The sequence below is a fragment of the Flavobacterium sp. genome (genome assembly GCF_031422135.1).
Lineage (GTDB): Bacteria > Bacteroidota > Bacteroidia > Flavobacteriales > Flavobacteriaceae > Flavobacterium.
In genome coordinates, this window is the sequence record NZ_JANOQD010000014.1 from 1 (window position 1) to 105848 (window position 105848).

General features: G+C 31.2%; 101 protein-coding genes. 71 read left to right on the forward strand and 30 right to left on the reverse strand.

Annotated elements, in window-relative coordinates:
- The 17 genes from RMO70_RS02275 to RMO70_RS02355 form a co-directional block, all read left to right on the forward strand.
- On the forward strand, positions 1-241 hold a 241-nt coding region (locus tag RMO70_RS02275), incomplete at its 5' end, for a hypothetical protein (protein WP_310554803.1).
- Between the two features lie 264 nt (positions 242-505).
- The gene (locus tag RMO70_RS02280; RefSeq protein ID WP_310554804.1) at positions 506-1597 is read left to right on the forward strand and encodes a DJ-1/PfpI family protein; all 1092 of its coding nucleotides are present in this window, start codon (positions 506-508) and stop codon (positions 1595-1597) included.
- Between the two features lie 2 nt (positions 1598-1599).
- Positions 1600-2187, forward strand: a complete 588-nt coding sequence (locus RMO70_RS02285; RefSeq protein ID WP_310554805.1) for a hypothetical protein — start codon at positions 1600-1602, stop codon at positions 2185-2187.
- Positions 2188-2373: 186 nt separating this feature from the next.
- A complete protein-coding gene (locus RMO70_RS02290) occupies positions 2374-3099 on the forward strand; it encodes a MauE/DoxX family redox-associated membrane protein (RefSeq protein ID WP_310554806.1) in 726 nt (241 codons plus the stop codon).
- A 69-nt stretch (positions 3100-3168) separates the two neighbouring features.
- Positions 3169-3750, forward strand: coding sequence for a Crp/Fnr family transcriptional regulator (locus RMO70_RS02295; protein ID WP_310554807.1), 582 nt, complete (start codon positions 3169-3171; stop codon positions 3748-3750).
- Between the two features lie 69 nt (positions 3751-3819).
- Entirely contained in the window at positions 3820-4392 is a 573-nt protein-coding gene (locus tag RMO70_RS02300; protein ID WP_310554808.1) for a hypothetical protein, read from the forward strand.
- A 13-nt stretch (positions 4393-4405) separates the two neighbouring features.
- On the forward strand, positions 4406-5206 hold the full coding sequence (locus tag RMO70_RS02305) for a sterol desaturase family protein (protein WP_310554809.1): 801 nt from the start codon (positions 4406-4408) through the stop codon (positions 5204-5206).
- A 5-nt stretch (positions 5207-5211) separates the two neighbouring features.
- Positions 5212-5760: a hypothetical protein gene (locus RMO70_RS02310; RefSeq protein ID WP_310554810.1), complete on the forward strand. Its 549-nt coding sequence runs from the start codon at positions 5212-5214 to the stop codon at positions 5758-5760.
- A complete protein-coding gene (locus tag RMO70_RS02315) occupies positions 5757-6080 on the forward strand; it encodes a hypothetical protein (RefSeq protein WP_310554811.1) in 324 nt (107 codons plus the stop codon). The genes RMO70_RS02310 and RMO70_RS02315 overlap by 4 nt, the downstream gene beginning before the upstream one ends.
- A gap of 183 nt (positions 6081-6263) precedes the next feature.
- Entirely contained in the window at positions 6264-6812 is a 549-nt protein-coding gene (locus RMO70_RS02320) for a GyrI-like domain-containing protein (protein WP_310554812.1), read from the forward strand.
- Positions 6813-6988: 176 nt separating this feature from the next.
- A complete protein-coding gene (locus RMO70_RS02325) occupies positions 6989-7435 on the forward strand; it encodes a hypothetical protein (RefSeq protein ID WP_310554813.1) in 447 nt (148 codons plus the stop codon).
- 45 nt (positions 7436-7480) lie between these two features.
- A complete protein-coding gene (locus tag RMO70_RS02330) occupies positions 7481-8338 on the forward strand; it encodes a S41 family peptidase (RefSeq protein WP_310554814.1) in 858 nt (285 codons plus the stop codon).
- A 437-nt stretch (positions 8339-8775) separates the two neighbouring features.
- Complete coding sequence (locus tag RMO70_RS02335; RefSeq protein WP_310554815.1) at positions 8776-9708, forward strand: hypothetical protein; 933 nt, start codon at positions 8776-8778, stop codon at positions 9706-9708.
- A gap of 24 nt (positions 9709-9732) precedes the next feature.
- Positions 9733-10296, forward strand: coding sequence for a Crp/Fnr family transcriptional regulator (locus tag RMO70_RS02340; protein WP_310554816.1), 564 nt, complete (start codon positions 9733-9735; stop codon positions 10294-10296).
- Between the two features lie 49 nt (positions 10297-10345).
- A complete protein-coding gene (locus RMO70_RS02345) occupies positions 10346-11143 on the forward strand; it encodes an MBL fold metallo-hydrolase (protein ID WP_310554817.1) in 798 nt (265 codons plus the stop codon).
- Positions 11140-11871 (forward strand): HD domain-containing protein, encoded by a 732-nt coding sequence (locus tag RMO70_RS02350; protein ID WP_310554818.1) that lies wholly within the window; start codon positions 11140-11142, stop codon positions 11869-11871. The genes RMO70_RS02345 and RMO70_RS02350 overlap by 4 nt, the downstream gene beginning before the upstream one ends.
- Positions 11872-11917: 46 nt before the next feature.
- Entirely contained in the window at positions 11918-13408 is a 1491-nt protein-coding gene (locus tag RMO70_RS02355) for a hypothetical protein (protein WP_310554819.1), read from the forward strand.
- On the opposite strand, the gene RMO70_RS02360 is transcribed toward RMO70_RS02355, so the two are convergent.
- The gene (locus RMO70_RS02360) at positions 13385-13552 is read right to left on the reverse strand and encodes a hypothetical protein (RefSeq protein ID WP_310554820.1); all 168 of its coding nucleotides are present in this window, start codon (positions 13550-13552) and stop codon (positions 13385-13387) included. The genes RMO70_RS02355 and RMO70_RS02360 overlap by 24 nt on opposite strands.
- Before the next feature lie 423 nt (positions 13553-13975).
- Here RMO70_RS02360 and RMO70_RS02365 point away from each other — a divergent pair, with 423 nt between their 5' ends.
- From RMO70_RS02365 to RMO70_RS02435, 15 genes are all read left to right on the forward strand, one after another.
- The gene (locus RMO70_RS02365) at positions 13976-14269 is read left to right on the forward strand and encodes a helix-turn-helix domain-containing protein (protein WP_310554821.1); all 294 of its coding nucleotides are present in this window, start codon (positions 13976-13978) and stop codon (positions 14267-14269) included.
- A gap of 8 nt (positions 14270-14277) precedes the next feature.
- Positions 14278-15120 (forward strand): transcriptional regulator, encoded by an 843-nt coding sequence (locus RMO70_RS02370; protein WP_310554822.1) that lies wholly within the window; start codon positions 14278-14280, stop codon positions 15118-15120.
- Positions 15121-15212: 92 nt separating this feature from the next.
- A complete protein-coding gene (locus RMO70_RS02375) occupies positions 15213-15836 on the forward strand; it encodes an AAA family ATPase (RefSeq protein ID WP_310554823.1) in 624 nt (207 codons plus the stop codon).
- Positions 15833-16456 (forward strand): hypothetical protein, encoded by a 624-nt coding sequence (locus tag RMO70_RS02380; RefSeq protein ID WP_310554824.1) that lies wholly within the window; start codon positions 15833-15835, stop codon positions 16454-16456. Before RMO70_RS02375 ends, RMO70_RS02380 begins: the two co-directional genes overlap by 4 nt.
- Positions 16457-16702: 246 nt before the next feature.
- Entirely contained in the window at positions 16703-19570 is a 2868-nt protein-coding gene (locus RMO70_RS02385; RefSeq protein WP_310554825.1) for a tetratricopeptide repeat protein, read from the forward strand.
- A gap of 124 nt (positions 19571-19694) precedes the next feature.
- The gene (locus tag RMO70_RS02390) at positions 19695-22934 is read left to right on the forward strand and encodes a hypothetical protein (RefSeq protein ID WP_310554826.1); all 3240 of its coding nucleotides are present in this window, start codon (positions 19695-19697) and stop codon (positions 22932-22934) included.
- A 181-nt stretch (positions 22935-23115) separates the two neighbouring features.
- Entirely contained in the window at positions 23116-23916 is an 801-nt protein-coding gene (locus RMO70_RS02395; protein ID WP_310554827.1) for a hypothetical protein, read from the forward strand.
- Entirely contained in the window at positions 23916-24773 is an 858-nt protein-coding gene (locus RMO70_RS02400; protein ID WP_310554828.1) for a nucleotidyl transferase AbiEii/AbiGii toxin family protein, read from the forward strand. Before RMO70_RS02395 ends, RMO70_RS02400 begins: the two co-directional genes overlap by 1 nt.
- An 8-nt stretch (positions 24774-24781) precedes the next feature.
- Positions 24782-26929 (forward strand): AAA family ATPase, encoded by a 2148-nt coding sequence (locus tag RMO70_RS02405; protein ID WP_310554829.1) that lies wholly within the window; start codon positions 24782-24784, stop codon positions 26927-26929.
- Between the two features lies 1 nt (position 26930).
- Positions 26931-28091: a hypothetical protein gene (locus RMO70_RS02410; protein ID WP_310554830.1), complete on the forward strand. Its 1161-nt coding sequence runs from the start codon at positions 26931-26933 to the stop codon at positions 28089-28091.
- A 2-nt stretch (positions 28092-28093) separates the two neighbouring features.
- The gene (locus RMO70_RS02415; RefSeq protein ID WP_310554831.1) at positions 28094-30094 is read left to right on the forward strand and encodes a hypothetical protein; all 2001 of its coding nucleotides are present in this window, start codon (positions 28094-28096) and stop codon (positions 30092-30094) included.
- Positions 30095-30097: 3 nt separating this feature from the next.
- On the forward strand, positions 30098-31438 hold the full coding sequence (locus RMO70_RS02420) for a hypothetical protein (protein ID WP_310554832.1): 1341 nt from the start codon (positions 30098-30100) through the stop codon (positions 31436-31438).
- Positions 31408-32055: a condensin complex protein MksE gene (locus tag RMO70_RS02425; protein WP_310554833.1), complete on the forward strand. Its 648-nt coding sequence runs from the start codon at positions 31408-31410 to the stop codon at positions 32053-32055. The genes RMO70_RS02420 and RMO70_RS02425 overlap by 31 nt, the downstream gene beginning before the upstream one ends.
- Entirely contained in the window at positions 32052-35291 is a 3240-nt protein-coding gene (locus RMO70_RS02430) for a DNA repair protein Rad50 (protein ID WP_310554834.1), read from the forward strand. Before RMO70_RS02425 ends, RMO70_RS02430 begins: the two co-directional genes overlap by 4 nt.
- 4 nt (positions 35292-35295) lie before the next feature.
- Entirely contained in the window at positions 35296-36246 is a 951-nt protein-coding gene (locus RMO70_RS02435; protein ID WP_310554835.1) for a hypothetical protein, read from the forward strand.
- Positions 36247-36624: 378 nt separating this feature from the next.
- Here RMO70_RS02435 and RMO70_RS02440 read toward each other — a convergent pair whose 3' ends face one another.
- Both RMO70_RS02440 and RMO70_RS02445 read right to left on the reverse strand, forming a co-directional pair.
- Positions 36625-36804, reverse strand: a complete 180-nt coding sequence (locus RMO70_RS02440) for a hypothetical protein (protein ID WP_310554836.1) — start codon at positions 36802-36804, stop codon at positions 36625-36627.
- A gap of 421 nt (positions 36805-37225) precedes the next feature.
- On the reverse strand, positions 37226-37357 hold the full coding sequence (locus tag RMO70_RS02445; protein ID WP_310554837.1) for a hypothetical protein: 132 nt from the start codon (positions 37355-37357) through the stop codon (positions 37226-37228).
- Between the two features lie 382 nt (positions 37358-37739).
- On the opposite strand from RMO70_RS02445, the gene RMO70_RS02450 reads away from it, so the two are divergent.
- Positions 37740-38162: a DUF6943 family protein gene (locus RMO70_RS02450; protein WP_310554838.1), complete on the forward strand. Its 423-nt coding sequence runs from the start codon at positions 37740-37742 to the stop codon at positions 38160-38162.
- A gap of 469 nt (positions 38163-38631) precedes the next feature.
- Here RMO70_RS02450 and RMO70_RS02455 read toward each other — a convergent pair whose 3' ends face one another.
- The 3 genes from RMO70_RS02455 to RMO70_RS02465 are packed head-to-tail and all read right to left on the reverse strand — an operon-like array spanning position 38632 to position 40027.
- Positions 38632-38865, reverse strand: a complete 234-nt coding sequence (locus RMO70_RS02455) for a hypothetical protein (RefSeq protein WP_310554839.1) — start codon at positions 38863-38865, stop codon at positions 38632-38634.
- A gap of 9 nt (positions 38866-38874) precedes the next feature.
- Positions 38875-39270 carry a DUF5675 family protein gene (locus tag RMO70_RS02460; RefSeq protein WP_310554840.1) on the reverse strand — a complete coding sequence of 132 codons (396 nt, stop codon included), beginning with the start codon at positions 39268-39270 and terminating at the stop codon, positions 38875-38877.
- A 1-nt stretch (position 39271) separates the two neighbouring features.
- Positions 39272-40027: a hypothetical protein gene (locus RMO70_RS02465; RefSeq protein WP_310554841.1), complete on the reverse strand. Its 756-nt coding sequence runs from the start codon at positions 40025-40027 to the stop codon at positions 39272-39274.
- Between the two features lie 1170 nt (positions 40028-41197).
- Between RMO70_RS02465 and RMO70_RS02470 the strand changes: the two genes are divergently transcribed.
- Positions 41198-42313, forward strand: a complete 1116-nt coding sequence (locus RMO70_RS02470; RefSeq protein ID WP_310554842.1) for a hypothetical protein — start codon at positions 41198-41200, stop codon at positions 42311-42313.
- A gap of 338 nt (positions 42314-42651) precedes the next feature.
- Here RMO70_RS02470 and murF read toward each other — a convergent pair whose 3' ends face one another.
- Both murF and gldJ read right to left on the reverse strand, forming a co-directional pair.
- Positions 42652-43935: a UDP-N-acetylmuramoyl-tripeptide--D-alanyl-D-alanine ligase gene (murF, locus tag RMO70_RS02475; protein ID WP_310554843.1), complete on the reverse strand. Its 1284-nt coding sequence runs from the start codon at positions 43933-43935 to the stop codon at positions 42652-42654.
- A 65-nt stretch (positions 43936-44000) separates the two neighbouring features.
- On the reverse strand, positions 44001-45719 hold the full coding sequence (gene gldJ, locus RMO70_RS02480) for a gliding motility lipoprotein GldJ (protein ID WP_310554844.1): 1719 nt from the start codon (positions 45717-45719) through the stop codon (positions 44001-44003).
- Between the two features lie 202 nt (positions 45720-45921).
- Between gldJ and porU the strand changes: the two genes are divergently transcribed.
- From porU to RMO70_RS02525, 9 genes are all read left to right on the forward strand, one after another.
- Positions 45922-49746 carry a type IX secretion system sortase PorU gene (gene porU / locus RMO70_RS02485; RefSeq protein ID WP_310554845.1) on the forward strand — a complete coding sequence of 1275 codons (3825 nt, stop codon included), beginning with the start codon at positions 45922-45924 and terminating at the stop codon, positions 49744-49746.
- 41 nt (positions 49747-49787) lie between these two features.
- Positions 49788-50999, forward strand: a complete 1212-nt coding sequence (porV, locus tag RMO70_RS02490) for a type IX secretion system outer membrane channel protein PorV (RefSeq protein ID WP_310554846.1) — start codon at positions 49788-49790, stop codon at positions 50997-50999.
- Positions 51000-51074: 75 nt separating this feature from the next.
- A complete protein-coding gene (gene cdd / locus RMO70_RS02495; RefSeq protein ID WP_310554847.1) occupies positions 51075-51557 on the forward strand; it encodes a cytidine deaminase in 483 nt (160 codons plus the stop codon).
- A gap of 137 nt (positions 51558-51694) precedes the next feature.
- Positions 51695-52693: a pyruvate dehydrogenase (acetyl-transferring) E1 component subunit alpha gene (gene pdhA, locus RMO70_RS02500; RefSeq protein WP_310554848.1), complete on the forward strand. Its 999-nt coding sequence runs from the start codon at positions 51695-51697 to the stop codon at positions 52691-52693.
- Positions 52694-52695: 2 nt separating this feature from the next.
- Positions 52696-54321 carry a 2-oxo acid dehydrogenase subunit E2 gene (locus tag RMO70_RS02505; RefSeq protein ID WP_310554849.1) on the forward strand — a complete coding sequence of 542 codons (1626 nt, stop codon included), beginning with the start codon at positions 52696-52698 and terminating at the stop codon, positions 54319-54321.
- An 82-nt stretch (positions 54322-54403) separates the two neighbouring features.
- Positions 54404-55081: an SDR family oxidoreductase gene (locus tag RMO70_RS02510; protein WP_310554850.1), complete on the forward strand. Its 678-nt coding sequence runs from the start codon at positions 54404-54406 to the stop codon at positions 55079-55081.
- A 40-nt stretch (positions 55082-55121) separates the two neighbouring features.
- Positions 55122-55958, forward strand: coding sequence for a Bro-N domain-containing protein (locus RMO70_RS02515; RefSeq protein ID WP_310554851.1), 837 nt, complete (start codon positions 55122-55124; stop codon positions 55956-55958).
- Positions 55958-56557, forward strand: coding sequence for a SprT-like domain-containing protein (locus RMO70_RS02520; protein ID WP_310554852.1), 600 nt, complete (start codon positions 55958-55960; stop codon positions 56555-56557). The genes RMO70_RS02515 and RMO70_RS02520 overlap by 1 nt, the downstream gene beginning before the upstream one ends.
- A 63-nt stretch (positions 56558-56620) precedes the next feature.
- The gene (locus tag RMO70_RS02525) at positions 56621-57688 is read left to right on the forward strand and encodes a mannose-1-phosphate guanylyltransferase (RefSeq protein WP_310554853.1); all 1068 of its coding nucleotides are present in this window, start codon (positions 56621-56623) and stop codon (positions 57686-57688) included.
- A gap of 19 nt (positions 57689-57707) precedes the next feature.
- Here RMO70_RS02525 and RMO70_RS02530 read toward each other — a convergent pair whose 3' ends face one another.
- From RMO70_RS02530 to RMO70_RS02545, 4 genes are all read right to left on the reverse strand, one after another.
- Positions 57708-58475, reverse strand: coding sequence for an ATP-binding cassette domain-containing protein (locus RMO70_RS02530; RefSeq protein ID WP_310554854.1), 768 nt, complete (start codon positions 58473-58475; stop codon positions 57708-57710).
- Positions 58476-58478: 3 nt separating this feature from the next.
- A complete protein-coding gene (locus RMO70_RS02535) occupies positions 58479-59228 on the reverse strand; it encodes an ABC transporter permease (protein ID WP_310554855.1) in 750 nt (249 codons plus the stop codon).
- Positions 59229-59357: 129 nt separating this feature from the next.
- Entirely contained in the window at positions 59358-60113 is a 756-nt protein-coding gene (locus RMO70_RS02540; protein ID WP_310554856.1) for a hypothetical protein, read from the reverse strand.
- 132 nt (positions 60114-60245) lie between these two features.
- Complete coding sequence (locus RMO70_RS02545) at positions 60246-61097, reverse strand: glycosyltransferase family 2 protein (protein ID WP_310554857.1); 852 nt, start codon at positions 61095-61097, stop codon at positions 60246-60248.
- Positions 61098-61155: 58 nt separating this feature from the next.
- Here RMO70_RS02545 and RMO70_RS02550 point away from each other — a divergent pair, with 58 nt between their 5' ends.
- The 3 genes from RMO70_RS02550 to RMO70_RS02560 are packed head-to-tail and all read left to right on the forward strand — an operon-like array spanning position 61156 to position 64543.
- Positions 61156-62280: a glycogen/starch synthase gene (locus RMO70_RS02550; RefSeq protein WP_310554858.1), complete on the forward strand. Its 1125-nt coding sequence runs from the start codon at positions 61156-61158 to the stop codon at positions 62278-62280.
- A 1-nt stretch (position 62281) separates the two neighbouring features.
- Positions 62282-63052, forward strand: coding sequence for an FkbM family methyltransferase (locus tag RMO70_RS02555; protein ID WP_310554859.1), 771 nt, complete (start codon positions 62282-62284; stop codon positions 63050-63052).
- Positions 63053-64543, forward strand: a complete 1491-nt coding sequence (locus RMO70_RS02560) for an oligosaccharide flippase family protein (protein ID WP_310554860.1) — start codon at positions 63053-63055, stop codon at positions 64541-64543. It abuts the gene before it with no gap.
- Here RMO70_RS02560 and RMO70_RS02565 read toward each other — a convergent pair.
- The 4 genes from RMO70_RS02565 to gcvP all read right to left on the reverse strand — a co-directional run bounded on the left by RMO70_RS02565 (position 64518) and on the right by gcvP (position 70977).
- Entirely contained in the window at positions 64518-65576 is a 1059-nt protein-coding gene (locus tag RMO70_RS02565) for a ketoacyl-ACP synthase III (RefSeq protein WP_310554861.1), read from the reverse strand. The two genes, RMO70_RS02560 and RMO70_RS02565, sit on opposite strands and share 26 nt — an antisense overlap.
- A 124-nt stretch (positions 65577-65700) precedes the next feature.
- Positions 65701-66078 carry a group III truncated hemoglobin gene (locus RMO70_RS02570; protein ID WP_310554862.1) on the reverse strand — a complete coding sequence of 126 codons (378 nt, stop codon included), beginning with the start codon at positions 66076-66078 and terminating at the stop codon, positions 65701-65703.
- 13 nt (positions 66079-66091) lie between these two features.
- Entirely contained in the window at positions 66092-67948 is a 1857-nt protein-coding gene (locus tag RMO70_RS02575) for a family 20 glycosylhydrolase (RefSeq protein ID WP_310554863.1), read from the reverse strand.
- A 179-nt stretch (positions 67949-68127) separates the two neighbouring features.
- A complete protein-coding gene (gene gcvP, locus RMO70_RS02580) occupies positions 68128-70977 on the reverse strand; it encodes an aminomethyl-transferring glycine dehydrogenase (protein ID WP_310554864.1) in 2850 nt (949 codons plus the stop codon).
- A 139-nt stretch (positions 70978-71116) separates the two neighbouring features.
- Here gcvP and RMO70_RS02585 point away from each other — a divergent pair, with 139 nt between their 5' ends.
- Positions 71117-71887, forward strand: a complete 771-nt coding sequence (locus RMO70_RS02585) for a hypothetical protein (RefSeq protein WP_310554865.1) — start codon at positions 71117-71119, stop codon at positions 71885-71887.
- Here the strand turns inward: RMO70_RS02585 and RMO70_RS02590 are convergent.
- The 10 genes from RMO70_RS02590 to RMO70_RS02635 all read right to left on the reverse strand — a co-directional run bounded on the left by RMO70_RS02590 (position 71867) and on the right by RMO70_RS02635 (position 80161).
- Entirely contained in the window at positions 71867-72322 is a 456-nt protein-coding gene (locus RMO70_RS02590) for an SRPBCC family protein (RefSeq protein WP_310554866.1), read from the reverse strand. The two genes, RMO70_RS02585 and RMO70_RS02590, sit on opposite strands and share 21 nt — an antisense overlap.
- Complete coding sequence (locus tag RMO70_RS02595; protein ID WP_310554867.1) at positions 72322-73230, reverse strand: TIGR01777 family oxidoreductase; 909 nt, start codon at positions 73228-73230, stop codon at positions 72322-72324. Before RMO70_RS02595 ends, RMO70_RS02590 begins: the two co-directional genes overlap by 1 nt.
- Positions 73231-73232: 2 nt before the next feature.
- The gene (locus tag RMO70_RS02600) at positions 73233-74054 is read right to left on the reverse strand and encodes a hypothetical protein (protein WP_310554868.1); all 822 of its coding nucleotides are present in this window, start codon (positions 74052-74054) and stop codon (positions 73233-73235) included.
- Entirely contained in the window at positions 74051-74761 is a 711-nt protein-coding gene (locus RMO70_RS02605) for a DUF2071 domain-containing protein (RefSeq protein WP_310554869.1), read from the reverse strand. The genes RMO70_RS02600 and RMO70_RS02605 overlap by 4 nt, the downstream gene beginning before the upstream one ends.
- 3 nt (positions 74762-74764) lie before the next feature.
- The gene (locus RMO70_RS02610; RefSeq protein WP_310554870.1) at positions 74765-75043 is read right to left on the reverse strand and encodes a hypothetical protein; all 279 of its coding nucleotides are present in this window, start codon (positions 75041-75043) and stop codon (positions 74765-74767) included.
- A 57-nt stretch (positions 75044-75100) separates the two neighbouring features.
- Positions 75101-75604, reverse strand: a complete 504-nt coding sequence (locus tag RMO70_RS02615) for a MarR family transcriptional regulator (RefSeq protein WP_310554871.1) — start codon at positions 75602-75604, stop codon at positions 75101-75103.
- A gap of 141 nt (positions 75605-75745) precedes the next feature.
- Positions 75746-77773 carry a M3 family metallopeptidase gene (locus tag RMO70_RS02620; protein ID WP_310554872.1) on the reverse strand — a complete coding sequence of 676 codons (2028 nt, stop codon included), beginning with the start codon at positions 77771-77773 and terminating at the stop codon, positions 75746-75748.
- An 89-nt stretch (positions 77774-77862) separates the two neighbouring features.
- On the reverse strand, positions 77863-78345 hold the full coding sequence (purE, locus tag RMO70_RS02625; RefSeq protein WP_310554873.1) for a 5-(carboxyamino)imidazole ribonucleotide mutase: 483 nt from the start codon (positions 78343-78345) through the stop codon (positions 77863-77865).
- Positions 78346-78427: 82 nt separating this feature from the next.
- Positions 78428-79591 (reverse strand): 5-(carboxyamino)imidazole ribonucleotide synthase, encoded by a 1164-nt coding sequence (locus RMO70_RS02630; RefSeq protein ID WP_310554874.1) that lies wholly within the window; start codon positions 79589-79591, stop codon positions 78428-78430.
- Positions 79592-79621: 30 nt separating this feature from the next.
- A complete protein-coding gene (locus tag RMO70_RS02635; RefSeq protein ID WP_310554875.1) occupies positions 79622-80161 on the reverse strand; it encodes a hypothetical protein in 540 nt (179 codons plus the stop codon).
- 73 nt (positions 80162-80234) lie between these two features.
- On the opposite strand from RMO70_RS02635, the gene hpt reads away from it, so the two are divergent.
- The 5 genes from hpt (at position 80235) to RMO70_RS02660 (ending at position 85312) form a co-directional block, all read left to right on the forward strand.
- On the forward strand, positions 80235-80768 hold the full coding sequence (hpt, locus tag RMO70_RS02640; RefSeq protein ID WP_310554876.1) for a hypoxanthine phosphoribosyltransferase: 534 nt from the start codon (positions 80235-80237) through the stop codon (positions 80766-80768).
- Between the two features lie 60 nt (positions 80769-80828).
- Positions 80829-81401 (forward strand): adenylate kinase, encoded by a 573-nt coding sequence (locus tag RMO70_RS02645; protein WP_310554877.1) that lies wholly within the window; start codon positions 80829-80831, stop codon positions 81399-81401.
- A gap of 83 nt (positions 81402-81484) precedes the next feature.
- Positions 81485-82768: a hemolysin family protein gene (locus RMO70_RS02650; protein WP_310554878.1), complete on the forward strand. Its 1284-nt coding sequence runs from the start codon at positions 81485-81487 to the stop codon at positions 82766-82768.
- 206 nt (positions 82769-82974) lie between these two features.
- Positions 82975-83982, forward strand: coding sequence for a GTPase ObgE (obgE, locus tag RMO70_RS02655; protein WP_310554879.1), 1008 nt, complete (start codon positions 82975-82977; stop codon positions 83980-83982).
- Positions 83983-84064: 82 nt separating this feature from the next.
- The gene (locus RMO70_RS02660; protein ID WP_310554880.1) at positions 84065-85312 is read left to right on the forward strand and encodes a zinc-dependent metalloprotease; all 1248 of its coding nucleotides are present in this window, start codon (positions 84065-84067) and stop codon (positions 85310-85312) included.
- A gap of 69 nt (positions 85313-85381) precedes the next feature.
- On the opposite strand, the gene lysM is transcribed toward RMO70_RS02660, so the two are convergent.
- Entirely contained in the window at positions 85382-85840 is a 459-nt protein-coding gene (gene lysM, locus RMO70_RS02665; protein WP_310554881.1) for a peptidoglycan-binding protein LysM, read from the reverse strand.
- 191 nt (positions 85841-86031) lie between these two features.
- Between lysM and RMO70_RS02670 the strand changes: the two genes are divergently transcribed.
- The 11 genes from RMO70_RS02670 (at position 86032) to RMO70_RS02720 (ending at position 95909) form a co-directional block, all read left to right on the forward strand.
- Entirely contained in the window at positions 86032-88182 is a 2151-nt protein-coding gene (locus tag RMO70_RS02670; RefSeq protein WP_310554882.1) for a S46 family peptidase, read from the forward strand.
- 85 nt (positions 88183-88267) lie between these two features.
- Positions 88268-88966: a tetratricopeptide repeat protein gene (locus RMO70_RS02675; RefSeq protein ID WP_310554883.1), complete on the forward strand. Its 699-nt coding sequence runs from the start codon at positions 88268-88270 to the stop codon at positions 88964-88966.
- A 53-nt stretch (positions 88967-89019) separates the two neighbouring features.
- Entirely contained in the window at positions 89020-90375 is a 1356-nt protein-coding gene (gene murC / locus RMO70_RS02680) for a Mur ligase family protein (protein WP_310554884.1), read from the forward strand.
- Complete coding sequence (gene radC / locus RMO70_RS02685; protein ID WP_310554885.1) at positions 90376-91065, forward strand: RadC family protein; 690 nt, start codon at positions 90376-90378, stop codon at positions 91063-91065. It abuts the gene before it with no gap.
- A gap of 54 nt (positions 91066-91119) precedes the next feature.
- Positions 91120-91623 carry an antitoxin Xre-like helix-turn-helix domain-containing protein gene (locus RMO70_RS02690; protein ID WP_310554886.1) on the forward strand — a complete coding sequence of 168 codons (504 nt, stop codon included), beginning with the start codon at positions 91120-91122 and terminating at the stop codon, positions 91621-91623.
- The gene (locus RMO70_RS02695) at positions 91623-92081 is read left to right on the forward strand and encodes an RES family NAD+ phosphorylase (RefSeq protein ID WP_310554887.1); all 459 of its coding nucleotides are present in this window, start codon (positions 91623-91625) and stop codon (positions 92079-92081) included. Before RMO70_RS02690 ends, RMO70_RS02695 begins: the two co-directional genes overlap by 1 nt.
- 66 nt (positions 92082-92147) lie before the next feature.
- On the forward strand, positions 92148-92777 hold the full coding sequence (locus RMO70_RS02700; RefSeq protein WP_310554888.1) for an ATP-binding cassette domain-containing protein: 630 nt from the start codon (positions 92148-92150) through the stop codon (positions 92775-92777).
- Positions 92778-92784: 7 nt separating this feature from the next.
- Positions 92785-93975, forward strand: a complete 1191-nt coding sequence (locus tag RMO70_RS02705) for an FtsX-like permease family protein (RefSeq protein ID WP_310554889.1) — start codon at positions 92785-92787, stop codon at positions 93973-93975.
- Complete coding sequence (locus RMO70_RS02710) at positions 93968-94450, forward strand: hypothetical protein (RefSeq protein ID WP_310554890.1); 483 nt, start codon at positions 93968-93970, stop codon at positions 94448-94450. Before RMO70_RS02705 ends, RMO70_RS02710 begins: the two co-directional genes overlap by 8 nt.
- Positions 94451-94453: 3 nt before the next feature.
- Entirely contained in the window at positions 94454-95140 is a 687-nt protein-coding gene (locus RMO70_RS02715) for a YjjG family noncanonical pyrimidine nucleotidase (protein ID WP_310554891.1), read from the forward strand.
- 1 nt (position 95141) lies between these two features.
- Positions 95142-95909, forward strand: coding sequence for a hypothetical protein (locus tag RMO70_RS02720; protein ID WP_310554892.1), 768 nt, complete (start codon positions 95142-95144; stop codon positions 95907-95909).
- A gap of 12 nt (positions 95910-95921) precedes the next feature.
- Here the strand turns inward: RMO70_RS02720 and RMO70_RS02725 are convergent, their stop codons facing one another.
- Entirely contained in the window at positions 95922-97199 is a 1278-nt protein-coding gene (locus tag RMO70_RS02725) for a replication-associated recombination protein A (RefSeq protein WP_310554893.1), read from the reverse strand.
- Positions 97200-97413: 214 nt separating this feature from the next.
- Between RMO70_RS02725 and RMO70_RS02730 the strand changes: the two genes are divergently transcribed.
- Complete coding sequence (locus RMO70_RS02730; protein ID WP_310554894.1) at positions 97414-98148, forward strand: rhomboid family intramembrane serine protease; 735 nt, start codon at positions 97414-97416, stop codon at positions 98146-98148.
- Between the two features lie 116 nt (positions 98149-98264).
- On the opposite strand, the gene rlmB is transcribed toward RMO70_RS02730, so the two are convergent.
- On the reverse strand, positions 98265-98999 hold the full coding sequence (gene rlmB / locus RMO70_RS02735) for a 23S rRNA (guanosine(2251)-2'-O)-methyltransferase RlmB (protein ID WP_310554895.1): 735 nt from the start codon (positions 98997-98999) through the stop codon (positions 98265-98267).
- Between the two features lie 74 nt (positions 99000-99073).
- Complete coding sequence (locus tag RMO70_RS02740) at positions 99074-100657, reverse strand: hypothetical protein (protein WP_310554896.1); 1584 nt, start codon at positions 100655-100657, stop codon at positions 99074-99076.
- Between the two features lie 332 nt (positions 100658-100989).
- Between RMO70_RS02740 and rpsL the strand changes: the two genes are divergently transcribed.
- From rpsL to rplW, 7 genes are all read left to right on the forward strand, one after another.
- Positions 100990-101373 (forward strand): 30S ribosomal protein S12, encoded by a 384-nt coding sequence (gene rpsL, locus RMO70_RS02745; RefSeq protein WP_011963473.1) that lies wholly within the window; start codon positions 100990-100992, stop codon positions 101371-101373.
- Positions 101374-101399: 26 nt separating this feature from the next.
- The gene (rpsG, locus tag RMO70_RS02750; RefSeq protein ID WP_310554897.1) at positions 101400-101876 is read left to right on the forward strand and encodes a 30S ribosomal protein S7; all 477 of its coding nucleotides are present in this window, start codon (positions 101400-101402) and stop codon (positions 101874-101876) included.
- A 12-nt stretch (positions 101877-101888) separates the two neighbouring features.
- Positions 101889-104045 carry an elongation factor G gene (fusA, locus tag RMO70_RS02755; RefSeq protein WP_310554898.1) on the forward strand — a complete coding sequence of 719 codons (2157 nt, stop codon included), beginning with the start codon at positions 101889-101891 and terminating at the stop codon, positions 104043-104045.
- A gap of 11 nt (positions 104046-104056) precedes the next feature.
- Positions 104057-104362: a 30S ribosomal protein S10 gene (gene rpsJ / locus RMO70_RS02760; RefSeq protein ID WP_135527138.1), complete on the forward strand. Its 306-nt coding sequence runs from the start codon at positions 104057-104059 to the stop codon at positions 104360-104362.
- Positions 104363-104466: 104 nt separating this feature from the next.
- Entirely contained in the window at positions 104467-105084 is a 618-nt protein-coding gene (gene rplC, locus RMO70_RS02765; RefSeq protein ID WP_310554899.1) for a 50S ribosomal protein L3, read from the forward strand.
- On the forward strand, positions 105084-105713 hold the full coding sequence (gene rplD, locus RMO70_RS02770) for a 50S ribosomal protein L4 (protein ID WP_310554900.1): 630 nt from the start codon (positions 105084-105086) through the stop codon (positions 105711-105713). Before rplC ends, rplD begins: the two co-directional genes overlap by 1 nt.
- A 6-nt stretch (positions 105714-105719) precedes the next feature.
- Positions 105720-105848: 50S ribosomal protein L23 (rplW, locus tag RMO70_RS02775; RefSeq protein WP_310554901.1), on the forward strand; the 129-nt coding region annotated here is incomplete at its 3' end.

Genomic DNA, 105848 nt, shown 5'->3' on the forward strand with positions numbered 1-105848 from the left:
CAAAAATTTGAATTTTCTAATTTTACAAAAGAATAATCAACTCACAAAAAGCTTAAAGGCTCTTCCCGGGCAAAGCATATTAAATCATAATAAAATAAGTATTAATAAGAATCGAAATTTAGAAAGTATTGCAAATATGAATAAAAATAAAACTAGTAATTCTTCTAAGATATTGACATCATTTACAAATTTTACATTATTGAACTCGAAATTAGATAAGAATTCAACAATTATAAAATAGATTGATTTACATATAAATAATGCTAACATATTGAATAAAATCGATTTTTTATATATTTAAATATTAAACTTATTATAATTGGGTTTATTTAAATATGTAATAAATCATTTACATTTTTATTCAATTCCATAACATTCATTGATTTTACAATTATACACCATTATATATTTTTAATGCCACGGAAAAATGGTTTACGCAACTCTACTTATAACAAGTCTTATAATTGTCTGGCTTTTTGAGGCTTGTAGCCCAATCCGTAAATTTATGACTTGGGAAAATTATAAAGGGAATAATGATTTCATTTATACACATCCAAAATTTGACAGCACCAAAAAAACTGTTGTCATTATTGCTGATAATGACGGCACAGAGATTTTTGATATGATGGCACCATTCTATCTTTTTAATGCCACGGAAAAAGCAAACGTTTACATCGTAGCTGAAAAAAAATATCCTGTTACAGTAGTTAAAGGGTTTTTTGTACTTCCGCATTATTCTTTTGAAGAATTTGATTCATCAGCAATTAAGCCAGATGTAATCATAATTCCAAACTTATCGGCAATGGATGCAAAGCATCAAAATCCAGTGATTGTAAATTGGATAAAAAAGAACTATATAGAGACAACACAAGTGCTGGCAGTTTGCAGTGGTTCTATGACAGCCGCAGCTACAGGAATTTATGACGGCAAATTGTTAACAACCCACGCTTCGGATTATGCCAGCATTAAAAAGCAATATCCAAAACCAATCTGGACAAAAGATACAAGCGTAACAAACGATGGTAATTTATTTAGTACAGCAGGTGTTTCTAATGCAGTAGAAGGCTCTCTTACTGTCATAAATCAAATATTTGGAACAGAAACAATGATGAAGGTTAAAAAAGACATTAGCTATCCTTACGTTTTGCCAAGAATGGTCCATCAAAGTATTGCCATTAATTTCAATAATAAATTGACTATTGGAAACAAAGTAATTTTCAAAAAAAACAAACGAGTTGGTTTGTTTTTACAAAACGGAGTAAATGAATTTGAATTGGCTGCAATTACAGATACTTACAATCGTACTTTTCCAAGTTCAATAGAAAGTTTTGTGTCAGTTGGCAAAAATATTACATCAAAATATGGTTTGACAATTATCCCAACAGGAGATATTAACTCAATTAAATTAGATGAACTACACATTCTAAATTCAGCATTGTTTTCAAAAGTAGACGAAAAATATTTTGAAAATATTGAAATAGTAAAGTATGACAGTCTAAAAAAACAATATATCATAGACCATTGCCTTGACAGAATTAGTAAACAATACGGCAAGAAATATCAAAATATAACAAAACTATTATTAGACTATAATTAAAAATGAAAACTAAATTACTCACAATTTTAATACTTATTTATAGTATTTCATCATTTGCACAATCAAAGAGAGAAGTCTTAACCACTTTTGCTTCCGGCATTGTTTACAATAATCAAAGCGGATTAGGAAATGAAAATTCCATTGGTTTTGCTACAATCACTGGTATAGAAACCAATATAAATAAAAATTTATTTCTTTTTTGTGGCGTAGATTTTCAATCTATTTCTGTAAAAAAATATGATGATAAATATTCGCTAGAAGGTTCAATTTCAATAATTCCTATAAACTTTGGAATTGTATTGAAGGCTTCTAGTAATAAATGGAAACCTTATTTAAAATTAGGAACAGGTATAGCATTTGTTTCAACACCTTTTGCTGAAGTGGAAAGTGGAACAAATTTTATAAAAATTAAAAGCAATACACGAATTTCAGCTATAGTTCAAAGTGGTATTGGGCTTGAATGGAATTATAAACCAACTTTAATTCCGTTCATTGAAGTTTATAATCTCCACACTTTTGCAAAATCAGATGTGCAAAATAAAGGACTTTGGACATTTCCTGTGGTAATTGGACTAAAAATTAAAATGTAATTTAAAGATTTCAATACAAAAATGGCAGATTGAATCAAGGTATTTGTTAAAAAACAAACTGACAGAAGTAATTGAAATGATATATTTTTATGAACTTTTGTATTAAATCAAAGCAAAAAATATTTGGTTTTTAAACTGATATTAAATATTGGTTAGTCTGAGTTCAAAATGCATAAATACCATAAAATGATACATACATATAAGCTTACAGGAATGACTTGTTCAAGTTGTGAAGCAAAAGTAAAATCGGCTATTCAAAATATAGAAAATGTAACAAATGTAGAAGTTTCAAAAGCTGAAAATTCTGCAACAATTACAATGGACAAACACATAGCATTGAAGGGCTTACAAAAAGTTTTAGACAATAAATACCAAATATCTTCAATCAATCATATTGAAATTGAAGAACAAACAACGTCTTGGTTTGAAACCTACAAACCAATCTTGCTACTATTTTTCTATATCACAATTGTAACGTTATTGGCTCAACAAGGAAATCATCATTTTAATTTTATGCAATGGATGCAACATTTTATGGCAGGTTTCTTTTTGGTTTTTTCGTTTTTCAAGTTACTTAATCTAAAAGGTTTTGCAGACAGTTATGTTATGTATGATGTACTGGCAAAAAGATTTCCACTATGGGCATATCTATATGTTTTTATCGAATTAGGTTTAGGAATTGCCTTTTTAATCGATTTCAATCCAATCTTAACCAACTCAATTACATTTGTAGTTATGAGTATTAGTATTATTGGAGTTTTACAATCGGTATTAAACAAAGAGAAGATACAATGTGCCTGTTTAGGTTCGGTTTTCAATTTACCAATGAGTACGGTAACCATTATTGAAGATGCCTTAATGATTGCAATGAGTGGAATTATGTTGTTTTATTCTATACATTTGGCTAGCTAAATTATCAAATAACTCAAACCTATTAAATGTTAATTGATATGATTTTTTAATAACCAATAAAAAACTAAAATGAAAAATAAGTTGTTTGAATTTTTAAATAATATAACTCCAATTTCAGAAAAAGATTTTGAAAATGGATTTCAGTTTTTTAACAAATTAACTTTGCAAAAAAGCGATTATTTTGTCAAAGAAAACACAATTTGCAAGCAAATTGCATTTATAAATTTTGGAATTTTAAGAACGTTCTATTTAAATGAAAGTTCTGAAGACACAACTGCGTGTTTTTGTACCGAAAACAATCTTACTTCATCTTATAAAAGTTTTATAGTTCAAGAACCTTCAAAATTAAGTATTCAAGCAATAGAAGAAACTGAATTATGGGTTATTACCTATGACTATTTACAAAAGTTATATGTTGAAAGTCCAATTTGGGGGAAAATAGGCAGACTGATTGCCGAAAGAGAATATATAGGGATGGAAAAATACGCCTCGGTTTTAAATAATGAATCAGCAAAAATAAAATATTTACGATTAATGAACGAACAACCTAAAATTGTTCAAAAAGTTGCAAACCAATACATAGCATCCTATTTAGGAATATCAACCCGAACTTTAAGCAGAATAAAATCAGAAATTTCTAAAGAAATTTAAGGACAAATGTCCTTCTTTATAAAAAGTCCCATTTGTAATTTTGACCAAATAAACTTAAATTTTAAAAAAATGGAAATCGCTTTTATTATCTCATCAATTTTAATTACACTTTTTGCTCTTTTAGCTGTTTATGATGGCTTTTACTTGCATATTTTCAAATACCAATTGCATAACAATCCAGATAGCAGATTTGAACATTTGACTCATACTATTCGGGCTGTTTTTTTTCCTGCTATTTTATATTTTTTGTTCATAAAACAAGATTGTAATACTAGTTTTTTTATTGGAATCAGTATTGTTTTATTAGACATTATTGTATTAGGAATCGATGCGTTTTCGGAAACAAATAGCAGAAAATTTATGGGCGGTTTACCTCGATGGGAATATATTTTGCATCTTTTTGTAAACGGATTTCATTTCGCTTCTATTGCAGTTTTTCTTGCCATTAAAATTAAATTGGTTAACAATGAATTGACTTTGGTACAAAACTTTAATGGTATTGAAAACCACGCTATCTTTTTATTCATTGTAAAAAACCTTATTCCAGGAGCCATCATAATTGCAATTATTCATATTGCAACATTATTTGCATCAACAAAAAAATATTGGAATAGTGTTAGAACTAAAATAACTTGTTGTTAATAAACTAAAAATTATGATACATCAAGACACAATAGTAGTAACATCGGTTTTAGTAGGTTTTGGAATTCTCGAGGCAATAACTGGGGTTTATGCCAACTCAAAAAGAAGAAAAGACGATTGGATTATAGATTTAGTTAGTGTTGCACAATTAGCAATTATTATTAAACCTGCAATAATACTTTTAACAGCTTTAATCGCTGGATATTTATTTCCAAATTTTTCTAATGCTTTAAGTCATTTGCCAATTTGGATTGGTGTATTGATAATTTTTATTCCAGATGAATTTTTGCATTATTGGTATCACAGAAAAGGTCACGAATGGACTTGGTTATGGAATATTCATAAAACGCACCATACCTCACCAGATATGAATATTGCAGTGTCATACAGAGAAAATTGGTTGTGGTTTGTTTTAATGCCAAATCTTTGGTATGCTGCAACAATGGTATATTTTGGTCTAGGAAAAGCCTATATAATTTCGACAATGATAATTGGAATCATTGATGTTATTACCCACACAAACATAAAATGGGATGCTTTTTTATACAAACATAAATTTCTAAAACCAATAACTTGGATTTTAGAACGTTTTATTACTTTACCCTCTACACATCACGCTCATCACGGAATTGACGAACTTTCTGCACCAATGGGTAATTATGCAACAGTCTTAATCATTTGGGATGTTATTTTTAAAACTGCCTGTTTTCCACATCGTTATCCTTCAGAATACGGTATTTTGAATGATCAAAAAGATAAATGGTATAAACAACTTTGGTATTATCCGATTGCAAAACAAAACAGACAAAATTAAAAATTATGAAAAACGAAAATATAGAAATTCCAAAACTGAATTTTGACAAAAATGGAGAATTAATCATTATAGCTTCTACAAACTCATCGAAAAATGATTTTGATTTTTATGAAGGTAAATGGGATTTAAAAAACAAAAAACTCAAATCAAAATTAAATAATTGCAACGAATGGATTGAGTTTCATTCAACCCAAGAAATGTACAGAATTCTGAACGGAATAGGGAATATTGATAATTTTTTAGCAACATTTGACGGAGAACCTTTTGAAGGAATGACAGTGAGATTGTTTAATCCAAAAACAAAATTATGGTCTCTTTATTGGGCTGATAGCAACCAAGGAAAATTTGACCCACCAGTTGTAGGTTCATTTGAAAATGAAGTTGCTCACTTTTTTGCTAAAGATGTTTTTGAAGAAAAACCAATTGTAGTTGTTTTCCGTTGGGATGCAAGAGACAAAGAAAACCCAATTTGGAGCCAAGCATTTTCAGTTGATAACGGAGAAAATTGGGAATGGAATTGGTATATGTATTTTTCTAAATTCAAAACCAAATGATAACCGAAATAAGAACTTATAAATTAAAAAAAGATTGTAGCGAAATCTTTTTAAAAATATTTACAGAACAAAGTTTGCCGCTTTTAAAACGATGGAATGTAAATGTTATTGATTTTGGATTTTCAATAATTGATAATCTAAGTTTTTATTTAATCCGAACGTATGAAAATATAGAACAACGAAAACAAAATCAAGATGATTTTTATAGTAGTCAAGAATGGATCACTGGACCAGATAAATCATTAATGAATTGCATTGAAACATATAATACAGCGGTTATTGAAAATAAAAAACTATTAATTAGAAAAATAACGGTCTGATGAATAAAACATCTGTTGGGAACAACAATGTTATTTAGGTCAACTTTAATGTTGACAACAATCTTAACGAATCTCAACAAATCAAAAAATTAATTTCAACATTTTCTGAGATGAATATATGACCGCACTCAAAATAATTAAGCAAAAAAAGGAAAACGATAACAAAAAACAACAATAAAGACTATGAAAAACTTTCAAAATTTGATGTTTTTTGCATTAATGCTATTCACATTAACAACTCAATCACAAGTTCAAACAAATAAATCTAAAACAATGGACAATCAAATTATTCAAAAATTTTACGTAATTGGAATTTCAACAAGAACGACCAACGAAAATGGACAATCCGCTAAAGATATTGAAAAATTATGGGGTAAATTTTGGGGCGAAGAAATACAAAAGCAAATTCCGAACAAAGTAAATGATGATATTTATGCGGTTTATACAGACTATGAAACAGACTTTAACGGAGCATATACAACAATTGTTGGATTGCAAGTAAATTCATTAGAAAATATTCCCGAGGGTTTTGTTGGAATAACAATTGAAAAAGCAGAATATCAAAAATTTGTTTCAAAAGGTAAAATGCCAGAAGCAGTCTTTAATACTTGGATGGAAATTTGGCAAAATAAAACACTAAACCGATCATATAAATTCGACTTTACTATTCACGGAAAAAAATATTACGACGGTGAAAATGCCGAAGTGGAAACTTTTATTTCAGTAAAATAATAAACTAATTGTAAATAAAGGCACAAACGCAAAATATTGTTCTTGAGTAAGTTGTGGTTTTATACAAACTTTAAAGTTGGTCTAAAAATGAGAGATTTAAAACGGTAAATTTAGAAAACCAAAAATTGCGCTAGAAACTTGAAACCACCCAATTCCAAAATGTAATATTTATAAATATGAAACAACTTATCTTACTGTTAATAATTTTCTTAAACTATAATACTGCATTTTCCCAAAAAAGCCCCTATGAAAAATTAAATTCTGAAATTCAACCTCAAGATTTAAAGAATGATATTGATTATTGGTTTGATTGGATTCATACAACTCATCCTGACTTATCATATAGTGTAAAAGATATTGACAAATTTTATAAAAGCGTTACTCAAATTAAAGACAGTATTACTTCTCCTCTTACCGTTTTAGAGTTTTGGAGGAAAATTTCTACTCTAAATAACCAATTGTCTGACGGACATTTGATTGTCGGACACATAAATGCACCTATTATCAAAGATTACATTTCAAAAGGCGGAACATTATTTCCATTTGAAGTTTTATTTAATAAAGAAGAACTCATAATTTACTCTAATCTTGGTGGCAAGGATTCAGAATATAAAGGCTATTAAGTTACAAAAATAAATAATATTTCTATCGCCAAAATAATCTCTCCGATGATGTTAAGAATAAATGGTGATTCTAATGTACAACGGAAAGTTATATTACAACGGAAATTTGCATTGTTTTATATGCTACTGTTTGGAGAGTGTAAAGAGTTTATTATTAGCCTTAAAAACGGCAATAAAGAAAATGATATTTCGGTTAGCGGGTTATCTGAATTTCCAAAATTTTATCGCCAGATTGCTTTCGAAGATAATTTCAAATTCCAAATCTTAGATAAAAATAATGCACTCGTAATGATAAATGAATTTGGGTGGGACGATAAAAAAGCATATTATGATTTTATGGATGCCGTTTTTGTTAGTTTACGACAAAATAAAATTAAACATTTAATTATTGATATTAGAGAAAATGGAGGGGGTGATGATGAATTTTGGATGAATGGTATTTTAAAATACATTGCCAATAAGCCATACAGATGGGGTTCTAAATATAAGAAGAAAATTATCGCTAAATACAGAGATTCGGGTGAAGTTGTTGGTTCTGTTAAATCAGGAGAGATAGACACTTTAATTCCAATCGAACGAAATATATCTAACAAATTTGATGGAAAAATTTCAGTATTGATTGGTCCTTATACATATTCGTCAGCAATATTATTCGCAAACACCATTCAAGATTATAAATTTGGAAAATTAATTGGTGAGCCAACAGGCGGAAAAAGTGGGCAAACTGGAGCAACTCAATTTTCTAAAATGCCAAATTCGGGACTAACAATGATTTCACCACGTTTTTATTTAGAAAGACCAAAAGGGGGCGGACAAAAAGAAAGCGTAAATCCTGACATTAAAATAGAATATGATAAACTACATCCGGACAAGTTAATAAATGTACTATTACAAAAAAAATAAACCAACTCACAACTTTTTATTTATGATATATCGTTTGACAATCCCAAGGTTGTACTATCTATGGTTTTAACAATGAAAAAGGAAAGTCGAACTTATTAAACCAACAAAGAAAATCCCTTTATACAATAGGGTCACATTTGAGCGACAGAAAAAGAAATATAAACTAAAAAAAAATTGAAATAAACAATTGTGAATTCAGATATTAAAAACATAGAAAAACTTAACGAATTATATCATTTAAGAGCAGTAGCAATTTTGTTAATTTTCTTCTTTCATTATTTTATATTAAATATTGGAGAACCAAAATGGTTGCCCGATTACGCAAAATATTGAACCAAATTTATAACAAAAAAAGGTCAACCCACAGCAGTATAAGACAACGACAGTTTACAAAACAAATAGACGATAAAAAATAAGCAAAACTAAAAATAATTTCTATGAGTATATCCAATGAAAACTCTGAATCGTTTGAAACCGCACTCAAAGCGGCAGAAATCGAGTTAACACTTCAATACTATTATTCCAAACCCGAGAATGTATATGCTTTAATCAAGTTTGGAAAAAGCCCTCCGTACCGATCTAAAATAATCAACTATATTAAATATGGTTTTGATATTTTACGAAAAACTGCCCAAGATGAAAAAGAAAGAAAAGTAGCAGAAATGGACCAATATCCAGAGTCCTACTCGGAAGGATATGTACCAAAAGAATTTGTCAACCACGTTATATTTGGTGCCTTGGCTAGGACAGCAGCAATGCTTATGGAAAATGAGCTTGCAGAGATTATTTATAATGAATTTCTTTATGCTGGTAGAAAAGAGTCGTTTTACGAGCTCAATTTAGAAACAGGCACACTTGCTATTGCATTAAGCGCACTTGATTATAAGGGAGAATTAGAAAAGTTTCAGGATGTTTTGAATCTTTTTGAAAGGATTAGTGGAGATGCTGAATATGTTTTAGAAATGTATTATGCCATATGGATGCTCAAAAAAGATAAAATAAAACCACTCGAATATTTGAAAGATGCTACCAAAACTAAAAACCTCTCTCTTGTTGCTACTACTCTGGCAGATCTTGATGTAAAAAAATCCTTGCCTATTTTGAAGGAAAAACTTATTCAAATTAAAAATCCTATTACACAAGAAGTTTTCTTGGAAGCCATTTATCGCCTTGAACAACAAAAAGAGGCACCTACTACCTTAAATCGTATGATATGGCTGTTTGGTAAAGTGACTTCCACAGAAATGGCTGGTGGATATGAAACAGACAATGAGTTTATTTTGCGTGCAATAAAAAAGACAAAAAATGAAGATGGAGATGTCTATGAAGTTGACGACTTCCTTAACGAATTCAATATAGAAGATATATAGACCAACAAGAATAGTCCTAAATAAATGACAGAAATTATAGCCTATTTTAGACAAATTGGAATTGATGAAAAAGACCTTCAACAATTTTTAAAACTTCTTAAGATAAAAACTTATAAGATTGGGAGCTCTATTCTGAATAGTGGACAAACGGATAGTTATCTATCTTTTTTAAATAAAGGTATCATTCGCTATTTTGTAAATAGTAATGGCAAAGAATTAACTTTTGATTTTGTTTTTCCAAATTCATTTTATTGTCATTATGATTCATTTTACAGCAGAAAACCAACTCAATTTAATTCTGAAGCATTAACAGATATTGAAATTTATTACATTCATTTTGACGATTTAACTTCTTTGTTTCAAACCTGTGAGTTTGCAAAAGATTTATCAAGAATTGCAGTTGAAAAACTTTTAGAAAAAAAAGTTAAACGAGAATTGTCTTTACTAACAAACTCACCTGAAGAAAGATATTTGAATCTTTTGAAGGAACAACCAAGACTTATTCAGCATATACCTCAAAAATATTTAGCCACTTATTTGGGAATTGTTCCAGAAACTTTAAGCAGAATAAGGAAACGCATTTCTTGACCAAAGTCAACGATAAAGTAATTTATTAATTCCAAATTTGCTTAAAAAAATGGAAATAGAAATAACATACATTGATACTGCTTGTGTTATAATAAATATTAATGGTTTTCGCATAATAACGGATCCTGCACTTGATAATAAAACAGGTTTTTTGCCTAAATTAGTAGGCAAGCCTTTTATATTCTCAAAAAAAACAATGAATCCATTATTAGGTGAACTAAATACTAATATTGATTTAGCGTTAATTAGTCACGATCATCACGGGGATAATTTAGATAATTCAGGTAAAAAACTATTAGAAAATGTACCAACAATTCTTTCCACAAAAGGAGCAGAAAGAAGATTGCAAAGATTAAAGGTAATTGGTTTAAATCCTTGGGAAACTTACAATGTTCATACTCCATTAGTGAAAGGATTAAAAATAACAGCAGTTCCTGCACAACACACAAATATTAAAAGATTACTTTATGCAGTTGGGCACGTTATTGGTTTTGTAATTGAATGGGACAATCAAGAAAATGGTGCGTTATACATTTCAGGGGATACGGTTTTATTTGAAGGGATTTATGAAATTTCTAAAAAATTTAAAATTAATACCGCAATACTTCATTTAGGAGCAGGAGCGTTTCCATATTTGAAACCCAAATTACGAGTTACTATGAACGCTGAAGAAGCAATACAAACCGCAGAAATTTTATCCTGTGAGCAAGTAATACCAATTCATTATGAAGGATGGTGGCATTTTAAAGAGCCCGTACAAAAAATGCAAAATGAAATAAATGAATCTTCTATTAAAGACAAAACAATTTGGCTTAAAAGAGGTGTAAAACAAACAATAAAATTATGATAGGGGATTTTAACTGGGGATTAAAAACCAAAGGGAATTTAACTTTGATGGCAAAACTATACTTTGCCTACGAGGCAATCATTGCAAAACGGAATGCAAAAAATGCAAAAATCAGTAATTTTATTTACAATGAAAATGATTTTATAATTCCAAATTCAATATTAATAAATCAAACTATTGAGTTTTTAAAAGATACACATCAAGATTTTTTGATAAATCATTGTTTTAGAACATACCTATTTGGAAATATTATTGGGCAAAACGAAAATATTAAATTTGATAAAGAAATATTTGTAATTGCTTCTTTAATGCACGATGTAGGTCTTGTAAAAAACCATCAATTTAAAAACCCAAATTGCTCTTGTTTTGCAATTGAAGGTGCAATTGAAACAGGGATTTTTCTTGAAAGTCACAATTTAAAAGAAGACAAGATAAAGCGTATTCAAGATGCAATTTCACTTCACTTAAATATAAAAATTCCTTCTGATTTGCCAGAGGCATATTTGTTAAACAAAGGTGCTGCTGTCGATGTTATCGGGCGAGATTTAAAAAACTTCAATTCCGAATTTTTAAACAAAACTATAAAATATTATCCTAGATTAAATTTTAAGGAAGAAATGCATCATTTAATGAAACATCAAAGCAACGAAAGACCTCAATCTAGAATTTCATTTTTATACAAAAATGGATTTCCCTATTTATTAAAGAAGAATAATTTTGAGGAATAATTTTTTTGATATTTAAACAATCAAGATAATCACATATTATATTTCAATGAAACCAAAGTACATTCTGGAAACCTACGACCAGATACTAAGAGAAATCAAAAACCCTAAAATAGTTTTCGATAATGATTTTGTGGGTTTCCTTGAAAGTTGTTCAGAAGAAAGTTTTTTGATTTATAAGGTAAATTTTTTGAAACAAAATGGAGAAATCAATTATACAATTAAAAATCCATTACATAATTTACACCCAAAGGTTGCCGAAAAAGATTGTATTGAGTGTGAACCAATTTTAGAGTTTGAAGATTACATTACCGAAATAGTAAATGAATTAGAATTAAAACAACACAATATCCAGTTACGCTGGTACTCAAAAAATGATAGTATTTCATTATATATTTTGCAAGAAATTGATATAAATAACTTATCAAATGAACATCGGTTTTTTCTCTATTGTTATCATTCCTTAAAAAACGAAAATGATAAAATCAAGAAAATAAATAAGGAAACTATTTTTAATTTCAAATCTAAAGAGCGTGTTGAACAATACATTCATAAAAAACAATATGCTCTTGAAAATTTAGCAAACCGTTTAATAAAGGACATTAATCCAGTAAATTCATCAGATATTTATCGATTTTCGTCTAATTATGACAAAATAGATTGTTTAAAGATTACCTATATTTATCTTGAAAAATTATTGCGTTTTATAGAAAAAGAATTCAAAAATTACCTAAATGTAAATATTCAAGTTCCTTATCGTTCTATCTTGGTGAAGGAATTTGAAATTACAGATAAACTTAAAGAACTCAAATCAAGATTATTGGGCAGCAATATCAATAATCAATTATTGAAATTGGTCTACGAACCGTTGTTGAAAATAGCAACAATCAACATTCAAGAAAAACTAACGTATTACGATTTCAATTACTGTTCCGATTTTATTTCAGTTTTACACCATCAAATTGATTTTGAAAACAGTACTGAAGAAGCAATAAAAGAATGTTTGTTTGAATTAAATTTCAATTCATTACAGTTTTTCAAATACTTGACTTTCGATATTCTAAAAGAATTAGAAAGACAAGAAAATAATATTCAAAAAATTGATGTGTTGTATAGATTACTTAAAAACTACAACCAAAAACAAAGTAGGAATTTCTTAAAATATAAGACCAATTTACCACCACTTAAAGAACAAATTATCAGTTGGATTGAAGAAGAAATAGAATATTTAACCAAGAAAATCAAACTTGAAGCCAATCAATTAACAAATATTTCTAACAACGAAGAAAAGATAAAATTCTTGACTAGTTTGTCTGTCGCACAGTTGAGTTATTTCTTTGGATTGTTGATGGAAGTCGGAATTATAAAGCATAAAAATCAAACCGATGTATTTCGATTTATTTCCGAAAATTTTAAAACTGGTAATGCTGAAAAAATTTCAGTAGATAGTATAAAAGTCAAATACTACAATGTGGAAAACAATACTAAAAATGCAGTTCGGGAGAAAATTTTAGAATTAATCGAGCTCACGAAGTTCTAAAACTTCTCGCATCATTCTCCAACCAAAGCCAGCCATTCCGAGCAGTATTTCATCTTCAATTTGGCGTAATGACGTAAGGTTTGGAATTTTATGCAATTCCATAAAACGTCTTAGTTCGGGACTAATTACAATTTCATTTTTCATATCAATATTTTTTTAATGATATACGAAAAAATCCCATTTTGGTTTTGGTACAAACTACAGCGTGGGACATCGATCACCAGCATCAGAGGTACGACCAAGCACCTACAGCCACGATAAACCGAGCCCACGCATAGCGAAGGCGAACAGTTTATTCGTAGGCTGATATAAGAAGTTTGGTCGTTTTCTGATGCCCTAAATAACTTTCGCAATATATTCTATAGAGTTTAAGCTCTATTTTGTATTCTTAATGCAAATTTAGACATAATCGCATCAAAATTGCAATCAAAAACACATAAATAAAAAAACTTTTAAAAAAGATTGCTTGATTTTATTGGGTTTTGTTGGGGGTTACGGAACCCCTGTAACTGTTTTGGTATTACTTTATTATTTCTCTTTGTCCAAAATATTTAAAACCAAATTATTATGGCAATTGAAGTTATCACTCGCGAAGACTTAAACGAATTCAGAAGTCTTCTTCTTAATGATTTATTAGATATCATTAAATCTAAACCTCAACAGCAAATGCAGTGGCTTAAATCCAATGAAGTCCGAAAGCTGTTAAACATTTCTCCTGGAACTTTACAAAACCTACGAGTAAACGGAACAATCACTTACACCAAAATTGGCGGAATTCTATATTATTCCAATAGTGATTTAGAAAAAGTTCTTGAAACTAACAAAGTCGAAGCAACACCCAATTTATTTAATCGTAAATAACCTCAAAGATGAATTATATAAAACATCTAACAGGATTTTTTGAGAAGGTTGCAATCGACAGAACACTCAATCCAACACACGTCAGTTTGTATATGTCATTGTTTCAATTCTGGAATTGCAATCGGTTCAAAAACCCAATAAGCATAAACCGTGATGAGGTAATGCGTATAAGTAAAATCAGCTCCAAAGCAACCTACCACAAATGCCTTAAAAACTTACATTCATTAGGATACATCAACTATGAGCCATCTTACAATCCATTCAAAGGAAGCCACGTTTACTTATTCAATTTTTCAGATGATTTAAAGCCAGTTCCCAAAAGCGAAAAAACAACAATACCAAAAAATGAACCTCTTTTTGAACTAGTTAATGAACAAGTAGTGAACAAGTCTTATACTAGTACTGGGACAAGTAGTGGGACTGGTAGTGAACAAGCTCTAGTATCTTATATAAACAATACAAACATAGCAAACATTTCAAACGATTTAAAGATTGTAAACTTGGACGAGCAAGCAAAAAATTTTGAAATTGATGATGGTTTTTTTAAAAGCGAGGCTGCTGAAAAAGAAAAAAAGTTGCGCGAAAAAAAGAAAGATGAAACACCAACAATCGAAAATGTCAAAGCTTATTTTCTCGAACAGAAATTTCCGGAACTCGAAGCTATTAAGTTTTTCAATTACTTCTCCAGCAACGGTTGGTTAGTTGGTGGCAAAACCCCAATGGTCGATTGGCAAGCAGCAGCACAAAATTGGATATTAAACGCACCAAAATTCATTTCAAACGAACAACAACCCAACAGAGCAAAACACCTCAACACCGGAACAGATAAAGATTATTCAGAACCACTTTAACCTGAACTTGTTTCAGGTTCTTTGCGAACCTTGCGTTGTCATCCTGAGCTTGTCGAAGGACTTTACGCTCTTTACGGTTAAATCCTAAAATTATGGAAACAGAAATAAAAACCCACTACAACTACCAGGAAGTAATCCTTTGGCTAGAAAAAAAAGGTGTCGAATTATATGGAAATCATTTCAAAATCCTTGAAACTGATCATCCCATAATTTACAAACTCATCGCCTATTTCCTAAAAGACGAAGCAACTTGTTTTCAATATGGCATCAACCTCAATAAAGGAATTTTACTTTCTGGCCCAGTCGGTTGCGGTAAAACCTCATTATTGAATTTAATGAAATACCTAACGCCAACCGAACATAAATTTTTCGTAAAACCGTGCCGAGACATAAGTTTTGAATTCATACAAGATGGCTACGAAATAATCCACAAATATAGCAAAGGCAAACTCTATGAATCACAACCCAAAATAATTTGCTTCGATGATTTGGGAACAGAAAACAACCTAAAATACTTCGGAAACGAATGCAACGTAATGGCAGAAATTATATTAAGTCGGTATGATATTTTCACTACTAAAAAAATCCTAACGCATATAACAACTAACCTTTCGGCAAGTGAAATTGAAACTCATTACGGAAACCGTGTACGCAGCAGAATGAGAGAAATGTTGAATTTAATATCATTCGATAGAACTATACTTGACAAACGATGAACCAAATAACTAACTTCTGGAATTACTTCAAACAAAACAACTTTGTTTTTCTATTACTAAACGAAATCCCAAACGACGAACTAAAAATTCATTTTGATAAATTAATTGCATTATTACACAAGTATAACAAAGATTTAGATTTAATCATAAAAAACAAAAGCAATGGAGCTGAACTAATCATTACTGCAAGTGGAAATCCCTATCTTTTCAAAGAAGTTGAATTAATATTACATTATGCTCCAGTTGTAGAACGTTGGAAAATAATACCTTTTTTACAACCCGAAACAAATCTTTCTAAATACCAACAGGGTATAGATAAACCAATAGAAAACTATGGAATTTCTTTAAAAATAAGCGAAATGTATTTCGAACCAATCAAAATTAAAAACAAACCTTTAGAAATAGGAATTAGAGTGTATATCAAAAACCATATAGTTTACAAAGAGAACCCAAGATTAAGAGAAACTGTTTACATTCACCTGGAACACTTGCTAGGAGAAAAATGTTTTGCAAATGATATTAGCTTGATTGATATTACTCAAATTCCAAGCAATTATAAAGAATTGAGATTTATTGAACTTTACAAATTAGGAGCTTATATTGAAAAAATTATAAATTAGCTTTCGTTAAAAAATATATTTTTTAGCCAAAAATTTATTGTGGTAAACGAGAGTAAATTTTGCTTATATCAATGAAATTAAAGTGATATTTTGATAAATTCACCGTCGTTTGCAATATATCCTGTTTGCGTTTTACTGTACATTGTGTAGTAAAACGCAAACAGGATATTCTTAATTTGATGAGTTTTGAAAAACGAATAATTACCAAGAGTAAATTACTTACTTTTATAAAAAATAAATTTATAAATGTTAAAACAAATCCTAAATACATTCGATGTCAATACAGATGCCGTTGCTACCAATAGAGGGTTTTATTATCAATATTTATCTGTTTTAAAAAAATGGATTCAGAATTTTATTGAAGATAAAAACATTGTAACATATACCGAAGTTGACAATGACATTAAGGAAGTTGGGCAAGAATTAATTTTCACACAAGTAAAATGTTATTCTTCAAATTTCAGCTTTAATTCGGAAGAAATCAAAAACTCAATATTTAATTTTTGGCTACTTTATTTGAAATATAATACTTCAAATGAAAATATTAGATTCTGTTTTTCAACAAATACAACAATTGCTCCGAGAGAAAGACTATTAACTAAATGGTCTGCAAATCCAGAATTAAACAACAATGAACTTTATACATTATGCTACGAAAAAATTAAAGAGATTTTAATTAAAGAAATCAATATTCGAAAAAATAAAAAACTTCAAAATAAAATTACTGAAATTCAGAAAACTGAAATCAAATCTGCTTGCGAATCTTTTAAAAATTACATTCAAAATGCTGATATAGAAGAATTTGTTAGGAATATAATTTGGGAATTTAATCACATTTCTCCCGAAGAGTCAATAATGTCAATAAGAAAAGATATTGATTCATTATTGGCAAATTCAAAATTCAACAACAAACCACCAAATTTACTTTTTAGTGTATTATTAAGTGAAATTTATAAAAAATCTCAAAATACGAATAGAGATGATCGGTGTGTAACTAATGAAACAATATCAATAATTTTAAAACAGACAGATGATGATTTGAAAAAAATAATCAATAGCAAGTTGACAAAATTATTACGAATTGAAATAGAGTTAATACAAAATGATATTCAACAAATCCAAATTAAACAAGGTTTACATAGTGAAGAAATAAAAATATTAAAAACCAGTTTTACTAATTTTAATAATAAAACAATTCCAAAAGAATTAACTTTTATTCCTGATATAAATTCTACTGAAATACTTGGTTGGGATGATTTTATAGTGAACATCAATAACAGTCTTAAAGCAAAAAAAATAGTTTCAATATTTGCTGAAGGGGGAATGGGGAAAACTTCATTTGCAAAAAAGTATTTAAAAACATATACTAATTATGACCATATTATTTGGATTAATGTTGAGAATTCTATTAGTTACGCTTTTTCTTTTGATGAAGTTTTAGAAATAAATTTGGGGGTTGAATTTATTAAAAGTGATGCTGTTCATAAATTTAAATTAATCCTAAATGAAATAAATAAAATTGAGGGTAATAATTTACTAATTGTTGACATACAAGAGTATGAAATTGATAATACTGAATTAAGATTAATCGCAACTTTAACAAATTGGGAGAAATTAATAATTACTAGAAGTCATATTAAAAACATCACTTCTTTTAAGTTACCCAGAATAAGTTTTGAATGTGCTAAAGAAATATTTACGTCAAACTGTAGTAAAGAAGAAATAGAAAATAGTTTACTTAATGTATACTTCGAGTACATCGATTACAATGTATTAGTAATTGAATTGACTGCAAAAACAATTGAAAATAGTATTGATTTAACATTAAATGTTTTTTTTAATTTACTCAAAGAGCAAAAATTAGACGATAACGATTTTAATATTGATATTGAAGTTAATGAAGAAAATGAAGTTATAAGAATATTCAATTTTTTACTTAAAAAGTTTAGTCTTAATAATCTTAATTCAGAAGAAAGAAATTATATTGAATATTTAGCATTACTACCATCAAGTAATATCTACATTGAAGATATTATTCTAATAAATGGTATTGATTTTTTCGATGAAAACAAAATAACTATTGGAAACATAATAAATTCTCTAGAGAAAAAAGGTTTAGTTGAATACTCATCTGATCGCAAAAGAATAAATATTCACAGAATCATTAGAGAAATTATTATTTATAATTCAAGAAAAGAATTTAACCCATTCATTAATAGTCTTTTTTATATTGTTTGGCTTACAGCTAGAATAAAAGAAGGGCAAAACCAACCTTCAAACTCTATTAGATTTTTAAAATACGCCGAATCAATATTAAATTCTGTAAAAGAAGAATATCGTAAGAGTGTCTATCAACCACTTTTGATGTTAGAAAATGAGCTTTTATATTCATACCGGTTTTTTATTGATATTGGCATAGGAAATGAACACAATCTTCGATGGAATAATTTAGCATTAAGAGCTCAAAAGTATCTTGATTCAAATAATCCCAATTTAGCGGTAATATATAACAATTTGGCATTGTCATTTGCTTACAATGAAGATTTTAAAAATGCAATTATTTATTTCAAAAAAGCTTTAATTATTTTCAAAAAGCAGGAATCAAAGTATATTGATTTAGTAATAACAATTTCAAACAACATTTCAAATATTTATTTAAAAAGCAAAGATTTAGTTAATGCGATAAACGTATTCAAAAAGGTTCAAGAAATAAGAACAAAATACAATTATTTTGACGGACAACAATTAGGGATTGAATATCGAATTCTTGCAGATTCTTATAAAATTGCTGGAGATTATGACAAAGCTATAGAGTTGCTGTGTGAGGGAATTAAACTGCATAAATCACTTAATATTCTCGAACGAAATGATTTTTATTTAGCTGCATACTACAACCAACTGGCACAACTTTTTCTATGCAAAAATGATATTATACAAGCTATAACCAACCAAGAAATGGCAATAAAAACATTAGAAGACATTAATCTTAATAACAGTGATTATCTATTGCAAATGTATTTGATTGTTTTAAGTCTATATCAGCACGAAGGAATTAAAAATAAAGAGCAAGAAGTAATTATCAAGATTAATTCTTTTAAAAATATTCAATCTTAAAAATTTAAATTAATCAAAAATAGATTCAATAAAATTAGTTACAGTTTAAGTTGAAAATCAATCAGAAAAATAAAAATAATCCAAAGGCATAGCTGTCTTGGCTAAAGCATAATAATTTACATTAATGAAAAATGCGTTTATAGGTTATTCATATCAAGAACAAGTCACATCATTGATGTTGACAAAAATGGATGTTGAAAGAAGTATTATACAAATAGAAATTGAAGCCACGGTTGAACATAAATTTGATGATATAAAGTTAAATACCGAAGAAGCAGAATATTATTTTCAAATAAAGGATTTTGATAATATCTCACTTAATGATTTAATAGTTTCAGAAAATGAAATTTCAATCGCACGTAAAGTACATAAACTTTCTTCTTCGGGAACGAATGTTATTTTTTTCAAAAATATCGAAATTACTCCAAATTGTATGGTCTTGGATATTGATGCTTACAAATTGAAAAACATCTATATTGTTTCTTTAAATCGTTTAGCAATAGACCAGAAAATTGAAGAATTATATAAAACAGACCATTTACGCAAATATATTATCGACCAATTTTTTAGTGAATGTCTTGATATCAGAAAGTTATTAATTAAAAAAAGTGAATTACCTGTACTCAATGTTTTTAAAACTTATTTAATTGAGCCTACTGTTAATCTTACTATAGAAACATTAGAAATTGAAAACATTTTGCATATTGAAGGTAAACCAGGTGTTGGTAAAAGTCATCTAGTAGTAAATTTAGAAAACCAATATTCAAATAATATAGTTTATCGTTTTTGGGTTTCTAACCAAGACAACGAACGTAACGAGCGATTACAGTATAATAATTTTGTGTTAGATTTCTCAAAGAAATTATTTAACAATTTAAAACCATATACTGAAATAGAAATTATATCTAAAATTAAGGAACTGGAAAAAACAGTAATAATTGATGGATTAGATCACGTTGAAAATTATAATTCCAAAGATCTTGAAGCTTATATAGAATTTATTGATAAGTTAAAAGAATCTTGTAAAGTAATTATTTTGAGTCGTCCTTTACAACGTGAGCTAAATTGGAAAAAACAATTGCTTGGTAATTGGAATCAGGAACAGACAAAAAAAGTATTAAATGAACTATATCACATTGAGGAATATACCAACATTGAAAAAATATACAAAATCAGTGATGGTTATCCTATTTTGGTAAGATACATTTCTGAGCAATATAAATTAAAAGGAAGTGTACCAGATTTTCAAACCTTTGATACAATTGATAAATATTATGAAAAGCTTATTGACGGACAAAAAGGGAAACTAGCACTTTCACTTTTTCTTTGCGTTCGCTCATACATAATGCAATCTGAAATAGAATTATTTTTAGAATCGATAAATTCATCTTTCGTAATCGAATTTATAAAAGAACACCCATATCTTTTTGAACTACGACTGAACAGAATTTCACTTTTTCACGATAGTTTCATAACCTATCTACGTAAAATAAATACAAATTACAAAGCTATTGCATCAAATGTCAATTCAATAGTTTATTCTTCAATACTAATAGGAAATAAAAGATTTTTATCAAGGTTTAGGTATTTTGACTTTTCAATTGTAGACAAGAAAAATGTTGTTAAAAAATACTCTTCAATAACAGAATTTAGAATATTGATGAATGGTGTGATTGATTTTGAAGCCATACAGGACTTCTATAGTCAAATTCGCGAAACAATGCCTGAATTGTCTGCTAATGATTTAGAAATTAATGATTATTATGAATTATCGCTTATATTAAATATGGTATATCGTGATCATTTATCAACATTAAATGATTTTTATTTTACGTATTGTAAAGCGCTTTTATTTAATGGTTTTACTATTGAAGATATTACTAGTAATCGATATTTATTTGGAATGATGTACTATATCGAAACAAATGATGGTTCCTTAATTTTAAATTTGAATAGCGACAGTCATTACGATACAAGTAGCTTTTATTATGACTTACAAAATGATGCTAATGAAGAAATATCATTTTTTGAAAAACATCGAAAGCCACTTTTAACATCAAAAATTAAAGATTTATTAAAAGATAAATCTAACTGGGAATATAGAAAAATAATAACCTACATAATTGAAGATTTATTCATTCACGATTTAAGTAGAAAGAATTTTGAAGATTTGTATAACTCAATCAATCATTATGTAAATGGGGATGAATACAAAGCAAATTCAATTTTAGAGAATTTTATTGTGGATTTTGGTATTGAAGACTATCAGGCAAGATGGATATTAAAAGAAGCCTATGAAAATTTATTAGCATTGGGTTATATCTCTGATAAAAATGACTATTTGAATCTTACACTCAAGGAGTATATTTTAAATAATAAAGATGTAGGAAGTTTTAATATGCGAGTTGAAATTTTAAATTACATACGTTTATCATTACATCACAATAAAAAAATTGACCTAGCTTCAATTTCACTTTTCTGGACAAAATATTATCAACGGAAAGACCATACTTTGTACAGTTTATATGCTGCTTTACCTATTTTCGAAAAAAAGGGGTGTATAGAAATGTATGATTCACTTAGTTTAATTTATAAGATTCAAGATGTTTCAGAAAAAGGGTATAGAGGACTTTTAGCAGATTATATTTTAGAAAAGACTCCTGAAGTTATCGAAAAGATTCTTGAATATTTCCATCCGTCAAACTTATCAATTTCGTGGTTTCTTTTGCCATCAGAATATATAAACGTATTACCTGACCTAGTTTATAATCTTGAAAAAGGAACTAAAATAAAATATCACCGAACTAGTAGAAAAATTCCTTACGATGAAATCGAAAACCTACTCGACTCGAACAGACTTGAACAGTTTAGAAATGATTTAACTTTTTACAGATACAGTATTGATATTGAAGAAAAAAATCCTGCAATTAAAAAATTAAAAAGTTTAAAAATTCCATACCAAACATACAAAGACCAAAATTATAGTAGCAAGGAATCTTCAGCACTTTCGAGATTAGATCAAGGAATATTAGATGATAAAAATAAAGAAATGATTTTAGTAAAGAAATTAAAATCTTATGAAGTAGCTGCATTTAGCGATGGAAATTATTCAGCACTTTCTAATCCAGACATATTTCAGGTTTTTGGTAAAGATGACATCAAAGCCAATATAAAAGAAATTATTTATAATGCAATGACATCAAGATTAAGAGCAATAGACCATTTCCATATTTTATGGCCATTCCCTGGTAATGTAATAAAACTTTTGGATGACAATGAAGTTGTAGATGATTTTGAGAGTTTATTTCAAAGCTTTGAGATTTTTTTAAATATGTCAATGTTTGATTTGAAAACAAATAGCTAATTGACACTTCTATTGGTCTAATCAAAAAGCATTATTTTAGTATAATCTAAACACTGTCTATCATAAATATTGAAACATTTTTCAAAAGTTCATTATTTTATAAAAAAATAACACTACTTTTGATTACCTTTCAACGCAAGATAAACCCCAATTTTTAGGGTTTATCCTTAAACGATTAGTAATGGCAAAAAGCACCTATATTTCAGAAAACACAACACAAAATCAAATAGATTTTATGTTAATGCTTGATGATAATGAGTTAGACATCTTTACTTTAGAGGAAATCAAATCAATTGCATCAAGAGAATTTGAAAACATAAACGAGATAGTAGAAAATCTAGTACATAAAAAACTACTATCACGTATAGAACGAGGTAAATATTGTAGATACAATTTCAGGGACGAAAACGTAATTGGCTGCAAATTAACCGAAGATTCCGCAATCGCTTATTGGTCCGCATTAAACAAACACGGTCTTACGGAACAATTTCCAAATTCTATTTTTATACAAACCACAAAAAGAAAATCAGACAAAAGTGTTTTTGGTGTTTTCTATAAATTCATTCAAATTTCAAAATCAAAAATAGTTGGAATAGAAAAATTAGGATTTGGAAACCACAGCTACCAAATGACCGATGTTGAAAAAACCATTATTGATTGTTTTGATTTACCACAATATTCCGGTGGTTATGCCGAATTAATTCGGGCATTCAATCAAGCAAACCTCAACAGTGAGAAAATGATTGCGTATTGTAAAGCCACAAAAAACATTGCTATTACAAAACGAATAGGATATTTGGCTGAATTACTAAATAAAAAAGGGATGAAATCATTTATAAACTTCGCATTAAAAGAAGTCAACGAAAAATACAATCTCTTTGACCCATTTGGTATAGAAGAAGGCGAATTTGTAAACAAATGGCGATTGAGATTAAATATAAGCAGCGAAGAAATTTTAAACATCTGTAACAAGCAATATTAATGATTTTACAAAAAGAAATAGCCACCATTTCCGAACAACTAGGCGTATCGAAATCAGTTATTGATAAAGATTGGATGTTGGGGCACTTTATAGCAGCAATATTCAACGAACCGGAACTAAAGGAAACATTAATTTTCAAAGGAGGAACTTGTTTGAAGAAATGTTGGTTTGAAGAATATAGATTTTCAGAAGATTTGGATTTTACTTCAAAGTCACAGGAATTTGAATTTACACAGAATCATTTAAAATTTATCACAAAACATATTGAAGATAATACTGAAGTAAAAACACACATTGTTTCATTAAAACTATTACGATTTCAAGACAGACTAACAGGATATGAAGCTATAATTAAGTTTTGGGGTGCAGACCATCCAAAAAATATAATGCCTACAACTCCAGACCGATGGCAGACAAAAATTAAAATAGAAATAATTCTCTATGAAGAAATGATTTTTGAAGTTACAGAACAAGCAGTTAGCCACCCCTATTCTGACAACCTAGCATTAGTAAACGCAATACCTTGTTACAAAATCGAAGAAGTTTTGGCCGAAAAAATTAGAGCCTTAATCCAACGTTCTTATACAGCGCCTCGAGATTACTATGACATTTGGTACTTATCGAATAATTTCCCGGATTTAAACTGGATAGTGATTGTTGAAGCTTTTTACAAGAAAATGAAATTCAAGAATATTGAATTCACTGGAATTGACCAATTAATCAATCCAAAAAGTGATAAAGCTTTAAAAGGAGCGTGGAAAAACAGTTTGGGTCATCAAATTCAACCTGATAAATTACCCGAATATGAAGTAGTCAGAGAAAACCTTTTACTATTATTTGAGAGTATTTTTAAATAATTTTTAATATGATATTAGTAGCTATATACATAAAAGAACATAAGTTTTTATTTGATAATCAACCTCAAATATTAAATTTTGGAGGTAGGTATTTTTATGACTTTGAATTCATTACTGATAATGAAATAACCATTTACAGGAAAAAAAATGAAAAATACATAGACAATTTTTACTCAAATGAAATTATTGCAATATCTGGAATAGTTGGAGCAAATGGTGTGGGTAAAACAACTCTATTAAAAATAATCCATAAAAGTTATCAAGAAGATACACCTGTAATTTTTGTATACGAGAAATTAACTGATGAAGGTATAGAATATTATATTGACAATAGAATTGGTATTATAAATGAAAATGGAAGTATTATTGAGGAATCTAAACCTATTGTTAAATTCTTTGAAAACATTGAGTACAATAAATTTGATTTCAGTTCATATACCACACTTTACTATTCACCTATTTACGACAAAAGCATTTCAGAATTTTATTCAATTTTAAACCTTGAAACTAAACATTCTGAAAAAACATTGGAGGAAATATATAGTGACAGTATATTAAAAGAAGTGATCTTTTTAAATAGTAAAGTGAGTGATAAAATTAAAATAATCTATCCAGATTTTCCAAATTATGATAACATAATTATAAAACCTAAAAAACTTCACAAAAGAGATTTTACTAAGGTTTATATAGATTCAAATTTGGGAAATCCAAATAAAGGCGAAACATTAAAACATACTATTGAAAGGGATTTAAGTGTTAAAAATTTTCCAAATCCGGTAAACCTTTTAAATAGTTATTTATCAATATTAAAAAGTGGAAATGTGACGGATGCTTTAAAGGATATTTGGGATTTACCACAATACAAAAATGATAATGAGCAAAAATCTCATTTAATCCACAACTCAAATAACTTCATAAAGAATATAGAAATAAGTATTTTATCATATCTTCTTCTAAATGATACTTTTGCAATAACTGATTTATCGGGTTCGTTTGATTTTGAAAAAATTTTAAAATCAAAAAGTTTTGAAGAAACCTTAAATTATATATTGGCAAAGTATATAGTCCAAACGGATAAAGGATTTTATAATAATCCAGAAGAAATTAAGATTGATGAGTATGAAAAACTAATCCAAAAATGTGATACTCTATACAATAAATTTACAGTTTTGAGCGGACTAGATGCTAAAATTATTAAGGAGAAAATTACTATTGATATTAATGGTATCAAAGCAATAAAAGATTTTTATGATTTGATTAATAAAAATCAACACTTAATCCAGAATAATGAAGAATATTCATACTTGAATCTTAATGTTAAAAATCAAGATACACAAGAAATACTTTCTGAAACAATTAAAGCATATACAAGGGTTAAAACATATTTTTCAAACATCCCAATCGCAACAATTGATTTTATTGAAATTGAAGCTGATAAGAAATTATCCTTCGGAGAAAAATCGCTTTTAAACTTGTATTCAACTTTATATGAATTTACATTAGGAAAAAATCATACAAGAGAAAGTGAAAATTATTTATTGATTCTTGATGAAGCTGATTTAGGTTATCATCCACTATGGAAACGAAAATACATTGATGCTTTAAATAGAACACTTCCAGAAATATTTAATACTCTAAATGCTAAAGTTTTTGATAACATTAAAAAGAAAAAAGTAAATTCTGAACAGAAAAAACCAAAAGTTCAAATAATTTTCACAACTCACGACCCTTTGACGCTATCTGATTTACCAAATAGTTCAATTGTTTTTCTAAAAAAAGTTAACCTTTTTAGTAAAGTATTAAAAATAGATGATGCCGAAAGACCTACAAAAACTTTCGGAGCCAACATCAGTAATTTACTTTCAGATTCATTTTTCATTAATGATGGTTTAATAGGTGATTTTGTTAAAGATAAGATTGAGAAAGTCATAATTGAGCTCAATAAATTACTTGATTTAAAAAACAATAATGTATATATCTATATAACAGAAGATAAAAAAATATTAATCAAGCAAATAATTGAAATAATTGATGAACCTATCATTAAAATGAAATTGATAGATATGTATAATACAATTTTTGAGGTTTCAATAGAAAATGAGATCAATGATTTGGAGGAAAGATTAAAATATTTAAGAAATCTAAAAAGTAATTAAAATGATTAGCATAAGAGAATGTATATCAGAATCAGAATTAATTTCTGTACGAAAAAAACATATAGATTTTGTATCTTTTGAGGTTGAAAAGAGAATTGATTTTTATATCAATCTATTTGAATATTTGTCTTATTTACAATTACACCCAAAAACTAGAACGGAAACAATAAAAAGCAAAGTAAACAAAATAATTCATCATTCTCAATATGAACCATTTATTAAAATTATTTTAATCAATGAGAAAAAATTTGATTATAGTAATCTTAAAAGAATAATCAAATACAAACCTGGTGCTGGGAATTTAACTATTGTAATTAATAGACTAAAAAAGCTAAAGAAAATTAGTAAATCAATTTTAGAAATAGACTTTAGCTATGGTAGTTTAATAAAAAGAAGATATTATGAATCCAGAAAACTCTTTTTCGCTCCGATAGACTTTTTACTAAAAAAAATATTTGACTATGAAAATTGGTTTTTAAATCTTGAACCTAATGGAGTTTGGGGACCATATCAATTAACTGAAAAACTAGGATTAAAAGTATGTTCATATTGTAATCGACAATATACTTTTAGTCTTTCAAAGGGTAAAAATAAAATTACAAGACCAGAATTGGATCATTTTTTACCGAAGAGTGGAAATCCTCTATTGGCACTAAGTTTTTTTAATTTAATTCCTTCGTGTACAATTTGTAACAGAGATTGTAAAGGTAAAATTAATTTTAATTATCAAACTCATTTTTCTCCTTATGAACAAAATCCAAAACACGAATTAATTAAGTATGATTATTATCCAAAAACATATTTAGGTTCTATTGGTGAAACTGAAGAGTTTAGAATATTTGTAAAAAATGACGGAGCGAAGCTTGACCCAGTATTGAAAGCAAAAATAGATGGTAATACTAAAGTTTTTGAATTAAATAAAATTATTAATGAACATAAAGATATAGTTCAGGAAATAATAAAAAAAAGACATATCTCAAATGATAACTACATAGATACATTGCAAAAAACATTCCCAGAAGCTAAACTTACACTCGAAGAAGCTTATAGGTTAGCTTATGGTAATTTTTATGGAGAAAAAGATTTTAATAAAAGACCTTTAGCTAAATTGACTAAAGACATAGCAGTTTCAATAGGTTCATTAAAAAAATATTCGAAATAATTATGAGTTTCCAAGTAATAGCAATAAAACCGCTTAAAGGCTGTAATAAAAAATATTTAAAACTATTGAATCCGGATTGTACATATTATCTATACAGAGAGTTTACCATAAATGAGAATGATGATGCAATAGCTCTGGAAAAGAAAATTCCTGAAGAATTATACAATGTTGAGAGCTTAAATAATGAAAAAATAAAAATTAGTATTTCTGCAATATCTGGAAAAAATGGTTCTGGAAAGAGCACTTTAATTGAACTTTTATTTTTGGCAATCAACAACTTTTCCGTTAAATTTAATAAGAAAAACCAAAAAGCTGACCTTACTTATGTAAATGATATTAAAGTAGAATTCTATTTTAAAACATACTCACGACAAAAGAATGAAGATGTTAGTAAATATTATAAGATTAAAGTATATGACAATGAGGTAACAATTCATCGATACAAAAAAAGTAAAAACGAATATGTGCTAAATTCAGTGCCAATTTATGAGTATAAATATAAACTTCAAGATTTTTTCTACACAGTAACAATTAACCATTCTCATTATGCATATAATACCGAAGATTTAGGTGACTGGTTAAATGGATTATTTCATAAAAATGACGCCTATCAAACTCCATTAGTCTTAAATCCTATGAGAACTAAAGGTGATTTCAAAATTGGCACAGAAAATCATCTAGTAAAATCTAGGTTAATAGCTAATTTAGTAAAACCTACAGCTAAATTTAATTTCAAAAAACTAACAGATAATCTTGAGGCAATTGAACTTGACATTTCATTAAACGATACTAAAAGAGATAAAATTATTTATGAATTACCAACGGATGATCCACAAATTAACGAAAAAATAAAACTTAAAGACCTTAGTTTTAATGAGGATTTAATTTTTAAAAAAATCAATAAATATTATAAATTTTCTAATGATGATAATGATAAAATAAAGTTAAGAATAGCTTTCGATTATTTAAAATACAAATTGGTTAATATTTGTGTAACCTATTCAGATTATGGTTTATATTTTGATAAAAAAAAGAAAAAATTTAATGAAGAATTATTAGATGAATATTTTAAAGAGCTTTTTATAAATGATGAAAGCCACATAACATTTAAGTTAAAACAAACACTAAATTATATCAGATTTAGCAAAAATAATATTGAAATTAAAGAGCAAAGAGTTTCACTTAAAACAATATCAGATTTTATTTCAAGAATTAAAGAAAATAAAACATATAATAAAATTAATACAATAGAATTAATTCCACCTCCATTTTTTAATACGGATATAATTTTAAATTCAGATAAAAATGAAAAAATAGAATTCAAAACATTGAGCTCTGGAGAAAAGCAAAAAATTTATTCAATAAGTTCAATTCTTTATCATTTAAGTAATTTAGATTCCGTTAAAAATACTCGAACAAAAACCGCCTATACTAATGTCAATATAGTTCTAGAAGAGATTGAGCTATACTTCCATCCCGAAATGCAACGGAATTTTATAAATGATATTTTAGATAGTATTTCTGGAATAGAGCTTTATAAAATCAAAGCAATCAATTTTTGTTTTGTTAGTCATTCACCATTTATACTTTCAGATATTCCAAAAGAAAATATTATGTTTTTAGAAAATATAGATAATAAAGCGGTACAAATTTCAGATGATAAATCAACATTTGGGGCTAATATACACGATTTGCTAAAAGATGGATTCTTTATGAAAAAGGGTTCAATTGGAGAATTTGCAAAAAATAGGATTACAAAAACTATTCAATGGCTAAATTTAATCCGTGAAGAGAATGAAAAATCTATTAAAAATAATTTTGAATTGCTATTAAAAGAAAAAGAATATCATAAAAATATTATTGAAATTATTGACGAGCCAATAATAAAAACAAAATTATTAGAAATGTATTCGGAAATTTTCGGAAATGATGAACGCAAAAAGCATCTTGAAAATGAGATTGAAAGATTAGAGAATGAATTGAAAGTATTAAAAAATAGATAAACATTGAGCAATCCCATAAACACCAATTTTAATTTCATTAAAATTCTAAATGAAGAGAAAACATACAAGTTGTTATTTCCCGAAAGGGAAATAGGTCTTGCTATTGTTTTGATTTATGAGAAAATTAATGATGGTGTTTTTGAAGATGAAAAATTTACTGAAAATGATCTACACGAAGCTTTTGAAAATATCTATAAAACAAAGGAACGTTATCCAAAAGAGGTTTATAGCAGTCACATTATGGACTTGCAGGAATATTTTTTAGATTACAACCAGGAAACCCAAAAGTATTTTTTCAAAGACTATGCTTCTAAATTTTGTAAACACGCTAAAGAAACTCTTATAGGTGCTTTTAATCCAACACGAATCCAAGAGATTTGTTCATTTCTTTCAAATTCATTATTAGAATCAGAGGATTCAACAGATAAACTTAAATTTTGGCTTAAAGAAACTTTTAAAAAATTTGAACCTGATTTAAGAGAACAAATCGATTTTTTAGACCGACAAATTACCGAGTCGATTGAATTACTTAAAAAAGGAACCGATTTTACCAATCAAAATTTCCTTAATATACTAGTAGCAACGGATTTTAGTATGAACAAAGCCCAAAAACACGTTGCGGAATTACGTTCGGCTTATTCTGAGACCAAAACAATAAGAGGTTTATTAGAACAAAAACAAAATCAAGATAATGAAATAAATGAGTTGATTTCGGAAGTGTATTCTTTTGTAAAATACATTAATGATCGATTGAGTTCAATTGATCGCAAATTAGATAGAATTCAACCTAAAATTAGACAACTATTTTCAACATTAAGCAAACCTTTATTAAGTTCAAAGATTGAAAAGTTCATTCATTTGTTATTGGATAAAAGTACTTTAGAATCTAACAGTGGCAATAAATCAATAGTGTTTCCACACAATATTATTTCACCACAAATTCATATTCCAACGCCACATTTTACAATAATTGACAAAGACCGAGAATTATTTCCTTCCAAACCAAAAGAAAGAAAACAATATATTCAGAACGAAAAAGTAATTGAGGAAAACATTAAGAAAGCTCAAGATAAAATAAACGAAATAGACACTATTAGAAATTGGGAAAAATATATTTTATCAGAAATAGAACTAAAAGGGAGTATCAAATTATCAGAAGTCTTCTTTAAAATTATTGAAGAAAGTAAAAGCAGTCAAATTGCTGTGAGCGTAACTTTTAACATTATTAAATATGTTTACAGTAATAAAGACAAATATAAATTGGAGATTGATAAAGAATTAGAAACGAATAGCGAATTTAAAAACATTGCATTATGGAAAATGAAAATAATAAAATTAGTTTAAGTAGTTTCTTGTACAGTGATAATTCAGAGGATTTATTTGCTTCAATTGATTATTTATTAAAAGATGGTGTACACTTTCAAAAAGAAGGAAAACAAATAAATCAATATAACTTTATTTCACAAAATGAAGAAAGTCTTAAACTGTATTATAACACCTTTTTCAAAGTTGATTTAGTTAAAGGAGGCGAAGACAATGCAAGCTATTATTATTTAGATTTTATAAATAATGATCGAGGAAATATCTCTGATAAACACAGATATATGCTCAAAAGTGAGTATGTAATTATTGGATTTCTAATTTATAAAATTATGTTTATTGACCGAGAATTTGATTTGAATTCTGTTCAAAAATTAAAAGAAAAAATCCGGCTTGAATGTGAAGATTACAAACAAGGTATTTATACATTAATTGCTAAATCAAAGAATACAACTCCTGGTAATTACAATGATGATATAATAGATAAAACAATTCAATCGGCTCTTGAAGAATTTAAAAAAATTGGTTGGATAACATTAGATAAAGACGAGTTTCATACATTACCTGCATTCGACAGATTGCTAAAAGTATATGAAGAGTACATTATAAATATAGAGGAAACACTAAACGAACTGAAATGAAAGACTATCCACTAATTAAAAGACTATCAACTTTAGGAATAGTACACCATCAGGGATTTGATTATGATTTTAATCCATTCAGAACTGATTTTGTTGGCGAAGGCGGTGCTGGTAAAAGTATGATTTCTGATATTTTACAATTAATTTGTGTTGGTACTTCGGCTTTTCATTCTCCTACAAAAGGTACAAGTACTAGAGAACCTAAAACTATGGTTTTAAGAACTGATGGTAATGGAACCGATATGGGTTATGCTTTTATAAATGTTGAGGTAGAGAAAAATAAATTTATAGTTATTGGTATTTATTTAGAAAGTGCTGGTACTTCATATATGTTTATTATTCAAGAGGGTAATAATTTTGATGACGACACTCAATTGATGCCTTTTGAAACTGTTTTAGGGTATTCCGATTTTCTCAAAAACAATCAAATATTACCAATTCAAAATTTGAAGGAACACATCAGTAATACTTTACAACTAACTTGTGAATCTTGGCATAAGACTTCAAATTATCATAAAATTCTTTTCAAAAATGAAATATTGCCTATTGATTTGTCAATCAGTAATAAAACGTTAGACAATTATGCCAAAATTATTCAAGCATTTTCTAGAGAATCTTTGGATATGAATAAGAGTGAAAAATTACAAAGTTTTTTATTTGGTGAGGAAAAAGAAAAGGAATTACTTGAAAAATTTAATCAAACCGTTAAAGAACTGAATGGTGACAACAAAGAATTTGATAAAAACTTAAACGAAATAGAATTACTCACCGATAAGCAAAACGCGTTAAGTGAATTGTTGAAATTGAGAATTGAAAAAGATAAAAACGAGAAGATTTTCTTGTTAGCATCTTTTAACAATTATTCAAAAGAAGTTACTGATTCAGAAAATGAAATAAGAGAGAAAATTAATCTTTATGAAAATAGTTCCAAAATACTCATCCAATTAAAAACAAATGTCCAAGAAAAAATAATTTCAACAAATGAAGAAATTAAAATAATAGATCCAAAATGGGAAACTGCATTTAAAGAAAAAAATAAATGGGAAGAATGTGAAAACAAATTAAAAAAGTTTTTCTCTTGGTTACAGGATTTTAATTGTTCTGAAAAAGAAATTTTAAAAGAAAAATATAATAAGCACCATCAAAATAAACTTCAAATAACACAATTAAGAGAATTGACTGAAAAGTTAAAATCAAAAAACATTTTGACTTTTTTTACCAATGAAAATTTAAAGGGTAAAAATGCACTTGTACAAGCTAATTCAAAAACAGAAGTTTACAAAAAAGAGCTAGAAATTAAAAACAAATTAAAAGCTTTAAATAATATTGAAGATAAAAAATCATTAGCACATTGGGCTTTAAATCAAACTAAAAAATTAGATTTATTCCAGGAAAGTATAATTCATAAATACCACAATGAAAATATAAAAGTAGATGCTCCATCAGATGTTTTATTAAAATATATTCCAGAACCAAATCAATTAATAGAAAATCTTAAAATATCAAATAAAAATGACAAAGGTTTTTGGATTGATCTAAATGGTTTAATGGAACACGTAACTTTAATTAAATCACCAATTTTTGACAAGGAAGATAGAGAAGAAATTAAGGAATATTTTCAGAAACAAACTTGTACGATAGAAGAAGACATTTCAAATTTAGAGAGAAAATTATCAAACATTGAATTGATTATAGAAGTTTTAGAACAATTAGAAAATCCTGATGAATATGTATTTGCTTTTAATTCAAATATAGGACTAGATGAACAACTTGAAAATCACGAAATGTATGATGTTTCAAATATCATTTTTGATGACTATTTTGATGCTTTTTCTAGAGAAAAAGAAATCAATGAACAGCTTACAAATGCAAAAACAAATTTCAAAAAATTAGAAGACGAAAAGCGAAAATTGGACAATCTACGCATTAATTTAGAGCGTGAATTAGAATCATTTTTAACACCAATAATTATTGATGAAATTGATGATTACAAAAGTAAATATAATTTTGCATCAACTAAAAATCTTGATTTAGAGAGCTTAAATAAAGAATTAAGCGATGCTGAAGATTATTACATAGAATTGAAAAAAGCATATAATACTCAAATAAGTAATAACAATCAAACAGCTTCTCTAAAGGAAATAGAATTAAAAATTTTAAAAATTACACATAAAAAAAATGAGATTTATAGTCAAAATCCTAATCTATTTACAGAAGAAATAGTAATGGATATTTATGATGATAATGAAATTAATGAATTAGAAAAAAAATCTATAGATGCTAATAATGATTATATTTCTAACTACAATTTTGTAGTCTATACTTTTCTTAAACAGAAGATTAATCATTATAAAGACACTGGCGATTTCAGTCCTTTATGCAGAGAAATTTTACCTAAAGAAATATTTGATGAAAAAGATTTATTAGAAGAAGATATAATTGAAAACATTTCCAATTACTTACGCAATATAAATATTAAAAATAGAAAGCTAAATAGCCGAAAGCTTCAAAAATTAAGTGAGATTATAGACGATGTTTCAAATGAAGTAAGTAGTCAATTAATGGATATAAGAATAATAAGTAATTTTTTGAATTCAGAAGAAAAAAAAATAACTGGCGGTCACAAGGTCGATTTAGATGTAATATACGATAATGTTTTCAAAAAAGAATGGATGAATAATTTCACTGATGAGATTAATAAAGATATTCAATACGGTATGGATGAATCATTATTTGAAACTCTTAAAACATTTTCCACAGAATTAGAAAGTTTTCCAACGTTGGAAGAAAAATTAAAAGAAGCATTTTATCGAACTGGTGGAACAAGAGCAAACAAACTAGAAGTTAGGGACTTACTGAATCCAAAATCATATTATGGGTTGAAGTTTTCAATTAAATCAGCACAAGGGAACAAAACTGCTGGTAGCACAAGTCAAACATATTCAGCAATAGCACTTTTATGTATGGCAAAGTTATCTTTAATCGATAAAACTTCAAAATCCAAAATAAGAAAAGGAATTCGTTATATGGCTATTGATGAGGCAGAAGGTCTTGGAAGTAATTTTGATATGCTATATAATATTGCAAAAGCAAATGATTACCAAATTTTATCTTTATCGATAAATCCAAATAAAATTGATGCAGAAAATCAAAATATTTATTTGTTGCACAATAGTTTAGAAGATGAAAATATAAACTACACTCCTGTGCCAATTTTTGGATCATCAAACAATTAAAAGTATGAAAAAAATTGAATGGAAACATCTAAAAGGATTGCATCAGCTTTATAAATCAAAACAAACAAAGTTAAAAATAACTAACAATGATTTTATTAATCAGGTCATTTTAAAACAAAAGAAACTAATAAAATTTAAGGTTGGAAATCATTCTATTATCGAAGCATCATCAAGATTTAAGGAGTATTACGAGCAGGAATTTTTAGAAACCTATGAATACTACAATAATTTCTTTGAGAAGTCGGGAATAGAAAACGATGCTAAAAAATCTTTTGATGATGAAGATTTAAAAGCATTAATGTTTGTTTTTTATAACAAAGAGGAATTAAAAAAAAATGTAACAACAGAGAAAAAATTATCTGCTTTAATTTATAAAAATCAAAATTCTAAATACTTATCTAATAAATTAAGTGTTAAAAATGCAGTTTTAAGAATATTAGAACTTGATGAATTTCCAGAAAAAGACCCCAAAAATAATCAATGGAGATTTGTAGTTGATTGCCTTAATCCAAAAGTTATTGTGCTTTGTGAGAATCTTGATTGTCTAAAAGTTCCGTTAGAATATAAAAATAATAATATCGAATTATGGTATGTTGGTGGTAATAATACCACACCATTAGAAGACATTTCTCAAGATAAATTAAAACTTCCAATATATTATTTTTGTGATTGGGATTATAACGGATTACTGATATATTCAAATGTCAAACAAATATTTAGATCCAAAGGAATTGAAGTCAAAATAATTCTACCACAAACACAAGAAATCGCAATCGAAGTTGGTGTCAAACATCATAAAAGTAAATGGAATGATAATGAATTCTCAAATTTGAATAAGAATGATTTTTCATTACAAGAAATCGAATTTATCAATCAATTAATTTCGGAAAATAAATGGATTGAAGAAGAATCTTTAGATTTAATCAAACTACTGAAAAACGATAATATCATTTAATTACCATTATCTCATTCATCTGCACAAAATCTTCGTTTAGTCCAAGTATTCCTAAACTCAAATCTTTGTTTGCTTCATTTCACTAATTACGTTTTCAATAGCAAGAATATCTTTTTCGTTCGGTGGTAAAAAGAAAGTTTTACATTTCATAAGGCACTCCTTTGCCAACGCTCCAAAAAAAATTACTGGCACAGTTTTTAGAAAAAACACGTACGCTTCGCAACTTGCGCCAGTAATTTTTTTCCCCAAGCTGTGTTACATAATTGAGTATTATAGTTCATTACAAAGCGTTTATATTGTTTTTTTTGGTTTTTGTAACGAAGCTATAATATCATTTATGTAAAACAGCCGCCACACCCAACGCGCTTGCCAGTGGCTCTAGGACAGCTTTTTTAATTGCTTCCTCGCACCAGCCGGCAATAAAAAAAGCTGTCCTTCGCCACTGTCTTTAAGAACCTTCGCTATTTCATCGGAAACTTTACAGTTGTAATTACTTTCAAGAACGTTCACGGTAACTGTTTTTAGCAACTTTGTGTTTAAATCGGTAAGTATTTGCATTGCTTTTGTAAGTGTTGTAAATCGCTTATCAACTCTATTTCTAACATTAACGACATAGGAATAAGCAATTTACAACACCCACAAAACCAAGAGTAGCCAGCAAGAGTATCATTTTTTTATTTGCCATAAAATAAGAAGTCATTGCTTCAGCGGAAAAGTTGATGCCATACCGTTACTAATAATAAGCATTGCAAGCTTCAAGCATTATCTTTCTTTTAAGTCTATGGCATCAACTTTTCCACAAAAGCAATCAGAAACATCCCAGTCAGCAAATAAAAAATGATACACTTGCACGCGCTACTGCACTGTCGCACTAGGTATTATAATGCATTGTTTTTTGAAGATGCTTTCCATTTTCAGAACAACATTCCAATTAAATTGAAACTTCACATTTCATAAGACGATTAGGCATCCTCAAAAATCAAATCCAAGAAAGAGTAGCAAATTCTTTGGCCGGATGAAAAGCATTTTTATTTTTTGATTTGGTTTTTTTATCCATCCAAAGAATTTGATACCCTTTCCGAAGACGACCATCTTCCAAATCAATTCTCATTACTTCAGATTAAATCCGATTAAACAAGAACATTCCGATTGGATATTCAAAACAAAAAATAAAAAAAAAGAGAGCAAAGATAAGTTCCAGGTATTCAGAAAAAAAAGTTCAAGCCCTAAGGGTTTTAAAAAAAATCTCCACCCTTAACGGTTCGCATCAACATTCAATTCCGATTTCACGCTCATACTTCCGATGATGTATCGGGTAGTATTTTTTTTAAAAAACTTTTTTATCTGAAACCTTCCGCTTGAACAGACGGCTTTCTTTTTTTCTTTTTTTCTTTTGAAAAATTTTATAGGTCGAGCGTAGCGAGGCACACCTACATTTCAAGAGAAAATCCGCGAAAAATTGAAAATCTAATCAATTTTTAAAGCCGAAAGTTATGACCAATTTTATCATCAAAACTCACCGAGTTGGAACGATTTATTCAAAACCGCATTTATTCCTACTTAACAAAGGGATGAACAGCGGAAAGCCACAAAAAGAGCCATTTACTAACAGTTTTGTTATCATTTTTCAAAACGAGGAGGACTGCGAAAGCCTTTTTTTCATTGCTTATAGTTTATGGCAAACAAAATTTTGGCACCAACATTTAGTTGGTTCGGTAATCCCATTTTTACGCCTTCCAGATTTCAAAAAACAATTCAATCCGCAAGCCAGTTTAATGATGGTGGAACACGAGCAGCACCAAAAAAATGTTGCAGCTCTCAAACTTCTGGAAAAAAAAGAAAAACAGTACAAAGAGGATATGATGCTTATAAATGACATCCGTAGAGCCATTTTATATAGGTATTGCAGAAAATAATCCAAATTGTAAACTCAAATTCACTTAAATGAAGCTATTTATTTTGTACCAAACCGACAATTGGAAATCCAAAGCATCAACAGTATGTTTTGGCGTTTTCGACACTAGAGCCAAAGCTCTTGATAGCGCAAAATGGCAATAATTGTACACATATAATTCTGAAGTAGTGGTTTTAGAGGTTACTCTAAATCTATTTGAAGAAGTTTAATTTTAGACCATAAAAAAACCCATTCCTCACGGTTTGGGCTTCATTATTGTTTAATCCAAAGGTCACCACAACTAGAATTAAACTATTTTTTGCGCTTTCTAATAAAAAATTTGAGTAGTAAAGATATTAAAAAACTGACTATCGCACCAAGAGTGGCAAGAATTATAGTTTTTAAAACATCTTCCGAATGTAAATTCGGTAAAACACTCAAAAATGTACCGCCAGCGGTACCAATTGCAGTTGAATTACTATGTTGCATCGTCATCCTGAACTTTTGTGAAGGATCTCATCCTCTTTTGTGGTCAATTGGCTAACTGCCGACACTACACCGCCAACAACCGCCAAATAACCTCCGATAGAAGTTATCACAACTGGCAACGCTATAGGCGCTGCTAGAATAGTTCCTCCAACGGCAGCCAACACCAAACCAATATTTCGAAGCACTTTAAAAAATTTTGGAGTTGGAGCTTTCGCTCTATTTATTATTTTTTTCATAATCTTATTTTAAGATTGAACAATTAAAACAACACTTTCATTTTTGTCTAAAATTGGATTGACTAAATTTTTCAATTTAGAAAATGCTTTTCGAGACATAAGACCTAAACCAGGTCCAGAAAGTTTTGTTACTGGAGCAATACAACCATTCAATTCTTGCAAAGCATTATTGGCAGGATGAAACAAAATCAAGCTTCTGTTTTTTACATCTACTATTTCCAAATGCCATTGAAATTTCTTGCTGTAGCGCTTTTTAATAAAATATTTCCCTTCCGGAATGCAGGAAACTTTCGTTTCGTTTATCTTCCACGGCAATTCAATGGTTTTACAAATCAATTTGCCTTCGCATTCGAGTATTCCGTTAGTTCCATCAGGGAAATAAGTTCTCGATAGTATTAAAACCATCTTACAATCCGCTCACTTGCACCAATGCTAATGGATTAAATGCACCATTTTTCAATGGATACATTTGACCATTTACTTCTTGATAAAACTCAACTCCAAGAGCCAAAAACAAAGGCTTTGTACTAGCTGGAGTTACAGCATTTGTTTGGCTAATCACAGCCGTAGCGGTTGTGTCCCAAGGTAAAATTGCCGTTTCTGAATGCGCTTCAACAAATGTTTCCGCTTCAAAATCTACTTCTGCACCAGCTGAAATGATTTTAAAATGCGTTGTTCCAGATGGTGCAGCAATCATATTAGCCGGTATAAATGAAGCCAAATCAACAGTGATGTTTCCTGTAACACGGTCAATTACTCCTACAAAAGGAGCAAATAAACTGGTTCCCAGTTTCCCACGAATATTGAATTCAAAGCCTGCTAAAAGTTCAGCTTCGCCATCAATAACATTTCGCAAACCTCTAACGCTGGTTAAATCAGCTTGGATAACTTGGACCATTCTTTGGGTTAAACGGCTTACCATTCTGCCGTCGGCAGAATTCAAGAGCAGAGCTCTTAATGCCGTTCTCAAAATCTTTCCAGCCTTACCCGCTCGACCAAACTCCGAACCATTTTCACGCGTTCTTTGAAACGCAGGATCACTTTTGATTCTGCTGGCATCAATGCCACCTTTTTCTCTCGCCAAATGACCGTCTTGGGTTTTGTAAAAAGTAATATCTCCGATAGTACCTTTCAATTTAATTATGCCTTTCTGTCTTGCCATAATTTCTAAAATTTTTAATTAATAATCGTTTAAAATTTCCTCAATCATATTCGCGTTGCAACGTCTTTCAATTGATTTCGAGAACAAATTTTAGCTAATTAAACAGAATAAAAAAGCGAGGACAGTTCCATATGTCGCAAAGTGACATAAATGGCTTAAATCGACATAAATGCCTGCCAAAAAGCACATAAAAACAACCATAAATTGCGAAAAAAATTTATATTTCAAAAAAACTTACTTTTGTATAATCTTAAACTTCACTTGTCAGTAGGTTTAAGCTAATCAAAGCCTAGTCAAAGGCATAGATAGTGTATGAAATTTGAAAAACAGAGGGTGTGCATATATCCGAAAGACATACAGCGCATAACAGGCAAGAGTTATCGCCAAAGTACCAGATTAATGCAAAAAGTGAAAACTGACCTCAACAAGCTCGAAAATGAGTTTTTAACTATTGAAGAGTTTTGTTTGTATGCAGGATTAAAATATGAACAAGTAGCTCATTTGATTTTTGGTTAAAATGTGGATAAAATCCCAACTCCATTTTAAACCATCGTAGATAAACACATCGTTAAATAACTAGTTCATTTTTTAGTATTCTTTACACTTTAAGTTATGTTGTATCAATTTAATTGTGTACTTTTATGGTTCACAAGTTAATGGAAGTCCAAACGATATAAAAAGGGGGTAAATTCGGTTACCCAATTTAAAATATAATTGCAAAATACTAAAATATAGCGCATTAGGGATTAAGTTTCAATCCCTCATCGCCCACAAGTATTACTACAATTAGTTTCAAAACCCTATAAGTCATATGATTTATAGGGTTTTTCTATTAAGTTTATAATTAAATTTTAGGATCTGAACCAATTAATTAGGGATAATTACTGAGATAGTAGGTAAATACAATGGTTCTATGTTTGGTATCTATGGAAAAGTAAGTTATCCCATAGTGACATAATGAAATTTAATTGGAAATATGGAGCTAAAAGTAATACTAGGAAACAACTGCCACTGATGTTATGGCAAAAAATTGAATTATAAATAGTCGAATCTTTTAAATACTGCTTAGTAATCAGGGTTAAAATACTGTATAAAAACAGGTATTTTCCCCGAAATATAAAAAAGGAATAGTTTGATATTTGTATCAATAAATAATTAAACTATTTAACTATGAAAACAATTATATACATAATTTTGATTACATTATTCTCAGGATGTAACCTTTTTAAAACTATCGGTGAGATACCTAATACAGTCAATAAGACCGAAAATTTGATTGATGACGCTATTGCAGAAATTTCTAATCAATCCAGCAGTTGGCAAACTACATTGCAGGATTTAGAAGGGAAGTTAGTTGGTGATGCTCAAAGTACTGTTAGAACCGAAATACAAAACTTAGCAAGCAGAACCATTGCTGCGGCAGGAGCTGAATTTCGTTGCAATAGTGATTTTTTGGGAGCACGCGTGATTCAAGGATTGCAGCGAATTAAAGCGAGGTTATTAAATCAGCCTATCCCAGAATTAAGACCTGTTTTTTGTAGTGTAATTCCACAAGAAATAACAATGTCTTTAGCGCCAGATAGAAGGAATAAGATTAATATTTCAGGGTATGATTTTGATAATCAGCCTAATTTAAAGCTATTTTTACATTCAAATGGAAGAAAAACAGATCTTAGTCAGTTTATCAACAGAATAACACATTATGAAATTGTACTTAATTTGGGTAATAATGGTTTGGTATTAAACAATGCTAGTGATAAAATTACTTTGGAGTATAATAATCAAGAGCTATCATCTATTCCTATTATTCAGCCTCAAATTCCTACTTGTATCGTTGAGGATTACCAAATTCCCACAGCAACATATACCTTGGTTCCAGCTCATATACAAGGCGATAAGGATTTTTTTGGGCATGGTCCTAGAGTTGATTGTGATGTTAAAGCCACTATTGAAGGCAATATGATAAAAGTTCGAGTTTTTATGAAAGCGCAAGAAACGGCTTTCGATAATACAAAAGCTGAAGGGACTGAAGTTTACACTCTGTATACAGCTCCTTCCAATAGGAGAATTTTAAGTATTGTAAGTGATGACTCTTCATCTCAAAGCTATACTGATGGAAATCTTGAAGATGATTATTTTCAACAAGGATCGGGAGAGTTTGTCAAACGCTTTGTTTTTACTGGAGATACAGCTTGGGGAGGTGAATCGGGAACAAAAACCAAAGTCGTTGTTGAGCTAAACAGACTTTCCATTCGTTTGCAAGAAGTGGGGAATTGTACAAACTAATGTTTGTTTAGCAATGGCAAAACTTTTGTATAAATTTCACAAAAAAAGCAACAGTTAAAAAACTAAACTGTTGCTTTTTTTGATGGTTTACTACGAAATTTTATAAATACTAAGAATGGTTTTTATTGGATTCATATATAGTTTAAAACCATACGTTTTTAGCGTATTTGCCTTTCAGAGTTTAAAAATTTTACCGATAATTCCCAAATCTAATAGTTAGAATTGTAAGGGTAATAAGTCATAAAACTAGTGATTTAGCTTTCTTGTTCCTGTTTTATCTTGCAGGCTTTCAGTTTGCAAAACCAAGTGTACGGACTTCTACTTTATGGTTTGATTCTTTAAAGCAATTCCAAAGTTCGTTCTAATGCCATTCCTCTTGAACCTTTAATTAAAATAGTATTGTTTTTAAAGGTTTGATTGCCAAGCTCTAATTTGAAATTTTCAAATGTTTCATAAAATTTTAGATTTGGATTGGATATTTTATTAGAATAAAAATCTTTACCAATTAAATAGGATTTTATCTCTGTTTTGTCTTTTAAAATAGTTACAATTGATTTATGCTCTTCTATGCTTTCGTCTCCAAGCTCAAACATATCTCCTAAAATTGCAATTTTGTTTTCTGCTTCCAATTGAAATAGATTGTCAATCGCAGCTGACATACTGCTAGGGTTGGCATTATAAGCGTCAAGTATTATAGTATTGGATTTTTTTTCGATTAATTGAGATCTGTTATTTTCAGGAATATAGTTTTCAATGGCATTTTGTATAGCATCATCTTCAATGTTAAAATACTTGCCTATTGTTATTGCAGCATTAATATTGTTTGCATTGTATATTCCAATAAGTTGTGATTGTATAGTAGTTGTATTATATTCAATTCTTACCATTGGGTTGGCTGATATTTTTTCAATTATAACATCAGAATTGCTTGCTTCTGAAAAAGTATAGCGCTTTATTTCTTTTGATTTTTCATTCTGTATTGAATCGTCGCTATTTACGAACGCTGTTTTGTTATGCTCTTTTAAATAATCGTAGAGTTCACTTTTACCTTTGATAACACCTTCAACACCACCAAAACCTTCTAAATGTGCTTTGCCAAAATTTGTAATGTAGCCAAAATCTGGCTCGGCTATAGTGCATAAAAATTCAATTTCTTTTTGATGATTGGCACCCATTTCAATGATACCAATATCAGTATCGTCTTTTAATCGTAATAAAGTTAAAGGAACACCAATATGATTGTTTAAATTTCCAATGGTGGCTATCGTATTGTATTTTTTTGATAAAACAGAATAAATAAGCTCTTTAGTTGTAGTTTTCCCGTTGCTTCCAGTTAAGGCTATGATTGGTAATCCTAACTCTTTTCTATGATGATTTGCTAGTTCTTGCAGGGTTTTTAAACTATTATCTACAAGTATGATTTTAGAATCGTCAGTTTTATATTTCTTATCATCAATGATGACATAAGCAGCCCCTTTTTGCAAAGCTACTTCTGCAAAAGTATTGGCGTCAAAATTATCTCCCTTTAAGGCTACAAAAAGACAGTTTTCTTCAATTTTTCTAGTGTCAGTGCAAACTGAACTGCAGAATAAAAAATGGTTGTATATTTCTTCTATTTTCATATTACGAAAGTACTAAAAAATAAAAGCCCTTCGAAAAGGGCTTTTAAATATTTTATGAAATAAAATTAATTTCTTGGTCTTTTCTTGAAATCAGATTTAGCTCCAACTCTAGACATTGCACATCTAAAACCTATATAGTCCGTTGAGATATCCTGTTGGCAAAATCTTCTTTGTGCTGGATCTAACCAGTAAGCTCTGTCTTTCCATGAACCACCTTTGTATACACGAACGTCATCGCCAATAAGTGTAGTTCTTTTAGTAGATTTATCAAAAGTCTTAAGAACTTTACCTGTTGAATCTTTTGAGATACTGTGTTGAGGTGAATCGTACATTTTCTTAACTTTCTTAGGGTCGTCTTCTGCGGTTCCAAAATCAAAGAAACGAGTAGACTGCTTGTCTCCATCACGATAGTTTATCTCATCACTTTTATCGAAATTTTGTCTTAAGTAAGTCTCGTTCTGATCAACAGGAATACGAGCAATTTCTCCTGGCTTATTTCTTGCTATAATTTTTCCGTTACTTAATGTATCGTATTTAATTTTGTCGGCAGTTATAAATTCGATTTTGCCGTCTTCGCCAATTTTGTTTTTACTATATACGTTTCCACGGAAATAGTTAAAATCATTCGCTTCGTCATCAACTATTGGCCTGTATACATCTTGAACCCATTCTGCAACGTTTCCAGCCATATCATACAATCCAAAATCATTTGGAGCATAAGATTTTACAGCGCCTGTAATATCTGCACCGTCATCAGACCATCCAGCTATTCCTCCATAATCTCCTTTTCCTTGTTTGAAGTTAGCAAGTTGATCTCCTTTTGTACTTCTTTTCCCAGATCTTGTGTATGCTCCTCTCCAAGGGTATTTCTTTTGACCTCTGTATATATTGTATTCTCTATTTCCTACATCAGCTGCTGCTGCATATTCCCATTCTGCTTCTGTTGGGAGTCTGTATTCAGGTAATATAATTCCAGAGCTTCTTTGTGCATATACATTTTTTGGACCATCACTTCCAGCTCCAACGGAAGTGGAATCTGTTGAATTTGATTTTGCTGATTTTTTAGCTCTTGTTCCACGTGCAGATTTTTGCAATACTATTTCCTCATTACCACCAAATGAGGTAGATGGTGAATTTAAGTACGAATCTGTACTAAAAGTGTTTTCCGCATCTACATCAACAATTTTAGCTCCTTTTTTTAAGAATCCTTCTCTTTCAAGTACATTCTCGTTTACTCTGTCCGTTCTCCATACTGAAAATTCAGTAGCTTGAATCCAGTTAACTCCTACAACTGGGTAGTAAGCATAAGCTGGGTGACGCAAGTAATTATTTGTCATTGTTTCATTGTATCCAAGACGGTTTCTCCATACCAATGTATCTGGTAAAGCACCTTCGTAAATATTTTTATAATTTTCTTCTGTTGGTGGAAATACTCTTTTCAACCATTCAAGATACTCAGTATATTGAATGTTTGTAACTTCCGTTTCGTCCATATAAAAAGACTGAACGTGTTGTTGTGTTGGGGAATTGTTCCAATCGTGCATTGGGTCGTCTTGAACTTTTCCCATTGTAAATGTTCCGCCTTCAACTAAAATTAATCCCGGAGCAGTTTCTTGCTTTACGAAATTAGAATTGTATTGGAAGCCTCCATTTGGGTCGTTAATTTTCCATCCTGTAGCAGATGAAATGTTTTTCGAGTTAGACTTTTTACTACAACTAGTAAATCCTAATAGAACTATTAATGAAAATAGTACTCTTAAAGTCACAATTTTGTTTACTTTCATACTTTTAGTAGGTAATTATTTTGTGGCGCAATATAAGAATAAACCATAACATTGCAACACATTTTTTACAAATATTAAAAAAATCTTAAAATTTTTTATTTTAAGAATTAAATTTATAACGATATTAGAGTAAGGATATTGTTTAAAAAGATTTATTTTTGTTTTTTAAAATAAACGGTTTTATTTTACGTTACCTTTTTATATGAAAAAATTTTTTACTTTTTTAGTATTGTTTCTTTTTCAATTTTCTTATTCTCAAGTAAATAAAGAATTTAAAATTGATTGGAAAGATGGGGGTTTTTTTGTTTCAGAAAAATCAAGTATTGACATTCCGCATTTTAATTCAGATTGTTTTGTCTATGATGATTTAAAAAAAACAATTCTGTATTCAAATAGGTTTGAGGTTTCGTCAGAAATTGATGAGAAAAATATTGCTATTACAAATATGGTATACGAAGCTGTTGCCGAAAGTAGTTTGGGAATTTTAAACAAATCATATATTTCTAGTTCTCATAACATTTCTGTTCAAAATTCCATTGCCAGAGACCTAATTTATGGAGTTTTGACACTCTCGCCTATTATTAAGGAAGGAAATAGTTATAAAAGAATAAAATCATTTACTTATACATACACTAATGGGAGTTCAATGAATAGAATTTCTAATAGGAATGTCAATACAGTTTCAAGTTCTGTTATGAAAACAGGTATCTGGAAAAGATTTTATATTCAAAAATCAGGGGTTTATAAAATATCGAAAGCTTTTTTAGTATCGCTAGGATTTGATGTTAATGTAAATCCGAAAAACATAAAAATTTATGGGAATGGAGGTAGAATGCTTCCGTTGCTTAATTCTGAATCATATCCAATTGATATTGCTGAAAATGCCATTTATTTTAATGGAGAGGAAGATGGAATGTTTAATGATTTTGATTACATTTTGTTTTATGCTGAGGGTATGGACAATTGGAGTGCCGAAAATCAAACGCATCTTAACTTATATTCTGACAAATCGTATTATTATGTCACATCGAGCGGTGCTTCTGGAAAGAGAATTACTCCGATTTCTGAGTCACAAAATCCAATAAATAAGACATTTACAACTTTTGATAATTATGCTTTTCACGAAATAGACAAAGTGAATATACTCAAGCTAGGTAGAAGATGGTTCGGTGAAGATTTTGATGTGGATAACGAGCAAACTTTTCAATTTCAAATTCCAAATATTGTAACCACAATTCCTGTTCAAGTTAGGATTCAATCCGCAGCAACGGTATCGAATAATACCTCATTTAGTGTTAAAGCAAACAATCTAGACATAGGAAATATAAATCTTAACTATTCTCCTGGTGCTGAGGCTGTAGAGTCTTTATTGAATACAACATTTACAGTAGCAAATTCAAACATAGGGATAAGTTTAAATTATAATAACGCAGGAGTTCCTAGTAACAATGCTTTTCTGGATTATATAACACTTAAAGCAAAAAGTGATTTAAAAGGTTTTGGTAAGCAATTTAGATTTACTGTAAACGAAGTTGCATCTTCTATAGGCACTTGTGAATATCAGATAAGCTCAGCTTCTGCAATAGGTCAAGTATGGGATATAACAGATATTTACAACGTAAAGAGTAAGATAAATGCCAATCAATCTTCCATCACTTTAAAAGCTCAAATGGGTGAAAATAGAAATTACATCGCGGTTGATAATTTTGATTTTTATTATCCATTAAAAGATTCAAATTCGTTAGTTTTTAATCAAGATGTTAAAGGGGTAATTTTTCAAAATGCACAAGGTGTTTTTCAAGATGTTGATTACTTGATAGTAACTCCTTATTCATTAAGAACTCAAGCTGAAAAGTTGGCTAATTTTCACAGAGTGAAATCCAATTTAAATGTAAAAGTAGTAGTAATAGAAGCTTTGTATCAAGAATTTTCGTCTGGAAAACAAGATATTGGTGCGGTTAGAAACTTTGTTAAATATGTGTATGATAATGCTTCTGACCCTGCAAAAAGAGTAAAATATTTATGTCTTTTTGGAGACGCCTCTTACGATTTTAAAGACAGGATACCTAACAATACTAATATCGTCCCAATATTCCACGCTTTGAATAGTTTTTCATTGTCAGGTTCTTTTATTTCTGACGATTATTTTGTTTCAATGAATGCGAATGAGGGAAATATGATTGGTTCTCCAGGGCTTGATTTAGCTGTAGGGAGGATACTGGCTTCAAATTCATTTCAAGCCGAACAATTAGTAAATAAAATAATTGAGTATCACGATCAAAAATCATATGGAAAATGGCGAAATAATTTAGTCCTAATTTCTGATGATATTGACAAGAGCAGTGACAAAACAATTCAAACAGATTTGAATTTTTTAGCAGATAAAATTGCTCTTGAAAAACCTTTTTTTAATGTCAAAAAGATACATGCCGATTCGTATGTGCAGGAAACTACTTCAGGTGGTCAGAAATATCCAAAAGCACGAACGGATTTTGTAAACTCTTTTGATCAAGGAACCTTAGTTGTTGATTATTTTGGACACGGTGGAGAAGACGGACTAGCAGGAGAAAGAATATTTGAGCGGTTAGATGCTATAAATTTGAATAACAAATACAAATATCCCTTGTTCGTAACAGTAACTTGTGAGTTTACTCGGTTTGATAACCCTTATAGACCAACATCTGGAGAAGCTGTATACTGGAATCCAAGTGGAGGTGCCGTTTCAATGGTAACAACAACCCGACAAATAGGACAAAGTACAGGTGCTGGTTTTAATTTAAACTTGGCTTCAAAACTATTTTCGTATGGTTCAAACAATTATCCCTCTATTGCAGAGGCGGTTAGATTAACCAAAAATTCTTCTGCAAATTCCGGAAACAATGTAGTATTTTATATAGGCGATCCTGCTTTGAAATTAGCCATTCCTAAACCAAAAATAAGATTGACAAAAATTAACGATGTGCCTATTGCTCTCATAGTCAATCCAATAAGCGCTCTGAGTTATGCTAAACTAACAGGTGAAGTGGTCGATGAATTTGATGCTGTTTTAACTGCCTATAACGGTGAATTAGCGGTTAATATTTTTGACAAACAAGTGAATAGAAGTACATTGGGAAATGATGGGTATGCGGAAGGTGGAATATTGCAAATAATGCCTTTTACAACACTTGGCGAAACTATATTTAGAGGAAATGCATCGGTTAAGAACGGGCTTTTTGAATTTGGTTTTGTAGTGTCTCGTGATATAAAAATACCAGTTGGAAATGGAAAGGTTAGTTTCTATGCTAAAAATAATGCAGTGCCAGAAGATCAAACAGGGTATGATTTTAATATAAAAATAGGAGGAATAAATACAAATGCTGTTGCAGATAATCTAGCGCCAAGAGTTAGGCTGTATATGAATGACGAAGCATTTGTTTCAGGCGGAATTACAAATGAGTCCCCCTTGTTTCTGGCTATTCTTGAAGATGAAAATGGAATAAATACAGCTAGCGGAATAGGGCATGATATTATTGCATATCTGGATGGTGATGAGACCAAACCCTATGTTTTGAATGATTTTTACGAAACGGAATTGGATGATTATACCAAAGGAAAACTGAAGTATCCATTCCGAAATTTAGCTGTTGGATTGCATACTTTAACATTTAAAGCGTGGGATGTATACAATAATTTAATTACTTCCGAGTTACAGTTTATAGTTGTAGGTGATCAAACCCTAACATTGACAAACGTTTTAAATTATCCAAACCCATTTGTAAATCATACAGAGTTTTGGTTCACGCACAATAAGCCATTTGAACCATTAGATGTTCAAGTGCAAGTATTGACAATTACTGGGAAAGTAGTGTGGACAAAAAGTCAGCTGGTAACCAACGATGGTTTTACATCAAGAGATTTAACTTGGGATGGGCGCGATGATTTTGGTGATAAAATAGGCAAGGGAGTTTATGTTTACAAGCTAACTGTTAGATCAACAATTACAAATAAAAAAACTGAAAAGTTTGAGAAATTAGTAATACTTTGATAAAAGAATATATATTTGTTAATTATTATACCAAAAAATAAATGAAAAGAATTGTTTTAATACTCACAGGATTATTAATTTTTGTTAATGTAAACGCTCAAACTGATAGGCCAATATCTACTGGAGTTCCATTTTTACTTATTGCTGCTGATGCTCGTGCTGCGGGTATGGGAGATAATGGTGTGGCTACTTCGCCTGATGCGTTTTCGCAACAATACAATCCAGCAAAATACGCGTTTTCGCTCAAAAAGCAAGGTTTTTCAGTAAGTTACACACCATATCTTACCGCTCTAGTGAATGACATATCATTGGGACAACTTACTTATTTTAATAGATTTAATGAACGAAGTGCTTTTGCGACAAGTTTACGTTATTTTGGATTGGGTGAAATTCAATTAACTGACGAATCTGCAAATTTACTAAATACAGTAAGTCCAAACGAATTTGCTATAGATTTATCCTATTCATTACAATTAAGCGAAAAATTCTCAATGGGAATTGCAGCAAGATATATCAGGTCAAATTTAAGGATTCCTACCGTGACAAATGATGCTTCTTCAGCAAATAGCTTTGCTATTGATGTTGCTGGATTTTATCAATCGCCAGAAATTGCTTTTAATGATTTTAATGGTCGCTGGAGAGCAGGTTTTAATTTTCAGAATATGGGACCAAAGCTTTCGTATGATGCCACAGTTTCAGATATAGATAAAACAGCTAATTTTTTACCTGCAAATATGCGAATTGGTGGTGGTTTTGATTTTATATTGGACGATTATAATAAAATAGGAGTCAATCTCGAGTTTTCAAAATTGCTTGTGCCAACACCACAAGAGCCAGGATTGCCAGTAGATGTAAATGGAGACGGTGATTTTACTGATTCAGAAGATATTACTCTTTCAGAGCGTATTGCCGAAAACAATACGGCTTATCGCTCTCAAGGTTGGACGTCAGGAATTTTTAAATCGTTTAACGATGCCCCTGATGGTTTTAGCGAAGAACTAAAAGAGTTTACATACGCTATTGGAGCAGAATACTGGTATCAAGATGCTTTTGCAATGCGATTGGGATACTTTCACGAAAGTGAGCAAAAAGGAAAAAGAAAATACTTTACTCTAGGAGCTGGATTCAAGTACAATGTGGTTGGTTTAGATGTTTCGTATTTATTCTCTACTTCAAAAGTCCCTAATCCTTTAGAAAACACACTTCGTTTCTCTTTAACATTCAATTTTGGAGATGATTATGATGAATATTAATAGTAACATAATTTAAATAGTAATCCAAGTTTCATTTCTGAGATTTGGATTTTTTTTCCCTTATAAACGTAGCCTATGAAAGAAATAAACATTACTACACAATTGTTGGTTTTTGAATCCCTTAAAGAACTTAATCTTGATGAACAAGATTTAATGAATCAAGCCGTTGAAATTAGAAAGAAAGCCTATGCGCCCTACTCGAAGTTCAGGGTTGGCGCAGCAATATTGTTAGACAACGGAAAAATTATATTAGGCTCAAATCAAGAAAATGCGGCCTATCCGTCAGGATTATGTGCTGAAAGAACCGCTATTTTTTATGCTGGAGCAAACTACCCAGAAGCTAAAATTCTTAAAATTGCAGTTTCTGCAACATCAGATTTAACCCCAAATACCACACCAATTCCACCTTGCGGTTCTTGCCGACAATCCATAGCGGAATATGAGTTCAAACAAGAAGCTCCAATCGAAATGTTTTTTATGGGAGAAGCGGGTATGATTTATAAATCAAATTCACTAAAAAATCTCCTTCCTTTTACATTTGATAAAAACTTCCTTTAAAAAAGATAAAAACTACTACATAAATTTTACTACTTACTCGGAATGTCTTATTTTTGCTTTTCGCAAATTTGTGTGAGGTCAATATTTTGCGTTTTAAAATACTATTCAAACACAAAACATTTTAGCAAGAAAAGAAAATGAAAGAAATTACAAAAGAAGTTTACTTAAAGTGGTACGAAGACATGCTGCTTTGGAGAAAGTTTGAAGACAAGCTAGCAGCCCTTTATATTCAACAAAAAGTAAGAGGATTTCTTCACTTATATAACGGTCAAGAAGCAGTTTTAGCGGGTGCTTTGCACGCAATGGAATTGGGTAAAGACAAAATGATTACCGCTTATCGTAATCACGTGCAACCTATTGGAATGGGTGTGGATCCTAAAGCAGTAATGGCTGAATTACTTGGAAAAGTTACAGGGACATCAAAAGGAATGGGTGGTTCAATGCATATTTTTTCAAAAGAAAAAGGGTTTTTTGGAGGTCACGGAATCGTTGGAGCTCAAATTCCAGTTGGTGCAGGTATGGCTTTTGCGGATCAGTATTTTGGACGCGATGGGGTTACCTTAACCTATTTTGGGGATGGAGCAGCGCGTCAAGGTTCTTTGCACGAAACATTTAATATGGCGATGTTGTGGAAACTTCCAGTAGTTTTTATTGTAGAAAATAATGGGTACGCAATGGGAACTTCTGTAGAAAGAACTGCAAACCACACTGATATTTGGAAATTAGGTCTTGGCTACGAAATGCCTTGTGGTCCAGTAGATGGTATGAATCCTGTGAAAGTTGCTGAGGCTATGCATGAAGCTATTAATAGAGCACGTCGGGGTGATGGTCCAACGTTTTTAGAAATGAAAACATACCGTTACAGAGGACACTCTATGTCTGATGCACAATTATATAGAACTAAAGACGAAGTAGAAGAATACAAAAAAATAGATCCTATTACACAAGTGCTTGATGTAATTATGGAAAAAAAATATGCTACAGAAGCAGAAATTGAAATTATTGATGAAAGAGTAAAAGATTTAGTAGAAGAATGTGTAAAATTCGCTGAAGAATCGCCTTTCCCAGAAGTGCAACAATTGTATGATGTGGTTTACGAACAAGAAAATTATCCATTTATTCCTCATAGACTATAATTATGGCAACAGTAATCACAATGCCTCGTTTGAGCGATACAATGACCGAAGGAACAGTAGCTGCTTGGTTAAAGAAAGTGGGTGACAAAATTTCTGAAGGGGATATTCTTGCTGAAATTGAAACCGATAAAGCTACTATGGAGTTTGAATCTTTCAATTCAGGAACACTTTTATACATTGGTATTCCTGAAGGAGAGTCGGCGCCAGTAGATTCGCTTTTAGCCATTATTGGTAAAGATGGAGAAGATATTTCTGCTTTATTGAATGGAAATCCAGTTGCTGCAAAAGAAGAAGCTAAAGCTGAAATTGCTGAAGCTCCCAAAACCCAAGACTCAAAACCTGAAACCACTTTGCCAAAAGGAGTTGTAGTAGTTACAATGCCTCGTTTAAGTGATACAATGACCGATGGAACAGTTGCGACTTGGATTAAAAAAGTAGGAGATAAAGTGGCCGAAGGAGATATTCTTGCAGAAATTGAAACGGATAAAGCTACAATGGAATTTGAATCTTTCAATGCTGGAACTTTATTATTTATAGGAATACAAGAAGGAGAATCTGCACCTGTAGATAGCGTTTTAGCTATTATTGGACCAGATGGAACTGATATTACTGGAATTGCTGAAAATTATAAAAAAGGAGGAAATAGTGCTCCCGAAGCTTCGGGACCAGTTGCTGAAAAAGTAGTTGAAGTCGCAACACAAACTTCTAATACACAACTTCCAGTGTCTAATTCAAACGAAAGAATTTTCGCATCGCCATTAGCTAAAAAAATAGCTTCAGATAAAGGAATTAGTTTATCTCAAGTAAAAGGTTCTGGTGAAAACGGAAGAATTACAAAATCTGATGTAGAAAACTTTAATCCATCAAAAGCAAGTGCCCCAGTGCAAGCGGTTGCGGAAACAACAAATGCTGTAGTTACGGTGAAACCATTTGTTCCAGCCGGAGAAAAGTTTACAGAAGAAATTAAGAATTCGCAAATGCGAAAAATAATCGCAAAACGATTAGCAGAATCTTTGTTTACTGCGCCACATTACAACTTAGTAATCGAGGTAACAATGGACGAAGCTATGAAATCGAGAACGATTATCAATAGCATTCCTGATACAAAAGTGTCTTTTAACGATATGGTTATCAAGGCATCTGCAATGGCTTTGAAAAAACATCCAAAAATAAACTCACAATGGAGAGAAGATTCAATTCTTATTAACCATCACGTGAATATTGGTGTTGCTGTCGCTGTTGAAGACGGTTTAGTTGTGCCAGTTTTAAACTTTACAGACCAAATGAGTTTGTCTCAAATTGGTACTGGTGTTCGTGATTTAGCAGGTAGAGCAAAATCTAAAAAATTATTGCCTACAGAAATGGAAGGAAGTACTTTTACTATTTCTAACCTTGGGATGTTTGGTATTACTGAATTCAATTCTATCATAAATCAACCCAATTCTGCGATACTTTCAGTTGGTGCAATTGTAGAAAAACCAGTGGTTAAAAACGGACAAATTGTAGTAGGAAATACCATGATGCTTTCTTTAGCTTGCGATCACAGAACAATTGATGGCGCAACTGGAGCTCAATTTTTACAAACACTGAAACAATTTATTGAAAATCCGGTAACAATGCTCGCGTAATTGTCGATAATTTTTTTAAATATAAATCTCATCTTGAATTATCTTGATGAGATTTTTTTTATTTTAGCTAAAATTCATTTTTATGAAAAACATAATCATTACAGGAACTTCTCGTGGAATTGGACACGAATTAGCGCTACAATTTGCCAATGCAGGACACCAAGTTTTAGCTATTTCTAGAAAAACACCTCAAGATTTATTGGGGAATCCTAATATCACATCACTTTCGATAGATTTGTCTGTTGAAAATGATTTGAAAAAAGTGAACGATTTTTTATCTTCTACTTGGAAAAATGTAGATATTGTAATTCAAAATGCGGGTTTATTGCTATTAAAACCTTTTGGTGAAACTACAGCAGAAGAATTTGAGAACATATACAAGGTGAATGTTTTTGGAGTGGCAAGTTTAACTCGAATTTGCATTCCTTATATGCAAAAAGGAAGCCATGTCGTAACCATTAGTTCTATGGGCGGAATTCAAGGAAGTATGAAATTTTCTGGACTTTCTGCATACAGTTCAAGTAAAGGAGCCGTGATTACCTTGTCAGAACTATTAGCAGAAGAATACAAAGAACGTGGGATTGCGTTTAATGTTTTAGCATTAGGAGCTGTAAATACCGAAATGCTGCAAGAAGCTTTTCCTGGTTATGAAGCACCACTTTCTGCAACAGAAATGGCCGATTATATTTTTAATTTTGCTCTAACGGGTAATAAATATTATAATGGGAAAGTATTGCAAGTTTCCTCAACTACACCTTAAAATATTTTGTAAATTGTGATTTCAATTAAATTATATCCCTATGACAAAATTAAACGCCATTCAGCTATTTGAAAACAAAAAAGTAAGAACCATTTGGGATTCCGAACAGGAAAAATGGTACATGTCTATTATTGATATAATAGAAGTTTTAACAGAAACAGATAGATCCAGAAAGTATTGGAGCGACTTAAAAAAGAAATTAGAAAAAGAAGGAAGTCAGTTGTCCGAAAATATCGGACAACTGAAAATGCAATCTTCTGACGGAAAATTTTATAAAACAGACGTTGCTGATACCGAACAACTTTTTCGCTTAATCCAATCGATTCCTTCTCCAAAAGCAGAACCATTCAAACTTTGGTTGGCACAAATTGCGTCAGAAAGATTAGATGAATTACAAGATCCTGAAATTACTATCGACAGAGCTTTAGAGCAATATTTGCAATTGGGTTATTCTGAAAACTGGATTAATCAACGACTAAAAAGTATCGAAATCCGCAAAGAATTAACCGATGAATGGAAGCATAGAGGGTTAAAAGAAGGGCAACAATTTGCAACACTTACCGATATAATTTCTAAAGCTTGGGCAGGAAAAACAACCAAAGAATACAAAGTTTTAAAAGGATTAAAAAAAGAAAATCTTCGTGATAACATGACTAATACCGAATTGATATTAAATATGTTAGCCGAAGCATCTGCAAAAGATATTTCACAAGCAGTAAATCCGAAAACCTTTGAAGACAGCAAAAAAGTGGCAAAACAAGGTGGAAATGTAGCTAAAGTTGCTCTTGAGGAATTGGAAGCTCAGACTGGGAAAAAAGTAGTTTCTGCTTTAAATGCAAAATCGTTATTGCAACAAAAGAAAGGTATCGATAAATAATGAAAACCGTTTTAGAAAAATATATTCCAGAACATTCGGTAGAACCCGTTTTTGAATTAATCAAAATTAATCAAGTGCATCTAAAAATCGTCAATGAGCGAGTGACTCGTCATGGAGATTACAGAAAAGGAATGTCAGGGAAACACGAAATCACGGTAAATACTAGTTTGAATAAATATCGTTTCTTGATGACGTTAATTCACGAAATTGCGCATTTAGTAGCTTTCGAAAAATACGGGCGAAGTATAAAACCGCACGGTGACGAGTGGAAACTCACTTTTCAACGGTTGATGGTTCCGTTTATTCGCCCAGAGATATTTCCAAGTCAATTATTACCATTGTTGGCTAGACATTTCAGAAATCCAAAAGCAAGTAGTGATACCGATGCGACTTTATCATTGGCCTTAAAACAATTTGACCCAGAGAACGATAAAAACTATATCTTTGAAATTCCCTACGGAAGTGTGTTTCGTATTCATAACGGGAAAATTTTTAAAAAAGTAGCTGTCAGATTAAAAAGATTTGAATGTTTAGAGATGAGTTCTGGGCGGACTTATTTATTTAATCCAAATGCTGAGGTTGAGTTGTTACCTAATTAATTTTAAATTGATAAGAAACCTTTGTAATTCTGTTACTTTGAACCTTTGCAACTAAGAAAACAAATGAATAAAAATTATTACGCAATATTAATGGCTGGTGGTGTTGGTTCTAGATTTTGGCCAGTAAGCACAACGGATTTTCCAAAACAGTTTCACGATATGCTGGGTTCTGGGGAAACCTTGATTCAAAAAACATTTTCGAGACTTTCCAAGCTAATTCCTATCGAAAATATTCTCATTTTAACCAATGAAAAATACAATCATTTGGTTTTAGAACAATTACCAATGGTAAAACAAGAGCAGGTTTTATTAGAACCTGCAATGCGTAACACAGCACCTTGTATTTTGTATGCCTCACTAAAAATTCAGAAGAAAAATCAGGATGCCATTATGGTAGTTGCTCCAAGCGATCACTGGATCGAAAATGAGGATGAGTTTGCTGAAAACTTACAATACTGTTTTGATTTTTGTAATGAAGAAAATGTATTAATGACGCTAGGAATTCAACCTACATTTCCAAATACAGGTTTTGGGTATATTGAATATGATAAAACGGATAATGAACCTATAAAAAAAGTTTTTCAATTTAGAGAAAAACCAGATTATGAAACTGCAAAATCATTCCTTGACTCTGGAAATTTTCTTTGGAATGGAGGGATTTTTATTTGGAGTGTTAAATCAATTACTCAAGCATTTGAGAAATTTCAGCCTAAAATGAATGCTTTATTTCAAAAAGGGATTGAAAGTTATAATACTGATGCTGAAAAATCTTTTATAGAACAAAATTATGCACTAGCGGATAATATTTCTATTGATTATGCCATTATGGAAAATGCAAAAAATGTATATGTTTTACCAGCTAGTTTCGATTGGAACGATCTGGGGACTTGGGGTTCACTTCACGAAAAACTAGACAAAGACCAAAATAATAATGCTGTGGTTAACGCCAAAGTTTTTTTAGAAAATGCTTCCAATAATATTATTCGTTCCGATGCTGATAAACTCATCATCATTGACGGATTGAACGATTATATTATTGTGGATAAAGAAGGCGTACTGTTAATTTACCCAAAAAGTAAAGAACAGGATATTAAAAGCATTGTCCAAAAATTAGAAAATCAAAAATCATAATAGGATATTTTTTTCGACTTTAAGACTTTTGGCTTAATACTGCTTCCCTTACTTTTTTAAACAATTCAGACGAATAAACAAAATCAGTTACGGCTTCGTTATCGGTTCTAAAAATTTCATCTTTGGAGCCTTCCCAAGCTTTGAGTCCGTTTTTTAGAAATACAATTTTGTCCCCAATTTCCATAACCGAGTTCATATCGTGTGTATTAATAACAGTTGTAATGTTGTATTCAGCAGTGATTTCTTGAATCAAATTGTCAATTACAATGGCTGTTTTTGGGTCTAATCCAGAGTTGGGTTCGTCACAAAACAAGTATTTTGGATTGTTTACAATAGCTCTTGCAATGGCAACCCTTTTTTGCATTCCACCCGAAATTTCGGATGGTTTTTTAGTATTTGCATTTATCAAATGAACTCTATCAATCACAAAATCAACACGCTCTTTGATTTCTGCTTTGGTTTTATTGGTAAACATTTTCAACGGGAAACCTATATTTTCTTCCACAGTCATAGAGTCGAACAAGGCACTTCCTTGAAAAACCATTCCAATTTCTGTGCGAAGCTCTCTTTTTTCATCAGAATTCAAATCAGAATAAATACGACCGTCAAACGATATAGTGCCACTTTCAGGAGTATGAATTCCTAACAATGACTTCAAGAAAACCGTTTTTCCAGAACCACTCTGCCCAATGATTAGATTTGTTTTCCCAGCTTCTAATATTGTCGAAACTCCTTTTAAAACCATTTGATCTCCAAAAGATTTTTTGATGTCTTTAACTTCTATCATAATCTAATTGGTTAAAAGTAGTTGTGTTAAAATATAATTCACTAAAATAATCACTACCGAAGTCCATACAAACGCAACTGTACTGGCTTTACCTACTTCTAGTGCACCACCTTTCATATAAAAACCGTGAAAACTTGGAATGGTTGCTAAAATTATTGCAAAACAAAGTGTTTTTATAAAAGCATACGCCACGTGAAACGGTATAAATTCTACTTGTAAGCCATTTATAAATTCATCTGAAGAAGCAAATCCGCCATATACGGCAGCTAGCCAACCTCCAAAAATTCCTAAAAACATAGCTATTCCTATTATAAATGGATACAAAAGTAAGGCGATTAATTTTGGAAAAACCAGATAGTTCAAGGAATTCACACCCATTACTTCCAAGGCATCAATCTGTTCGGTAACACGCATTGTTCCTATACTTGAGGTAATAAACGAACCCATTTTTCCAGCCATAATTATCGAAATGAATGTGGGAGCAAATTCTAATATTACAGATTGCCTTGTGGCAAAACCTATTAAATATTTAGGAATTAAAGGATTAGTCAAGTTTAACGCTGTTTGAATCGCCACAACACCACCAACGAAAAAGGAAATGAAAGCTACAATGCCAAGGGAATCGATTATCAAATCATCGACTTCTTTGAAAATTAAAGTTCGCATCACGGACCATTTGGTTGGCTTTTTGAAGATTTCTCGTATCATTAAAAAATATCTTCCGATTTGCGATAAGTAACGAATTAACATCATAGGGTTTAAAATATTTTCAAAAATACGAAAATTGTTAAGACTTAATAAATAATACAGCAACCTTTCTGAAATTTGAGAAATATAATGTGGTAAAAAAATAAATGTATTGTTGAGAAACTCAAATATAAGCTATTTAGCTACTGAAGGCAAAGCTTCTAAAGCCGTTTTTTTGTATTCTTCTTTTTTTGTGAAATAAAAATCCATAACCCCCATAATATTTTTCTCATCCACAATGAGTTTAGATTTAGGGTCAGCAGTACAAAATTCAAGAAAAAGGGCCACTTCGTCCTCATGCAGTTCCAGCGTTTTAGTAAAAAAACTTTCGCTAAATGTATTTGTAGAAAATTCTTTAAAGTCAATTTCCTTAACTTTCTTCTTATCATACCCTTTTTTGTTTTTAAAAAGTTTGATAAGTTCTTTTCCCATTCTCATAAAATCCATTCCATTTTCAATGGATCCATCATATATTAATCTGTTTTTAGGAGAGGAATACTTGTCATCAAAATACTGACCATCTACATATTTTTGTGTATTCTGCGATACAGGTGAAAGCCTATTTTTTTTAATAATAACTTCTTTTAGAGCGATTGTTTTTTTAGTCAAAGAGATAACCAAATTATTTTTATTTATATCTTCTTGGCTCAATTGGATTCTATGATATTCATAATTGTCCGCAATAAAAACCAAGACATCACCTGCTTTGGCAAGAATAGAAAACTCCCCTTTATCATTCGTAGCCATAAATTCCTTAGAATCAGGATTTATAATATCAGCTACAACAAGCAAATTCTTGCAAACAACTTTGCCTATGATACGTTTTTTTGCTTGCGAAAAAGTACATTGACATATAAAAAGAAGGAGTACAACTACTAGTTTGATTTTCATAAAAGGAGTTAAATCTTGAAAGTAAAGGTAACAAATGTTGTCACATTGTTTTTGTAAGGAAGTTGTAACCTTTTGTTAATTCTTTTTTACGAGTTCGGTTTATGGTTTTGAATGTTCAGTAATAATCATTGATTACTTAAATATTTTAGCCTTCATTTTCTTCCAACGGTAATTTCTTATAAATTGGGCTTGTTCTATGGTTACCAATAAAGATTTTTTTTCTGATTTTGCTTTCCAAAATCCTTTCATATAATCTAAAAACAAAAGAGGTTTCTTTTTCATCATCGCTAGTTTTACCGAAGCAATTGCGGTAATAAAAAAGCCATAACCTAATGTGTAAAATGCTTCGCCTTGTTTGTAACGAGCCGTTTTGTTATAGTTTGCACCAGTTGGTTTCAAGTGTTTTACTTTCAGGCTTTCATCGGTTAGTACTTTCCAATTGTAAAACTTACACAATAATTCATCAACCGTATCCCAACCCATTGCTGGTTTGAGTCCGCCAATATCTTGAAAACATTTTTTGCGATAGGCTTTAAAAGCACCTCGAATATGATCTTTATCGGTTAAATTTTCTAGAATCCAATCGTCGTTTTTTTCGATGTAAGCAAAACCGCCAACCATTCCGACACTTTCATCGGATTTAAAATGTTTTATTATCGTTTCAAAATAATTTTTTGGAAAAATCAAGTCAGCATCGGCTTTAACAATGAAATCATAATCTTCACCCAAAGTTTCTAATCCCTTATGGAAAGCCTGAATTACTTTGCTTCCTGGTAGATGTATCGCTTCTGAAGTTGTAGTAATTACAGTCATAAACGGATATTTTTTGGCAAATTCTAAGGCGATTTTACCGGTATTGTCTGTAGAATTATCATTAACTACAATAACTTTAGAAGGTAAAACCGATTGATTTACCAATGATTCAAGTGTACGAGAAATAAATTTTTCTTCGTTATGCGCTGGAATTATAATATAATAGTTCATTGTATGTAGTAAGTTGTACAAATATCTTTATTTTTGTGGAATTAGAAAGCTAATTCCTTTGAAAAAAATATCAATTGCCTTTATTGAACTCGAAACTCATTCTGCGTTGTTAGAACAATGGTATTTTCTATTGAAGGAAATGAATGGTATCGATTTTCATTTTTTTGTACATCAAAAAGTCAAAGAAAAATTAACTGGAATTCCTGAAATTGCAATCACTTTAGTTCTAAATGCTTCCGAAATTGACCCTCAAATAGATGATTTTGATGCTGTGATTGTGAATACCTTTCATAGAAATTTTGAACAATACCAATATATTTTCAGAAACAAACCAACACTGATATTGATACATAACATCAATTTTAGTTTGTTTTTTAAGAAGCTTAATTTAAAAAACATCTGGCTCGAAAAAGAACGTTTTGTGTACTATTTGAAATTGTATTTTTTAGAAAAAATAAGTTCTAACCGAAAGTTCATTCAAAATGCTAGTAATTACGGTGTGCTTTCGCCTAATCTATTGGAAACAATAGCATCAAAAAACAGTAATTTATCTCTAAACACTCAAGTTGTATCTTTAAATTATTGTAAAAAATCTTCTTTTAAAACCTCCAAAAGCATTCATATTGTGATGCCTGGTAATGTTTCTAGAAAACGAAAAGATATCGACTTGGTTTTTGATGTTATTGCTGGGTTGAATCCAAAATCTAAATTGCAATTTACTTTTTTGGGTAAGCCCGAATCAAATGAAATTCTAAATAGAATCGAAAAACTGAAAGTGACTTGCCATCAAAATATAACGATACAGTATTATTCTAAATTTATTCCGTGGGAAGAATATTCAGATGTGATTTCAAAATCACATTTGTTATTGTGTCCAATCAAATCCAAAACTTCCTTTTATTGGGTTGATGAGGTGTATGGAAAGACCAAAGTGAGTGGTGCTGAAACGGATTGTATTTATAATGGAAAAGTGGGATTATTTCCCCAAACGTATCCCAAAATGCATTGGCACAATTTGTATTATGAAAATAGTGTAGATTTGTCTTTTATTTTAAATGAATTAACACTCGAAAATTTGGAAATGGAATATCAAAAACTAGACCGTTATTTAGACGATTATTCTTTTGAAAAAGTAAAAAATAAACTTGAAAATCAATTACTAGAATTGGCAAAAGCTCAATAAAATGTTGAAATTATTAATCAAATTAGCCTACAATTATTGGCCTTCATTATACAAAAAAAGATACTACAAAACATTAGACTCGCTTTCAACAGGAAACTACAAGTGCGAACCAGAATTGTTGTATTTGAATCAAATTTTGAAATCAGACTCTGTTTTTATAGATGTTGGGACTAATAAAGGAATTTATTTGTATCAAGCTGAAAAAGTAATTAAAACGGGAAAGATATATGGTTTTGAACCTAATAAAACGTTGGTAAATTATATTCAACCCTTGTTCCCAAACTCCACGTTATTTACCCAAGCTGTTTCGTCACAAACGGGTGTTTCGGTGCTAAACATTCCAAAAAAGGGATCAACTTTGCAAGACACACGAGCTTCACTAGAAGCTTTGGGAGATGATGTAGAGCGTATTGAAATTGAAACCACTACGCTCGACGATTGGGCAAAACAGCAAAATTGTACAAAAATTGATGTAGTTAAAATTGATGTAGAAGGACATGAATTGGATTCAATCAAAGGATGTGGAAAGATTTTAGAGAAAATAAAGCCCATTTTTATTATCGAAATCGAATTGCGTCACGCAAAATACCCAATTGAAGAAATTTTTAATTTTATTTTAAATTTTGGTTATGATGTGTTTTATTTCAACCGAAAAACGCTCCAAACTAGTGCTTTTGATTATACAAAAATGAATGATTTTCAAAAAGACGAATATCTGAATGATTTTAATTTGTATATCAATAATTTTATATTTATTCCAAATTCAAAATAAATGGGCGTAGTTGCTAGGCAAAGTATTAAGTATGGTTTCGTTGGGTATTTCAGTGTTTTGATTGGGATATTCTCGACGCTTTTTATTTATCCTAACGACTTGGAGTTTGCTGGGAAATTGCAGTTTATTTTGCCGACAGCCTTACTTATTTTTCCTTTGGTTTCCATAGGGATTATTCCAGCCAATATTCGATTTTTTCCTCGATTGTCAAAAACAAACGATCATTTTAATTTGCTGAAATTTTCGGCATTGTTCTTAATTTCAAATTTTATTTTTGTTACAATCCTTTTTTTTATTGCCTCTTTTTTGTTTCCTCGAATTCAAAAAATGGATATTTGGCAAATGGCACTCTATGTTTTTCCTGTATTGTTTATATTATCGCTTATTCAATTGATTTCTAAATACATCTCAATAAAAAAAAGAATTGTTGTTCCAAATATTTTAGAAAATGTTTTGCCTAAACTGGGAATGATTTCTGCTTTTTTAGCCTATTCGCATTTTAATTTTTCTGAAAAAAACGCCATTTTAGTTTTTGTCTCTTTCTTTGTTTTGGCTTTGTTTGGAATGGTTGTTTATTTGTTAAAATTAGATGCAATTCCAGCTAAAACCTCATTTCAATTTTTAAAAGAAAATAATTTTCAAAAGGAATTGTTGACTTTTTCGTTTTACACTTTTTTTGGAAGTTTAGGCTCTGTAGTTGCTTTGAATATTGATACCTATATGATTGGCGAATTTTTAGGCTATTCTGATATCGCTATTTACAACACGTCTTTCAATTTGGTGCGTATGATTACAGTTCCAGCTTTGGGCGTGTACACTATTTCGGCACCAATTATTGCGGACTATATCGAAAATAATAAGCTTAAAGAGCTTAAAGATTTGCATCATAAAACGTCATTATATTTGTTTACTTTGGGAGCGGTTTTGTTTTCGTTGATTGTTGTTGGTATCGATGACTTGTTTCTTTTGATGAAAAATGGAGCAATACTCTCACAAGGTAAAAACGTGATTTATATTATGGGATTTGCACTTTTATTTGATTTAGCAACGGGTTTTAATGGATATATTATTACCAATTCAAAATATTATAAGTTTAATAATACGACTACTTTTGCACTTGCTTTTTTGACTATTAGTAGTAATTTATTTTTTATTTTTTATCTAAAACTTGGAATTATTGGTGTTGCCACAGCTACATCTATTTCTATCACGTTGTATAATGTGATAAAGATTTGGTTTAATTACAAAAAATTTGGTGTACACCCATTCAGTAATCAATACTTTTATAGTATTGGTTTTATTATTTTGTCAATTCTGATTGGATTTATATTGCCTAATTCTGACAGTAAGTCTCTGAATTTATGTTACAAACCGTTTGTGGTACTGATTTTGTTTTTTGTTGGAAATTCTATTTTTAAAGTGATTCCAATTGCGGAATTAGTGCCTAAAAAAATCAAACATTTTTTTAGCAGCGGTACACAATCGCATTAATATTCATTCCAGCACCAACGGAGGCAAAAATAATCACATCCCCTTTATTTAATTCTTGATTTTCTATTTGATTTTTTATCAATAAATCATACAATGTTGGAACGGTAGCTACACTGGAATTTCCAAGTTTGTGAATGCTCATAGGCATTACACCATCAGGAGGATTTTGATTGTATAATTTAAAAAAGCGATGAATAATGGCTTCGTCCATTTTCTCATTTGCCTGATGAATTAAGACTTTCTTGACTTCAGAAATAGTAACACCACTTTCTTCGAGACATTCTTTCATTGCTTTTGGGACTTCGATCAATGCAAATTCGTATATTTTTCGTCCATACATTTTGATGTAACGAACATCTTCATCTAGATTTTTATTGTATGAATTCCCAAAAAATAAATAATCAGCTTCATTAGTTGCGAAAGTAGCAGAAGCGTGTGCTAGAATGCCACCTTCTTCATTGCTAGCTTCAATAATTGTTGCACCAGCACCATCAGAATAAATCATACTGTCACGATCGTGAATGTCTACAACTCTTGATAAAGTTTCGGCGCCAATAACCATACACTTTTTTGCCATTCCAGCCTTGATGAAGGCATTGGCTTGAATTACGCCTTCTATCCAACCAGGACAACCAAAGAGGATATCGTAAGCAACACATTTTGGGTTTTTAATGGCTAGTTTTTGTTTCACCCTAGCTGCCAAACTAGGTACTGCATCTGCTTGAATAGCACGATGTTTTACATTACCAAAATTGTGTGCAAAAATGATATAATCTAAAGTTTCGGGGTCAATTTTGGCGTCTTCAATTGCCTTTTGTGCCGCAAAAAACGCAAGATCTGATGTGACAAGGTTTGAATTAGCATAACGACGTTCCTCGATGCCAGTGATTTGTTTGAATTTTTGGGCAACTACATCATTTGGATACGGAAAAGGCGTCCCATCTTCATTTAGAAATTCGTGATTTTCAAAATCTAAATTGGTAACTATTTGATTCGGAATATAGCTTCCAGATCCCGTTATTTTGATATTCATTTGGAAAAATATTTTTTTGCTAAAGTATCAATTATATCTTCTTTTTTATTCAAATGATTTATAATTTATACATTATTACGAAATATTCAATTAACATTATCTTAATTTATTGATAATATAAAAATTATTGATTTTGTTGAATAATTTTAATTTGCATTATGGTAGCAATACTTAACGCTTGAGTTTTTATTTTTTCAGAATTTTCGCCTGAAAAATTTTCATCAACAGTTTTATAAAAATGGTTTAGCCAAATATCGAAAAGTTCTTTGGTAAGATGTTCTTTTTTGTCTATATCCAGATGAATTTGAGTCAAATTTTTGGTGTAACCTCCAGTTCCTAAAATGGCTTGGGACCAAAATGTCACTAAAATAGGTAAATGTTCTTCAATTTTAATTTTTACAACATCGGTGAAAATATAACTTATAGATTTATCTGAGAGTAGTTTTTTATAAAATTCGTCTACTAATACATATAAATCTTCTTGATTTTGAATGTCTTTCATTAAGGTTGTTCTATTATTTAACTCGTTTGTCTAATTCCGATTTTGGAAGATGTAATAATCTTCCCAGTTGTTTCCCATCTCTAAAAGTGGTAGCTCGCAATATTATTTTTGTATTTGGAATTTCAAATGGTACAGTATATATTGTAGATTTTTTGTTCGGAAATGTACTGTCTAGGGTATAATAAATAGTAGTAGAATTGGTTTCGCACGAAAGTGCACACATTATTTTTTCTCCTTCTTTATATACTTTTATAATTGGGTCATAAACCGCTTTACAAATGTCTATTTCTTCTTTATCAAAAATGGAAAAGTGATAGTCTATTTTTTTTGAAAAAGCATCCCAATTTTTTGATTCTCTTGGCGACCATAATGATTCTGAAATTGCCAATGCTCTAGGATAAGTCATATAAAAAGCGTGAGATAAATTTGGGACTTGTTCGGTCCATAAATTGCCTTGTCCTCCAAGGATAAGCTTTTCATCAACGCCATCAGGAACTGGGTTGAATTCGTACGTTTTTTTTAAAGATAAGTCAGCATATACTGTTTCTTCAATGCTTTTGTCGCCTTGAGTATAATCTAGATAGCAATATTGAGTAGGCGACATTACCACTTTATGACCTGCTTTTGCAGCTTCAATCCCACCTTTCATTCCTTGCCAGCTCATTACTGCTGCGCCATCAGCTAATCCTCCGTATAATATTTCGTCCCAGCCAATCATTTTTTTACCTTTGGAAGTAATAATTTTTTCCACTCGTTTCATAAAGTAAGATTGCAACTCAAGGCTGTTTTTGAGATTATTGCATTCCATTAATTTTTGACAGTTTTTGTCAGCTTCCCAATAGCCGTGATATGCCTCGTCACCACCTACGTGAATGTATTCGCTAGGGAATAATAGTGCCACTTCACCGTATATTTTATCAAGAAAATCATACACATTTTCGTCAGATGGATTTAGAGTGTTTTCTACTAGCATTTTAAATTTTCCTTCGCCATACCATTCCGAAAATTTGAATCCACAACTTACCATTTTTGGTTCTTTTTTGGTAGACAATTCAGGATAAGCGGCTAGTAGCGCCATACTGTGTCCTGGAACATCAATTTCAGGAACAATAGTGATGTGTCTTTCTTTAGCATAAGCCACAACTTCCTTTATTTGATCTTGGGTGTAAAATCCACCATAGGTTTTAGGTTCTGAGGCGGTTGGTGCTTCTCTGGTTCGAAATTTACCGGTTCTTTCTGCTCGCCAAGCACCAATTTCAGTTAGTTTTGGGAGTGATTTTATTTCTATTCTCCAGCCTTCATCATCAGTCAAATGCCAGTGAAAAACATTAAATTTATAGCGTGACATTAAGTCAATATAGGATTTTACTTCTGCAACTGTAAAAAAATGGCGACTCACATCTAGCATCAATCCACGCCATCCCATTTTAGGATAATCATTTATAATGCAATTGGTCATTTTTTGATTTTCTGTAAACCAAGGAAAAAGTTGGTCTAAAGTTTGAATACCTCTAAATATTCCTTCATTTTGTGAAGCGACCAATTCAATTGTGTTATCATTACATTTTATAGAATATTCTTCAGGATTTTGATTCGAAATATCATTTAGATTGATGTTCAATTCAATTGATTTTATGGTTTGTTTTTCATTTAAGGCAACTTCATAACCTTTTTTTTCTAGTAATTGCTTGAGATATATTATTTCAAAAGCTAAAGAATCACTCATAGTATTGATGTTGATTTTTTTTGTCAACTCAAATTTTACATCTTTATATTCAATAGTTTGTGGTTCAGGAATAATGTGATGTTGAGAAAATAGTGATGAACAAAATAGAAGAATCAGAAAAGAAATTTTTTTAGAGAAATTCATTTTAGAAAATTTTAATAATTTTGTTATTGGACTCAAATATTAAATGAATTCAATCAAAGATAAAAACAAATTTCGAGTTTCTTGATGTTTTAAGATTTCTATATAAATTTGTTTCGAAGTTATAAAAAAACCCTTTCAAATTCTAAATTCTGAAAGGGTTTGTGTTTTTATACATATTATTAATTCTCCATATAAGCTTCAATTGGCGCACAACTACAAACCAAATTTCTATCGCCATACGCTTCGTCAACTCGACGGACCGTTGGCCAAAACTTATTTTCGGCAATATAATCTAATGGAAATGCTGCTTGTTCACGTGTGTATGGAAAATTCCAAGTATCAGTTGTAACCATCATTAAAGTATGTGGCGCATTTTTCAAGATATTGTTTTTATCCTCTATTGTGGCAGCCTCAATTTCTTTACGAATTGAAATCATAGCGTCACAAAAACGATCTAATTCATCTAGATCTTCACTTTCTGTTGGCTCAATCATCAAAGTTCCAGCTACCGGAAAAGAAACGGTTGGTGCATGGAAACCATAATCCATTAATCGTTTGGCAATATCAGTTACTTCAATTCCTTTTTCTTTGAATGGGCGACATTCTAGAATCATTTCGTGAGCCGCACGACCCATTTCACCAGAATATAGCGTGGCATAATGACCGTTTAATCTTTCTTTAATATAATTGGCATTCAAAATAGCGTGTTTGGTAGCACTTGTTAAACCTTCTGCTCCTAACATACAAATGTATCCGTAAGAAATCAAGCAAGCCAAAGCCGAACCCCAAGGTGCTGCCGAAATTGCAGTAATCGCTGATGTTCCGCCAGTTTGAATGATTGGATTGGTTGGTAAAAAAGGCACTAACTGTGGCGCTACACATATTGGACCTACACCTGGTCCACCACCTCCGTGAGGAATTGCGAATGTTTTATGAAGATTCAAATGGCAAACATCAGCGCCAATAGTTGCAGGATTAGTCAATCCTACCTGAGCGTTCATATTTGCACCATCCATATAGACTTGTCCGCCATTGTCGTGAATGAGTTTTGTAATTTCAATAATAGCACTTTCGAAAACACCGTGAGTTGATGGATACGTTACCATCAAACACGAAAGATTGTCTTTATGAAGTATTGCTTTTTCCCGTAAATCATCCACATCGATATTTCCGTTTTCCAATGTTTTGGTAACAACTACTTGCATTCCAGCCATTGCTGCTGAAGCAGGATTGGTGCCGTGGGCTGAAGATGGAATCAAGGCAATATTTCGGTGATAATCGCCACGAGATTGATGATACGCACGAATAACCATCAGTCCTGCATATTCGCCTTGTGCGCCAGAATTGGGTTGTAAAGTAGTGCCAGCAAAACCAGTGATTACATTCAATTGTTGTTCTAATTTGGTTAACATTTCTTGATAACCTTGTGCTTGATCCAGTGGTGCAAATGGGTGAATGTTGTTCCATTGTGCCGTGCTTAATGGCAGCATTTCTGAAGCGGCATTCAATTTCATCGTACAAGAACCTAGCGAAATCATAGAATGATTCAAAGCTAAATCTTTGCGTTCTAGCATTTTTATGTAACGCATCAAAGCCGATTCGGAATGGTATTTGTTGAAAACATCGTGTTTCAAGAATGCTGATTTCCTTTCTAAATTGGATGGAAATTGATTCCCGTTTTGCAATCCTGAAATTGTTGTTGCTTGTTTTCCATTGGCTTGTGCGAAAATAGAAATAATCGTATTCAAATCGTCAATGGAAACCGTTTCGTTTAATGAAATGGAAATCGTATTGTCGTCGATATAATAAAAGTTAACTTCGTGTTTTTCTGCAATTTGTTTTACTTTTTTGGCATCGATTTTAATAACAATAGTGTCAAAATAAGCAGAATTGATTTGGTATAAACCTAATTTTTCTAATTCGTTTGCCAAAGTTACTGCAGAAGCGTGTACTTTTCCTGCAATATATTGCAATCCTTTTGGTCCGTGGTATACGGCATACATTCCAGCCATAACTGATAAAAGCACTTGTGCTGTACAAATGTTAGATGTTGCTCTATCACGTTTAATGTGCTGTTCGCGAGTTTGCAATGCCATACGCAAGGCACGATTTCCGTCGGTATCGATGGTTACGCCAATGATTCTGCCGGGCATACTGCGTTTGTATTCTTCTTTTGTAGCAAAATAAGCGGCGTGTGGTCCACCATAACCTAGCGGAATTCCGAAACGTTGTGTAGTTCCAAGAACTACATCAGCTCCGATTTCGCCTGGAGGAGTTAAGATGGCTAAACTCAAAATATCTGCAGCAACAGCCACTTTTATTTCGTTTGTTTTTGCTTTTGCGATAAATCCAGCATAATCATGAATTTGTCCGAATTTGCCTGGATATTGAAGGATTGCTCCAAAAAATTGAGTTGAAAAATCGAAAGTTTCGTGGTTTCCAACAACCAATTCCACACCAATAGGAGTGGAGCGAGTTTGTAAAACCGATAAGGTTTGTGGTAAAATTTCTTCTGAAACGAAGAACTTGCAAACATTATTTTTCTTTTGGTCGCGAGATCGAACATCAAAAAGTAACGCCATAGCTTCGGCTGCTGCTGTTCCTTCGTCTAGTAAAGAAGCGTTTGCAATTTCCATTCCAGATAGTTCAATAACGGTAGTTTGAAAATTCAAAATGGCTTCCAAACGACCCTGAGCAATTTCGGCTTGATATGGGGTGTAAGCGGTGTACCACCCCGGGTTTTCCAATACATTTCGTTGAATTACAGCTGGAACAATAGCTTGATTGTAACCCAAACCAATATAGGATTGAAAAACTTTATTTTTGTTTCCTAAAGCTGCAATGTGCTTTGCAAACTCATATTCGGTCATTGCAGGTGCTAAATCTAAATCTGATTTTAATCGGATATCATCTGGTAGTGTTTCATAAATAAGTTGTTCTAAAGATTCAACTCCTATGGTTTTCAACATTTTCGGAAGGTCGTTTTCCGTTGTACCAATGTGACGTAAAGCAAAAGCATCTGTTTTCATATTGTAATAAAAAGTGTTGTGTTTTTTGAAAGTACAAATTTATAGATAATTATCAAAAACAACTGCTTTTTGACGGTCTATTTCTGTCATTTTTTCAACTAAAAGCATTTCTTATTAACAGTTTGATTAATTTTGTTGAATGAGAATTTTAAAGGAAGGATTAGATTTTTATATAAACACAAGCATTCACGTTGCTATTGCAGTTTATGCCTTAGTACAAATCACAAAATTATCTTTAAATGTTTCGACAAATTTGAATTTGGATTATTTCATTTTTTTTGGAACAATTGTTGGTTATAATTTCTTAAAATATTTTGAAATATTTTGGGTTAGAGTTTTAAATTTTAAAAATAGTTATTCAATTTTTTTGGTTAGTTTGATAGCTATTTTTGGAATGATTTATTATTTTTTTAAGCTGGAATTGGATTTTAAAGTATCGTTTTTGAAAATAGGATTTGTCGTTTTATGGTATCCGTTTTTGAGGAAATATGGATTGCTAAAAATGTTTGTAGTGGCATTTTGTGTGACCTACATCAGTCTTTATATTCCTTTATCTCATTATGGTTTTAAAGGGAACGATATTTTTGTTTTTTTACTTCAAAGGTTTTTGATTGTGATTTGTCTTTTAGTTCCTTTAGAAATTGTTGATGTTGAAAAAGATGCCAAAACGATAATTACGTTACCCCAAAAAATAGGAATTCAGAATACAAAGTTTTTAGGCTATTTTTTGTTGATTTTATTATTGGTGATAGATTTTTTTGTGCTCAAATTTTATATTGAAGTGGTTGTTGCAATTGTCATTTCCATTTTTATTTTCTTTTCAAATGAAAAGCGATCTAAATATTATGTTTCTTTTTGGGTAGAAAGTATTCCTGTTTTTTGGTGGTTTTTACTTTTGATTTTCAGCTAAATTTTTCAAAACCTTATTTCTTTCCATAATGAAATGGGTTAAATGTTTTTTCAAAAACAAAGCATTAAACAATTTTCCAATTATTCCGAAAGGCGTTTCATATTCCAAGTTGTCAGTCATAATTGTTTTGTTATTTTTTTCTTCAAAAAAATGTTCGTGCTTGAACGATTTGAATTTTCCTTCTTCCATTTCATCTACAAAATAATCGTAAAAATTCATTGCTGTCATTCTGCTTTTGTGAGTAAGATAAAATCCAAAATGTTTACCCCTCCATGTAACGGTTTCATTAAGATTTATCAATCCAGAAGTTACGCCTGCAATTGCGGTTTCATTAGTGTTGCTTGCTGAATCTTGATGAACGTCAATATTTCTAGACAAGTCAAAAACGATTTGTTTTGGTGCATTTATGATGGTTGTGAGATGAATGGCTGTCATTATTGAATTAAATTTTCAATTGCTTTCTCTAAAGTGTCATATTTATATTGAAATCCGTTTTCTTGTAATCGTTTTGGAATGACGTTTCTGCTTTTTAAAACTAATTCTGGTTCTGTTCTTATGAAAAATGAACCTATTTCGAGCAAGAATTCACTTGTAGAAATTCCAAAAGGAGCTCCAATTATTGTTCGAAGTGTTTTCATAAATTCGTAATTTGCGATTGGTTTTGGCGAAACAATATTCACAACTCCAGTCATTTCTTTTTCAAGTGTAAATTCAATTGCTTTTGCAAAATCTTTTTCGTGAATCCAACTAATGAATTGATTTCCTTTTCCTTGTTTGCCACCAAATCCAAATTTGGCAAGCGTTTTTATTGGAATAAATGCACCCCCATTTTTTCCCAAAACTATTGAAGTTCGCAATGCAGTTTTTAAAGTTTCTGGAGTTTCTATTTCAAAAAATACTTTTTCCCAAGATTTTGCAATATTCATTGAAAAGTCATCGCCTATTTCGCCGTCAATTTCATCCATTTGTTTGTCCAATGAAAATCTATAAATGGTAGATGTTGATGAATTTAGCCAATGTTTTGGTGGATTTTTACATTTTAAAACAGCTTCGTTTAGAATTTTTGTACTATCAATTCGGGAATTGTAAATTTCTTTTTTATTGGCATCAGTATACCTACAATCTACAGATTTTCCAGCAAGATTTATCAAAGCTGATGCGTTTTCTAATTCATTTTCCCATCCAGAAAGTGTTTTGGCATCCCAATTTACATATTTTATAGTATTTGAAATTTTAGATTTTCCACGAGTTAGAATAATAATTTCATCAAATTTATTTTTGAAATGCTCCACTAAAACGCGACCTAAAAATCCTGTTCCAGCAGCAATAATTAATTTTTTCATAATTATAAATTTAAGATAATTAATAAAGCAATAATTCGATACAATACCCAAGTAAATGATAAGTATGATGGTAATTCTAGAATTTTTACTCTTCTAAAATGTTCTGAAAACATAATCCCAACGGTTATTCCAAACCAACTTAAAATTACTATTTCAGGAACGATTGCAAATGTATGGAGTATAATTATTGGCATTAAAATAATTGAACCCATTAATGAAACGGTCATTAAATTTCCTAGATAATTTAGGACAGTTTTTTTATCAAATTTAAATAGAAATACACTTTGAAAAACCATTTGACCAAGCGCTAAAATAAGTTCTCGGGCAATATTTGTTTTGGGTAAACCGTTTATCATTTCAGAAAAAAAGAACAAACTGAAAGTGGTAATTATGGTTGCAAATGCAATATAAAAAAACCGATATTTGTAATTAAAATCAGGAACACATTGTGGTTTAATTGCTGGATTTATTTTACTTGGAATAATTACTTTTCGATTGTATGAAATGAAAGAATATAGTTTTTTTAGAAAATAATAGGTTGGTTTTAGATTGCCTACTTTTTCCATCCAAGGAAAAGAATGACCAACAACTTTCAGTAAACTATTGATACCGTAAATTACAGTTTTATTTTTGGTGTCTATTAAAGCGATTTCGTTTGAAGCACGTTTTATATCTACAAAAATCTCTTCCTCTTCACTGAGTTGGCAATAGGGTTTTTTGCCATTTTCGTCCAGCATTCCAGCTGTTATGAAGCCTTTCGTGTACACACGACAAAGTGGGCAATCTTCATCGTAGAGTAAGGTTTGGTTAATTAAGGTTTTCATTTTATCATTTTTTTACCTTCAATCGTAATTTTTGAACCTAATGCAAGAAATGTAGAAGTAGGTTTTAAATCTTGTAAAAATGTAAAGTCTTTACCATAAATACTTTCAAAATCCACATCAATTTTATAATCTAATACTTGTAATTGTTGCCATCTTGGATGTGTGACTTCATATTCAATAGTTGTTGATTCATTATATTTAGTGTATCCAAAATAATGTTCGGTTATGAATTCGGCTTCTGAATTTTCTTCAATTGGAATGGCATTTTTAGTAGTTGTCATTGTAATGGAATTCCAGTTGCCGTCTTTTTTCCATTCGTATTGAAATGATTTTGAAGTTTCATTTTCAGTTCTTGAATGACGCATTTTTAAGGTTTGATACTGTTCTTTATACAATGTATTGGCAACAATAGTAATGGCGTTTTTTGGAACAATTTCTTTTATAAAAACGACACCTCTTTTCCATTGCCCATCCTCAAAACGTTTTACATAAAATCGTAGATTCACTTCTTCAAAATTGATGTGAAAGGGAATTTTGAGTCCTAAAATTTTCACATTTTCAAACATAAAACCTATTAAACTGATGTAGCATTTTCCATTCCATAAATCGAGTTCGGTTCCTTTTGGAATGTGTTTTTCTAATATTTGTGGATTGATTTCATAGTTTATTAAGACTAAATCATTCCACTCTGCGGTTAAGAAGCTCATTTTTTATAATTTTTGTTTGTAAATAATAAAAGTTAAAAAGAAGATTAAGAAAGCTGGAATTGCAAATAACCAATCTATACTATGTTGATCCCAAATCAAGAAAAATAAGATTACTAAAATAAAATAAATATAAATCAATTTATTTTTTGGAAACATAATTATAAATATAATAGCAGCAATAACTTGTAAGAATCCAGTAGCAGGCAATCCGTAGCCGCCCATAAGTAGAAATAGCAGTGCAATTATATTGATGATTTTTGTTGTTTTGAATAAAGTTTTCATTTGTTTTTGTTTTAAACTTTCAGAAAAAAATGAAAGTTATTATTAAATTTTTTTATGTTACTTCATTATTTTTAAAACCAATCTTCCCAACCAGTTTTCATTAAATTCGGTGATTTTGTCGAGCATATTATCTGCTTTTAAAACAAAATCATACAGTTTAGTAGTTTGATCTATAAAGTGTTTTTCTTCTTTTGTATTGTCTGAAGTGATAGATGAAACCTCTTTCAATACTTTTAAAGCCGGTTTGATTTCACGTTTGCTTCGTTCTCTAGAAATTTTTACAGCCAACTCATCAAGATTTTTTTCGGCAGTGAAAAATTCTCTACGTTCACCAGCTTTGTATTCTTTGTAAACAATGCCCCAATCCATTAAAGCACGTAAATTCATCGAAGCATTTCCACGAGAAATTTGAAGTTCGTCCATAATATCTTCCATAGAAACGGGTACGCTAGAAACCATTAACAACGCGTGAATTTGCGCCATAGTTTTGTTAATTCCCCATTGAGAGCCTAAGGCTCCCCATGTTTGTACGAACTTATTTTTTGCTTCTTTGAATTCCATACAACAAATATAGTAAATGTTTTTGAACTTTCAATAATAAATGAAAGTTCATTTAAAAAATAATTTGAAATTAATAATATTGGTGGTTAAGTATTATTTTTTTATAGTTTTGAAGTAATTAATCTGTTAGGGTTGATTAACCTAAACCAACCCAGCCCTTTTCAACAACGCATCAGCCTTTGGTTCTTGACCTCTAAAACGTTTGTACAATTCCATTGGCAATTCAGTTCCGCCTTGCGAAAGAACATTGTCTTTGAATTTGGTTGCAGTTTCCTTATCAAAAATTCCTTTTTCTTGGAAATACGCAAACGCATCAGCATCGAGAACTTCTGCCCATTTGTAACTGTAATATCCTGAAGAATAACCGCCAGCAAAAATGTGCGAAAACGAAACTGACATACAATTTTCGGCAACATCTGGAAATAACGTAGTGGTTTCAAAAATCGATTTCTCGAAGGCTTTGATATCCGAAATTTCGGTTGGATTGTTACTATGAAAAGCCATATCCAATAAGCCGAAACTCAATTGTCGTAAGGTTGCCATTCCTTCCTGAAAACTTGCTGATTCTTTGATTTTTTCGACATATTCTTGCGGAATAATTTCGCCTGTTTGGTAATGTTTAGCAAATAAAGCTAACGCTTCTGGTTCGTAACACCAGTTTTCCATAACTTGACTTGGCAATTCGACAAAATCCCAAAAAACCGATGTTCCAGATAAACTCGGATAAACCGTATTCGCCAACATTCCATGCAAACCGTGACCAAATTCGTGAAACAAGGTCGTTACTTCATTGAATGTTAAAAGTGATGGTTTTGTTTCTGTTGGTTTGGTAAAATTACAAACATTAGAAACGTGTGGACGCTCGTTTTTTCCGTCCTTTATATATTGTGATTTGAAACTGGTCATCCAAGCGCCATTTCGTTTGCCTTTTCTTGGAAAAAAATCAGCGTAAAATACAGCAACTAGTTCTTCAAATTCGTCTTTAACTTCATAGGTTGTGACTTCTTCGTGGTATTTGTCAATATCAAAAACTTCGGTAAATGTCAATCCGAATAATTTATTGGCAATGGTAAAAGCACCATCTAAAACTTTTTCTAATTGAAAATAGGGTTTCAATTTTTCGTCATCCAAATTGAATAATTTCTGTTTTAATTTTTCTGAATAATAGGACGAATCCCATTTTTGAAGTTGGTCAATTCCGTCCAAATCTTTTGCAAATGCTGCTAATTCTGTAAATTCACGTTTAGCTGCTGGTTTTGCTTTTTCTAATAAATCATTCAGGAACGATTTTACTTTTTCAGGATTTTGTGCCATTCGTTCTTCAAGAACAAAGTGAGAATGGGTTTTATATCCTAATAAATTGGCACGTTCGAAACGCAATTTGGCAATTTTTAAAGTGATTTCTTGATTGTCGAATTCGTTATTTTGAAAGCCTTTTTTACCAGAAGCAATTGCGATTTCTTTTCTCAACTCGCGATTGTCCAAATAAGTCATAAACGGCAAATAACTTGGCATATCTAAAGTGAAAATGTACCCTTCTAAATCTTTCGATTTGGCTAACGATTTTGCTGCTTCAATTGCACCTTCTGGCAAACCTTTTAAATCAGATTCATTGGTAATATGCAATTGATAATTGTTGGTTTCTGCCAAAATATTTTCGCCATAAGTAAGTTTTAATTTGGCAAGTTCGGTATCAATTTCACGAAGTTTCGATTTTTTTTCTTCAGATAAAAGTGCCCCATTTCTAGAAAAACTTTTGAATTTTTTATCTAATAAAGTAGTTTGTTCAATTGAAAGATGTAGATTTTCCTTTTGTTCGTAAACGGTTTTTATTCTTTTAAACAAATCTTCGTTTAAAGTAATGTCATTGCTGAATTCAGTTAATAAAGGTGTAACTTCTTGAGCGATTTTTTGCATTTCGTCACTGGTTTCTGCAGAATTTAAGTTGAAGAAAATAGAGGATAATCTATCTAAAGCACTTCCTGAAAATTCGAGTGCTTCGATGGTATTTTCAAAAGTTGGTTTTTCGGCATTGTTAGTTATGGCATCGATTTCTGCTCTTGCTGATTGTATGTTTTCGATAAATGCAGGTTGGTAATCTTCGATTTTTATAGAAGAAAACGGTGCTGTATCGTGTTTGGTTTGGAATTTTTGAGTAAGTAATTTCATTGTAACATTTTTTTGTTTTGAACCATTAAGAAATTAAGTTTCATTTAGAATATAAAAACTAAATGAAACTTAACTTCTTAATGTTAAAATTATTTTTTTAAATCTTCAGACGATTTATCGACAGCTTCTTTCAATCCTTCTTTATACAAAATGATTTTATCTAAAACGGATTTATCGGAAGTTCCGATGATTTGTGCAGCAAGAATTCCAGCATTTTTCGCACCGTTTAAAGCAACAGTTGCCACAGGAACTCCGCCTGGCATTTGCAAAATAGACAAAACCGAATCCCAACCATCGATTGAATTGCTCGACTTTACTGGAACACCAATCACAGGCAATGGAGACATCGAGGCCACCATTCCTGGTAAATGCGCTGCGCCACCAGCACCAGCAATAATCACTGAAATGCCACGAGTGTGCGCATTTTTGCTAAAATCAAATAGTTTTTCGGGTGTTCTGTGTGCAGAAACAATATCGACTTCGGTTTCGATTTCGAATTCTTTTAGGATGTCGATTGCTTCTTGCATTATGGGCATATCGGAAATGGATCCCATTATTATGGCTACTTTCATTTTTTTTTCATTTAAAGATTGAAAAATTTAAAGATTAAAAAATTTAATTGGACTAAAATCTTTCAATCATTAAATCTTTTAATTATTCAATTTTTGTACTTATCACTCTAATGCTATTCTTCACTTCTTCCGCAATTTTTCTAGCAGCTTTCATATCTTCATTCACAATGGTTACGTGTCCCATTTTACGGAAAGGACGTGTTTCTCTTTTTCCATAAATATGTGGTGTTACACCATCAATGGCCATTATTTTTTCGATGTTTTCATAAATAACGTTACCCGAAAATCCTTCTTCACCAACAAGATTCACCATAATTCCAGCCACTTTACTATCAGTATTTCCTAATGGAAGATTCAAAATGGCTCGAATATGATTTTCAAATTGTGAGGTGTAACTGGCTTCAATCGTATGGTGTCCAGAATTGTGAGGACGTGGAGCAACTTCATTAACTAAAATTTTATCATCTTGGGTTTGAAACATTTCAACAGCTAATAATCCAATATGATTGAAATGTTCGGAAACTTTCAAAGCAATTTCGATGGCTTTTTGAGCAATTTCTTCGTCAATTCTTGCTGGACAAATCACATATTCTACTTGGTTTGCTTCGGGATGAAATTCCATTTCTACAACTGGATAATTCTTTACTTCTCCGGATGAATTTCGAACCACAATAACAGCCAATTCGTTTTTGAAAGCCACCATTTCTTCTGCAATGCATTCCACTTCGGGCAAATCGATTAAATCTAAAGTCGATCGAACAATTTTCACACCATTGCCATCATAGCCAAATTGAGCGCATTTCCAAACAAATGGAAAATCTAATTTGTTTTTTTCTAACGATTTTTTTAAATCATTTAAACCTACAAACCGTTGGTGTTTTGAAGTTGGGATATTATTTTCGATATAAAAATCTTTCTGAAAACCTTTGTTCTGAATTAATCGCAACGTTTTTGGTGATGGATAAACAGGCAATCCTTCTGCTTCCAGTTTGTCTAAAGCGTCAAGATTTACATTTTCGATTTCGATAGTGAGCAAATTAACCAATTTCCCGAATTGATAAACCGTTTCATAATCCATCAAATTGCCACGAAAGAATTTTGTGGCTCCAAATTGGCTTGGCGCTTCTGAACTTGGATCTAAAATATAAGTTTGAATATCGAATTTTCGGGTTTCAGCCAACAACATTTTGCCGAGTTGTCCGCCACCGAGAATACCTAGTTTAAAATCGGAAGAAAAAAAGTTCATTAATTGTGTGTTTACGCAAAGATAAGATAATCAATTTATTTTATTCAAAAATTTCTTTACAATACTTTTATACCCAGGTGAGGGAAATTCTATTTCTTTTTCTAAAATAATCTTCAATTCCGGATAAATCCAAGCTGATTTTTTTCCAGTTTCAATTAGGATTTTTACGGCGTGGTGTTTCACGGCAACACGATAATCTGAAATCAACCAATCAAAACTGGATTCGGTTATTTGTTCGAGTTGATTTTCGGTTAGATAATTTTTTTTAGAATTATCCTGAACCAAAAACGCTAGAAATCTTGAAACACATCGTATGGCACTATCATTTTGTAGTTTGTTTATTTGATCGCAAATCAAATCCAAAAAAGGAAAAGACAAATCCAATTGTTGTTCAAATACTTTTTCAAGAATATAACATCCTCTAATGTGAAGTTTGTTGTCTACTTTGAACGAAAATAAAACTAATTCCTCAACTAAATGAGGATTTTGGATAATAAAGTCCCTATTGTTAATGCGATTTTGAGTATGTGCTGAACTTTTTTCTATTCTTTGGAGTAATTCTAAATTCATACTTCAAATGTAAATAAAATACAGTTACTCAATACTAATTTCTTATATTTGCAAATTATTCTACAACACAAATATGGATATTCAACTTCACGACAAGCAGTTTACGCCTTTTATTTCGGCAGAAGAAATTGATTTTGCACTAACCAATATTGCCAAACAAATAGAAGATGATTTTGCTGACGAAACGCCTGTTTTTGTAGGTGTTTTGAATGGTGCTTTTATGGTGGTTTCTGATTTATTGAAGAAATACAATTCACCTTGCGAAGTGAGTTTTATAAAGTTAGCTTCTTATGAAGGAACGACTTCTACTAGCAATGTTAAGCAGATCATTGGTCTTAATCAAAATCTTGAAGGCAGAACAGTAATCGTTGTTGAAGATATTGTTGATACGGGCAGTACACTCGAAGAATTGAAAAATTTATTCAAATTGCAAAACGTGAAACATTTCAAAATCGCTACGCTTTTCTTAAAACCAGATGCTTACAAAAAAGACATCAAACTGGATTATGTAGGTATCCGAATTCCTGACAAATTCATCGTGGGTTATGGTTTGGATTACGACGGATTGGGTAGAAATTTATCTGAGGTATATCAATTGAAGGATTAAAAAAAATTATAAGTTTTAAAAACCTATTAACTTATAACCTACAACTTATAACAAAAAAATATGATTAACATAGTTCTTTTCGGGAAACCCGGAGCTGGAAAAGGTACACAAGCAGAATTTTTGAAGACAAAATACAATCTAACCCATCTTTCAACTGGAGATATTTTTAGATTCAATATAAAAAATGAAACCGATTTAGGAAAATTAGCCAAAAGTTATATGGATAAAGGCGATTTAGTTCCTGATGAAGTAACTACAAAAATGCTAATAGAAGCTGTCGAAAATAATTTTGATAAAGACGGATTTTTATTTGATGGTTATCCAAGAACATTATCACAATCAGAAGCTTTAGATGCTTTTTTATCCAAAAAAGAAACAAGGCTTACTGCTACAATTGCTCTCGAAGCCGATGATAAAATTTTAATACAAAGATTGCTCGAACGTGGAAAAACCTCTGGAAGACCTGACGATCAAGACGAGGAAAAAATTAAAAACCGTTATGATGAATATAACGAGAAAACGGCGCCATTAATAGAATATTACAAAAAGCAAGGTAATTTTCACGCAGTAAACGGTATGGGTAGTATCGAAGAAATTACACAACGATTAACAAAAGTCATTGATAATTTGTAATTTAGCAAAAATTAAACACTAACAATTAGCTGGTTTCGTTAAACCCGAATAATCAAATTAACGAATAATAAAATCAAAAACAAGTGGAAATACTCATAATTTTCTTTTTAATTCTTTTAAATGGAGTTTTTTCAATGTCAGAAATAGCATTGATTTCAGCACGAAAAAACCGACTAGAATCGGCAGCCAAAAAAGGAAATACAAGCGCAAGAACCGCTTTAGATTTAGCAAACTCACCAAATAAATTTTTATCAACTGTACAAATTGGAATTACCTTAATTGGAATTTTAACAGGTTTGTATTCAGGTGATAAAGTTACTGATGATGTAAGGTTTTTTCTAGACGGATTTGCCATATTAAAACCGTATTCGCATAATATGTCCGTTGGAATTGTTGTTGTTATTTTAACTTTCTTCTCACTTGTATTAGGAGAGCTATTACCAAAGAGAATTGGACTCAATCATCCAGAAGCTATAGCAAAAGCGGTTGCTGTGCCAATGAAAATTGTATCTATTGTAACAGCACCGTTTATTTGGTTGCTTACAACAACAACCGATTTTATTTTGAATATTCTTAAAATAAAACCAACTGCTGACGGAAAAGTAACTGAAGAAGAAATCAAAGCCATCATCAAAGAAGGAACAGAAGGTGGCGAAGTACAAGAAATAGAACAAGATATAGTAGAGCGGGTATTCCATATTGGGGACCGAAAAGTAAACTCATTAATGACGCATAGAAATTCATTAGTTTACTTATCCATAGAAGACGACGATTTAAAAGCATTGAAAGAAAAAATGCTTGACGAACTACATTCTGTATACCCAGTTTGCGAAGACAATCTTGATGAGGTTGTTGGTGTTGTTTTTCTGAAAGATTTGTTTGCTAGTTTTGAAAAAGGAAATTTCAATCTACGGGATATTACCAAAGAGCCAGCTTATTTAATTGAGCATACATCGGCCTATAAAGCATTAGAAACATTCAAAAAAACAAAAGTGCATTATGCATTGGTTACTGACGAGCATGGAATGATTCAAGGTATTATAACATTAAACGACATCCTTGAAGCGCTTGTTGGAGATGCATCAGATTTTTATGAAGAAGAATTTCAACTGATAGCTCGAGAAGACGGCACTTGGCTAGTTGATGGTCATTATTCGTTACACGATTTTTTAACCTATTTTGATATGGATGACCTTATCAATGATTATGATGTTACGACGGTTAGCGGACTTATAATGACGGAGTTATCGTATATTCCAAAAATTGGAGAAAAGCTTACATGGAACAAAATGCAACTCGAAGTAATTGATATGGATGGCGTAAAAATCGACAAAGTATTAGTAAGCTCACTAAAAGAAGTAAAATAATCAAGAAAATAAGGTTCTGGCTTTATCCGCCAACCCTATTTCCTCTTTTATTTTTATCTTTGTTTTTTTAATGAAAAAACAAAGGATATCTTTTTAATCGGGGATAAAACGCCAATTTTTTCGGCAAATTAAAAAAAATAGTTTTTAGAAATAGATTTTTCATTATTAAGAAAATCTAAAATCTAAAATCTAAAATCTAAAATAAAATGACAGAAGGAAATTTTGTAGACTATACTAAAATATATGTTTCATCTGGAAAAGGAGGCAAGGGATCTTCTCACTTACACAGAGAAAAATTTATTGAAAAAGGAGGTCCAGATGGTGGAGATGGTGGTCGTGGAGGGCACGTATATATAGTTGGTAACAAAGGATTATGGACACTCTTTCATTTGAAGTTTGCGCGTCATATCAAAGCGGGTCACGGTGGCGATGGTGGAAGTTCTAGAAGTACGGGTCACGATGGTGAAGATAAATTTATCGATGTGCCACTAGGAACTGTTGTTCGTGACAAAGAAACCAACGAGATTTTATTCGAAATCACTGAAGACGGTGAAAGAAAAATTATTGCCGAGGGCGGTAAAGGAGGACTAGGAAATTGGAATTTTAGATCATCAACTAATCAAACTCCAAGATACTCACAACCTGGAATGCCTTCCATTGAAGCAGATGTAGTTCTGGAATTAAAAGTTTTGGCCGATGTTGGTTTAGTAGGGTTTCCAAATGCAGGAAAATCAACATTGCTATCAGTTCTAACTTCTGCAAAACCAAAAATTGCTGATTACCCATTCACAACCCTAAAACCAAATTTAGGAATTGTAGCCTATCGTGATTTTCAATCGTTCGTTATTGCGGATATCCCAGGAATTATAGAAGGAGCCGCCGAAGGAAAAGGTTTGGGTCATTATTTTTTGCGTCATATTGAACGGAACTCAACTTTGTTATTTCTAGTTCCAGCTGATGCCGACGATATCAAAAAAGAATATGAAATTCTACTTGACGAGTTGCGACGTTATAATCCAGAAATGCTGGATAAAGATCGTTTGTTAGTAATTTCAAAATGCGATATGCTTGACGACGAACTCAAAGGCGAATTAAAAAAACAATTAGACAAAGAACTAAAAGGAGTCCCATATTTGTTCATTTCTTCCATAGCACAACAAGGATTGTTGGAGTTAAAAGATAAGTTGTGGGCAATGCTGAATGTTGAGGTTTAAAAAATTATTACCTTTATAATTAGAGAAATAATACAGTTTTAGATAAAATAATAAACAATTCAAAACAAATAATTTTAGAGATATGAAATTTAAACTATTCATTGTACTACTTGTTTTTCAATTAAATTTCGCTCAACAACGAGTTTGTGGAATGAAGCAACACATGGAGAAGACATTGTCTAACCCTGAAAAAAAAGAGAATTATTTGAAATTACAGCAAAAATTCAAAATAGAATATGAAAAAATTCTAACACAAAGAGCTTCAAACAGAAATGGTTCTAGTACTAGTGCTGTATTGAGAATTCCAGTTGCGGTTCATTATCCATCAGCAGGCTTAGCGAGTGTAGCTACCAAAACTTGTTTAAGAGCTTTTGCTCAAAATCAAGTGAATATATTAAATGCAGATTATAATGCTACAAATTCTGATATTTCTAATTGGACAGCAGCCAGTGTTTTTTATCCTGGTGTACAAATAGGAAATCTTCAGGTTGAATTTGTTTTAGCTACCCAAAATCATCCTGCATCTTCTGGAATAACAAATGGGAATGTTGCGGTAACTTTTGGAACGGATTATCTAGCAAATTCTGATACAGATGCTACTTGGACAGGCTATATGAACTTTGTTGTAAGAAACCTTTCAGGTGGACTTTTGGGTTATTCAAACCTTGGAGGTTCACCAAATATTGGTGACGCAGTAGTGATGGATAATAATGCTTTTGCATCTGGTGCTGGCTGTACCGGTTTTGTTCCCTCTTCTCCATATAATTTAGGAAGAACCGTAACGCATGAATTAGGTCACTTTTTTAATCTGGATCATACTTTTGGTGATGATACAGGTTGTACTAGTTCAAATACAGATTTAATAGATGACACTCCAAAAGTTGGCTTTTTATCATTGGGATGTCCTGCAAACGGGAGTGTTGCTGGTTGTGATGCAGGACAAAAAGCACTTACAATGAACTATATGGATTATGTGGATGACGCTTGTATGTATATGTTTTCTAAAGGACAAGAAACAGTAATGTTAGCCTACTTGAATGCAATAAGAAGTCAGTTTTCTCAAAATATTTTAAGTGTCAATGATGAAGAATATTTAAAATTTTCAATTTATCCTAATCCTAGCTCAGGAACTGTAAATATTAAATTTGTTAATGATGTGTCTGATTTTGAAGTTGTAGTGTATGATATGTCTGGAAGAGAAGTTGGTTTTGTCAAAAATAATGCAATTGACAATAAATCAATAGTATTGGATAACATTTCAAAAGGAATCTATTTTGTTTCAGTATCACATAATAATAAACGAACTACAAAGAAAATTATTATTGAATAAGCTTTTAGTTTAAACAAAAAAAAGGGTTTCAAAACGAATTGAAACCCTTTTTTTTGTTTTTTAAGATAATTACAAGTTTGGAATTCTTAAAACCTGTCCTGGGTAAATTTTATCTGGATGCTCTAACATAGGTTTGTTCGCTTCAAAAATAACATCGTATTTTTGAGCATCTCCATAATATTTATCAGCAATCTTTGACAACCAATCTCCTGAAACTACGGTATGATATCTTGCTTCTGGTTCTGGGGTAGCCACTGTCATATTATTATCGACAGTATCAACTCCTTCAACATTTCCTAATGTCAACGCAATTTTTTCGGCATCTACTTGTTTGTCAACTTCTCCAGTTACTACTACATCGTCTCCACGTAAGGCTACTTTTAAAGTGTTAAATGGCAAGCCCATCGATTGTACGTGCGCCAATAATGCACTAGCTTTTAATTGTGCTTTTTCTTCCGCTGGAGCTTCTTCAACATTTCTTCCAAAAAGTTTTGCACCCGCATTTTTCATAAATGAAATTAATCCCATAATAGTTTTTTTTAAGGTTTTTAAATAAAAATTAAATGTAGAAAAAATTAATCACTTTTTTAAACAAAATTAAATCAAATGAAAAATTTGCGAAAACGTTAAAGTTATCTTAACTAAATCATATTATCGGGCCTATATTTTAATTAAATTTTAAATTATATTTATATTCGCATCACAAATAAATAATTATTATGAAAAAATTAATTTTATCCTTAATTGTAACCATAATGCTTGTTCCTACAAGCGTTAAGGCCGATGAAGGAATGTGGTTTTTAATGTTTATCGAACGTTTGAATCACCGCGATATGCAAAAAATGGGCTTGCAATTGACTGCTCAAGAAATTTACAGTATCAACAATCACAGTTTAAAAGATGCTATTGTACAATTTAATGGAGGTTGTACAGCCGAAATGATTTCAAAAGATGGATTGGTATTGACTAATCACCACTGTGGTTATGATGCGATTGCAGAAATGTCAACAGCTGAAAAAAATTACTTGAAAGATGGTTATTGGGCGCCAGATAGAAAATCTGAAATGAAACCATCTAGTTTATTCGTTCGTTTCTTTGTTCGTATGGATGATGTTTCTAAAAGAATTTTGGAAAAAGTAAACCCTTCAATGACAGAATTAGAGCGTGAAGCCGCTGTAAATAAAGAAATTGCAGTCATTGAAAAAGAAAACAACGAAGGCGGAAAATATACCGTTTCTGTTCGTCCATTTTTTCAAGGAAATGAATATTACTATTTTGTTTACCAAGATTATAAAGATGTTCGTTTGGTAGGAACACCGCCAGAAAGTTTAGGGAAATTTGGTGGAGATACAGACAACTGGGAATGGCCACGTCATACTGCGGATTTCTCAATGTTTAGAGTATATGCAGATGCAAGTGGAAATCCAGCAGATTATTCTACAAGTAATGTTCCGTTACAACCAAAACACCATTTACCTGTTAATTTAGGTGGTGTAAAAGAAAATGATTTTGCAATGATTTTGGGTTATCCAGGTCGTACCAATCGTTGGATGCCATCTGGAGGAATCGAGCAAAACGTGAAGTTTGCATATCCTGCTTGGGTGGAAGGTTCTAAAACAGGTATGGACAATATGAAAAAATATATGAATCAAAGTGATGCTTTGAATCTTGTGTATGCTTCAAAATTTGCAGGCGTTGCCAATTATTGGAAAAACCGCCAAGGTATGATCGATGCTTTATCAAAATTTGGGACAGCAAAATCCAAAGCAAAACAAGAAGAAAAATTCAACAAATGGGCAAATCTTCCTGCTAACAAAGCCAAATATGGCAATGTAATAGGAAACATCAATAAATTTTACGGTTTGACAAACGAGAAAGCCCGTCACGATAACTATTTGCAACAGCTTTTTAGAACTTCTGCATTTGGAACCGTAGGAAGAACAGTTGGAAAACAACTAGAAAATTACGCCAAAGCGGATGCTGCAAAACGCACACAAATGGCTCCGGCAATTACCGAAATGGTGGATGAAATGTTCAAAGAATTACACATTCCAGCAGAAAAAGACATTTTAGCAGCCCAATTAAAATTGTATGCAACAAAATCAAAAGGTTATGCTGTTGCGCCAATGGTTGAAAAAATCGGAAAAGAAAACAACTACGATTACACCAATTATGTAAACACACTTTTTGATTCAAGTATATTTACTTCCAAAGAAAAAGTAGCTGAATTTTTAGCAAATCCTTCAGAAGCAACGTTGACAGCAGATCCATTATATGTTTTATCAAACGATATGTTGACACATTTCACTACAAGAAGCGAAGCAATTACCAAAGCACAAAACGATTTTGGATCTTCATTCCGTTTATTAGTTGAAGGTTTGCGTGAGTCTAAAATTGGAACAATCAAATATCCAGATGCCAACTCCACTTTGCGTTTGTCTTATGGGAAAGTTCGTTCATTGCCTGCGGACAAGCGTAATGATGCCAAAGTAAATAACTATACAACGCTTGACGGTCAAGTAAAAAAATATAAAAAAGGTGATCAAGAATTTGACCTTCCTGTTCGTTTGCTTGAAATGCATAAAAACAAAGAATTTGGTCGTTATGCAGACAAAGACGGTTCCTTGCACGTAAATTTCTTATCAGATAATGATATTACAGGAGGAAATTCAGGTTCACCAGTTTTAAATGGAAAGGGAGAACTAATTGGTCTTGCTTTCGACGGAAACATTGAAGCAATGGCTGGAGATGTTATTTTTGACAAAAAACTGCAAAGAACCATCAACGTAGACATTCGTTACGTACTTTGGGTAATTGAAAATTTCTCGAATGCAAAACACATTGTAGATGAAATGACAATTGTGAAATAATTTAGTTTTTTTATTAAAATACACTAAACCTGTTCGATTTATAGAACAGGTTTTTTTATTCCTTGAATTTCCTTATTTTTGAACAATGAAACACTTTCTTTTCCTTTTATTAATTTTTTCTACAACTATGTTTGCTGAAACCAACTTTGAAAAAGCACAAAAACTTTTTGAACAAGGAAAGTATTTGGCTGCACAACCTTTGTTTGAAGATTTTTTGAAAGAAAATCCCAATCATACCAAAACCATAGAATATTTAGGGGATATTGCTGGAAGCCAGAAAAAGTGGGACAAGTCGATGACTTATTATAAAAAAATAAAACTTCAATTTCCTAAAAATGCCAACTATTGGTATAAATATGGTGGGGCAATGGGAATGAAAGCCAAGGAAGCCAATAAATTCAAAGCTTTAGGAATGATTGATGAAATAGAAACCGCTTTTATAACGGCATCAAAACTGGATTCCAAACATACAGATACTCGTTGGGCATTGGTCATTTTATACCTCGAATTGCCTGGAATTATTGGTGGAAGCGAAAAAAAATCTCAAAATTATGCCGACGAATTAATGTCTATTTCAAAAATTGATGGTGTAATGGCAAAAGGCTATATTGAAGAATATTTCAAACGATACAAAAAAGCAGAAATTTTTTATAAACAAGGAATTGAAATCACACATTCAAAAACAGCTTATAAAAAATTAATTGATTTGTATAAAAATAAAATGAATTTACCCGAAAAAGCAAAAGCATTACAAGAAGAATCAGAAAATAGAAATAATAAATAAATGATGCTTTAATTTCTATAAACAAATAAACGCATAACCGAATAAACATATAAATGAGAACACATTTCATCGCCATTGGCGGAAGCGCAATGCACAATCTCGCATTAGCATTACATAACAAAGGCTATAAAGTAACAGGAAGCGACGATGCTATTTTCGAACCATCAAAATCTCGTTTAGATAAAAAAGGAATTCTTCCAGCAGAATTAGGTTGGTTTTCCGAAAAAATCACTTCAGCTATTGAAGCAGTAATTCTAGGAATGCACGCCAAAGCCGATAATCCAGAATTGTTAAAAGCACAGGAACTAGGGTTGAAAATTTATTCTTATCCCGAATTTTTATACGAACAATCCAAAAATAAAACCAGAGTTGTCATTGGTGGTTCCCACGGAAAAACAACCATAACTTCAATGATTTTGCACGTGATGCATTATCATAATATTGAGGTCGATTATATGGTTGGTGCACAACTCGAAGGTTTTGATACGATGGTGCATCTTACCGAAAAGAACGATTTTATGGTTTTGGAAGGAGATGAATATTTGTCATCGCCAATTGACCGTCGACCAAAATTCCACTTGTACCAACCAAACATTGCCTTAATTTCTGGCATTGCTTGGGATCATATTAATGTATTTCCAACCTATGAAAATTATGTAGAACAGTTTGAAATTTTCATAAAAATGATTACCAATGGTGGAATTTTGGTTTACAATGAAAATGATGCTGAGGTAAAACGTGTTGCCGAAGCTGCTACAAATGCCATCCGAAAATTAGCGTATTCCACTCCGAATTATAAAGTTGAAAACGGAATTACACTTTTAGAAACACCCGAAGGAAATATGCCAATTGAAGTTTTTGGCGCACATAATTTGAATAATTTAGCTGGAGCCAAATGGATTTGCCAAAATATGGGAGTCGATGAAGCCGATTTTTATGAAGCCATAGCCAGTTTCAAAGGCGCTTCCAAACGCTTAGAAAAAATTGCAGAAAGCAAAACCAAAGTGGCATATAAAGATTTTGCACATTCGCCTAGCAAAGTATCAGCGACTACAAAAGCGGTGAAAGAACAATTTCCAAACAGGACTTTAGTTGCGTGTTTAGAATTGCATACTTACAGCAGTTTGAATGCCGAATTTCTAAAAGAATATGAAGGTGCACTTGAATTTGCAGATATCGCCATAGTTTTTTATTCGCCCGATGCTGTAAAAATAAAACAACTTGAAGAAGTCACTTATGAGCAAATTGCCAAAGCATTCAATCGGGAGGATTTAATTATTTATACCAATCCGAAAGATTTTAAAGATTATTTATTCAATTTGAATTTAGAAAATTCTGCCTTATTATTGATGAGTTCTGGAAATTATGGAGGATTGAATTTTGATGAGGTTAAAGATTTGATAGAATAAATGCAACAAAACCTCACCATAAAAAATTGGGCAGAAGACGACCAGCCTCGAGAAAAACTAATGCTAAAAGGCAAACAAGTTTTGAGCGATGCGGAATTGATTGCCATACTCATTGGCTCTGGTTCTAGAAGCGAAAGTGCCGTCGAATTATCCAAACGAATTCTCGCGAGTGTCGATAATAATTTGAACGTTTTAGGAAAACTATCTATTCAACAATTGATGACTTTTAAAGGAATAGGCGAGGCCAAAGCCATTTCCATTATTGCCGCTACTGAACTTGGACGACGCCGCAAAGAAGAAGAAGTGGTCGAACTCAAAAAAATCACTTCCTCCAAAGCAGTTTTTGATGTTATGCAACCCATTATTGGTGAACTACCACACGAGGAATTTTGGGTTTTATACCTTAATAACGCCAACAAAGTCATATACAAATCGCAAATAAGTAAAGGCGGAATTACTGGAACTGTGGTTGATGTGCGCATCGTTTTTAAAATTGCTTTTGAACAAAATGCAGTTGGAATTATTTTAACTCACAATCATCCTTCAGGGAAATTGGAAGCTAGCGATGCTGATAAAAGTTTGACTAAAGAACTAAAATCAGCAGGAAATCAGCTTTCTATTCCAGTTTTGGATCACATTATTATTACCGAAAACGGCTATTTTAGTTTTCGTGATGAAGATATTTTCTAATATATTTGGTTGTAATAGACAAATGTCTTATTTTTGTAGACAAATGTCTTTATTATGGAAGCAATCAAATTAAATCAAACTGTTCAACTTGACAAAGCAGTTCGAGTTTATGTCAATAAAGTAGAGAAAGAAAGCGGTTATAAATTAATCAATAAGAACATAACTTACAACGATTTTTTTAAAAACCGAATGCTTTTGGTTCACGCTATTCGCGAAGGCGTTTCTTTCGATTTTTTTAGCTTAATCAAAGAGAAAACACCTTTCAACGACGAAGATTGGGCTTCTTTTCTAGGAATTTCTACAAAATCTTTGCAAAGAAATAAAGCTAAAGAAAGCTTTGTTTTTAAACCAATTCAATCTGAAAAAATATTTGAACTAGCAGAAGTGACTAATTTAGGCAATGAGGTTTTTGATGATGAAAACTCTTTTTATTCTTGGTTAAATATGCCATCATTTGCCTTGGGAAATTTAAAACCAATGGAATTACTCAAAGATTCTTACGGAAAAGAAATGGTTCTAGGCGAATTATATAAAATAGATCAAGGTATTTTTATATAATGGAAGTTTTTAGATTGGCCAGAAAGAAATATCCTATTGAGCTTTCGGGAAAAGGTGCTTCGATGTTTGGTGCCAGATGGAATTTTAAAGGAACAGAAGTTATTTATACGGCACAAAGTAGGGCACTTGCAATGGCGGAAGTAGTGGTGCATCTTTCGCTTGCCACCTTGCCCAAAGATTTTGTGATGTTAACTGTCGCAATTCCAGATAGTATTCCAATTGAAATTCTAGATGAAAAAAAACTCCCAAAAGGATGGAATGTTTTTCCGCATAGTTTTACCACACAATTATTGGGTGAAGATTTTATAAAACGAAGTGAAGCTTGTATGCTGAAAGTACCATCGGCTGTGGTCAAAGGCGATTATAATTTACTGATTAATCCGTATCACGAAGATTTTAAACAAATAAAAATTATCAATCAAGTCGATTTTCCTTTCGATAAAAGAATTTTTGGGTAATATTTAGTAATTTATTCCCTTCTGAATTAGTATCTTGCAAGTCAATTAAATTCAGATAATTTTTAAATGATTGCCACTAAAAATATTGCATTTTCTTATCCAAATGGCGAAACTTTTCAGCTTCCTGATTTGCACTGTGAAGCGTCAAATACCGTTTTAATTACTGGAAATTCAGGCAAAGGCAAAACTACTTATTTGCATCTTTTGGCAGGATTGTTGAAACCAAATTTAGGGGAAATTGTTATTAATGAAGTCAATATAAATTCGCTTTCAAATAAAAATAAAGACCAATTTCGAGGTCAAAATATAGGTGTTGTTTTTCAAAAATCGCATTTTATTGCATCGCTTTCCGTTTTAGAAAATATAGAGATGGCGAGTTGGTTGGCTTTTGGAAGTAAAAACACAAGCAAAGCCAAAAAGCTTTTGCAAGAACTAGATTTATTAGAATTTCAAAATAAATTGCCATCGCAATTAAGTGTGGGGCAACAACAAAGAGTTTCTATTGCTCGAGCATTAATTAACGAACCCAAAGTGCTATTGGCTGACGAACCCACTTCTAGTCTAGACGATGATAATGCTTTTAAAGTAGCTGATTTATTAGAAAAATTGGCCAAAGAATACAATGCAGCTTTGGTGATTGTAACACACGATTTACGATTAAAAAATAAATTTACGAACCAAATAAATTTAATTTAGACCAAAAATGATTTTAAAATTGGCTTGGCGCAACATTTGGTTCAAACCACTCAATACCATTTTGAGTATTATTTTATTGGCATCTAGTGTAGCCATTATTACGGTTCTAATATTGTTGCAAAAACAATTTGAAGAACAGTTTTCTAAAAATGCAGACAATATCGATTTGGTTTTAGGTGCCAAAGGAAGTCCGTTGCAATTGGTTTTATCGTCTGTTTATCAGGTTGATGCGCCGACAGGAAATATAAATTATAAAGAAGCACAAATCTGGATGAAGAATCCATTTGTAAAAACCGCAATTCCACTCGCTTTTGGTGATAATTATTTAGGTTTTAAGATTGTAGGCACAACACCAACATATTTAAATCAGTTTAACTCAAAAGTTCAATCAGGGAAAATTTTCGATAAAAACTTTGAAGTGGTTGTAGGAAGCGAAATTGCCAAAAAGTTAAATATAAAGGTTGGAGATTCGTTTTTTGGTTCTCACGGAGATACCAAAGAGGGCGAGAAGCACGAAGAAAATAAATATATTGTGGTCGGAATTGCATCGGTAACAGGAAAAGTAATCGATAATTTAATTCTGTCCAATATAGAAAGTGTTTGGGCAATGCACGACGAACACCAACAAGAAGCGGATAATCACGAAGAAGACAAAGAAATTACCGCAGTTTTAATTAAGTTCAAGAATAAAATGGGCATTGTGCTTTGGCCAAGACTCATAGCTCAAAATACCCAAATGCAAGCGGCTTCGCCAGCCATAGAAATAAATAGATTATTTAGTTTATTTGGAATTGGATTGCAGGCATTGCAATATTTGGCTTTTGGAATTATGTTTATTTCAGGAATTAGCATTTTTGTAGCTTTGTATAACACTTTAAAAGAAAGAAAATATGAATTTGCTTTGCTTCGCGTGAATGGAGCAAGTAGAATTCAATTATTGACTTTGGTGCTTGTGGAAAGTTTGGTTTTGTGTTTCATTGGATTTATTTTTGGAACAATTATTGGTAGAATAGCTTTAATATTTATTTCAAAATCATCGGAAACCGAATTCAAAATAACATTCAATCCATTGGAGTTTGTGTGGAATCAAGAAGGAATTTTAGTATTAGTCACTATATTTGTAGGCGTTTTAGCAGCATTAATTCCTGCCTTAAAAGCGTATACAATGAACATTTCAAAAACATTAGCCAATGCCTAAAATAGCTTATATTATTGTTTTACTTATTTTTGGATTGTTTTCATTTCAAACCAAAAAAATAGAAAGCAAAACTAAAATTGAAAATCAAAACAATGTATTTTCAGATTCTTTAAATTGGAAAATTTTAGGTCAAATTAAATTCGTCAAAAAGAAACACAAAGAGTATGGAGAAATTGATTTCCCTGTAATTAATGATGTTTTGAAGAAAAAAAACGGCAAAAAAATCTTGATGTCAGGTTTTATTGTTCCAATAGACAATGTGAACTATGCTTTGAGTAAAAATGTATTTGCTTCGTGTTTTTTCTGTGGAAAAGCAGGGCCAGAAACCATTATGGGAATCAAGTTCAAAGCGGGAAAAATGAAACTAAAAACCGATCAATACGTCACTTTGGAAGGTAATTTCAGAGTGAATGAAAACAATGTGGAAGATTGGATTTACCATATTGAAGATGCCACAATTGTAAAAGGAAATTAAAAAATGTACTCGAATATTAATCGTATTTTCTTCGATTTAGACCACACACTTTGGGATTTTGATAAAAATTCTGGATTTGCTTTTGAAAGAATTTTCAATGAAAATAAAATCGACATTAATCTTAAGGATTTTTTGCATTATTATATTCCGACAAATGTGAAATATTGGGAAATGTATCGCAAAGACGAAATTACACAATCTGAACTTCGTTATGGACGCTTAAAGGAAACTTTCGATTTGATGGATTATAAAACCAATCAAGCAACCATTGATTTTTTCTCGCATCAATACATTGAATATTTGCCAAAGTTTACTGAATTATTTGAAGGAGCAATCGAAACATTAGATTATTTAAGTTCAAAATACAACTTACATATTATAACCAATGGTTTTCAAGATGTTCAGGATAAAAAAATGAGCAATTCTAATATCAAACATTATTTTAAAACCATCACCAATTCTGAAATGGCAGGTGTAAAAAAACCAAATCCAATCATTTTTGAACACGCTTTGCAAAAAGCATCAGCAAAAAAAGAAGAAAGCATAATGATTGGCGATTGTTTGGAAGCCGATGTTGGTGGTGCCTTAAATTTCGGAATGAAAGCGTTATTTTTTAATTCAAATAAAATAAAAGTTACTCAAAATATTAATCAAATTACTAACTTAGCAGACCTAAAAAAACTTTTTTAAAATGAAAAAAAATATTTTCACGTTAGTATTTGCTTTGATTTCAAGTTTAATCTATTCTCAAGCTTCTTTGAACGATTACGAGATGGCAATAATTCCTTCAAGATTTCAATTTCAAAAAGAGGACAATCAATATAGAATTAATTCGACCATTAAAGCTTTTCTTAAGCAAAAAGGATTTGAAGCTTATGTTTCGACCGATGTTTTACCTGAAGGGTTTTTAGATTACAACTGTAATAAAATTTTTGTAAATGTTATAGAGGAGAGCACAATGTTTACAGTCAAGTTAAGAATAGAATTTAAAGACTGCAAACAAGCCGTTTTATTTACTACAGATATAGGAGAAAGTAGAGAGAAGGAATATGCAAAAGCATACAATCAATCCTTGTTGGCAACCTTAAAATCTTTTGATAAAGCAAAATATAAATTTTCAGGAAAAACCTATTATGATGAGGAAGCTCAAGAAAAATTAAAATCTCGTGACCGAGAAGACATTTCAACTGAAGTTATTAAAGTAACCAAATCTGAAAAAGAAGTAACTTATGAAAAAGTGGCTAAAATTGCTAAACCAGAAACTAGCGAAACTTTTTTAAAAGTAATGGATCAAATTACTAAAAAGGAATTTGTATTGTACAAAACGACAAAATCAGCAATTTATTTATGCAATCAAAACGGAAAAGACGGTGTTGTTTTTGCGAAAGATGCCATCTGGTTTTTTGAATATTTAGAAAACGGCAAGTTAATTTCTGAAAAAATAGACATTAAATTCTAATTCGTAATTTTTTCAATATCCATATTTATCTTTCCATCGGTTTTTTAAAAATTCTCGTGTGCCGTTTTCACGAGAATTATTGCCAGGATTATAAAAAACATTCCCTGTAATTTCGTCAGGCAAAAACGCTTGTTCCGCAAAATTATTGTCAAAATCGTGCGAATATTTGTACTCGTCACCATAACCTAATTCCTTCATTAATTTGGTAGGAGCGTTTCGCAAATGAATAGGAACAGGCAAATCGCCAGTTTGTTTCACCACTTTTTGCGCTTCGCCAATAGCCAAATAACTCGCATTGCTTTTGGGTGAAGTTGCCAAATAAACGGCACATTGGCTCAAAATAATTCGACTTTCAGGATAACCAATCGTGGTCACAGCCTGAAAAGTATTGTTCGCCATAATAAAAGCCGTTGGGTTGGCATTGCCGATATCTTCACTCGATAGAATAAGCATTCTACGGGCAATAAATTTCACATCTTCGCCACCTTCAATCATTCTCGCTAGCCAATACACTGCGCCATTTGGATCGCTACCACGAATCGATTTTATAAATGCCGAAACAATATCATAATGTTGTTCTCCCGTTTTGTCATATAAAACTGTATTTTTTTGCACGAGTTGCATTACTTTTTCATTGGTAATTTTAATCGAATCACTTTTAGAAGCATTCACGACCAACTCAAAAATATTCAATAATTTCCGACCATCGCCGCCAGAAAGTCGTAATAAAGCTTCCGTTTCCTTTAATTCGATGTTTTTTGTTTTCAAAAAAGAATCGGTATTCATTGCACGATGCAAAAGTGCTTCCAAATCACTTTTAGAAAAAGCATTCAAAATATACACCTGACATCTTGACAACAAAGCAGGAATGACCTCAAAACTTGGATTTTCAGTCGTAGCACCAATCAAAGTGATAATACCTTTTTCCACCGCCGCCAACAGCGAATCTTGTTGCGATTTGCTAAAACGATGAATCTCATCAATAAACAAAATCGGGTTTTTAGCAGTGAACAATCCGCCGCTTTGCTTGGCTTTATCAATTACGTCACGAATGTCTTTTACGCCAGAATTTATAGCGCTCAAAATGTAAAAAGGACGTTTGGATTCTTGAGCGATTATCTGTGCCAGTGTAGTTTTCCCAGTACCAGGCGGACCCCAAAAAATTAACGACGGAATAATTCCTTTCGTAATTTGATGCGTTAACGAACCATTTTCGCCCACCAAATGCGATTGACTAATATAATCTTGTAAATTCTGCGGACGAATTCGCTCTGCTAAGGGTGCTTCCATTCTGTAAAAATAATATTTTTTATTTGAAGCTATTCCTGCTCTACACTATATCTTTTGCTTTTTAAAGAAAAAAGCAAAAGGATGCCGTTTCGATCAGGGCTAGAAAGAAACCGTATTTTAAAATAGAAGCTTTAAAAATATGACATTATTTCATTAAATTTATTTTGGTAACATTTTTGAGATTAATCTAACATCTAAATTCTGAAATCTAAAAATGAAAGAAACCGATTTTAAATTTTCCACATCAGTACTCGCTTGGCCACTTTATGCATTGCTAATTGTTTGGATGGTTTTTGTTTTAGAAATTATTTTTCCAGGCGATTTTTCCCATTTTGGGATACTGCCTAGAACGGTTTCTGGATTGAAAGGAATTGTTTTTAGTCCTTTTTTGCACGGCGATATCAAGCATTTATTCAACAATTCAATACCCTTGTTTTTTCTGTTGGCAGCTTTACGATTTTTTTATAGAGAACAATCGTTTCAAGTTTTGGTTTTCGGAATACTGCTTTCAGGATTAGGAACTTGGATAATCGGAAGGGAAAGCTACCATATAGGTGCCAGCGGATTAATATATGTTTTGGTGAGTTTTATTTTTTTCAAAGGAATAAAGTCTAAATATTTCCGATTGGTTGCCTTGTCACTTGCCATTGTTGTTGTTTACGGCGGAATGATTTGGTATATTTTCCCATCAACAGAACAGCATATTTCTTGGGAAGGGCATTTGTCAGGATTCGTTTCGGGCTATTTATTGGCTGTTTACACCAAAACCAATGAATATCAAAAACCAATAAGATACGATTGGGAACATCCGGATTTTGATCCCTCGCAAGATGAATTTATGAAACATTTTGACGAAAACGGTAATTTTGCACCTATCAAAAAAGAACCGGAACCTCAAGAAGAGGAAGATTCTTTTTTTAAAATTAATTATTTTTTTAAGGAGAAATGATTTTTGCCATTAAGAAGTTAAGTTTCTTTATTAAGAAGTTAAGTTTCTTTATTAAGAAAATTAAGTCTTAACAAAAATCCTTAATGATATTAACTTCTTAATGTTTCAAAAAACAACTAGGAACGCTGTCTCACCGTTTCATACAAAAAAGCACCACAAGCAACAGAAACATTCAATGATCCAATAGTACCGAACATAGGTAATTTCGCTTTTTCGTCTACTATTTTTAGAACAGAAGGATTTACACCACGATCTTCGCTTCCCATAATAATGGCAACACCTTCGTTTAGTGATATATCATAAATATTGCTTTCCGTTTTTTCGGTAGCAGCCACTGTTTTTATACCAGATGCTTGTAGTAAGAAAATGGCGTCTTTTATATGATCGACTTTGCAAATTGGCACATTAAATACGGCACCAGCAGAAGTTTTTACAGTATCTCCATTCACAGGAGCCGAACCTTGCTTTTGCACAATGATTCCATCTACTCCAGTACATTCTGCAGTACGAATAATAGCACCAAAATTTCGAGCATCAGACAATTGATCTAAAATAAGGAACAACGGTTTTTTGCCGCTTTCAACTACTTTGTCAATTAGTTTTTCTAAATCCTGAAAAGTAATAGGAGCAATGGTTGCCACCGCACCTTGATGGTTATTTGGTGTTAATCGGTTTAGTTTTTCAACTGGAACATACGAAAAATTGATGCTGTTTTTTTTCATCAATTTCAATAGTTCTTGCATCAACTCGCTTTGCGCATCACTTTGAATAAAAACTTTGTCAATTTCTTTTTTTGAGTTTATAGCTTCAATAATAGCTCGTATTCCAAAAATTTGGTTTTCTTTTTCCATAGTGCAAAGGTAATATAAAGTTGGGTTTTTAGAAATCTAAATGATCTAAAAAATCTAAGAATCTAAAAATCCGTTTAAAATCTCGCCTTAAAACTAATATGTACGATAGAATTCGACAATTTTATAGTTTGATTTTTAGTGCTTCCGTTGGCATACACCAAGTTAAAAAGTCCGTTTTTGGTAAGCAACCCAAATCCAAAACCCAAACCAACTAAATTATTGCTTGTATTGGAGGTCTTGTCTTGGTAATAACCATAATCAATAATAGAGTGAATGTAAATACTCTCATTTGGAATATAGCGATATTCGGTCAAAATAGACGAAAAAATGTTGCCTTGCAAACTGTTTTCGTTAAAACCACGAATAGAATTAATGCCTCCAAAACGATTCAACTCATTGATAATATAAGTGTCGCTTTTTAAATAGTAATTATGACTTTTTACATTAAAAACATTTTTTTTATTCAAGTATATATTCTGACTCCAATTTAAAGTTGCAAAAAACTGACTGTTGTTATTTAACTTGGAGGTTCTTTTTCCAGTACCAACTTTAAAATAAATTTGTGTTTTATCTGGAAACAAATAATCATCAGGATTAAATATTGTAAAATCCAAATGCGAAGTAATAAAGGAGTTTTCAAAATCGCTAATAATTGAAGAATTTGTGTTTTGTATGTCGCTAGATTCTGCATTTTGATACCCTAAAAAAACTTTTGTGTTGTAATTGAAATAATAACCTAAATCAATTGAAGTTTGTGTGTTTTGAAAAATACTATCTTGTTTAAAAATGTTTAATTGTGCTTTTATGCCAAGAGGACTTTTAAATAAATATGGAATTTCGATAGCTCCATTAAATGTTTTTTGGTTCTTGCCATCACTTTTCCAATACAGATTAAACTTTTCACCGCCATTCAAAATATTTTGCAATTGCAAATCAAGATAGCCATTTACAATTAGTTTCTTTTCTTCGTCGTTATTAAAACCTATAAAACCATCAAAAGTATTTGGTTTTGATTTTTCTAGATACACATATACTTTGGTAGAATCTTTAGTGAACAGAATTTCGGGATATTTGGGTTGGCTTACAAATCGAAGTTTCTCAAAATCAGTATGTATCTTTTTTAAATTTTCTTGATTAAAAACTTTGTTTCGATACAATCGTTGGATGTTTTTTTTGTGGCCTTCAGGAAATTTATCATAACCATTAATAACAATTCCGTCAAGAGTTCTAATCTTTTCAGCTTTCAAACTTAAATCAGCATAAAGCTCCTTTTTTTTAATCTTAAAGTTTACCAATTGTAATTGCGCCAATGAGAATCCTTTTTTCTCTAACTTAAACAAAGCGTTGTTCATAAAGTTTTCCGTTTCGGAAATAGGAATTTTTAAGGTGTCTTTTTCTAAATCTAAAATAACAGTATTTTTACCTATATATATATGTATAAATTTATTTTTATTTCCAATTTGATATTTTACTTGAAAAGTGGAGTCGTTTACCTTCAGTGGCTCTTCATTTTTAGATTCTAAAAAACCATTTTTTAATAATTTATCCGAAAACAAATTAATTTCGTCAAGTATCGATTTTGTATTGTTTTGTTTTTTAGAATAACCAAAAGAATCAATCAATTTAGTATCTAAAGGAGTACTGCTTTTGATTTCCAAATACAAGTTTTGCGCCAAAATGTTTTGGCAAATAATGAAAGTAAAGAAGAATAAAAAAGATTTCAAATCAAAATATTTAATACAATAACGAAAAAAAGGAATGTTTCTTATTGAAATTCAAATGTAAAACAATAACATTGAAATAGACATAAATTAAAGGGGCGATATTAAATTTTCATTAAGATGGGAGTGATTCTTATCTCATTAAAAAACAAATATTTAGTTATTATAAAAATTAATGTATTATGGTTTGTTTCGTTAAAAAATATTTGTACATTTGCAACCCGTAAAAAGCGGGATATTTATAAACAAGTAATTTTTAGTATTTAATTATGCCAACAATTCAACAATTAGTAAGAATAGGAAGAACCAAAATGACTAAGAAGTCTAAATCGGTTGCTCTAGATTCTTGTCCTCAAAGAAGAGGTGTTTGTACGCGTGTTTACACTACGACTCCAAAAAAACCAAACTCTGCAATGCGTAAAGTTGCGCGTGTACGTTTGACAAACGGTAACGAAGTAAATGCCTACATCCCTGGAGAAGGACACAATCTACAAGAGCACTCGATAGTATTAGTCAGAGGTGGAAGGGTAAAAGATTTGCCAGGAGTTAGGTATCACATTGTTCGTGGTGCGCTTGATACATCAGGTGTGGCAGGAAGAACACAAAGAAGATCTAAGTACGGAGCAAAACGCCCAAAAGAGGCTAAAAAGTAATTTTTAAAAACTTTTAAGAAAAAGAAATGAGAAAAAGAGCGGCAAAGAAAAGACCACTTTTACCAGATCCAAGGTTTAATGACCAATTGGTAACGCGTTTTGTAAACAACTTAATGTGGGATGGTAAGAAATCAACAGCTTTCAAAGTATTTTATGATGCAATTGACATTATAGAATCTAAAAAGCAAGATGCTGAAAAAGCATCATTAGATATTTGGAAAGATGCACTTACAAACGTTATGCCTCACGTAGAAGTACGTAGTCGTAGAGTAGGTGGAGCTACATTCCAAATACCAATGCAAATTCGTCCAGACAGAAAAATCTCTATGGCAATGAAGTGGTTAATACTTTATTCTAGAAGAAGAAACGAAAAGTCTATGGCGCAAAGATTGGCTTCAGAATGTTTGGCTGCGGCTAAAGAAGAAGGAGCAGCTGTTAAGAAAAGAATGGATACTCACAAAATGGCAGAAGCTAACAAAGCTTTCTCTCACTTTAGATTTTAATTCTTAAGAAAAATGGCTAGAGAACTTAAATATACAAGAAACATAGGTATTGCTGCTCATATTGATGCTGGTAAAACAACAACAACAGAGCGTATATTATTCTATACTGGAAAATCACATAAAATTGGTGAAGTGCACGATGGTGCAGCAACAATGGACTGGATGGCGCAAGAGCAAGAAAGAGGTATTACAATTACCTCAGCTGCTACTACTTGTGAATGGAATTTCCCAACTACTCAAGGTAAAGTTTTACCTGAAACATTGCCTTATCACTTTAATATTATCGATACCCCAGGACACGTTGACTTTACAGTTGAAGTAAACCGTTCTTTGCGTGTTCTTGATGGATTAGTTTTCTTGTTTAGTGCTGTTGATGGTGTTGAGCCGCAATCAGAAACTAACTGGAGATTAGCGGATCAATACAGAGTGCCACGTATCGGTTTTGTTAATAAAATGGACAGACAAGGTTCTAACTTTTTGATGGTATGTCAACAAGTAAGAGACATGCTAAAGTCTAACGCAGTTGCAATCACTTTGCCTATTGGTGAAGAAAATGATTTCAAAGGAGTTGTGGATTTAGTGAGAAACCAAGCTATTGTTTGGGATGAAGAAGGTATGGGAGCAACTTACGAGATTGTGCCTATTCCTGAAGATATGCTTGCTGAAGTTAAGGAATACAGAGGAATTCTTATTGAAGCAGTAGCTTCTTATGATGAGAATTTGCTTGAAAAGTTTATGGAAGACGAAACTTCAATTACTGAAGAAGAAATCAATACAGCTTTAAGAGCTGCTGTTATGGATATGGCTATCATTCCTATGATTGCTGGATCTTCTTTCAAAAACAAAGGAGTTCAATTTATGTTAGATGCAGTATGTAAATATTTGCCATCTCCAATGGATAAAGAAGGTATCGAAGGGATTCATCCTGATGATGCTGATTTATTAGAAGAAGATCAAACTAAAATTTTGCGTAAGCCAGATGTTAAAGAGCCATTCGCTGCTTTAGCATTTAAAATTGCTACTGACCCATTCGTAGGTCGTTTAGCTTTCTTCCGTGCTTATTCAGGACGTTTAGATGCTGGTTCTTATGTTTTGAACACTCGTTCAGGAAACAAAGAAAGAATTTCTCGTATCTATCAAATGCATGCTAACAAACAAAATCCAATCGATTATATCGAAGCAGGTGATATTGGAGCGGCAGTTGGATTTAAAGATATTAAAACTGGAGATACATTGTGTGATGAAAAACACCCAATAATTCTTGAGTCAATGAAATTCCCTGCGCCAGTAATTGGTATCGCTATTGAGCCAAAAACGAAAGCTGACGTTGATAAAATGGGTATGGCTTTGGCTAAATTGGCTGAAGAAGATCCAACATTTACGGTGAGAACGGATGAAGCTTCGGGACAAACTATTATATCAGGTATGGGTGAGCTTCACTTAGATATCTTGGTAGATAGAATGAAACGTGAATTCAAAGTTGAAGTAAACCAAGGTGAGCCTCAAGTTGAATATAAAGAAGCATTTACAAAGTCTGCTCAGCATAGAGAAACGTACAAGAAACAATCTGGAGGTCGTGGTAAATTCGGTGATATCGTATTTAAATTAGAGCCTGCTGATGAAGTTGATGGTAAGCCTGCTGTAGGTTTGCAGTTTGTTAATGCAGTGAAAGGTGGTAACGTTCCTAAAGAATATATTCCATCTGTAGAAAAAGGTTTCCGTGAAGCTATGAAAACAGGTCCTCTTGCAGGGTATCAGGTAGATAGTTTGAAAGTAACTTTATTAGATGGTTCTTTTCACCCAGTCGATTCAGATGCACTTTCTTTTGAACTTGCAGCTAGAATGGGTTATAGAGAAGTAGCTAAAGCTGCTGGAGCAATTGTTTTGGAGCCAATCATGAAAATGGAAGTTATTACACCTGAGGAAAACATGGGAGATATCGTAGGTGATATCAACCGTCGTAGAGGTCAAGTGAATGACATGGGTGACAGAAATGGTGCTAAAACTATCAAAGCGGATGTGCCTTTGTCAGAAATGTTTGGTTATGTAACTACATTAAGAACATTGTCATCTGGTAGAGCAACTTCAACAATGGAGTTTTCACACTATGCAGAAACGCCTTCTAATATTTCAGAAGCGGTAATTAAAAAAGCAAAAGGTAACGCCTAATTCTTAAGAAAATGAGTCAAAAAATCAGAATAAAATTGAAATCTTATGATCATATGTTGGTAGATAAGTCTGCTGAAAAGATTGTAAAAACTGTAAAAAGTACAGGCGCTGTAGTAACGGGTCCTATTCCATTACCAACTCACAAAAAACTTTTCACAGTATTGCGTTCTCCACACGTTAACAAAAAAGCGAGAGAGCAATTTGAAGTGATGTCTTATAAAAGATTATTGGATATTTACTCTTCCTCTTCAAAAACAATTGACGCTCTAATGAAATTAGAGTTGCCAAGCGGAGTAGAAGTAGAGATAAAAGTCTAATTAATTTAGATAAAAAGTATTTAGGGATTAAGTTTTGTTATTCAAAACTTAATCCCTACTTTTGCACACTCAAAAAAATAAGTAGTAATTATAATTAATTAAATATGTCTGGGTTAATCGGAAGAAAAATTGGCATGACTAGCATCTTTGACGAGAACGGGAAAAACATTCCTTGTACTGTTATTGAAGCAGGACCGTGCGTAGTTACCCAAGTCAGAACCAAAGGTGTTGACGGGTATGAAGCTCTACAACTTGGTTTCGATGACAAAAACGAGAAACACTCCACTAAAGCGGACTTAGGTCATGCTAAAAAAGCTGGAACTGTTGCTAAGAAAAAAGTCGTTGAATTCCAAGGATTCGAAAATGAGCACAAATTAGGAGATGTTATCTCTGTTGATCTATTCTCTGAAGGAGAGTTCGTAGATGTTCAGGGTGTATCAAAAGGTAAAGGTTTTCAAGGGGTTGTTAAACGTCACGGTTTTGGTGGTGTTGGACAAGCAACTCACGGACAACACAACCGTTTGAGAGCGCCAGGTTCTGTAGGAGCTTCTTCTTATCCATCTAGAGTATTCAAAGGAATGCGAATGGCTGGAAGAATGGGTGGAGATAATGTAAAAGTACAAAATCTAAGAGTTTTAAAAGTAGTGGCTGAAAAGAACCTACTTGTTATTAAAGGATGTATTCCTGGATGTAAAGACTCTTACGTAATCATTCACAAGTAATGGAAGTAAAAGTTTTAAATATCAACGGAAAAGAAACTGGCAGAAAAGTTCAACTATCTGATTCAGTTTTCGCAATCGAGCCTAATAAGCATGCGGTATATCTTGATGTTAAGCAATACTTAGCAAATCAAAGACAAGGAACTCACAAAGCTAAAGAAAGAGCTGAAGTTGCTGGAAGTACACGTAAGATTAAAAAGCAAAAAGGTACAGGTACAGCTCGTGCTGGTAGTGCAAAAAACCCTTTATTCAAAGGTGGAGGTAGAGTTTTTGGACCACGTCCAAGAAGTTATTCTTTCAAATTGAATAAAACGGTGAAGCGTTTAGCTAGAAAATCAGCTTTCTCAATCAAGGCAAAAGAAGCAAATATTATAGTAGTAGAAGACTTCACATTCGAAGCTCCAAACACTAAGAATTTCATCAATGTTTTGAAAGCGTTAGGGTTAGAAAATAAAAAATCGTTATTCGTGTTGGGTGATTCAAATAAAAATGTATATTTGTCGTCACGTAATTTAAAAGCGTCTAATGTGTTAACTAACTCAGAATTAAGTACTTATGCGATATTAAACGCAAATAATTTAGTTCTTTTAGAAGGATCTTTAGAAGGAATTGAAGAAAATTTAAGTAAATAATAGGCCATGAGTATCATAATTAAACCTATCGTAACAGAAAAAATGACCAAAGCAGGTGAAGTATTCAACCGTTTTGGCTTCGTTGTAGACAAAAAAGCAAACAAAGTACAAATTAAGAAAGCTATTGAAGCTGCT

What these genes read in the sequence shown, in the direction of transcription:
- RMO70_RS02280 (WP_310554804.1), top strand. Translation starts at nt 506, where the DNA reads ATGACTTGGGAAAATTATAAAGGGAATAATGATTTCATTTATACACAT.
- RMO70_RS02285 (WP_310554805.1), top strand. Translation starts at nt 1,600, where the DNA reads ATGAAAACTAAATTACTCACAATTTTAATACTTATTTATAGTATTTCA.
- RMO70_RS02290 (WP_310554806.1), top strand. Translation starts at nt 2,374, where the DNA reads ATGATACATACATATAAGCTTACAGGAATGACTTGTTCAAGTTGTGAA.
- RMO70_RS02295 (WP_310554807.1), top strand. Translation starts at nt 3,169, where the DNA reads ATGAAAAATAAGTTGTTTGAATTTTTAAATAATATAACTCCAATTTCA.
- RMO70_RS02300 (WP_310554808.1), top strand. Translation starts at nt 3,820, where the DNA reads ATGGAAATCGCTTTTATTATCTCATCAATTTTAATTACACTTTTTGCT.
- RMO70_RS02305 (WP_310554809.1), top strand. Translation starts at nt 4,406, where the DNA reads ATGATACATCAAGACACAATAGTAGTAACATCGGTTTTAGTAGGTTTT.
- RMO70_RS02310 (WP_310554810.1), top strand. Translation starts at nt 5,212, where the DNA reads ATGAAAAACGAAAATATAGAAATTCCAAAACTGAATTTTGACAAAAAT.
- RMO70_RS02315 (WP_310554811.1), top strand. Translation starts at nt 5,757, where the DNA reads ATGATAACCGAAATAAGAACTTATAAATTAAAAAAAGATTGTAGCGAA.
- RMO70_RS02320 (WP_310554812.1), top strand. Translation starts at nt 6,264, where the DNA reads ATGAAAAACTTTCAAAATTTGATGTTTTTTGCATTAATGCTATTCACA.
- RMO70_RS02325 (WP_310554813.1), top strand. Translation starts at nt 6,989, where the DNA reads ATGAAACAACTTATCTTACTGTTAATAATTTTCTTAAACTATAATACT.
- RMO70_RS02330 (WP_310554814.1), top strand. Translation starts at nt 7,481, where the DNA reads ATGATGTTAAGAATAAATGGTGATTCTAATGTACAACGGAAAGTTATA.
- RMO70_RS02335 (WP_310554815.1), top strand. Translation starts at nt 8,776, where the DNA reads ATGAGTATATCCAATGAAAACTCTGAATCGTTTGAAACCGCACTCAAA.
- RMO70_RS02340 (WP_310554816.1), top strand. Translation starts at nt 9,733, where the DNA reads ATGACAGAAATTATAGCCTATTTTAGACAAATTGGAATTGATGAAAAA.
- RMO70_RS02345 (WP_310554817.1), top strand. Translation starts at nt 10,346, where the DNA reads ATGGAAATAGAAATAACATACATTGATACTGCTTGTGTTATAATAAAT.
- RMO70_RS02350 (WP_310554818.1), top strand. Translation starts at nt 11,140, where the DNA reads ATGATAGGGGATTTTAACTGGGGATTAAAAACCAAAGGGAATTTAACT.
- RMO70_RS02355 (WP_310554819.1), top strand. Translation starts at nt 11,918, where the DNA reads ATGAAACCAAAGTACATTCTGGAAACCTACGACCAGATACTAAGAGAA.
- RMO70_RS02360 (WP_310554820.1), bottom strand. Translation starts at nt 13,552, where the DNA reads ATGAAAAATGAAATTGTAATTAGTCCCGAACTAAGACGTTTTATGGAA.
- RMO70_RS02365 (WP_310554821.1), top strand. Translation starts at nt 13,976, where the DNA reads ATGGCAATTGAAGTTATCACTCGCGAAGACTTAAACGAATTCAGAAGT.
- RMO70_RS02370 (WP_310554822.1), top strand. Translation starts at nt 14,278, where the DNA reads ATGAATTATATAAAACATCTAACAGGATTTTTTGAGAAGGTTGCAATC.
- RMO70_RS02375 (WP_310554823.1), top strand. Translation starts at nt 15,213, where the DNA reads ATGGAAACAGAAATAAAAACCCACTACAACTACCAGGAAGTAATCCTT.
- RMO70_RS02380 (WP_310554824.1), top strand. Translation starts at nt 15,833, where the DNA reads ATGAACCAAATAACTAACTTCTGGAATTACTTCAAACAAAACAACTTT.
- RMO70_RS02385 (WP_310554825.1), top strand. Translation starts at nt 16,703, where the DNA reads ATGTTAAAACAAATCCTAAATACATTCGATGTCAATACAGATGCCGTT.
- RMO70_RS02390 (WP_310554826.1), top strand. Translation starts at nt 19,695, where the DNA reads ATGAAAAATGCGTTTATAGGTTATTCATATCAAGAACAAGTCACATCA.
- RMO70_RS02395 (WP_310554827.1), top strand. Translation starts at nt 23,116, where the DNA reads ATGGCAAAAAGCACCTATATTTCAGAAAACACAACACAAAATCAAATA.
- RMO70_RS02400 (WP_310554828.1), top strand. Translation starts at nt 23,916, where the DNA reads ATGATTTTACAAAAAGAAATAGCCACCATTTCCGAACAACTAGGCGTA.
- RMO70_RS02405 (WP_310554829.1), top strand. Translation starts at nt 24,782, where the DNA reads ATGATATTAGTAGCTATATACATAAAAGAACATAAGTTTTTATTTGAT.
- RMO70_RS02410 (WP_310554830.1), top strand. Translation starts at nt 26,931, where the DNA reads ATGATTAGCATAAGAGAATGTATATCAGAATCAGAATTAATTTCTGTA.
- RMO70_RS02415 (WP_310554831.1), top strand. Translation starts at nt 28,094, where the DNA reads ATGAGTTTCCAAGTAATAGCAATAAAACCGCTTAAAGGCTGTAATAAA.
- RMO70_RS02425 (WP_310554833.1), top strand. Translation starts at nt 31,408, where the DNA reads ATGGAAAATGAAAATAATAAAATTAGTTTAAGTAGTTTCTTGTACAGT.
- RMO70_RS02430 (WP_310554834.1), top strand. Translation starts at nt 32,052, where the DNA reads ATGAAAGACTATCCACTAATTAAAAGACTATCAACTTTAGGAATAGTA.
- RMO70_RS02435 (WP_310554835.1), top strand. Translation starts at nt 35,296, where the DNA reads ATGAAAAAAATTGAATGGAAACATCTAAAAGGATTGCATCAGCTTTAT.
- RMO70_RS02440 (WP_310554836.1), bottom strand. Translation starts at nt 36,804, where the DNA reads ATGCAAATACTTACCGATTTAAACACAAAGTTGCTAAAAACAGTTACC.
- RMO70_RS02445 (WP_310554837.1), bottom strand. Translation starts at nt 37,357, where the DNA reads ATGAGAATTGATTTGGAAGATGGTCGTCTTCGGAAAGGGTATCAAATT.
- RMO70_RS02450 (WP_310554838.1), top strand. Translation starts at nt 37,740, where the DNA reads ATGACCAATTTTATCATCAAAACTCACCGAGTTGGAACGATTTATTCA.
- RMO70_RS02455 (WP_310554839.1), bottom strand. Translation starts at nt 38,865, where the DNA reads ATGAAAAAAATAATAAATAGAGCGAAAGCTCCAACTCCAAAATTTTTT.
- RMO70_RS02460 (WP_310554840.1), bottom strand. Translation starts at nt 39,270, where the DNA reads ATGGTTTTAATACTATCGAGAACTTATTTCCCTGATGGAACTAACGGA.
- RMO70_RS02465 (WP_310554841.1), bottom strand. Translation starts at nt 40,027, where the DNA reads ATGGCAAGACAGAAAGGCATAATTAAATTGAAAGGTACTATCGGAGAT.
- RMO70_RS02470 (WP_310554842.1), top strand. Translation starts at nt 41,198, where the DNA reads ATGAAAACAATTATATACATAATTTTGATTACATTATTCTCAGGATGT.
- murF (WP_310554843.1), bottom strand. Translation starts at nt 43,935, where the DNA reads ATGAAAATAGAAGAAATATACAACCATTTTTTATTCTGCAGTTCAGTT.
- gldJ (WP_310554844.1), bottom strand. Translation starts at nt 45,719, where the DNA reads ATGAAAGTAAACAAAATTGTGACTTTAAGAGTACTATTTTCATTAATA.
- porU (WP_310554845.1), top strand. Translation starts at nt 45,922, where the DNA reads ATGAAAAAATTTTTTACTTTTTTAGTATTGTTTCTTTTTCAATTTTCT.
- porV (WP_310554846.1), top strand. Translation starts at nt 49,788, where the DNA reads ATGAAAAGAATTGTTTTAATACTCACAGGATTATTAATTTTTGTTAAT.
- cdd (WP_310554847.1), top strand. Translation starts at nt 51,075, where the DNA reads ATGAAAGAAATAAACATTACTACACAATTGTTGGTTTTTGAATCCCTT.
- pdhA (WP_310554848.1), top strand. Translation starts at nt 51,695, where the DNA reads ATGAAAGAAATTACAAAAGAAGTTTACTTAAAGTGGTACGAAGACATG.
- RMO70_RS02505 (WP_310554849.1), top strand. Translation starts at nt 52,696, where the DNA reads ATGGCAACAGTAATCACAATGCCTCGTTTGAGCGATACAATGACCGAA.
- RMO70_RS02510 (WP_310554850.1), top strand. Translation starts at nt 54,404, where the DNA reads ATGAAAAACATAATCATTACAGGAACTTCTCGTGGAATTGGACACGAA.
- RMO70_RS02515 (WP_310554851.1), top strand. Translation starts at nt 55,122, where the DNA reads ATGACAAAATTAAACGCCATTCAGCTATTTGAAAACAAAAAAGTAAGA.
- RMO70_RS02520 (WP_310554852.1), top strand. Translation starts at nt 55,958, where the DNA reads ATGAAAACCGTTTTAGAAAAATATATTCCAGAACATTCGGTAGAACCC.
- RMO70_RS02525 (WP_310554853.1), top strand. Translation starts at nt 56,621, where the DNA reads ATGAATAAAAATTATTACGCAATATTAATGGCTGGTGGTGTTGGTTCT.
- RMO70_RS02530 (WP_310554854.1), bottom strand. Translation starts at nt 58,475, where the DNA reads ATGATAGAAGTTAAAGACATCAAAAAATCTTTTGGAGATCAAATGGTT.
- RMO70_RS02535 (WP_310554855.1), bottom strand. Translation starts at nt 59,228, where the DNA reads ATGATGTTAATTCGTTACTTATCGCAAATCGGAAGATATTTTTTAATG.
- RMO70_RS02540 (WP_310554856.1), bottom strand. Translation starts at nt 60,113, where the DNA reads ATGAAAATCAAACTAGTAGTTGTACTCCTTCTTTTTATATGTCAATGT.
- RMO70_RS02545 (WP_310554857.1), bottom strand. Translation starts at nt 61,097, where the DNA reads ATGAACTATTATATTATAATTCCAGCGCATAACGAAGAAAAATTTATT.
- RMO70_RS02555 (WP_310554859.1), top strand. Translation starts at nt 62,282, where the DNA reads ATGTTGAAATTATTAATCAAATTAGCCTACAATTATTGGCCTTCATTA.
- RMO70_RS02560 (WP_310554860.1), top strand. Translation starts at nt 63,053, where the DNA reads ATGGGCGTAGTTGCTAGGCAAAGTATTAAGTATGGTTTCGTTGGGTAT.
- RMO70_RS02565 (WP_310554861.1), bottom strand. Translation starts at nt 65,576, where the DNA reads ATGAATATCAAAATAACGGGATCTGGAAGCTATATTCCGAATCAAATA.
- RMO70_RS02570 (WP_310554862.1), bottom strand. Translation starts at nt 66,078, where the DNA reads ATGAAAGACATTCAAAATCAAGAAGATTTATATGTATTAGTAGACGAA.
- RMO70_RS02575 (WP_310554863.1), bottom strand. Translation starts at nt 67,948, where the DNA reads ATGAATTTCTCTAAAAAAATTTCTTTTCTGATTCTTCTATTTTGTTCA.
- gcvP (WP_310554864.1), bottom strand. Translation starts at nt 70,977, where the DNA reads ATGAAAACAGATGCTTTTGCTTTACGTCACATTGGTACAACGGAAAAC.
- RMO70_RS02585 (WP_310554865.1), top strand. Translation starts at nt 71,117, where the DNA reads ATGAGAATTTTAAAGGAAGGATTAGATTTTTATATAAACACAAGCATT.
- RMO70_RS02590 (WP_310554866.1), bottom strand. Translation starts at nt 72,322, where the DNA reads ATGACAGCCATTCATCTCACAACCATCATAAATGCACCAAAACAAATC.
- RMO70_RS02595 (WP_310554867.1), bottom strand. Translation starts at nt 73,230, where the DNA reads ATGAAAAAATTAATTATTGCTGCTGGAACAGGATTTTTAGGTCGCGTT.
- RMO70_RS02600 (WP_310554868.1), bottom strand. Translation starts at nt 74,054, where the DNA reads ATGAAAACCTTAATTAACCAAACCTTACTCTACGATGAAGATTGCCCA.
- RMO70_RS02605 (WP_310554869.1), bottom strand. Translation starts at nt 74,761, where the DNA reads ATGAGCTTCTTAACCGCAGAGTGGAATGATTTAGTCTTAATAAACTAT.
- RMO70_RS02610 (WP_310554870.1), bottom strand. Translation starts at nt 75,043, where the DNA reads ATGAAAACTTTATTCAAAACAACAAAAATCATCAATATAATTGCACTG.
- RMO70_RS02615 (WP_310554871.1), bottom strand. Translation starts at nt 75,604, where the DNA reads ATGGAATTCAAAGAAGCAAAAAATAAGTTCGTACAAACATGGGGAGCC.
- RMO70_RS02620 (WP_310554872.1), bottom strand. Translation starts at nt 77,773, where the DNA reads ATGAAATTACTTACTCAAAAATTCCAAACCAAACACGATACAGCACCG.
- purE (WP_310554873.1), bottom strand. Translation starts at nt 78,345, where the DNA reads ATGAAAGTAGCCATAATAATGGGATCCATTTCCGATATGCCCATAATG.
- RMO70_RS02630 (WP_310554874.1), bottom strand. Translation starts at nt 79,591, where the DNA reads ATGAACTTTTTTTCTTCCGATTTTAAACTAGGTATTCTCGGTGGCGGA.
- RMO70_RS02635 (WP_310554875.1), bottom strand. Translation starts at nt 80,161, where the DNA reads ATGAATTTAGAATTACTCCAAAGAATAGAAAAAAGTTCAGCACATACT.
- hpt (WP_310554876.1), top strand. Translation starts at nt 80,235, where the DNA reads ATGGATATTCAACTTCACGACAAGCAGTTTACGCCTTTTATTTCGGCA.
- RMO70_RS02645 (WP_310554877.1), top strand. Translation starts at nt 80,829, where the DNA reads ATGATTAACATAGTTCTTTTCGGGAAACCCGGAGCTGGAAAAGGTACA.
- obgE (WP_310554879.1), top strand. Translation starts at nt 82,975, where the DNA reads ATGACAGAAGGAAATTTTGTAGACTATACTAAAATATATGTTTCATCT.
- RMO70_RS02660 (WP_310554880.1), top strand. Translation starts at nt 84,065, where the DNA reads ATGAAATTTAAACTATTCATTGTACTACTTGTTTTTCAATTAAATTTC.
- lysM (WP_310554881.1), bottom strand. Translation starts at nt 85,840, where the DNA reads ATGGGATTAATTTCATTTATGAAAAATGCGGGTGCAAAACTTTTTGGA.
- RMO70_RS02670 (WP_310554882.1), top strand. Translation starts at nt 86,032, where the DNA reads ATGAAAAAATTAATTTTATCCTTAATTGTAACCATAATGCTTGTTCCT.
- RMO70_RS02675 (WP_310554883.1), top strand. Translation starts at nt 88,268, where the DNA reads ATGAAACACTTTCTTTTCCTTTTATTAATTTTTTCTACAACTATGTTT.
- murC (WP_310554884.1), top strand. Translation starts at nt 89,020, where the DNA reads ATGAGAACACATTTCATCGCCATTGGCGGAAGCGCAATGCACAATCTC.
- radC (WP_310554885.1), top strand. Translation starts at nt 90,376, where the DNA reads ATGCAACAAAACCTCACCATAAAAAATTGGGCAGAAGACGACCAGCCT.
- RMO70_RS02690 (WP_310554886.1), top strand. Translation starts at nt 91,120, where the DNA reads ATGGAAGCAATCAAATTAAATCAAACTGTTCAACTTGACAAAGCAGTT.
- RMO70_RS02695 (WP_310554887.1), top strand. Translation starts at nt 91,623, where the DNA reads ATGGAAGTTTTTAGATTGGCCAGAAAGAAATATCCTATTGAGCTTTCG.
- RMO70_RS02700 (WP_310554888.1), top strand. Translation starts at nt 92,148, where the DNA reads ATGATTGCCACTAAAAATATTGCATTTTCTTATCCAAATGGCGAAACT.
- RMO70_RS02705 (WP_310554889.1), top strand. Translation starts at nt 92,785, where the DNA reads ATGATTTTAAAATTGGCTTGGCGCAACATTTGGTTCAAACCACTCAAT.
- RMO70_RS02710 (WP_310554890.1), top strand. Translation starts at nt 93,968, where the DNA reads ATGCCTAAAATAGCTTATATTATTGTTTTACTTATTTTTGGATTGTTT.
- RMO70_RS02715 (WP_310554891.1), top strand. Translation starts at nt 94,454, where the DNA reads ATGTACTCGAATATTAATCGTATTTTCTTCGATTTAGACCACACACTT.
- RMO70_RS02720 (WP_310554892.1), top strand. Translation starts at nt 95,142, where the DNA reads ATGAAAAAAAATATTTTCACGTTAGTATTTGCTTTGATTTCAAGTTTA.
- RMO70_RS02725 (WP_310554893.1), bottom strand. Translation starts at nt 97,199, where the DNA reads ATGGAAGCACCCTTAGCAGAGCGAATTCGTCCGCAGAATTTACAAGAT.
- RMO70_RS02730 (WP_310554894.1), top strand. Translation starts at nt 97,414, where the DNA reads ATGAAAGAAACCGATTTTAAATTTTCCACATCAGTACTCGCTTGGCCA.
- rlmB (WP_310554895.1), bottom strand. Translation starts at nt 98,999, where the DNA reads ATGGAAAAAGAAAACCAAATTTTTGGAATACGAGCTATTATTGAAGCT.
- rpsL (WP_011963473.1), top strand. Translation starts at nt 100,990, where the DNA reads ATGCCAACAATTCAACAATTAGTAAGAATAGGAAGAACCAAAATGACT.
- rpsG (WP_310554897.1), top strand. Translation starts at nt 101,400, where the DNA reads ATGAGAAAAAGAGCGGCAAAGAAAAGACCACTTTTACCAGATCCAAGG.
- fusA (WP_310554898.1), top strand. Translation starts at nt 101,889, where the DNA reads ATGGCTAGAGAACTTAAATATACAAGAAACATAGGTATTGCTGCTCAT.
- rpsJ (WP_135527138.1), top strand. Translation starts at nt 104,057, where the DNA reads ATGAGTCAAAAAATCAGAATAAAATTGAAATCTTATGATCATATGTTG.
- rplC (WP_310554899.1), top strand. Translation starts at nt 104,467, where the DNA reads ATGTCTGGGTTAATCGGAAGAAAAATTGGCATGACTAGCATCTTTGAC.
- rplD (WP_310554900.1), top strand. Translation starts at nt 105,084, where the DNA reads ATGGAAGTAAAAGTTTTAAATATCAACGGAAAAGAAACTGGCAGAAAA.